The following is a 115,343-nucleotide window of genomic DNA, read 5'->3' as shown; positions in this document are numbered from 1 at the left end:
GCTGGATGCTGGTTCGCTCGTCGGGATCGGAAGACATCACCCCAGCCAGAGCCGCGTAGGGCACATTGTTCATGGTGTAGACCGACATCAATATCAGGTAGGCGATGATTGCGTAAGCTGTGAGGCCGACTGGACCTAGATCTGGCTTTGTGAAGGTCAGCCAAAATACGCCCGCAAACGGGATGGCGGACCAAAGTATCCACGGTCTGAATTGACCCCAGCGGGTTTTGGTTCGGTCGGAAATGATGCCCATGGCTGGATCCGTGATGGCATCGTAGAGACGACCTCCTAACAGGAGCCAAAAAAGGACGGTGGGGCCTAATCCGAAGACTTCGATGAAGTAGGGTTGCTGGTACCAGAGGAGAACTTGAAAGACGAAATTGGCCGATCCGTCGCCGAGGCTGTAGCCGAACTTTTCGGTAAAAGTCAGCTTTTGAGAAGCTTTGTCACTCATGCAGGATGTTGTTGTGGTGGGATTTACGGGTTTGGGGGAGTGTTTTCGAGCTTTGGGCCCGGGCAACTAGAGGGGAGCAAGTTTTGTCCTCGTTATCTAAGTTACGCGCTAGCTTTTGCCGTTACCGGAAGAATTAGCAAAGTCGAAACTGCGTCACGCCCGCCATGGGATCGTTCTAATTATACACCAAATCCCCAAGCCCCATTTATCGGCACTAAAACTGCTGAGTTGCCGGTTTTGTTCGGCGGATGCCGAAAATAAGATTTTGCCTTTATCAAGGACCCGAACTAACTCCTCAAAAACCTTTCCAATCTCGACTACATTCGAACTGAAAATGAGTAACGTTGCTAAAAAGAAACCTGCTGCTAAGAAAGCTGCCAAGAAATCACCTGAAAGCAGTCCTCAAGGGATGAAACAGGCGATTCTAGACCACCTGAAATATACACTTGCTCACAATGCGTCCGGAGCGACGAAGCGTGACTGGTGGATCTGTATCTCTCTCGCTGTTCGCGACCGGATCGTGGACAACATGATCAAGACGCAGCAGACGCATTTCGAAAAGAACGTTCGCCGCTGTTACTATCTCTCAATGGAGTACCTCATGGGTCGCATGTTGGTAAACAACATGTACAGCGCGGGGATTTACGACGAGGCTCGCAAAGCCGCAGAAGAGCTCGGAGTCGATTGGGATGAAATCTGTGAAGAAGAGCTCGACATGGGCTTGGGCAACGGTGGTCTCGGCCGTTTGGCGGCCTGTTTCTTGGATTCACTTGCGACTCTGGATCTACCAGCGGTTGGATACGGCATCTATTACGAATACGGCTTGTTCAAGCAGGCGTTCGAAAATGGTCACCAGATCGAAATGCCTGACTCTTGGAAGATGTTCGGCACTCCATGGGATATCGTCCGTCCGGAATACACCCAGACTTTGAAGCTCTACGGTAACGTGGAGACTCAGTTCGACGAGAAGGGTGACCCTCATCCAGTCTGGGTAAACACTCGCACCATCCAAGGCGTCCCCTACGATATACCAATCGCTGGATACGACACCAAGACAGTTAATTTCCTCCGTCTCTGGTCGTCGCGTTCCTCCGAAGAATTTGACTTGGACGAATTCAACAAGGGTGACTACGTGGAAGCGGTTCGCGAGAAGGCGATCGGTGAAACTATCTCCAAGGTTCTGTATCCAAACGATAAGACAGAAAATGGTAAGGAGCTACGTCTCGTACAGCAGTACTTCTTCGTTTCCTGTTCTTTGCATGATATCGTACGTCGCTACTTCAAGAACAACGAAGGATGGGATGGATTTGCCGATAAAGTTGCGATCCAGCTCAACGATACGCACCCAGCTATCGGTGTTGCGGAATTGATGAGAATCCTCGTCGACGAACAAGGACTCGAGTGGGAAAAGGCGTGGGAGATTAGCACCAAGACTTTTGCCTACACCAACCACACCTTGCTTCCAGAGGCTCTTGAAAAGTGGAGCGTACCTCTCTTCGAGAAGGTGCTGCCACGTCACCTGCAGATCATTTACGAGATCAACCGCCGCTTGATGGAGCAAGTCGAAGCCCGCTGGCCTGGCGACAATTGGATGAAGCGCGATCTTTCCCTAATCGAAGAAGGTCATCCGAAAATGATCCGCATGGCGCACCTTGCGGTTGTGGGAAGCCACACAGTGAACGGGGTGGCGGCCATCCACTCGGAACTGCTGAAGTCTGTTCTATTCCCAAGCTTCAATGCCATGTATCCTGGCAAGTTCACGAACATGACCAATGGTATCACGCCGCGCCGCTGGCTCTTGGCCTGTAATCCGAAGCTCTCGAAGTTCATCGATGCGGCTGGCATCTCCAAGGATTGGCCTAAGAATTTGGACGCGTTGAAGGGCTTGGAAAAATTCGCAGACGACAAGAAGTTCCAAGACTCGTATATGAAAATCAAATACGAGAACAAGGTGGCCCTCGCGGAAACCATCAAGGAGCTTTGTGATGTGGAGGTGGATCCAAACGCGTTGTTCGACGTTCAGATTAAGCGTCTACACGAGTACAAGCGTCAGCATCTCAATCTGCTGCACATCCTGACCCTCTACCGTCGTCTTCTACACAATCCAGATTTGGATATCGCTCCACGCGTATTCATCTTTGGAGCGAAGGCCGCTCCGGGTTATTATTTGGCCAAGACGATCATCAAGGCCATCAATTCGGTCGGGAAGATGATCAACGAAGACGAGCGAATCAAAGGAAAGCTCAAGGTCGTGTTCCTCCCCAACTACCGAGTTTCCTTGGCTGCCAAGATTATCCCAGCTGCGGATTTGTCGGAGCAGATTTCGACTGCGGGCAAGGAAGCATCTGGCACCGGCAACATGAAGTTGGCCCTCAATGGAGCTCTCACGGTAGGCACTCTGGATGGAGCGAACATCGAGATCGGCGAAGAAGTGGGGGACGACAACATCTTCATTTTCGGTATGGAAGTGGAAGATGTGCAGAAGCTAGATGTCGAGGGCTACGATCCAGCCAGCTACTATCATGCTGACGAGGAGCTTAAGGCGGTCGTGGACTGGATCGGTTCCAGTTACTTCACGCCGGATGAGCCAAATGTGCTCGAATCATTGAAGCACAGCCTTCTAGACGGTGGCGATCCCTTCAAGGTTTTGGCGGACTATCGCTCCTACATCGAGTGTCAGGACAAGGTTGGCGAAGCGTTCAAGGACACCTCCCGTTGGGCAAAAATGGCCATCCTCAATACTGCTCGCGTCGGCAAGTTCTCCACGGACCGCACAATCAGCGAATACGCGGACCAAATCTGGAACCTGCCACCTGTACCGGTCAAGTAGGCCCGCGATCCAGGAAAAACTTTGCAAGCCGCCTTCCGTTCGGGAGGCGGCTCTTTTTTTTTATTCAAAATCCTACGTTTGTAGGTTATTCCGGTCTCCGGTCACAGCATGGCCGTTGGGAGTGGTAAAAAGGAGGCTTGGCATGGGGGACGATCTCAGCATGTTTGCCGAGGACAGCGGGTTTTGGCCCGTTGTAGTTTTATCGAATGCCCCTTAGTTAGATCGTATGAATTTTCAAAAACGCCTTATCGCCCTACCGGTTATCCTTACCCTCATGCTCGCAGCGAAGCTAGCTGCCCAAGACCGCCCGGTCATTTCTCAAGAGCTGGAAGGATTCATGACCCCCACTGCGGCGATTTTCAGTCCGGACGGACGGTATCTTTTTGTGATCAACCATGCCCAAGGCGAGGCGGGTACTCTGCGCGGAGAGAGTTTCCTCAGCAAACTCTCTGTTGATCCGCAAGGGCAAGTAAAGGCCACTAATATGCAGTTTGTGAAAAGTTTGACTGCTCCGATCGATCTCGATTTCTCACCGGTCCGCTATGGCAACATTCCGAAGGGGGCTATCTTTTTGGCTTTCGGGACTCCGCTGGTACAGGACGAAGCAGGCCGGGCGATGAGAAACCTTTCCCGAGTCGCGATTGGAATCATGGTCCTTGACCCCAACACGGGTCGTGAGATTGAGCGGATCGATTTGGGACCTAATGGCCGAGTTCGCTTGGAGGATGATCTGTCGCTCCTAGCCCCTTCGAGCATCTGCTTCGATTCCAGCGGAAATCTCTACATCGGTGAATCGGGAGTCGGCGGGCATATGTTCGACCGTAAGCAACTGGGAAGGCCAGGGATTTGGCGACTAGAGGCGGAAGCCGTAGAGGACATTTTAGGAAACCGTTCTCCGCGCAAGGTAGAGCTCATCCGCACGACCAGTCTTCCGACCGACATGACCTTTCGCGAAAAGGAAAACAAACTGTATTTCGTAACTAATCATACGCAGGGACGCCCTAGCGGATCGGTTTTCAGGATCGACGCTGGAAAGTATCAGGGCATCTCCTCGATGCAGACGATTGTGCGCGAGTTGAGCGCCTTGACAGGGATTCAGGTTATGCCAAAGGGGCATGTTCTGCTGGCAGGAAATTCGGGGGAACTTATGTTTCCAAAGGGCAAACGGGATACGCGCCCGATGCGTTTCCGCCCTCGCCACGATTTCTCCTCTCCCGGAAAGATCGCTCTGCAAAGCCTCAAAGATGGTAGTATTCTGATCGCAGTTCCCGAACAGAGCAGTCAGCAAGGCGGAGGCAAGGGACAGCGGGTCAGTATCGTTAAGCTAACCGCGGACGGCTAATGTAGTATCTTTTATGGGGGTGGGGAATCTAATGAGGCTGGCGGCGGTTTGCCTTTTGGTGCTGCTGCCCATCTCCGTTTCGCAAGCGAAACGGGACGCATGGTTGCATGAGGCAAGTTCTCTGGAACCGGACGAGCGTATCGTTTGGGGGGAACTCGAAAACGGCTTCAAGTACGCCTTGATGCCCCACCGAGCCAAACCAGGTCTCGTCAGCATGAGATTGATGGTTGGGGTGGGTTCGCTAGACGAAAAGGATGACGAACGCGGACTTGCTCACTTCGTCGAGCACATGGCCTTCGAAGGAACCCGCAATTTCAAGCCAGGTGAGCTTATCGCGTTTTTCCAGAGGCTCGGAATGAGCTACGGTGTGGATGTCAACGCCTTCACCTATCACGACAAGACCGTTTACAATTTAGAGCTCCCGCAGAACGATGCGGAACTGGTTGAACAAGGCCTTCGGCTGTACCGGGATTATGCGGACGGGATCCTCTTTAAGCCGGAGCGAGTTGAGAACGAAAGGGGCGTGATCCTCCGCGAAAAACAAGCCCGCGATACGCCAAGCTCGAAAATCGCCGAAGCCTCCTTCCGTTTCTCCTTCACGGGGACTAAACTGGCGCAGCGAAATCCGATTGGCTTGGAGTGGGTGGTTAAGGAAACGTCTGTAGAGCAGCTGAAGGCGTTCTACCGGAAATGGTATCGACCTGACCTGATGACGCTTGTGGTGGTCGGTGATTTCGACCGTGACGATTTGGAAGCTCGGATAGCGGATAATTTCTCTAGTCTCGAGGAGTCAGAGGAAAAATCGCCTAAAAGAAAATTCGGGAAGTTGGCCCGCAGCCGACCTTTTCGCTCTGGGCACTATGATGTGGATGGGGTGGAACGCTACACTTTGGAAGTTTCTCGCACCTGGGAAGAACGGGGAAATGTAGATAGCTGGAAACGCCGCGAAACGGATGCTCGCCGCGCCTTGGCGACCTCTTTGTTCAATGAACGATGCCGAATTTTGATCGACGGGATGAGCGAGCGTTTTGCCAATTACAACCGCATCTACGACTTTCCCTATTGTCAGCTAACGATAAGCTCAGGAGGGGAGTTTTGGTGGGATGCATTCGTATGGCTGGACCAGCTACTTCGCCAAGCGCAGACTTACGGGTTTACTCAGGATGAGTTGGATTATGTCAAGAGTACCTGGCTTCAGTCTAGCCGCTCTTCTCTTTCCAGCTATGAATCGGCAGAGCCGCGGATGCTGATTGACGACTTGGTCGACAGTATCGCAACAGGCAGGGTATACGTTTCCTCCCGAGAATCTACGGAGCGCATGAATGCCTACATCGAGTCGCTCAGCCTTGAGGAGGTAAACAAGGAGTTTAATCGGATTTGGAAGTTGAAGCGGCTTTCCTACTTCATGGCGGGGGATCTGAATCGACCGCTCGACGCGGATGTTCTGAAACGGCGCTTCATGGATGACCGGAAATACTCGGTCCTGCCCTATGTTCCGAAACTACCGGAACAACTTGAGTACACGGAGCTAGGCGAGCCCGGCGAAGTCGAGGAGATCCATTCGATCGAAGAGGTCGGAGCTCGGACTTATCGTTTCTCCAACAACGCTCGCCTCACGTTTTTGCATACGAAAAACGAGAAAGACACGGTGCGGGCCCTCGTAAGGATCGGCGGTGGCATGTTGGAGTTTCGGGACTCTAATCCTGGCACCCACGCTTTGGCGATGTCTTCGCTTTTTAGAAGCGGGTTTGGTGGGCAGGATATTGAAGAGGTCTACAAAGAACTGCGAACGAATGTGACCTCCTTTGTATTCGGAGTAGAGGACCACGACGCGTTTACCTATCGCGCGGTTACGCAAGTGGACGGACTGGACGAGGTCTTCAAGGTTGTATCGGAATTCCTGCTCGCTCCGAATATCGATCCAGAAGCGTTTGCCTTGGCTCAATCTAAATTGAAACAAAGCCGAGAGTTAGAACCGGATGGAATGAACGAAGGATATCGTTTCTTGAATAGGCTACTGTATCCAGATGACCCACGTTTTCATTCCCCTTCGATTTCCGAGATTAGCGAGGTTACGGCAGATCGTATCACGGAGTGGGTTGAGAAACCCTTTAAGGAAGGCTACCTCGAAGTTGCAGTGGTGGGGGATGTAAATGAAGCTGCGTTGGTGGACCTTTTCGGAAGAACGCTGGGTGCCTTGCCGCCGCGGCGACTGTTGAAGTCGGAATTCGAAAGTGCCCGCTCGATGCATTTCGAAGCGGCAACGGGTCGGCGCAATATCGAGTATGCAAGCGGGATGGGCGATACAGCCGCCTCCGTGGTCATTTGGACCATACAAGAAGAGCTTACCCTTAAGCAGAGCGCTAGTTTATACATCCTAAGTGCAGTATTGGAATCGCGAATACGAGAGAGGGTTCGGGAAGAGATGGGTGCAAGCTATTCCCCCTCAGTTCGCTATGAGACCTTTCCTGCTTATGAATCACTCCGGCACATCCGAGCTGACGTGGACTGCCAAAAGGCAGATGCGGGAGCTATTTTGGACGTGGTACTTAGTTTGTCGGAAGAGTTGAGCTCCGGCACGATTGCGGACGAGGAGTTGCGGGCCGCAGTTGCGCCGCTCGAAGAGGGGCTGAAGCAAGCGTGGCAGGACAATTCTTACCTTCTCGAGAACGTCCTGTATGCCATGCAAGAGTATCCAGAAATCACGAAAAACGCGGTGAGTTACCGAGATGGTTTGCTTACGACAATCACGGTAGAGGACTTGAAAGAGGCGGCGAGCCGTTTTCTCGTGGTTGAAGACGCCTTGGCCGTCGCGATCGTACCCGCAGACAAAACCGACATCGCCGACGCCCCGGATTGGGATCAGAGTCGCCGGGCTGGCCTAGCCAAGTGAGTGGTTGACTGCTTCAGACCAGCTGGAAATGAGATTCCGCTTCCAGGTTTAGAGCGACTCGAGCGTTGCCCAGATTGACCGCGATTTCCAGAAACCCGCCCGAGCCAAGGTAGGCGACAGGTTTCCCTTTTGGAACGGATGAAAAGGAAGTTCCGAAGGGGATGTGATCTCCACTTTCAAGGACGACTCCTTTGGGCTTGGGGCTTATGCGACTCAGGCGGAGGCTGGTGATCCCGTTGCCGAATTGGTCGAAGTAGAGAACGGCTCCTCCCATGGGGAGCCGCAAAACCTCTGGAAACTCCACGCCTTCGTGGTTGAACTTAGGAAGCCGAGTGCAGAAAGACTCAAGGTTTTGCCCCTTGGCGATCATGGCCGCCGCAGGCGCAAAGACGTCGCGACCATGGAAGGTATTGCTGCCACGAGTCTGCGAGTCGAAACGTAAAGGTTCGATTTCGTAAGTGCGACACATCCCGGGGTTGAGCAGAGATAGTATGCCATTGTCTGGCGCGACAAAGCTATAGTCGCCATCCCAGTGTACGATGGGCTTACGCTCCGTTCCGACTCCTGGGTCGACGACGCACAGGAAGATGGTGCCTTTGGGAAAATCGGTATAGCACTGGGAGAGAACGAAGGCGGCGGATCTGACGTTGCCCGGCTCTATTTGGTGCGTGATATCTATGGTTCGTGCTTGTGGGCATATTCTGGCAATAACCGCCTTCATGGAGGCGACGTACCAATCTTTTTCTCCGAAGTCGGAGAGGATGGCGATGAGCGGCTGTTCGGGTAACATAGTTTGCGTCTGGATACGCAGCTGGATTGTGAATTCGGTTTCGCGCAGAGTTGGCGGGCGAAAGTGTTTATGCTAGCTTGGGCCTTATGAGATTCAACGCCTTTCTTGTAGCCCTCCTGCTTTGCGGTTTCGCCATGCCGCTTTTTTCTCAAGAGCATGATTCCTCGGAGGAACCGCCTTTTCGAGAGCCACTTTATTTTTCTGAAGTCGACAGGGATAACGCGACTCCGCAAGCGGTCAGAGTGGGTGGAGTCATTTTTGTATCCGCGATCTCTGGCGAAGGCTCGAACGTAGAAGAGCAAATTCGTACCATTTACATGCGTTTGCAGTCTATCATGGGCAACTATGGTTTGACCATGGCAGACGTTGCTCAGGAGCGAATCTACCTGAAGTCTGGAGAATCGAGCGAGGCGGTGAAATTTCGTCGCCAACTCATTTATGCGAACGGCATTTCCCCTGCCTGTTCCATTTTGCAGGTTGCTGGGCTTGAATCGCCGGAGGCTTTGGTGGCGGTAGAATTAATTGCGGTGGCTTCCCCGGACGAGGAATAGACCGGACTGAATCCAGTGGCCTTGCATTTTATCCTGCAAGGGCAATTGTGGAACGCCATGAGTTACGAGCCTTCAAAGGAGATTTTGGAAAAGTACGCGGATGTGATGATCAACTTCGCGTTGAACGGGGGAGAAGGTGTTAAGCCGGGCGAAGTCGTGCAACTGCGCGTGTCGGAAGTGGCGAAGCCATTTCTCGTGGCTTTGCGGAGAGCGGTCGTCAAAGCCGGTGCTCATCCTCTCATCTTCTTCACTCCCGATGATATCGAGAGAGAGTTTTTCGAGTTGGCGAACGAAGAGCAGCTGTCCTTTTTCCCCGAAAAATACATGAAAGGCTTGGTTGACCAGATTGATCACACGGTGGCGATCTTGTCCGAGACCAATAAGAAGGAGCTCGAGGGGATCCCTAGCAAGAAGATCATGGCTCGTCAAAAGGCCCTTAAGCCCTACATGGAGTGGCGCCGGGAAAAGGAGTCAGCAGGCGAGTACACCTGGACTTTGGCGATGTGGGGAACGCAGCAAATGGCTGACGAAGTAGGCATGACGCTTGAGGAATACTGGGAGCAGATCATCGAGGCCTGCTATCTGAAAGAGGATAAGCCGGCTGAAAAATGGAAGTCTCTCTACGAAGAACTGTACTCCTACAAAGATAAGCTCGACGCATTGGAAATCGAAAAGGTCCAAGTGGAAGCGGAGGATACCGATCTGTGGGTTCAGCTAGGCGCCAAGCGAAAGTGGTTGGGCGGATCGGGACGAAACATTCCAAGTTTCGAGCTTTTTGTTTCTCCGGACTGGAGAGGCACCGAGGGGCATATCCAATTCACCGAACCTCTCTACCGCTACGGAGCGATCATCGAAGGCGCGTATTTGGAATTCAAGGATGGGGTAGTCGTCAAGGCTACCGCGACCAAGGGAGAGGACCTTCTTAAGGAGATGATTGCGGTAGAGAACGCAGATAAGGTAGGTGAGTTTTCGCTGACTGATCGACGTTTTTCCAAGATCACCAAGTTCATGGGTGAAACGCTCTACGACGAGAACGTTGGTGGCGAATTTGGTAATACGCACATCGCTGTCGGTGCGGCCTACCGTGACTCTTATACAGGGGATCCGTCTTCTGTTTCAGAGGAAGAGTGGGCGGAAATGGGCTACAATAATTCGGTGGTTCACACCGATATCGTAGCGACTTCCAATCGTAAGGTTACCGCTTTTCTCAAGGATGGAAGTAGCCTCGTGATTTACGAGAACGGACAGTTTACGATCTAAGCGTTTCAGGCTAAACCAGCTTTGAATTCATCCCTCACTTGAATTGTCTAAAGCTGGTATAGTCGCAATCACGCTGATCGCTGCGATTGGAGCGGCGATTCACTTCTCATCGACTTCGATTTTTGACGGGTACCCGTCAAGTCTTCCAAAGGCCCGGGAGGAAATTGAAAAATCCTTCCGGAGCGATCTTTTGGAAGCTTGGTATCCGGATACTGTAGACAAGGTTTACGGTGGTTATCTGACAAGCTTTGACGAGAAATGGAATCAGGCCGGAAATCAGGACAAATTCCTAGTAGGGCAAGCTCGCCATATTTGGGTTTTATCCGAACTTGCGGATTTCACAGGTGATCCGGTGTATGCGACCTATGCAGAGCAAGGCGTTACGTTCCTGATCGAATCCATGTGGGATTCGGAATACGGGGGATTTTTCACCTTAGTCGATCGGGAGGGAAGGGTAGTCGTCGATGATTCGAAAAACGCCTATGGTATGGCATTTGCAATTTATGGACTCGCTAGCCGCTATGCACATGCAGGTGATGTTCAGGCTTTGGAATATGCCAAAAAATCATTTTCCTGGCTAGAATCGCACGCATGGGATTCCGAGCACGGCGGGTACATCGACACCATGGATCGGCAAGGGAACTGGACTGCAAAACGTATCGATGCTTTCGATACTGATTTTATCGGGCTCAAGGATTACAACTCTTCCATCCACCTTCTCGAATGCCTGGCCTCGCTCTACCGAGTCTGGCCGGATCCGCGGGTAGAAGAAAGATTACGAGAGGTGCTTAAGCTAGTTCGCGACCGATTCGTGAATAACAAAGGCTTTCTCCACCTTTATTTTGAGCGAGATTGGTCGCCTCTCAGTTTGGGGCAATTACCTCGAGAGCAGATCGTGGCGAATCGTTTTTTTGACCATGTCTCTTGGGGGCACGACGTGGAGACCGCTTTTTTGATGCTGGAAGCAGACCACGTTCTGAACGGATCGTTTAGCGAGGATACCTTAGAGACTGCTCGAAGCTTGGTAGATCACGCTTTGGCGACTGGCTGGGATCAAGAGGAAGGGTCTCTCTTTGAGTCAGGGTACTACTTCCGAAGTGAAGGCCCGTGCGAGATTATAGATACGGACAAAGTCTGGTGGGTAGCCGGTGAGTCGCTGAACGCGACCTTGCTGATGGCCAAGCTTTTTCCGGAGGATGAGAAGTACGAGAAAGCCTTTTTAAAGCAGTGGGGCTACATTCAAAAATACCTGTTAGACAAAGAATATGGAGCTTGGAGAAACTTCGGAGACCGGTATGAGCAAGGTCAGCAAACCTTCAAGGCCCACCGTTGGAAGGCGTCTTACCACGATGCTCGAGCCTATATGAATGTTTTGAAAATGCTAGAGGACGATTTTGAGTTAATACCTTGAGTATTCAAGAAACCCTGACAAAACTTAGGCGTCTTCCAAAGATTGAGCGATGTCTCATCACGCCGGATTGTGGTGATGTTCATTCTCTGAAGAAAACAGGTAAAAACAAAACTCCACGTATATGAGCAAAGATCTATTCACGCTAAGCAGCAACGATCTCGGGGGGAATTTCGCGCCCGAGCAACTAGCAGATATCTTCGGATATTCTGGCAAAAACGTTTCGCCACACCTCGCTTGGACGAATGTTCCTGAGGGAACAAAGAGTTTTGTGGTCACTTGTTTTGACCCAGATGCCCCTACGCAAAGCGGATTTTGGCATTGGGCGGTTTTCGATATTCCCGCTTCGGTGAGTGAACTCCCGACTGGGGCGGGAAATCCAGGAACTGGTCTCTTGCCGGAAAAGGCGTTCATGGCGGAAGTCGATACAGGGATGGCGGCCTATTGCGGACCTTGTCCACCATTGGGAGACTTTACGCATACTTATCTTTTCACCGTTATCGCTCTTGATGTGGAGACGCTGGGGATCAAAGCAAACACTCCGCTCGCGCAAGCCATGTTCATGACGGTTATGCAACACGAGCTCGGAAGAGCTTCAATCGTCTCCTACTACAAGCCCGCAAAAGCGTAGTTTTAACACTCAGACTCAATTTAATTTGTACGTGGCCAATCTGTTGAGAAGCAGGTTGGCCATTTCACTTTGCAGCTTCGTTGGTGGACAAGCTCCTGAATGGGACTTGACATTTCCAGAATCGAAAGACTTTTTCCTCAATCGTGAGCGGTTTTGGCCGTTCCTCGAATTACAATCTCTTAAAGATGACACCATCCGCAAACAAGGCAGCCAAGCTATTCAACCTCGTGCTAGTGAACGTGGTCGTGGTGGTCGTGGTCGGATGGACCGCGTCAGCGAGAGGTTGATACAAGCGAATAGCTAATCGAAACAACCCCGCCGGCGCAATCCGGCGGGGTTGTTCGTTTTTAGGGCGTCTCCGCGGGATCCAGCTGAAATTGAATTTATAAACTGAATCCGAAAATGAACTACACAGGCGCAGAAATATTGATCAAATTGCTCGAGAGACAGGGCATTAAGCAAATCGCAGGCATACCTGGAGGAGCGAATCTCCCCATGTACGATGCCCTTTCCCGCAGCGAATCCATCCGGCACATTCTCGCACGCCACGAGCAGGGAGCTGGTTTTATAGCTCAGGGGCAAGCACGCGTGAGCGGCCAGCCATCGGTCTTCTTTGCAACTTCTGGCCCGGGAGCGACTAATACGATCACAGCCTTGGCCGACGCAAAATTGGATTCGATCCCGGTTATTTGTATCACAGGTCAAGTACCGCTGAGCTTGATCGGCACCGATGCCTTTCAGGAGATAGACACCTATGGTTTGAGTGTTCCTGTTACCAAGCACAGTTACATGGCCCGCTCCGCGGAAGAATTACTGGAGATTATTCCGCAAGCTTTTGAAGTTGCGATCTCTGGTCGGCCTGGGCCAGTTCTCATTGATATCCCCAAAGACGTACAAATGCAGCGGATACAAGTTCCTGAATGGCCGGCTGCCCGATTCCGTTCCGAACTTCCCGCCTACCCAATGGCGAAGATTGAGGAAGCGGCAGCATTGATCGATGCCGCCGAACGGCCCATTATTTATTTGGGTGGAGGAGCTATCCACAGTTCAGCTGAGGAGGAGACTTTGCAGTTTGCGGAGCGTATCCACGCTCCCGTTACTACGACCTTGATGGGATTGGGCGCGTTTCCGGCGAGCCATTCTCAGAGCATTGGCATGCTAGGTATGCATGCCGCTCGATATACGAACATGGCCTTGCAAGAAGCCGATTTGCTTATAGCTCTTGGAGCTAGATTTGACGACCGGGCAACTGGAAAGGTGGCTCAGTTTTGTCCGAATGCGAAGATTGTACATATCGATATCGATAATGCGGAGCTGGACAAGATTAAGACCGCTCACGTTGGAATCCGGGCGGATTTGAAGGCTGCCCTGAGGGATCTTTCCCCCCGTACTCGCGCTCGCCGTAGAGAGAGTTGGATGAGCAGAGTTGCGGAATTGAAAAAGGATTTTCCCATGGAGATGCCTAACCCAGACTCGGCGACCTCTGCTTATGGTATCATTCGTGAAACACAACGTATCTGCCCTGAGGATACAATCGTCACGACGGATGTAGGTCAGCACCAGATGCGAGCTGCGCAGGCCTTTGATTTCGAGAAACCGCGCCGCTGGCTGACTTCCGGTGGGCTTGGCACCATGGGCTTTGGTTTGCCGGCGGCAATCGGCGCGGCTCTAGAGGCTCCGGACCAGAAGGTCGTTTGCTTTTCTGGCGACGGTAGCTTGATGATGAACATCCAGGAGTTGGCGACAGCCGCCGAGGAAGGCTTGGACCTAAAGGTTGTATTGTGTAACAACAATTCACTCGGTTTGGTTCACCAGCAGCAGACACTTTTTTACGGAAAGAACATCTTCGCTTCAAACTTCAGTAGTCATCTCGACTTTTGCATGATCGCACGCGGCTTTGGGATTTCCGCCTACGACCTCGGTTCGGCAGAAAACCCATCGGAAACCTTGGAAGAAGCCCTCAACGCTCCGGGTTGTGTTTTGATAAACGTTCCTCTAGACGTAACTCACAAGGTTTTCCCCATGGTTCCTCCAGGCGGCGCTAACTCCGAAGCTATCATCGAGCAAGCTGAGAAGGAGGTCGCGATCTAGCCCATTGATAGAAATGCAAGACATCACCCCGTTTCAGTTTAATGAGTTCAAGCAGTTCGGCGTCGACTACGGTCTCTCCGCAGAGGCCGAAGTCTACGATGAGAGGCACGGGCAATTTCGGGATGTGGAGAACGAGAATAGGCTTTTGCTTGATCGTCTCGATCTCGATCCGGATTCCGTGTTGATAGACTTCGGGGCTGGAACGGGCCGCTTGGCGGCAGCGGCTGCTAGGGGTTGCCGCATGGTGTACGCCGTAGATGTTTCCGAGGCGATGCTTGCCAAAGCGAAGGCTAGGGCGGAAGCCGAAGGGCTTAGCAACATCGCGTTTTGCCACGCCGGATTTCTGAATTACAGGCACGAAGGGGCAAAGGCGGCGGCGGTGACGGCGAGTTTCTCACTGCACCATTTGCCGGATTTCTGGAAGGGAATCGCACTGGGGCGGATCCATCAAATGCTGGCCGAGGGAGGTACGCTCTTTATTCGCGATATCGTTTTGCAAGACGGAGATCCGCTCGGAGCGATTTCGGATTTTGTCGAAACGCAACGCGGATTGGGTGGTGATCCATTGGCCGAAGACGCTCAGATGCACTTCCGCGAAGAGTTTTCAACCTATGATTGGGTGATGAGAGGCTTGCTGGAGCGCCACGGATTTCGGATTCAAGACGAGCTCTTTTCCGATGGCGTTCTTGCGGAGTACTATTGCGTCAAAGAGCCCCTTTGAATTTCTAAATGAAAAAGGCCTGCCTCGGATATCGAAGCAGGCCCTTTTTTGAAAAAATTGATTGGCTCGGCTAGTCTATCATGACCGTGGCCTTGATGATCTTCTGTTCTTCGAGAGGCTTGTCCATCCCGTCGCGGTCGACTGATTCGATCGCCTGGATCTTTTCGTAACCCTCGACCACTTCGCCGAAGATTGTGTGGCGCATGTTGAGCCAAGGAGTTTTTGCGGTGGTAATGAAGAATTGGCTGCCGTTTGTACCTGGTCCAGCGTTCGCCATGGCTAGGATTCCGGTCTTGTCGAATTTTACTTCAGGCTTGCACTCGTCTTCGAAGTTTTTGCCCCAAATCGATTTGCCGCCACGGCCGGTGCCAGTGGGATCTCCGCATTGCACCATGAAGTCGGGAATCACGCGGTGGAAGATGATTCCGTCGTAGTATCCGTTCTCCACGTGAGTCGCGAAATTTTCGCACGCTTTGGGAGCGATATCGGGAAAGAGTTTTAGAATTACCTCCCCCTGGGTGGTCTTTAGTTTTATCTTGGTCTTGGCCATTACGCTTACGAATTGCGCGCGTCTGCGGATCCGCAAGCAGAAAAGGCTAGATTCCAGATCGACCGTTCAGGCTAAAAAGAATCGGTAATGGCGCTTAGTTTGGCCGACTTCGGGGAATCCCTAGTATAGCGGGTTTTGCTTTAATTGTTCCCGTCTCGGCCAAGGGGCAGGTCCATGGCGAAACCGTGCACGCGAATGACTGCTTTGATCTCAAGTTCCGAAAGGGACTGTAGGTAGGAAAGGGCGGAACCCCTGTTTTTTTTGCCCCAATATTGGGAGCTAATTTGCTGGAATGTACGCGCGGCTCGGAGCGATGTGTCGAAGGGCGCTTTTTTGCCGGGATTTTGTTCTCCGCCGGAGGCTTTTGCTAAGGTACTCATGTTTGTTTGGTGGGTCGTTTTTGCCTATTGCGCGTGATTCAGGACTAGGAGAACAGTGTTAAGCAACGCGTGTGCCAGCAGGGATTTTACGCGGTTTCGCGAGGCCTGATGAATTGATTCGGAGACTCCCGAAACCGTCCTTTTTCCCTCTGGGGAGGGCAGTTAACGAGGTCTCGAGAAAAGCGTGCAATTTATCGGTTGTATTTCCTGTTATCAGTCCTATTCGTTGGCCGCTTATGGGCAAAAACTGGCTAGAAGGAGTTGAGGAGGAGTACGACGTTGTCGTAATCGGCAGTGGTCTTGGTGGGCTAACCAGCGCCAACATTCTTGCGAAATGCGGACACAAAGTGCTGTTGGTCGAGCACCACTATCAGTACGGAGGCCTTGCTACCTGGTTCAAGCGTCCCGGAAAACACATCTTCGACATTTCTCTCCACGGCTTCCCGCACGGCATGGTTAAGTCTTGCCGGAAATATTGGACCAAGGAAATTGCCGACTCGATCGTACAGCTCAAAGACGTCCGCTTCATCAACCCGCAGTTTGATGTCTGGACGACTTTTGACCGCCAGGACTTTACTCGAATCCTGGTTGAGGACTTCAAGTTGGAGCGCGACCAAGTGGAAGGCTTCTACACGCATCTGCGCCAGATGAACTTCTACGACGACGACAAGCGGACCACTCGGGAGCTTTTCGAAGAGTTTTTCCCCGGCCGCAAGGACGTACATCGTCTGTTGTTGGAGCCAATCGCCTACGCAAACGGATCCACGCTCGATGAACCAGCGATCACCTACGGAATCGTTTTCTCGAATTTCATGAGCAAGGGCGTCTACACCTTCCAAGGCGGAACGGATGTCCTCGTAGGAAAGATGGTAGAGGAGTTGGAGCGCAACGGAGCGACGCTTCGAAAAAATGTTTTGGCCCGTCAGATTTTGACCGAAGAGGTCGACGGTAAGCCTCAGGTGACTGGCGTAGTGCTAGAAGGACGGACGCGCGACAGCGAGCCGGACAATCTCAAGACCATCCGCTGCAAGGCAGTGGTCTCTAACGCCAACGTAGTGACCACCGTCAAGAAGATGGTAGGCGAAGAAAAGTTTTCCCAAGCCTACCTCGATGAACTGGACGCGGTTCGCATCAACAGCAGCTCCTGCCAAGTTTACATGGGTATTAAGGAAGGCGAATCGATCCCGAACATCGGTGACCTAGTCTTCACGTCTGACGCTCCAGTATTTAGCAGTGAAGAATTGGTCGACCTCCACACTACCAGCCGAACCTTCTCTGTCTATTACCCAGAGACTCGCCCCGGATCCGACCGTTACACCATTGTTGCATCTTTGAACGCCAAATATGTGGATTGGGGAAGCTTGAGCGACGAGGAGTACGAAACGCACAAGCAACGGCTCATCGAGGAGTCTTTGGTATCGCTTGAGAAGTATATCCCTGGTGTGCGAGATAAGATTGACCACTTGGAGGCGGCGACGCCGAGAACGATCAACCGCTACACACGCCATCCGGAAGGGACTTCCTTCGGAACGAAATTCGAAGGCCTGAAGTGCTCGATGGAATTGCCGGAGCAGATTGGCGGACTGTATCACGCAGGATCCGTGGGAATCATCATGTCAGGCTGGCTTGGATCCATGAACTATGGCGTGATTACCTCCAACAAGGTGGACAAGCAAATCGTAGCAATGAAGGCTGCGGAGAAATCATCTAGCGTATCGAGCTAAATCAGTCTTACTCGACAGCTCCCGAACCACGAACCCTATGGCAACTGAAGAAATCCTAAACGCGATCCCGCATCGTCCTCCTTTCCTCTTCGTCGACGAAGTGGTGGAACACACGGAAAACTCGCTCACTACGCGTCGCTACGTGCCAGAGACGGAAGCGTTTTTTCAGGGCCATTACCCAGGCAATCCGATCATGCCGGGCGTTATCATTTCCGAAGCGGTTTTCCAGACGGGAGCGATTTTTCTCACCCGTCTCTTTGCGGATGATCTGGCTGCAGAACCAGACATGGTGCCGGTTCTGACCAAGATCTCGGATGCTCGCTTCAAAAGCATCGTACGGCCCAAGGACACTCTGCTAATTACGGCCAAGTATAAGGAAAAAATGGGCAGATTCGTTTTTATGGATGGAAGCGTCGCAACGGAGGATGGTCGCCGTGTTATGACCGTTTCGTTTAGCGTAGCTCTAGCCAAGGCTCCCAAAGACTAGTCGAAATGGGTTTCCTCAATTTAGAAGGCAAAAAGTTCCTCGTGATGGGCGTGGCGAATCGGAAGAGCGTCGCCTGGTTCATCGCTAAAACTCTAGAAGAAGAGGGCGCGACCGTTATTTACAGCGTGCGTTCGGAAGCGCGCAAAGAGACCACGGCAAAGTTGCTCAAGGATAAGCCGGTCTATGTTTGCGACGTAGAAAACAAGGAGGAGGTTCTCAAACTCGCAGAGGATGTCGGGTCTGATTTCGGAACCTTGGACGGTCTGGTCCACTCCATCGCATTCGCCAACTACAGCGAGGGCTTCAAACCTTTTCACGAGACCAAGCGGGAAGACTTTTTGCAGGCGACAGCGATCTCAGCGTTCTCGCTGGTTGAGGTTTCCAACGCCTTCAAGCCATACCTCAGTAAAACGGCCTCCGTAGTGGCCATCAGTATTTCATCACTCACCATTACGGCTGAGAATTATGGATACATGTCGCCGGTAAAAGCTGCTCTCGACTCTTCCATTCGTTTCCTCGCCAAGTCCTTCAGCAAGGACACTGCCGTACGCTTCAATACTGTAAACCCCGGAACTTTGAAGACTAGCGCCTCTGCCGGGATCCCCGGTTACTTAGAGAGTTATCTCTTCAGCGAAAAGCTAACCTTCCGTAAGCAAGCTCTGAATACGCAGGAAGTCGCCAACGCCGCCGTCTTTTTACTCAGTGATCGTTCGAGCGGAATGAATGGTACGGGACTGACTCTAGACGCGGGTATGGGAATTAACTATTTCGATGCTGAAGTCGTAAAGTTGGCCATGAGACCGGAAGAGAAGGGCGGAGAGTCCTAATCTCATGAAGTTTCGCTCCGCAGTAATCGATTCGATCGCGTACACCACCCCTCCGGAATCCTGGTCCAGCGAGCTGATCGAGCAAAAGCTTGCTCCGCTCTACCAGAAGCTTCGATTGCCCGAAGGCCGTCTGGAGTTGATGACGGGCATCAAGGAACGCAAGTTTTGGGACCGCGAAGTTCGTCCTTCCGAAATCGCGGCCGAAGCCGGCCGGAAAGCGATAGCCCAATCTGGACTTTCACCGGATCAGATGGAGGTTTGTATCCATTCATCTGTGAGCCGCGACATGCTCGAGCCAGCTACGGCTTCTTTCGCTCATCGCTTAATGGGATTGGGGCCGCAAACGCAGGTTTTCGATGTATCCAATGCGTGCCTCGGTTTTCTCAATTCGATCGCTCTGTTGAGCTCTATGATCGATGCCGGTCAGGTGAAGGCTGGCGTGGTAGTGTCAGGCGAGAATGGCAAACCGCTCTTGGAGCGAACGATCCAGATTTTGCTGGAGCGTGAGTTGACCCGCAAAACGATAAAACCGTTTTTCGCGAATTTGACCATTGGGGCTGGAGCCGTGGCAGCCGTCGTTTGCCACGAATCACTTTCACCTAACGGACACAGGATTTTGGGCGGTAGTGTATTGGCTGATACGTCTGCCAATGACCTTTGCCAAGGAGATTCCAGCTCAGGTGGCGGAGGTCTCGAGATGCAGACTGATTCGGAAGAGATGCTGCAGGCTGGCGTTGCCTTAGCCAAGCGGACCTGGCTCGCGTTTAAGGATGTGCTCGGATGGGGCGAAAATACTGCGGATCGCGTGGTTTGCCATCAGGTTGGAGCGGCCCATCAGCGATTGCTCTTCGATACGCTTGGCTTGGATCATGCGAAGGATTTTTCCAGCTACCAGACTTTCGGCAACACCGGGTCGGCGGCACTACCTATTACTTTGGCCAAAGCCGCGGAAGAGCAAGCGATCAAAGCGGGCGACAAGGTAGCTCTGCTGGGAATTGGAAGTGGTTTAAACTGTTTGATGATGGGGGTGGAGTGGTGAGCTCGAAGGAAGTGCCCGAATTTCTGAAGGAGGAATATCCCTTCAAGCCGAAGCGGCTGAAGTTGAGTTGCGGATACGAGATGAGCTATGTCGATGAAGGTAGCGGATTTCCAGTACTCATGGTGCATGGCAACCCAACTTGGTCGTTCTACTACCGCAATGTGGTCAAAAAGCTAAGCTCCAAGTTCAGATGTATCGCAGTTGACCATATTGGCTGCGGATTGAGCGATCGCCCGGGGTCGGATTATTCGTATCGAGTCGAACAAAGAATCAAGGATTTAGGGGAGTTGATCGACTCGATCGGACTCAAACGATTCGACATCGTGGTACACGATTGGGGAGGCGTTATCGGACTGGGAGCGGCCTTGAGGCGTTTCGAAAAGCTCCGCCGAGTTACCATATTGAATACAGCCGCGTTTGTTGACTCGCGGATCCCTTCACGCATTTCGCTTTGCCGCGCCCCGATTTTCGGAAAGCTGCTCGTGCAGGGCTTGAATGGTTTTGCCGGACCGGCGGCAAGCATGTCGGTCCACAAAAAGCCGCTTTCGAAAGCCGTAAAGCAGGGCATGTTGTTTCCCTACGGAAATTGGAGCGATCGGCGAGCGGTGTACGAATTCGTGAAGGATATTCCCATGCACGTTTCGCATCCGAGTTTCGAAACCTTGGTTTCTGTCGAGAATGATTTGCTGAAGCTGAGGCAGCGCGATGTGACGATACTCTGGGGTGGAAAGGATTTTTGTTTCAACGACCATTTCTATGAGCGTTGGCGGCGGTTTTTGCCGGACGCGACAGCCTTCCATTATCCGCAAGGAGGACACTACATTTTGGAAGACGAAACAGATTCCTGCTGCGAAGCCATTTACCAAATGGCTGACTACGACGAAGATTAAAATCTAGGCGCTTTAGCTAGGTTGCGTAAGTCGTTTTATTGTTTATGGTTGTGAATGTCTGATATGGAGTTGCATACCTACTATTCGAAAACGGGTTTATTGAAAGTTAGCTGGGGAAATCGCATCGATCTAGATTCTGTCCTGCGGCATTTCGAACTCCTTCGAGTGAGCTCCCACTATGACCGAAACCTGAAGGTCATTTCGTCTTCAGAAGTAGAGGAGATCGATATCCCTTTGGTGCGAGACAATTTGATCAAAATCCGGAATTGGCGGTATCGAGCACTGCAAAACTATACTTCTGTCCGCACTGCCTTGTATGGCTTGAGTCCTGTTCCAGCTACATACGTGCATTACTTCAGCGAATTTTTCGACACTGAGAAGTCTTGCATAGAGTTGTTCGAAACCGAGCGACAGGCCTTTGAATGGCTCGGACTCGAGTACAGCAAAGCGTGAATCGTTGACCCTCAAAAAAAGCCTCCGCTCTTTGGCGAAGGCTTTTTCGAAATGGGGAAGTTTAGTCTAGATTTATACGACCGCTGGTGATCCGTCGCGATAGTAGAGATCCGACAATTCTTTGAGGTAGCTCGTGGTGCCGCCTTGCAGTTGGGCAAGTTGACCTGGAGTGTATCTCCAAGACCAATTACCTTGAGCTCGACCGGGGGTGTTGAAGCGTGCTTCAGATCCCAAGCTCATAATGTCCTGCATCGGAATGATGGCTAGTTTCGAAACGGCTTTGTAGGAGGCGCGGATCAAGTCCCAGCCAATCACGTTTCCGTCTACCCCGAGGTAGCGTTGCACGTGAGTCCTCTCCCGGTCGGAAGCGCTTTCGAACCAGCCGAGTGAAGTGTTGTTGTCATGTGTGCCGGGATACAGGACCGAGTCGGCCTGCAGATTGTGTGGGAGATAAAAATTGTCTCCATCGCCGCCGAACGCGAACTGCAGGATAGACATGCCAGGCAGTCCCGAGTCGCGGCGTAAGGCTCGAACATCGTCCGTCAAGTCGCCCAAATCCTCCGCGATCAATTTGCAGTCTTTGATCTTCTTCTTGATGGATTTGAAGAAGTCGAGCCCGGGGCCTTTTTTCCATTCTCCGAATCTGGCGGTTTCGGATCCGTATGGAATACTCCAATACGAATCGAAGCCTCGGAAGTGATCGACCCGCACGACGTCGTAGAGCTGGAAGCAACGCTTCAGTCGCTTGATCCACCAGGAGTTTCCATATTTAGCCAAAGCATCCCAGTCGTAGAGAGGATTTCCCCAAAGTTGGCCATCCTCGGAGAAATAGTCAGGAGGGCAACCCGCCACGGCGGTCGGCAGGTATGTTTCAGGATCTAGTTGGAAGTACTGTGGATTTTGCCAAACATCGGCGCTGTCGAGGGCTACGAAGATCGGAATATCTCCGATGATTTCGACTCCCTTCTTGTTCGAGTAGCTTTTGAGGGCCTGCCATTGGCCTTCGAAAAGGTATTGGAAGAACATTTCCGCATCGATCTTTCGCTCCAGCTCTTTGAGCAGCGGACTGTCTTTGGCCTCTGAGAAAGAGCGGAATTCTTTAGGCCACTGGTACCATGGCTTGCCGTCGAAGTGGGCCTTGAAGGCTTGGAAATAAGCGTACGGCTCGAGCCAGTCCGCGTGTTTCTTTTTGAAGCTAGCGAAGGGGCCGTAGGGGCGGATTTTCTTGTTACCTTGGACAAAGGCTTCGTAGACGGCATCGAGAACCGGCCACTTGGCATTGAAGAGTCCTCCGTAGTCTACGAAGCTGTTGGGCAAGATTTTAAGCTCCTCAAGGATCGCTGAATCGAGGAGATGGAGGCCTTCCAATGCGTTTAGGGAGATGAGGTATGGATTCCCGGCAAAGGATGAAAAGGACTGGTAGGGCGAGTCCCCGAAACCGGTTGGCCCCAGTGGGCATAGCTGCCAATATTTGAACCCACCTGCAGTGAGGAAGTCGATGAATCGGTAAGCATGTTCGTTCAGCGTGCCTATGCCGTATTCGCCTGGAAGCGATGTTGGGTGGAGGAGTACTCCCGCTGCGCGATGGTCGAGCCAGTTAAAGAGTGGGTCTTTCATAAGTTGGTATCAGTTTACGCTATAAGAGGGTGGCTAGATCGAAAAACAAGCCTCCAAGCGGGTTTCGATTAAGAAATTGCAATGCTGTTACTCGCCCTTGCGAGCGGGATTCCCTTTTAGATTTAAATCGAATGAGAATACGTAGGGTAGCTTATACTATGCCTTGAAACTAGCTGGAGGGGGCTTAATTCGGTTAAGTCAGCGGCGAGTTGGACGATACAAAAATTAGATCGAGCTCAAGGAGGTTAACGTCAAAAAGAAACGGAATACCGATAAAACCTATCAGGATCTTCCAAGAGCCATCTACCAGGCCGGGCCCCGAATTCGTCGCCCGGCTTTCGCTTGTTTAGGCGCCGCGATATCCGACGAAAACTTTGCTTCTAAGTGGAAGCTTTATAGTTGCGGGACACAAACATAGGCAGCAGAAAGGGGCCCCGATGGATATGCTTTACTCGCTTTTTCGGGCACTGATTGGAATAGTCGGTCTACTGGCTCTATGTTGGTGGGTAAGCGAGGACCGAAAACGGATAAATTGGCGCTTAATCGGAGCTGGGTTGCTGCTGCAGTTCGTTTTGGCTGTCCTGATTCTTAAGGTATCCGTTTTCCGCAACATTGTCGCTTCGGTGTCCGGTTTTTTCAGCAAGCTGATCGGGTTCAGCGACGACGGAGCGAGCATGGTTTTCGGTTCCATGCCTACTGATATTCCGGTCTTCGGCATCGCATGGACAGTGCTATCGACCATCGTCTTCTTTTCGGCTTTTTCGGCGATCCTATATCATCTACGAATCTTGCAGGTCATGGTCTTCGCCTTCGCTTGGCTGCTGAGCAAGGCCTTGAAACTTTCCGGGGCAGAGTGCTTAGCATCCGCCGCTAATGTCTTCATCGGCCAAACGGAGGCCCCGCTCGTCATCAAGCCCTACCTCAAGAGCATGACGCGTTCGGAAATCAATTCGCTTATGACTGGAGGTATGGCGACGATCGCTGGCGGAGTGCTTGCTCTCTATATGAGCACCTTGGGGGGAGGTGATGAGACCGCTATGATCGCGTTTGGTAAGCACTTGCTTACCGCTTCGATCTTGAGTGCGCCGGCAGCGATGGTTGCGGCTAAGATCATAGCCCCGCAGACCGAGAAAGTGGAAGGCCAGCTCGCTTTCCCAAAAAACACGGAATATGAAAGTGTGCTGGACGCGGCTACTAAAGGTACCTCGGACGGTTTGATGCTGGCTCTCAATGTGGGAGCGATGCTGGTCGCTTTCACGGCTCTGGTGGCGCTTCTCAATTATGTCACGGGCACCTGGATTGGAGAGTGGACGGGCTTGAACGCTTGGGTCGCTTCGATCACAGACGGAAAGTTCAGCAGCTTCGACTTCAGTTTCGTGGTGGGCGTTATCAGCGCCCCCTTCGCTTGGCTTCTAGGGGTGGCGAATAGTGACCTGTTGGTGGTGGGGCAGCTGCTGGGAGAACGTATCGTTTTCAATGAGCTCTATGCCTATTTCCATTTTGCCGAGTTGAAGGATGCAGGAGTCATTACCGATGAAAAATCGATCTTGATCCTAACTTACGCACTCTGCGGTTTTGCTAATATCGCGTCCATCGGGATTCAGGTTGGCGGAATTTCAGCGCTCGAAAAGAGCCAGCGGCCAAATCTGCTCCGCTACGGTTTTAAGGCGTTGATTGGCGGAATGGTTGCCTGTTATTTGACAGCGGTCGTCGCCTCGACGATTCAATCCACAATTCTCTAGAGCCATCGTTCCAAACTATGAGTGCGAAGAAAGTTTATCTAGCGGGATGCTTGTTCGATCTTCGACATCTCGCGGGCAATGCTATGCTAGCGGAAGAGATCAAAAAGTGCTCAAATGGTCGCTACGACGTGTATTTGCCGCAGGACTACGAGCCGGAAAGCTTAGGCGCAAAGGCAATTCGCGACAGTGACTTCGAGGGTCTGCTAAACTGCGAAGCTGCCATTTTTCAATATGACGGGACCGAACTCGATTCGGGCACTGTGGTTGAGTTTATGACTGCCAAGTTTGCGGATCTTCCCAGCGTCCTATTGAGAACGGATTTTCGTAAAGGCGGGGATCGCAATGAGGATCCTTGGAACCTGATGAGCAGCTTTTATCCACGGACGGCGTCTCTCGTGGTGGATGCCATGCACCTTTACGTCGAATGCGAACATGAGCGATTAGGAGGAGTCAAGGCCTCTGAGATGGCGATCCGTAAGCTAGCTGAACTTGCAGTAGCCAGACTCGACGAAGTTTGCGCTCTCCCGCCTGTGCCGGTGGAGGGAGTCGAGCGTCGAGAAGCCCTCGAGCGTTTGCTCGGAATGTAGAGAACATCGGATAGGATTTTGAAACCCCTTGGCCACACTGCGGTCAAAAGGGAGAGTCGTCTCGATTCGGTGCGATTTGAACGCCGTTAACCAATCCAGCTCGCCATGAAGACAATCTCCATATCTCTCGCTCTCGCTTGTATCGCTATTACAGGCTGTTCCGGACCCTCACTCGCAACCCGCATAGATGAAGGGATGGTTGCTTTCGATTCTTGGCCTATTGAGGTTCAGGAAAAAGTGAGGGCCGGTGAAATCGAGGTGGGTTTTGATCGGGAACAAGTTCGTATGGCTTGGGGGGAGCCCGATCTTGTGCAAGAAAATGCCGGAGGGATAGGAGATAGTGAAATATGGCTTTGGGAAAAGAAGACGCCAAGAATCGGAATAGGCATCGGCGTCGGCAGCTACGGCCGTCACAGCGGAGTGAGCGGTAGCGTTGGAACCTCCGTTGGTGGCGATATTCGAGTCAAAAAAGAAGTGGTTTTCAAGGATGGCAAGGTCGACTCCTATTCGAACTGAGAGTATACCCGGCACTCGCTAGGAATTCGTAAACTGCCTACGGGCGAGTTGACTTGTCCGTGCGGTCTCGTTGATTTGGAAGGATGGGCCGTAATTTTATAGAAAAGCGAATCGTTTCAGCAGGGGTTAAACTGTGCGAGCGACGTATTGAAATGAAGGGTACGCCCATTGGGGCAGAGGATCTACGGGACATAGAGGTCAAGACATTCTCTCCTGTTTTGCAGGTTTTCTACATCGTTGTGGGGCTCGCTTTTGCTGTATTCGGAATCTGGGTTCATACCCAAACACGGAGTACCGTACACTCGTTTCTGCCAGTATTGTTCGGAGTAGCTAACTGCGCCTTCGCTTTGCATGGCCGTCCGAGGAAAGTGCGGGACATGGAAGAGGAGTTGGATCTGATGGACCTGACGGCCGAGATTACCCAGAAGTTTGTAGCTCGGATGGATGCGAAACGCGGAAACGCTGCTCCTTAAGTGGTGTTTGCTTTTCAACTGGATCTGTTATTCTCATAAGCCTTCAAACGAACCTATGAAAGTTTTCACAATTGAGATAGCTGCCGCAATTGAGCAGGAACTGACCGGTTTCTTGAAAGATTGGGGAGGTGGCTATCCTATGAAGTTCACTCGGTTCGTAGATTTGGGCGGGGCGCAAACGGATCTTTACGCTTACACTGCTGAGCCAGGGGCTTCGCCTTGGATGATTATAAAAATCAAGTCCGTGATGAAGTCTGATCAAGGCGAGTGCATACAGATATTCGTTTCTGTCGCTGGCAAAGCCAATCAGATGGAAGAAGTGCTTGTATCGCCTGAGGTTTGGAAATTGCCGGCCTTGTCCGACCGCGTTTTGACCTTTGTGAAAAACGATATGCTGGCGAAGGTCGCCGAAGGGGGAGCTAGTTTGGAGTCTGGAGACACAGATTCTCTGCCATCAGGGGGATCTCAGTCAGACGACGAGGATCTAGATTACGACGATCTGGATACCTCTGGTATTCTGGCCGGTGGTGATTCGGGTGGGGGCGACGACGATATCGACCCGAGCGATCTCATCGCTCAGATGAACGCTGAATCAGGAGAAGGCGATGTCGATGACCCAAGCTCTCTGATTCAGAAGATGAACGAAGAGTCTGACGAAGACAAATAGCGGCTAGCCTAGAAGTTAGACACCACTTTCTGAAGCGCCTGCTCTATCTCTTCGGTGCTTTCTTCGAATTCATCGCGAGATAGGCCTGTCTTTGGAAGATAGTCCTCCCAGTTAGCCCAGTACGTCGATTCTCCGTGTAGCCCCTTTCCGATCTTCTCAGCAACTCCGTTTGCCAGATTGAGTAAATGAATAAGTGGGAGCTTTCTTGGGGCTTCCCCTGGCTGATATTGATATTGGATGGTGTAGGATGTCTCCTCGGAGAAGTGCCAAGTCATGAGAATAAACCCGGCTACTGAGGGATTGGTAATTCCAAAATTGTTTTCCTCCCATTCTATGAGTGGCAGCTCATTTTGGCGGGAAAAATTGGGGTACTGCGGCTTTCCCTTAACACAGAAGTCGAGAACCATTTTCCCCATATTGCGGAGCAAGCCAATGGTATAGGCTTCCTGTTCATCGTATCCCGTTCGACGAGCCAATATTTCCATGCCTATCCCGCAGGCCAGCGAATTTTCCCAGAGCTCGGATCCGGTGATGTTGTAGGTCGCGTTTTCTTCGGCGAAGAGTTGTTGGGAAGCTGCAAACCCTACCAATTTGAATAATTCGCGAAATCCGATGCGATTGATCGCTTCATCCAGAGTGTCTACCGCAGTCCCAAGTGAAAACATAGCACTGTTGCTCAAACGCAGCACGCTTGCTGTGAGAGCTGAGTCCGCGTTTACCAGGTCTGTGATGTCGCTCAAATCCGTATCTGTATTACGCAGCAGCGAGCTGAGCTTGCCAAAGATACGAGGGGAAGAGGGCAGCAATTGAGCCGCCTCTTTGAGTTCTGCTGGTGAAATGGTGTTAATCGAGGGCACTGTGGTTTTGGTATCGGTTTTTTCCTAGGAGACTGAAGGATCCCGAGCTGAAGAATTATCTGCTTCAAACCTGAATAAATACCTATCCCTCGTTGTTTCCTCAGCTTACCCGGAGAGCAGGATCCTCTTGTGTTTTTGAAGGACTCTGAGAATCCTTTTTGCGATATGGCTTTTGATTATGTACTGGAGCGCGAACTCGCTTTTTACGAAACGGATATGGCGGGGATCGCCCATTTCTCCAATTTCTTCCGGTGGATGGAAATCACAGAGCACGCCTTCCTCAAGTCGCTCGGATTTGAGCCTGTCGTTCAGGAAGGGGATCAATTTTGGGGATGGCCAAGGGTAAGGGCGAGTTGTGATTACCATGCTCCGGTTCGTTACGGGGATCGCTTTCAGGTCCACCTGTTCGTCAAGGAGATCAAGCAAAAGTCAGTCGTTTACTTCTATCGCTTCAGAAAGGTCGAAGCCGATGGAAGTATGACTCCAATGGCGAGGGCGGAAATGACCTCGGTCTATGCCGGTTTCGACGTTCCTTCCCAGTCTATGATGGCTTTAGACCTTCAGACAGAGCTGCTGGACAAGCTGGAAGTGGCTCCGCCGGATTTAATTAAGGCAGCCCGGACGCATCGGCCCTAAGGAAATGGTTTCTCCCAGCGAAAAAGAGGTATCGCGTCAACTTGTAGTTTTATCGGCTATGAGTGCCTACAGTCTGCTGGTTTTTGGCGCCTTATCCCTCCTCTTTTCTGGTGTCTTAGGTGGTTTGGCGGGTGTTCTTGTGGGGGCGGCTTTGCTTCTCCACGGTGGGGTGGAGCTTTGGAAGCGAAAGGTTTTGATCGCAGAGCGAAAAGTGGCAGCGGCGAAAGCCCTAGCGGTGAATCAATGTCTCCTCGCTGTAACCGTTCTGGTGTATTTGCTTTGGGCGGCTCTGCAGATCGATTCCGCTGAGATCGCCTCCATCTTACAGAGGGAACCAATTAAAACCATCCTACAGGCGGCTCCCAAAGACTCGGTGGAATTGATGGAGCAGCTTCTGCCGACCTTGCTACGTGGATGCTACCTTATCGCTGCTCTGGTGACCCTTTTCAGCTGTCTAGGTATGGCATTTCTCTACCGCCGTTCCTTGAAGCGGTAGGAGGCGGGTCATTGCTAGAATTTTCGCCCTCTTGCTTGGATAATCTTGAGGTGTTGGGCCTGGACCTTGCCTCGCTGGAATTTGTTTTCGGCTAGCTCGCAGATCGTATCCCAATCCTCGTCGTTTGGGGTGAATTCTTCCCATTGCTCGAATCGGCCAGCCTGACGATGGAAGGTCAGCTTATTGCCGAATATGCGGGCTTCTATCTTTAGCTTACCGAGTTCCGGGTCGCGTTTAATCCATCCGATGGGTCTTGGCATTGCGGCATTGAGTGGCAGTCCAAGTCGCTTCTCAACGTCAAAATTCGAGGCACAAAAAAGCGGCTCCCGATTGGGGAGCCGCTGAAATATTCAAGAGTTTTTCCTAGGCCAGAGTCGCCTTTATGCTGTTGGGACCTCAGAGATGGTCTTGAGGACGCGAGAGCAGATCTGGTATGGATCTCCCTGAGAGTTTGGACGACGGTCTTCGAGGTAGCCCTTGTAGGCTTCACCCTTGACGAAGCTGTGTGGTACGCGGATAGAGGCGCCACGGTCAGCAACACCCCAAGAGAACTTGTCGATAGACTGAGTTTCGTGGAGACCGGTGAGGCGGAGGTGATTGTCTGGACCGTAAGCAGCGATGTGCTCGTCCTTGTTCTTTTCGAACGCGTCCATGAGCTTGAGGAAGTAGTCCTTGCCGCCAACTTCACGCATGAACTTGGTGGAGAAATTGCAGTGCATACCAGAACCGTTCCAGTCGCCCTGGAATGGCTTACAGTGGTACTCTACAGAGATTTCGTACTTTTCGCAGAGGCGGTCGAGCAGGTAGCGAGCTACCCAGATGTCGTCGGCACACTTCTTGGATCCCTTGGCGAAAACCTGGAATTCCCACTGGCCCTTGGCAACTTCGCCATTGATACCTTCGTGGTTGATTCCTGCCGCGAGACAGAGGTCGAGGTGCTCTTCTACAATTTCGCGAGCTACGCTGCCAACGTTAGCGTAACCAACGCCGCAGTAGTATTCACCTTGCGGAGATGGGTAGCCGTCGTCTGGCCAACCGAGTGGCTTGCCGTCTTGGAAGAGGAAGTATTCTTGCTCGAGTCCGAACCAAGTGTCCTCGTCGTCCAAAATGGTCGCGCGATGGTTGGTTGGGTGTGGCGTTTCGCCGTCTGGCATCATTACTTCACAGAGAACGATGTAGGAGTCTTCGCCGCGAGCTGCGTCAGGGTAAAATTTTACTGGCTTAAGTACACAGTCAGAGCTGCTGCCTTCGGCCTGCTGGGTGGAGCTACCGTCAAAGCCCCAGAGAGGTAGGTCCTCGATGCTTTTAGGAGCTTCGTTGCCGAGGCGAGTTTTTCCACGAAGATTTGGCACAGGCGAATAGCCGTCTAGCCAGATGTATTCGAATTTGTATTTAGCCATAGATACTTGTTTTAACTATTAGGGTTTGGATCGTTCCGTTGACTAGGAGGCATTTCCAAAGGAGTGTCGCCGCCACTGGAACGGACTCCGAAATCAGCAAAACGCGCGCCTAGTTTCAACTTATTTTACTTTTCTGGTTTAAATAATTGGTTGGATTCACGCTTTTATCTGCAAAGCTCAAAAACGATCATGCAAGAGATCAAAGATACGCAAAGAGCAGAGGTTCGAATCGGCTTCGATGGAAGGGTTCACAAGAAGTACAAAGGACTCCTTTCGAAGGAACGTTTCGAGAACGAGGTCCGGGTTTTGCGATACCTGGAAACGAGAGGCTGCGAGTTCGTCCCTAAGTTGCTGGAAGAGTATCCGGACCGGCTTTACATTGTGACTTCAAACTGTGGAAACATCGTGCAGAAGATTAGCTCGGAAAAAGAGCGTATGCTTTTCGAAGAACTAGAAACTTACGGCGTTCGTCATGGAGATGCCTTCACAAGAAACGTAACTTACAATCCTCATCTTGGACGCTTCTGCCTTATCGATTTCGAGTTTGCTACATTGATCGAGACGGGAGAGGGCTTGACCATTGACGACGCGGAACTTGCTCGGGGAGGAGACTTTGAGCGCAAAGTAGATGAGTGAGTACAACGATAAGACTGGAGTGGAGTGGTCGGGCTTAACCGACCCAGGCCGCTATCGTAAAAATAACGAGGATGCATTCCTTGCCCTAACCTTCAATGCGGAGGGATTGCAGTACCTGGGCAAAACGGGCATGGCCCCGATGGTTAAGGGCGATTTTGTATTCGCTGTTAGTGACGGAATGGGTGGAGCAAATGCGGGCGAATTCGCTAGTCGCATCGCAGTGCAAAAGATCGCCGATCTATTGCCGAAGGCATTCAAGCTATCTGCGATCGGCTTAAAGCGTGGTTCAGCTGAAATATTGACGGAACTATTCGAGCGTATCCATAAAGAGATGACTAGCATGTCGGCCTACTACGAAGAGTGTAGGGGTATGGGCGCTACACTGAGCCTAGGTTGGCTGTCTCCCGGTTGGTTTCATTTCTGCCATATCGGTGATAGCCGAATATATTACCTCCCGGCAAGCGGCGGCTGCCGTCAACTTTCCGAAGACCACACGCACGTGGGGTGGTTGTTGAGAGAGGGCAAAATCAATGAACGGGAAGCGCGTAACCACCCGGAACGCAACGTGTTGCAACAAGTCCTAGGAGGGCGGTGTCGCAAGATCGAGCCCCAAGTTGGTTCGGTTGGAATCGAGCAGGGTGATCGCTTTGTTTTCTGCTCGGATGGAGTAACCGATGGTGTTTGGGACCGTCGGCTTGAGGAGCTTGTGCGGAATCCTCCGCCTCGGTTCGCTCAGATGGAACCAGCCAATCGCCTCGTTAAGGAAGCATTTGAAGAATCGGGTAGGGACAATATAACCGCGGTTGTGATTGAGATTAGTTGAGGCTATGAAAGACGTAGAATTATTTGGCAGCAAACAATGCCCCTATTGCAGAAAAGCAGAGGATATCCTGAAGAAGCACAGGATCCCGTACAAGTGGAAGGAAGTCGCTATTGTTGCAGGCGTGAAACTTCCCACCGGCAACTTCAAGGAGATGGAGCGACGCTCCGGTGGACAGACAACCGTTCCGCAGATTTTTGTGGATACAAAGCACTACGGCGACGAAGATACCTTGATGGCTGACGAGCGTAGTGGAAAGTTGGCTACTGTATTCTCCTAGCCGAGAACTCTGAGCGTTGTTGCAGCAATAAAAAGCCGCCTCTCGAAATCGAGAAGCGGCTTTGAAATTTGAATACGCTCTGGGCGGATTAACGTACGATCATTTGATCGACAGTCTTGCCGGCTGGAATCATTGGCAGCACGTGCTCGTCGTAAGGCGTGATTACGTCCAGGACGAAGGCCTCCTCACTATCGAGCATCTCCTGGATGGCGTCTTCGAGCTCGCTCTTCTTGTGGACGCGGCGACCCGGAAGTCCGAAGCCCTCAGCGATCTTAACGTAGTCCGGGTAGAGTCCGCCTAAGTTTTCGGGAGTGCCGATGTTGGACTCGTCTCCGAGAATCGTGTTTCCGCGAACGCTGTTGTAGAAACGGTCTTCCCACTGCACGACCATACCAAGGTGCTGGTTGTTTAGGATCATGGCCTTGGCGGCGATCTTTTCGATTTTCGCGGTGGCCAATTCCTGCACGTTCATGGCGAAAGAGCCGTCACCATCGATGTCGATGACTTGTCGCTCTGGGCACGCGACTTTGGCTCCGATTGCGGATGGATAGCCATAGCCCATGGATCCCAAGCCAAGGGATGAAATCAAGCTGCGTGGGTAGTTGAAATCGTAGAATTGGGCGGCAAACATTTGGTGCTGTCCCACGCCAGTGGTAATGATGGCGTCACCCTTGGTTAGCTTGCAGAGCGTTTTGACCGCGTGCTGTGGGATGATGTGCTCGCTCTCCTCGTAAGTGAATGGGAAATCTCTCTTCCACTCGGTGCACTGGTTTTGCCACGCTTCGAGATTCGGCTTTTTGAAACCCCGTATCCCCATCAACTCCAGCATGCGTCCAAGGGCGTACTTGATGTCGGAGACGATCGGATGGTGGACGATCTTGTTCTTGTTGTGCTCGGATGGATCAACATCGATGTGCACGATTTCCGCTTGAGGAGCGAACTTGGAGGCGTCACCTGTGATACGGTCGTCGAAACGGGCTCCGAAAGTGAGGAGCAAGTCGCTTTGGTGGACCGCCCAGTTTCCGAAAGCGGATCCGTGCATGCCGAACCACTTGAGGGACAATGGATGCGTTTCAGGGAAGGAGCCGGCCCCCATGAGGGTGGACGCTACTGGAATACCGGTTCTTTCGGCGAATTCCGTAAGTTCCTTGTGGGCTTCCGCGGAAACAACACCGCCACCGAAATAGATGACTGGACGCTTTGCGTCTTCGATCAGGCTCAGAACGTTCTCCAGCTCGCGATCTGAGGCGTTTTCCGGAAGCTTGGACTCGCGGTAAGGGACTTGTTCGTCGGTTGGCCAAACGGGATTAACCGCCGCTTGTTGAACATCCTTGGGAATGTCTACCACGACGGGGCCAGGACGACCGGTTGTGGCGATCTTGAAGGCTTCCTTCATGATGCGAGGCAGGTCGTTCACATCCAACACGAGGTAGCTGTGCTTGACCACGGGAAGCGTCATGCCGAAGAAGTCGGTTTCCTGGAACGCTGCCTTGCCGATGAATTTTGAATAAACCTGTCCGGTGATGCAGACCAGCGGCGTGCTGTCCATGAATGCGTCTGCAATCGCGGTCATCAAGTTGGTTGCTCCCGGTCCGGAGGTCGCCATACAGACGCCGGCCTTGCCGGTTACTCGGGCATATCCTTCCGCGGCGAATGAGCCGCCTTGCTCGTGACGAGGGAGGATCGTCCGGATGTCGTCCTTGCGCTTGGCGAGTGACTGGTGCATCTCGAGCGAAGCTCCGCCTGGGTAGGCGAAGATCACGTCGACACCTTCACGCACGAGGGCTTCGACGACGACGTCGGCACCGTTTTCGATGGTGACGGAGCTGGTCTTGGAGGACGATTTCAGGTCTGAATTTGCGCTCATTTTGTTCGGTTGGAGGCTGCTTGGAATGACGAGTTTAGCCTAGGAGGCTGCTTCTTCGATGGGTACGACTTTTCCGTCGCTGATTTCTTCTTCGAAAACGCCCATGTTGCGGAAGCGCTGGTAGCGTTGTTCGATTCGTTCTTCGCGGGTGAGTTTCTTGAGATCTGCTAGGTGTTTTACGATCTCGCCCTTGAGATTGGCGGCGGCTGCGTCTGGGTCGTTGTGCGCTCCGCCAATTGGTTCGGGGATCACGCCGTCAGCAATGCCCAGCTTGTGAATTTCGGAGGCCCCAAATTTGAGAGCCTCAGCTGCCTGCGGAGCTGCGGCACGGTCCTTCCAGAGGATCGCGGCGCAACCTTCGGGTGAAATCACAGAGTAGTATGCGTTTTCGAGGATTAGGATCTTGTTGGCCACCGCGATACCGAGAGCTCCGCCGGAACCGCCTTCGCCGATAACGGTAGAGATGATGGGAGATCCCATGAGGCTCATTTCACGCAGATTGACCGCGATCGCCTCGGAAACGTGGCGTTCTTCGGACGCGACTCCAGGGTAGGCTCCCTGGGTGTCGACGAAGGTGATGATCGGGAGGTCGAATTTATCGGCGATCTTCATGAGGCGAAGCGCCTTGCGGTATCCTTCCGGATAGGGGCTGCCAAAGTTGTGCTTCAGCTTTTCACGGGTGGTACGGCCTTTGTGCTGGGCGATGACCATGACGGATTCCCCATTAAGGAATGCGGTTCCGCCGATAATCGCGCGGTCGTCGCGGAAGGCGCGGTCGCCGTGGAGCTCCTGGAAGCCGGTGAAAATCCGTTCGATGTAGTCGTAGGCATAGGGACGCTGTGGATGACGGGCCAATTGTACTCGCTGCCAAGGGGTGAGATTGCTGTAGATCGAGCGTTTCGTTTCTTCGATCTTCTTCTCGATTCCCCGTATCTCTTTCGATAGGTCGATGTTGTTCTCAGCTGACAGCTGGTGCAAGTGCTCCATCTGTTCGATGAGTCCGCGTAGCGGCTGTTCGAAATCTAGCGAGTAATTGTTGTCCATAGGCCTGTCCCGTAAAAGGGGGTGGAATTTGGGTGTTATCTCAGGAATGTCGAGGCTTTAAAGCCTTCCTAATCTTTGGCGAAAAGTCGTTGTTTTTGTGGGGATTAGGCCAAATCCGATTGGGATGAGGCGCTGTCTGGGTTTTGCAGCTGATCCTTCCAGCTAGCCATACGGGCTTGGGCCCCGAAGTGCTCGGCTTTTTCCTTCGATCCTTTTTCCAGCCAGATGCGGGACAAACTGGTATTTACGAAGAGATCGTCGGGTTTCAGGGCGTGCGCTTTCTCAGCGGCCTCAAGAGCCTCGTCGTAGCGTTTTTCCGAGTAGAAAATCTCGCACAAGGCATGCCACGCCTCGAAGGCTTCTGGCTGCTCTTGTAGGGCTGCTTGAAGTTTGGCGATACCGATTTCGGCGTCGCCCATCGTAAAGTCGAAAGTTGCGTCTTCGACTATGCTGCTGATGGAAGCTTTCTCAAATTGGCCCATGGGATTGGCTGATTTAATTTATGGATTTGGCGAGATTACAGGATTGGGTCTCGCTTGTCAAAGGATGAGCATGGCGTCGCCGTAGCTAAGAAAGCGGTACTTTCGGTCGATTGCCTCGGCGTAAATTTCCTTTAGCCACTCGATTCCGTCCATTTCGCCAGGAGCAAGAAATGAGGACACCAAGCAGAGCAAAGTAGAGTTCGGCTGGTGAAAATTGGTGATGAGTGCATCCACTCCGGCAAAGGCCCGCGGCGGGTAGATGAAGATGCCCGCCTCGGCTACAAAGTTCCCTGAGACGATTTTGTCGGTTTTGGCAAAATAGTCCTCGATGCTCCGAACGCTGGTGGTGCCTACGCAAACTTTTCGTGAGCCTCCACTTTCCCGCAGGGCTTTTTGAGTGCTCTCCGGGATCTCGTAGATTTCGCGATGGATCTGATGATCCTCGATTCGCTCGGTCTGCAATGGCTTGAAAGTACCCATGCCTACATGCAGGGAAAGGTCGTAGAAGTTTGCTCCCTTGGCTTGCAGCTTACTCACCACTTCGGGAGTGAAGTGCAATCCGGCGGTCGGGGCCGCTGCGGCGACGGAGCGCTCCGCCGATGCGTAAATGGTCTGATACCGTTCCTTGTCCGCCTCGTCCCGCTGATCGGACTTTTCTCGGTCGATATAGGGAGGAAGCGGCATCTTCCCCAAATCCTCGGCTAAGGAGGCCACAGAGTTGTGAGTCTCCAACTCGAAACGAACCCGATATTCGGCCTTTTCGTTTTTTTCCTCCACGAATGCCTGGAAGAGGCCGTCTCTTCCAAAGGTCGATCCCAACGGCAATTTCTTGCCAGGGCGAAGGAGCGTCCACCACTGCAGTCCGTCATCGTTTGCGGGGCGCAAGAGAAGGCATTCAGCGGCGCCTCCAGTGGGTCGCTGTGCGAATAGGCGAGCGGGCAGTACGCGAGCATTGTTGCGGAAAATCGAGTCTCCAGTTCCCAAGTAGTCCGCCAAGTCCGAGAATTGGCGGTGCTCGATCTTACGTTCCTTTCGGTGTACGACTAGGAGGCGGGACGCGTCGCGGACAGGAGCAGGCTCTTGAGCGATGCGTTCCTGCGGCAAGTCGTAATCGAAGAGTGAACTGTCCATTTGTCAGGTGAAGAAAATGCGTCGATTCCGCGATTCGCGTTATCGAATGAGTCAATTGGTTGAAGGCAGGGATGCGGACACAAAAAAACGACCAGCGGCATGGTCGTCATTTTTGATTTTCATCGTGTTTTCCGAAACCGGAAAAATGGTGGTGGGAACAGGATTCGAACCTGTGTAGGGTTTCCCCAGCAGATTTACAGTCTGCCCTCGTTGGCCGCTTGAGTATCCCACCGACCGGTGAAAGGCCGCCTACAGTTCCGGTTTTGAAACAAAGTTCAAGTGTAAATTTAAGAAAAGTTTCACCCCAGTGGGAGGGCCCCTCTTTGAAGCCGTTTTTGAATTCTGGATACCGTGCCGTTGTCGGGTGCCCGAGGGGTACAGGGATGTTCAAAGGAGCCCCGATTCTTGGAAACTGTAGTAGCCCAAGCCTTTGGGATCATGGCGGTTGTTTCCAACGACGACGTGATCGAGAAGGTCGATCCCAATCACTTTGGCGGCCTCGCGCAGCTGGCGGGTGACCTTGATATCCGCGGCGCTTGGAGCGGGATCGCCACTTGGGTGGTTATGGGCGCAGATCACTGCGGATGCTCCATGGCGGATGGCCTCTCGGAAGACCTCGCGAGGGTGCACCAGACTGTTTGAGGCGGTGCCAGAGGTGATTTCGACCTTTTTGATGATACGGTTCTTCCGGTTCAGGCAAAGGGTCCAAAACTTTTCTACCTCGAGCTCTTCGGCTTCGCGTTTCAGGTAGTCCGCTACGAGGTCTGGGCTATCGAGCACCGGCTCGGAGACCGGGGAGCGATCTCGGATGCGTCGGCAAATCTCGATTATGGTAACAAGTTGGAGGGCCTTCACTTTGCCGACCCCCTTTATCTTTTTGAATTCCGCGTCGCTCCACTTCAGGAGCCCGTTGAGGGAGGACGCTTGTTGGAGAATCTCCGAGGCGACGCTCAGCACATTGCGGCCCTTGCTGCCGCTTCGCAGAATCATGGCCATAAGCTCAGTGTCGCTGAGGCTTTGGGGACCGTGGGCTTCGAGTCGCTCCTGAGGACGTTCGTTTACGCTGATATCGCGGAGCTTGGGAGTGCGATAAGTTTCTTGAGGCATGGATTTCGGGGTGGGGTAACAGGCTCCGAAGAGCGAATCCATGGCATACGTATTTCTCCGGATAAGCAACAGCGGAATCCGGCTGTGAGCGGACACAAAAAAGCACGGACCGAAAACAGTCCGCGCGGGTAAAACCGTGATTAGTTGAAGCGGCGAACGTAGCCGTCGCGGCGTAGACGCTCTAGGAACTTCTCTTCCGCTTCGCGAGCCATGCTGGAAATCAGGATTTCCTCGATATTGTCGCGAACCTCGGGAAGCGGCATGTAGCCCTCCGGACGGTGCTCCTCGCAGTAAAGGATGAAGAGGTTGCTCTTGATTTGGATCGGGTCGCTGAAGTCGCCTTCCTTCAGGGCGAAGGCTGGCTCTGCGAGTTGTTCGATGAGCGAACCGCGCGTTACCCAGCCCCAGTCTCCGCCTTTTTTGGCCTTCGGGTCGTTGCTGTATTTCGCTGCCAGTTCGTCGAAGGCGAAGCCCATTTCGAGCTTCTCGTAAATTTCGTCCGCGGTCTGCTTGAGTACTTCTTCGCTCTCATCTGCCAATTTGGTGAGGCGGATCAAACGCAAGTGGATGGCTTCTTCCTCGAAGAACTCCTGCTTGTACTGTTCGTAAAATTCCTCGATGCGAACCGGGCTGACGATGGAGGCGGATTTGCGCATCTTGCTGCGCATGTAGTTCACGATGATCTCTTCCTTGATCATGGTGCGGTGCTCTTCTGGTGTCTTGCCGATCGACTTCAGGTAGTCGAGGTAGAGGGAGCGCTTGCCTTCGAATTTGGTGATGATGGTCTCCTCGATCTCATTGTCCACGAAGCTAGCGGGGATTTGGCCCTTATCGTCGTAGAACTGTTTTACGATCAGGACGTTGTCGGTTAGATTCTGGATAATATCAGACTCCATCTCCTCGATGAGCTGACGGAATTTAACCGGATCGCCTTGTGAATCTGCCTGGATTTGAGGCAGGAACGGCTGAAGTTCGCGTCGTACTTCTTCTACGGTGATAATCTTGTCCTCTGCGATCGCCGCGATGCTGTTCGCCAAGCGTGCGCCTTTCGGAGTTGTCGTTTGGGCAAAACCAATGGCGAGGGGAAAGATCAGAGAGAGGAGAATGGTCGCTTTTTTAATCATATAAGGTGTGCTCGGCATCAGGGCTAAGAGCGGTGACTAGGCAAATTATTGAGGAAGACAAGGATTTCGTTTAGCCGTTTCAAGGCATTATTGGCATTGAGGCGGGGGAACCGGCTTCCGAGTTTGATGTAATCCGACTCTCGGCCTTTGTAAATCCGGCATTTCAATCGATTGCCTTGGGACTCGACCGAATGGATGTTCCTTTGTTCCGCAAGACAACGTATCTCTGTTAATCTTAACAGGGCTTCCACCTCGGTCGGAAACTTGCCGAAGCGGTCAATAATGGTTTCCCGTAGCTCGCGTACCGCCGATGGACTGCCCGCAAGCGCAAGCTTACGGTAGAGGTCGATGCGAAGGCGCGTTTCGCTGATGAAACTGGCTGGGATGCGGGCCTGAATCGGCTCGCACATGCCTTCTTTCAAATCCAAGCGTTTCAGCACTGTAAACCCGTCCTCGTGACGGTTGGCGGCCTGCATTTCCCCTTCGCCCTGGTAGACGAAGTCGAGCTTCACGCTTGCCCGAATCTGGGTAGCGGCGGCGTCTCCCTTGAGACGGGCGACGCTTTGCTTCAACAGTTGGCAATAAAGCTCAAACCCGACGCCTACGATGTGTCCGGATTGCTCGCTGCCTAGCAGGTTGCCCGCTCCACGCAGTTCGAGATCCCGCATGGCGAGTCGGAAGCCGGCTCCGAGCTGATTGTGTTGGCGTATGGCTGCCAGTCTCTTGCGAGCCACGTCCATGAGTCGCTTGTGCTTGTGCAGAAGCAGGTAGGCGTAGGCCTGCCGTTTGAAGCGGCCCACGCGTCCTCGTAGCTGGTAAAGCTGCGAAAGGCCGAAACGATCCGCTCCCTCGATTATGATGGTATTGCAGTTGGGAATATCCAATCCCGACTCGATGATCGTGGTGCAAACCAAGACCTGGTATTTCTGGTTAACGAAATCGAGCATCACTTGCTCAAGCCGCTTCTCGTCCATTTGTCCGTGCCCGACGCCAATGGTGACCTCCGGTACTAGAGTTCGCAACTTGGCCGCCACCGTATCGATGGTTTGGACACGATTGTGCAAGTAGAAAACCTGTCCGCCGCGGGCTATCTCACGCCGTACCACCTCTGCCACCAGAGCGTCGTCGTAGCTTTTGACAATGGTTTGGATGGGCTTTCTTTCGACGGGCGCCGTTTCGATGACGCTCAGTTCGCGAGCCCCCGTAAGCGCCATGTAGAGCGTGCGGGGAATGGGCGTAGCGGACATGGTCATGATGTCCACCGTCGATCGCCATTCCTTGAAGATCTCCTTGTGCTTCAATCCAAAGCGTTGCTCTTCGTCGATGATCGCTAGTCCGAGATCCTTGAAGGAAACGTCCTTTTGCAGGACTCGATGTGTGCCGACGAGGATGTCTACTCTGCCTTGAGCAGTGGATTGTAGGATCTTTTTGATTTCAGCTGGCTTGCGGAAACGGCTGACGGTTTCCACCACGATCGGGTAGCCGGCCATGCGATCGCGAAAATTGAGGAAATGCTGTTGGGCAAGCACGGTGGTCGGTACCAGGATAACGACTTGTTTGCCGTCCATCACAGCTTTGAAAGCAGCCCGGATAGCGACTTCCGTTTTGCCAAATCCCACGTCGCCACAGATAAGCCGATCCATGGGGATGGGCTTTTCCATGTCCGCTTTGGATTCCTTAATAGCTTTGAGCTGGTCGGGTGTTTCCTTGAAGGGGAAGGAGCTTTCGAACTCCGTTTGCCACTCCGTATCGGAGGCGAAAGCGTGCCCGCCTCCGCTGTCACGTTTGGCCTGTAACTCGAGCAGTTTGGCAGCGAGGTCTAGCGTAGCTCGCTCTGCAGCTTCTCGGGTCTTGCCCCAGCGGTTGGAGCCGATCTTGCCGAGCTTGGGTCGCGTTTTGGAAATCCCGACGTAACGGCTGATCAAATGTGCCTCCTGCAAGGGGATGTGAAGTGCCACGCCTTCGTCGAATTCCAGGGAGAGAACCTCTCGCATCTGGCCTTGCATATCCACTTTCGTGATACCGCGGTAGAGAGCGATTCCGTGCTGCAGGTGTACGACGAATTCTCCGTCAACCAGCTCTGCGAAATCGAGCAGCTGATCCACCTGGGATTGGCTGACTAATGCTTTTTGGCGAGTAGGCGGCTTGCGTCCGCGACGTCGCCCGAATAGTTCCGTTTCGGTGATGAGTACGCAGCCCTTGGTTCCTTTCAGAGAGGGCCAGGAGAGTTTTCCCAGCTTTGGCCTGAAGTGGATGCGGAAGCCTTGATTTAAATCGCCTTCCCAGAAGGTAAAGTCGATTTTTGAGAGCTGATCAGACTCGGCTATCAGTTCTTCGATCCGCTTTTTGTCGCTTTCGTTGGGGAGGACCACGAAGACCTTTTCACCCTTTTTGCTCCAGCGTGAAACTTGGTCCAGAAACTGGATACGAGCGGATTGTTCATCCGCGAGCCGTTCGTCGGCGAATTTGGCGCTATCGGGTATGGGACGATAAAAGCTGAGCGATTCCGCTTCGTAAGTAGTCGAGCGTGCAGTCGGGTCTTCCTCGCTGTCGAGATCGAGGTCGGAAAAGGTGGCCCAATCATCCGAGTGGCCAGCGCGAGCGTCGCGGAGCTGGGTCCAGGCTTTGCCGATGCTGTGGCCGCTGGCTTGTTCCAGAGCGGTATCGAAGCTTTCCAGAATCTGGTCTGGTTCGACGATGGCCCAGGAAACCAACGAAGGAAGATGATCTGAGATCCCGTTCTCGGCGGCCTGCATTTCCAGCGTGGGAGATGCGTCGATGACGAGGCTGTCGACCGCCTTGCCTGAACGCTGGCTTACGGGGTCGAGCTCTTTGATGGCGTCGATATCATCACCGAAAAAGTCGATTCGGTAAGGCTTGTCGGATGAGATGGGGTAGATGTCTATCAAGCCGCCGCGGCGAGCGAATTGCCCCGGCGCTTCGCAGAGCCCTTCGCTATCATAGTCCAGCTGCTCGATCTGGGCGATGAGCTCTTCGAAAACGTGTTCCTCTCCGGGCTTGAGCGTGATCTGCGTGGATTCCAGTGCTTTGGCGGAAGGAACCTTTTGAGCCAAGGCTTTGGCAGTGGTCACGAGGGTGATCCGCTTCTCGGGAGATCGGATTTTCGAGAGGATCGCGATCCTTTCGCTGCCGGTTTCAAATTGGTCAGCCGAGGCATCTTCGTCGTTTCCGCGATCGGACGATTCCGGAAAGTAGAGGAAGTCGGGATTTGCCTCAGATTGGCGAGATAACCGATGAAAGTACGCGAGGTCGGCCGCCAATTGTTCCGCTATGCTGGAGTTGCGGACGACGACGATTTGCAGCTTGCTTTTCCGCCCTTGGATCCAGTCTTCGACGATAGGAGCTACGGCTTCTTCACTCACGCCGATAGCCTGATCCCATTGGCTCAGGTCGGGAGGGAGAAGAATGCTTCGGTTGCTGCGAGAAAGGTCGGACACGGGGCTAGTTGACGAAGGAGAAGGATGGCGGATTGCAATGCTCCCTCTGACAGCTAGGCCGGCTTTTCGGACTCTAGTTTCGAGATCGCGATGCGAGCCGCTTTTTCCGCGGCTTCCTTTTTGGTTCTGCCGATTCCGCTGCCCAGTTTTTCGTCGTTACAGAAAACCGCGATTTCGAACTCGCGCTCGTGGGCTTCACCCTTTTGGCCAACAGTTTCGTAACGCAATGCGTTGTTTCCGTGGACGGGCTGGATCAGCTCCTGCAACTTCCCTTTCGGATTGGATATTCCGCCTTTCGCTTTGGGTGCCGTATCCAGATTATTGTAGAGATCCAGAATGATCTTGCGGCTGGTCTCAAATCCAGAGTCAAGATAGACTGCTCCGATGAGGGCCTCGAATGCGTCGCCCAATGCCGAATCCCCATCCGCAACTCCTGCTAGGCGGTCCTTCTGCTTCAGTATCAGATAGGTGCCCAATTCCAATTCACGGGCAATTCCAGCCATGAAATCGCCGCGGGCGTAGCCGGAACGGATCGCGGTCAGCTTGCCTTCGCGATATTTTGGAAACTTAGCGAAGAGCTTTTCGGTGAGGACCAGTTGGATGACGGAGTCGCCTAGGAATTCGAGCCTTTGGTTATTCTTGAGCTGGTCCTTGGTGTTGAGAAGAAAGGAGGGGTGAGTCAGGGACTGGTGCAGCAGGCCCTTGTTTTTGAAGGAATAGCCCAGCTTCTTCTCAAGTTTCTTTACCTTGTCGGCTGGAAGTTCTGCGGCGTTGACGCTCTCGTCCGCGGCTTTTTTGCCGGATTCTTTGGATACGGATTTGATCAAGCGTTTAATTTTAGAAGCAACCATGCCGGGCGGGGACTATTTCTTGCGCAAGGAGAAGCGTTTGATGATCTCCTTGGCTAAGTTGCGGTAAGCTGTCGCACCGGGGTTCATCTTGTCGTATTCGAAAATCGATTGACCGAAGGAAGGCGCTTCGCTGAGGCGGATCGTACGGGGAATCACGGTGTCAAAAATCTTCTCAGGAAGGTTGGTTCGAACTTCCTCGACCACCTCACGCGAAAGATTGGTGCGGATATCGAACATGGTCATGATGATGCCACCCACTTCCAGGTTCTCGTTTACTCCCGCTTCATGGAGGCGATCTACCACGGAAAGAATTTGGCCGAGGCCTTCGAGAGCGAGGTACTCGCACTGCAAGGCGACGAGTAGATAGTCCGCCGCGGCGAGGCTGTTCATCGACAACATGCCAAGGGCAGGGGGACAATCGATGACCACTGCTCGGTATTCGCCCGATTCGAAAAGCGGAGTCAGGGCTTGCTTGAGCTGCAAGAGGTAGTCTTCACGCTGGGCGAGCTCGATTTCCGCTGCGGCCAAGTCCATCTCCGAAGTCAGCAAGGACAGGTTTTTGCGCCCTGTATCTACCACCATATCTTCGATGGCTCCTTCGCCTAGAAGGACAGGATAGACGCTGCGTCCTTCTTGTTTTTCGATTCCGAGCCCGCTGGTGGCATTGGCCTGCGGGTCGAGGTCGATGAGCAGAGTAGGGATCTTCTGATCCGCGAGAGCGGCAGCTAGATTGACAGCGGTCGTTGTTTTGCCGACGCCGCCTTTTTGATTGGCAATGGTAAATACGGTAGTGGAGGCCATAGGATTTGTTGCCTGTGTATGAGGCAAAAATTAGGGATGGCAATGGTTTTGGAGCGGAAGAGAAGATATCCTGCCGCGAGTCGACCAAGCAAAAAAATCCGGCTTCGGGCAGGCTAAATCCGTTTCGGGGTGGTTCGTGTTAAGCCACTCTTATAGCATAAGCGGACGACTGCGTTTATCGGAGATCGGGCCCAATTCCACACCTTGAAGGTAGTCGGATCGGTCCCGATGTCTGGATATTCCTGTGGTCGTGCGAGAAGGACAGGATGAAATTCAGACTACTTATAACATTAACAGCTACTAGTTTTAGTTGCGGCTTTATGTGGGGTGACCAGCTCGCTGACGCCCGAAACCTCGTCGAGCGATGGGTCCAAATAGAGGAAGCCATTTCCCAAGAGAAAGTCGCCTGGCTCGAAAAGGAAGCTGCGCTGCAGGATCTGATAAAGCTGGCGGAACTCGAAATGCAAACGCTCGAGGAAGAGCAAAGCCGACTCGCTGCCGAATCGAACAAGTCCAATGAAACTCGCTTGGCCCTGCGGGAGGATGAAATGGCGGCCAAGGAGCGTTTGACTCGCGTTCGCGAGTTCCTTGCGACCATGGAAGCTCGAATTAAGCCGCTCGAAAAGTCCTTGCCCGCTCCGTTGCAAGAATCATTGCAACCCTTGTTTCTAAGAATTCCGGAGTCTCCCTCGGAAACTCGCATGGGCGCTGCGGAACGTATGCAAACTGTGGTGACGATCTTGAGCCGTATGTTTGAGTTCGACGATAGGGTCGTGGTGGATAGTGAAATTCGAGAGGTAGCCAACGGCGGCAAAAATGAGCTTACGACCCTTTGGGTCGGGCTTGGAGCAGCTTACTACATTGACGAGGCGAGTGGTGACGCGGGTTACGGCGTCGTCTCCCGCGAAGGTTGGAACTGGGTTTCCGAGCCGGAGCTCCGTCAGGAAATTATGCAAGCGATCGAATTGGCAACCGGTAGGGACCAAGACGCTCGCTTCATCGCCTTACCATTTGAGCTGGGGCAGCTCTAGGAGGGAAACGAAATGATGAAATCGCTAGTTAACGGCATTGGCCGTTTGAGTGTATTCACGATAAGTTGCGCAGTCGTTAGCCTTGTAAGCGGCCAGACGATTGATGACTTGGCGGCAAGGCAGCAGGAAAAACTGGAGTCTGCGATTGCCCGACTAGAGGCACAAAGAGAGGAGATTTTCCAAAAACAGATTCCCCTGGCCAAGACCTACAATGATCTGGAGAGACAAGTCGCCGAATCGCGCAAAGCAGTAGCCTCGGCTCGATCTCTGCGAGACAATAATAGTCTAAGTCTGGATGAGTTGAGAACAGCCGTACGGGAGACCAACAAGCAATACGACTATATCGACCGGGTGTTATTCGGCGAGTTCGCCGCCAATTTCGAAAGCGCGCTTTCAGTGGGCGAAATCGCCTCCGACCAGAATGCCCCACGAACTCGCAGCCTTGCCTTGGAAGCGGATGATGGCGATCGGCTCGCGGAACTAGAGGCAAATCTCTCGATGATTGAAGCCGGTCTCGAGCGGGTTGAGAGAATCTTCGGAGGGTATCGTTATTCGGGTGAAGCTTTGAGCTCTGACGGTCGTCTGTTGGAAGGCGTATTCACGCAAGTAGGACCGATGCTTTTCTTTTCAGACGATGCTGGAAGCGAAGCGGGTTGGGTCGAAGAGGGCGAAGGCCTCAGAGCGAGGATTGCCGAAACCCATTCAAACGTGGCGGAAATGGTCGCCGAAACGAGCCGCGCGGGGAAGGGGATGCTTCCTTTAGATGTCACCCTTGGGAACGCTTTAGCTTTGGAAGGCGTTGAGGACAGCATCTGGGAACATCTCAAGAAGGGGGGCGTTTGGGTCGTGCCGATTGTCGGGTTTGCGATCGTGTCACTCCTCGTTGCACTAGCGAAGTGTATCCAGATTTATAAGATTAAGGCAACCGCTCCAGTGGTCGCTCATGAAATTGCGAGAGCCCTTCGTTTGGGTGACAAGGACAAGGCAATCGAGATCGCGAGTCGGCAATCGAGCCCGTCCTGCGAGATGTTGTTGGAGGCAGTGGAGAATGCAGACGAATCGATCGAGTTGGTCGAAGAGGTCATGTACGAGGCGATGCTGAATACCCAACCGCGATTGGAGTCTTTCCTAAATGTCATCGCAGTGACTGCTGCCATTGCCCCCTTGCTTGGACTGCTTGGGACCGTGACGGGTATCATCAAAACGTTTAAGCTTATGAATGTATTCGGAGCGGGCGACCCCAAGCCGCTTATCTCCGGTATCTCCGAAGCCCTCATAACGACGGAGCTAGGTCTCGTTTTAGCCATTCCTGCTCTTATCATCCACGCTTTGCTTTCTCGCAAAGTGGCAGGGGTACTCTCCTCCATGGAGAAGCTTTCGGTTGCCTTCGTTAACAGCCTTTCTCGGAAGGTCGATCGGCGAGGTGGACCCTCGGTTGGAAACTAGGTTGCATGGGGTTTGACTTACAAAGCTTTTGGTCGGAATCGATTCGTATCTGGACCAGTGGAGGGTGGCTGATGGCACCGCTTCTGGCCCTTACGATCTACATCTATTACACCGGAATAGAACTCCTGCTTCGCTTGAATACACATCTGCTTTTTCGCAAAAGAGCGAATCGGATGAGTGATGCGGAAATAGACCGAGCGTTTCGAGATGTACGTACCTCCGTCGGGTCGCTGCTCATAAAAGACGCAGAAACTCCGGAAATGGTGAGGCGACATTTCGTGGAAGTTCGTCACGAGTATCTGCCCGTCGTGGACCGGCGGATACGGTTTCTTGCGATCATTTCGTCCACTGGACCTCTCATTGGCCTTCTCGGAACTGTCACCGGGATGCTTTCCACTTTTGGAGGGATGGTAGAAGAGGGGGCTAGCAAGTTTGACAATATGATCAAAGGGATTTCCGAAGCGCTCATAACGACGCAATCCGGACTGATTATCTCGATTCCCTGTTTTGTGCTCTTGGCAATTATATTCCAAAGGCGGCAATGTCTGGAGAGGAGCTTGTCCTCGCTGGAGCGCTACAACACCAGACTCGCATTGCGACAAAAGCAATGTCCGGTGCGGCGGGTGCTGCCGTTTACTTCAACCTTTTCCAAGAGGGAGAATCTCGCAGGATGAAAAATCGAAAAATGCTCTTCACTGGCGAGCAGAAGAACAACGAGATCAATATTTCGCCTCTCATCGATATTGTATTCATTCTTTTGATATTCTTTATCGTTACAACTGTCTTCGTGGAAGAGACCGGAGTCGAAGTGCAGCGGCCGCGGGCATCCTCTTCTGTTGATCTGGAAAAGAACTCCATTTTGATCGCGATAACAGACGACGGCCGAATCGTCTACGGCGGCGAGGAGATCGGCGTAAATGGTGTGCGAGGCATGGTTAGGCGTTTGATCAAACGCGAGCAGATGCCTGTGATTATCCAGTCGGATAAGAGAGCTCCAGTAGAGCTTTATGCCCGCGTTCACGATGAAGCCTCTTTGGCGGGCGCAAAAAATATTAACCTAGCAACCAGCCAGAATTGAAGGGATGGATAACGTAGCTCACTGGAAACATGGATCCTGGATCGCCCTTATTAGCGCGGTGGTCTTGGCGTTTGGGCTATTTCTGTTGATCCCGCTAACTCAATTGCTGGAAGACGAAGAACCGATTCCGATGACGGTCAGGCAAGTGCTGACTCTTAACCCGCCGACCCGTGAGGCGCCGCCTCCTCCTGAAGATGCTCAGCCTGAGGAAGAGGTTCCCCCTCCAAAGTTCGAACAAGTCGTTCAGGACATTCCACTTATGGAATTGGATTTGGAACTGGATCCAGGAGCAAGCGACGCCATTGCCATGGCTACCCCGCTGCAGGACTTTGCTGACGAAACGGAAGTGATGGAAAGCATCGAACAGATTTTCAGTTTCGACGACATGGCCGAGTCGCCCCGTCTTGTATCTGTTCCGCGAGTACGCTTCCCACGTACTTTATCAGCCCGTGGTGTGCTCGAAGGACGGGTAGTTCTTTTGGTTGTGATCGACGAGGAAGGTCTCGTGTCGGTCGAGCGTGTGGTATCGTCCACTCATGAAGAGTTGGTGGAGGAGGCGTTGAGAGTGGCTAAAAAGGCACGCTTCTCGATTCCAGTCGTGGATGGGAAAAAAGTGAAGGTACGCGGCGAATGGCCCCTGCTCATGCAGGCTCTGGAAAAGTAATTTGGAATGTATCGATATGTTGGATAAGGCTTTTAGAAATCTTGGTGGCCACGTGGCACAAAGAGCATTTTGCGTCCTATCAATAGTGGCGACTCATTGGGTGCAGGCCGCTGTGCCGGACTTGTCCTCCATCGGGGCGCCACGCGGTGGAGGCGATTTTTTCTCTCTCTACTCCGCGAATACTGAGATAGAGCCGGATTTGAGTGCCGAGGATCTAGAATTCTATCAAGAGATCGCTCCTCTTCTCAATACGGATACCGCAGCGGCAATAGAGCTTCTCAAGCCTCAGCTCAGCGAGGAGAGCTCCGCTGGTTTTGATTTTATCCTGGGAAGCCTACTTTATGTGCAGGGGGATATGGGCGAATCGATCGTCTGGCTAGAACGAGCGGTAGAGAAAATGCCCAATTTCCGGCGAGCCCATCGAATGCTGGGATTGTGCCGGACACAACTTGGAGAGGAGGCCTCTTCGATCGAAGACTGGAAGAATGTTATTACACTTGGAGGGGGAGATGCCCAAAGCTACGGGCTATTGGGCTATGCGTATTTGTCTCAAGAAAACTACTACTCAGCTCTTAAAGCCTATGAAATGGCACGTTTGTTTGATGCGGATAGTCGGGATTTCAAACAAGGACTCGCCCAGTGTCTTCTCATGACTGGCCAGCGGGAACAGGCCATTTCTCTCTATGATGAATTGTTGAAGCAAGACCCGAAGAACGCTGAATTCTGGTTACTGCAGGCGAATGCCTATGTGGCTTTGGATCGGCGACAAGAAGCGATCGCCAATATCGAATTCCTCCGCGAAATGGAAAAGGTCGATTGGGCGAGCCTCGTATTATTGGGTGATCTTTATCTAGCCCGTGGAGCTTACGAACTAGCGGTCGACCGTTATTTAGAATCTGTCGAAAACGCAGATAGTTTGGATAAAGAAAAAGTCCTTTTGCCTCTCGAGCGTCTGTTGGCTTATCGCTTATTCGAGGAGGCAAACTCCTTTATCGCCGCATTGGACGCAAGCGCCGGAATCGAAGGTGAGTGGAGCAAAGGCGAAGAGTACCAGCTATGTCGCGCTCAGGTGGCTATGGAGATGGGGGATTTTTCCGAGTCGGAGTCCGTATTGAAAAGTATCGTACAGGCTAATCCAGTATCTGGGCAGGCTCTTTTGCTCCTGGGAGATCTCTGCAAAAGGACCGAACGTAGCGAGGAGGCGGTCTTCTTTCTGGAACGAGCAGCGGCAATTGATGCAGTGGAAGCGGATGCCTTGCTCGCTCTTGGAAGATTGGAAGTCGAGCGGGGAAGGTTATCCGAAGGTATAAAGTTCCTCAAGGAATCTCAGAAACTACGCCCAAGGGAAAATGTGGCTGCCTATCTCGCCCGCGTGAAGGAAGTTCTTTCTTTGCGCAAGGGCCGTAAATCATAGTCGAACCTGATTCGGCTTTTTGCGAAACCCTTTAAATCCTTTTTGGGGTCGATCTTTTCCCTCATGGAGCGGCGTTCGTTCGAAAATGTTGTTAGTTTGGCGTCCTAACTTCCCAACACTATGAAAACGGATACAAACGAACTGCCTCCTTTTGGCCCTACCAAATTCCTGGCTCTCTCCGCTCTTGCGGGATTTGCCTCTTTGAGCGTGGCTCAAGAAGCTCCAGTCGACACTGTTCTCGAAGAGACCACTCTCACGACAGCCGAGCTGCCGACGAGTCTCGGCGATGTCACGACAGACGCTGAAATAGATAGCGCTTCGCTCGAACAGTGGTCGACTGAGGATTTGGAAGGTCTTTTCAAGACAACACTCTCCGCCAAGGCGGGTGGCGGCCGGACTCAGACCCAGGACATCTACATCCAAGGGCTCCAGTCAAGCATGACCAACGTCACGATCGACGGGGCTCAACAGGTCGGACTGATATTTTACCATGCGGGTTCTGGAGGCAGTATCGAAACGGACCTTCTCAAGTCGATTTCGATCAGTGCGGGTACCTCCAATGCTCTGAGTGGACCGGGAGCCCTCGGCGGTTCTCTCGCATATGAGACTAAGGATGGATTCGACCTTCTTGAGAGTGGCCAATCCGTTGGTGGATCAGTGAAAGCCACTTACTACGCGGATCGTGAAGACGGGTATAAACTGAACGCTATGGGTTACGGCCTCCTTAGCGATGACTGGAGCTATCTTGTATCAACTGGATATTCCGACATCGGAAACTATACGGATGGCGCTGGCCAAGAAGTGATCCAGACTCACTATCGCCGCAAAAGCGCTTTGGCCAAGGTCTCTGGAAATATTGATGAATCTCAGAGTTTGTCAGTGAGCTACGAATACATCAAGGACCAGGGTGCAGGTTCTTTGCGAGCTAATGTCTATCCTGGAGAAGAGGATTCGGTTCCAAATATCAATGAACGCGAAACGCTCACCTTCAATTACGGTTTTAATCCTCTCGGCAATGACGCAGTGGATACGACTTTCAAGTTCTACACCACTGAACGAAGTCTAATTGGCGATACCAATAATGCCATGATCAAGTCCGTCGGCTTGGATCTGCGTAATACTAGCCTATTGCTAGACAATGGAATGACCTTCACTTACGGCACTGATTTCCGGGAAGACACCTACGGAAGCAACAGAGTCGAAGGGGATGAAGTCGGATCGGTTCTCGGTTTCTACGGTCAGGCAGATTGGGAGCTATCCGAGGCATTTCTCCTCTCTGCAGGAGCTCGCTATGATAGCTACGACCTAGAGTCGCGGGATGGCACGACCTTTGATCAATCAGGTTTCAGCCCTAATGCCACCTTGCTCTACAACGCCACACAGGATCTGACTTTCCACGCCACCTATGCAGAGGCATTCCGAGGCGTTTATCCGGTGCAAAGCTACCTCACTAACTCTGAAACCGATCCGGACATTAAGCCTGAAGAGTCGACCAATTTAGAATTCGGTTTGGAGTATACCTTCGGTGACTACTTTGTCAGCGGCAAGTTGTTTGAAACTACCATCGACAATGTCATTAACCCTCGTCCTCGCGGCACGCCTCGTACGAATCTGGGAGACTACTATGCGGATGGATACGAGCTCATGGTGGGTGCGAACATCGACAAGTTCCGTGCGAGCGCGGGGGTTATCCTATCCACTCCAGAAGTGACGAATGTAGACGGAACGGTAACCGACGAGACGCTCAGTGTTAATATGAAGACCGGCCGTACCTGGCTCGGAAACTTCGAGTACCGACTCGCTGAGATGGGCATAACGACCGGCTGGACTGTGGAGTACGTTCAAGCGGTTAGTACCACGGGAGCGAGAGGAACGACGAAGAAGTCTTCCACCATCGTGCACGACGCTTTCCTTCGCTGGGAACCCGTCGCTGACTCGTTGGATGGCGTTTCCATCAATCTCGCAGCGAGCAATATCTTCGACAACGATTATTACGAGCAGACCACTTTCGCTTACATGAATGGCTATGCCGCTCCGGGACGGGATGTGACATTGACTTTCGGATACAAGTTCTAGTCGAAGCTACATCTTAAATGTAAGGCTCCGATAGGTAGCCTATGATGTTTGCGTTCTTTGGAATCACAAGCCCCCTCGGCCACGGCGAGGGGGCTTCTTTGCGACTCGAATGCTAGACTGTCGACCGGTTCAAATTTAGGCTTGCTCGGAAAGTCTCCAATTTCGTTCTGATTCAGAATGGTCGAAGTTGGTCCTCTTCGCTTTTTGTTCGAGCGATTTTCAAGTCGCCCGTGTGTTTAGTCGATTTTCTTTCGAAGAGTAAAACAGAACACTCTTCTTCGGCGATTGGATTATGCATCTCCCCTCGAGGGACAACGTACATTTCTCCCTCCTTCAACTCAACTGCTCCATCCTCGAGTTCGATTTTGAGAGAACCTGAAATGACCAAGAATAGCTCATCCTCTTCGTCATGCTTATGCCAGGCAAAGTTTCCCCTCAGTTTCGCTACCTTGGCGTAAAAGTCGTTCACTTCTCCAATGACGCGTGGCGACCAAGTTTCCTCTAATTTCGAAGCCTTATCCTTGAGGCTAACAACCCTATTATCCATGGAGCTGACGTTTGTTTGATTCGACTGCGTTTGCAATGTTACAAGGCCTTAGAGCTGGATCCGTGCTGATTCGAAGATAAGAACTGCAAGCGTCGGGGCCTATTTAAGTCTACCGCGTTTGCTTTCTTGTTCGTTTCTAGCCTTGGATAGGTATGGTCATAAAAACGCTATTGGGGTCCGGCTTGTAGTCGGAAAATGGATCGCAGACTATGAAGCCAACGCTCGCATATAAAGTGCGTGCCGGCAAAAAGAAGGGCATCCTACCCGTCTCCAAACTCAATCGCACGTACTTTCTAAGACGTGCCTCCAATATAATGTGCTGGAGTAAGGTGCGTCCGACTCCACGACCACGGACGGAGTCCTTGGTCCTCATGGATTTAATCTCGCCATGTGTCGGGTCGAGTTCCTTCAAGGCGATGCATCCTACCAGTTCTCTCGCTGAGAGAGCCACCCAAAAGGTGACTTTCTCCGACCGTAAGCCGTCTAGATCCAAGGCGTGCTTACTCTCAGGAGGAGAGACTGATCTCATGTCCTCGAGGTGCTCCTCTAGAAAATTGGCTATTTCGGGACCGCTGAGATCATCGGTCCGTATTTGAATTTCCATTTCCTCTAGACTAGCTCAAGCTCAGGCAGATACCGTGACTGTGGCCCCCGGGTGTAGCAGCGTTCTTGTTGATTTAAGCATTTCGCGGACCAGATCACTCGGGGCATTTTTGTCAGTCCCCCGTTTTACGAGCCTCAGTGGCGACGCAAACCTAGAAAAGCTTCGCTCTGTCCAGTGAGAATCGCCTGTAAATCTAAAATGTTCAGCTTGACTTGGATCAATTAGAATAACCTGAAATCTTGGATTATCTTATATTATATTTAGCTTTTAGATCCTGTTCGGTCTTTGCAGCATCGTTCACTAAATCTGAAGGAGGCCCTTCGTAGTTAGAAAACTTAACTACGAGCACTATGTGTGGTATATCGACCTCAGTCGGTTGGCCCAATTCCATTTCCCTAATACTCTTCGGACTTTCAACTATACCTGGAAACCGAGAGCGGTTTAGATCCACATCAGAAAATGGATATTCATATAGCCTCAATTCTTTCGTGTTGATGTTTTCTACTGCTTTCAACTCGAAATGGGTATATCCGATTTCTTGCGCTAATTCGGATGCTCGCAATGCTGCGAGATCAAAGACTTTTCCTCGAGAGGATTTGGGCTTGCCCAAATATCCGACGGCATAGAGGTCCGGTTCTATCCTGATATGGCTATAACCTACCTGTTGGCCTGAAGAATACGATGTATAGTTTATGTTGGTGCAAGAACAGAGAAAGAGGGAGAAAATTAATAGAGAGAGGGTGGGTGATTTCATTGTTTTCTGACTTCAAAAGACTCTTGGAATCGAAATTGATAAGCGGTTAACACGCCGCAACCGCCAGAATTACGAGGGTCCCTTTAAGCCAGACGGACTCGGCGTCTGACTAATACCACTCCGAGCAGGGACAGAGAGAGGAGTGCGATCGTGCTGCCTGAGTCGGGGACGCTTACTGCTGCTCCAGCCCATCCTTGAGCTCCTTCGTCGAGGTAGCGACCACCGAAGATTTTCGTAGTCAAGACGCCGCCACCACCAAGGAGGTAAGAATCTAGCTGTGGAATCATAGCTGAGCCAATTCCTGTGAGTTCGATGAGGTCTAGTTCGAAATTGAAATCGTACATATACGGACCAGAAAGGGTATCAAACTTGAGCAGAGACTCATCGACGTAGCTTGAAGTATATACCGAGCCATCGGACCCTAACTCGTTTCCTGCGGCGTCATAAAAAGTAGCATTTTTTAAGATCCCTGTGTCTTGTACAACAAACGGACTGTACACATCTTTTCGATCGGCTCCCGAGCCCACCTGCAAGAGCTGGTCTTTCGAGGGGTAAAAGTCCAATACGATTCGTACAAAATCGCCGACTTCCATGTCCGCCATTTTGCCGTAGTAAAATAATTCAAGGAAATAGAATTCTCTGTAAGACTCTCCTTCACCGGTGAAAATGGGTGCTCCATTCAAGTATTTTTCCGGAATCACCATAGTGTTATCTTGAACCGCTCCATAGAGCTCCAACGTCAGCGCTTCCGCTCGATTGCTGAAAGAAGCTGAAATGGCCAGGCCAAAGAGGAATAGAGCGAGCAGGGGGCGCGTGCCTTTAGTGCTGATGCACGAAGGGGAGGATACTTGTGGGTGTGGATTCATACCGCCAACAACAGTGGCTTCGACTACGATTGCAATACCGGTGCTGGAACTTAAGGTTTAGCCCGATCCCTTTGACGTCGGATACACTAGAACTACCGAAGTAATTGTATTTGCTTTAAGGGGACGGTGGGAAATCGAGCCAGGGCTTATTCAGTCGACGACCGTTTCTCAACTTCCACCTCTACCGGTGCGACGCGTATCGACTCGATAATCACATCTTCGAGTGGTTTATCGTTCGGGTCCGTTTCGACCTTCGAAATCGCTTCCGCTACCTCCATTCCGGATATCACTTTACCGAATACGGTATGCTTTCCGTCGAGCCAAGGCGTTCCTTCTTTGTTCGTTACGATAAAGAACTGGGATCCGTTGGTATTGGGACCAGAATTGGCCATGCAGAGAGTTCCGTAGTCGACGTGGTTGAGAAGCTCGCCCTTATCAAGCAAAGGTTCTTGGTATTCCAAGGCGTCGAGAACTTCCTGTACTTGGATTTCGAACATTGGTTCGTAGCCTCTGGCTTCCTCCATTTTGGAGTACAGATCTGCTATGAATTCGATGGGGCTCTCGCCGCGATATTCACGTAGGTGAGGAGCGACTACGTTCTGGAAGACGTATTTTGCCCTTTCTTCGGTTTCGATCACTCCGTTCATGGGCAGTCCGGGCGTGTACGTTTCGTCTTCGAATGTATAGCCAGGTCCACCCATTCCTGTGCCCAGCGGATCGCCTCCTTGAATCATAAAATCAGGTATGACCCGGTGAAAAATCAAGCCGTCGTAGAAAGGCTTTGCTTGTGCGACGCTCTCGCCATCTTTCAGAAATCGGGTCCCGTCCGCGAGATCCATGAAGTTTTTCACCGTTTTGGGAGCATCAGTCTCGAATAGCCGAACCACGATCTCGCCCATGTTAGTGCGGATGGTGGCGTGGTATTGGGTCTCCTTTTTTGCACAGCCACTGAGAGCAGCAAGGAGGAGTCCGGCTGAGATGATGAGATAGAGATTTGATGTACGTATTGAGCACATGGTGAGAGGAGATTTCCTGGCAGGATTGGGGAGTGATTGAAGTGAGGCCTGTAATTATTCCTACAAAAATCGTGATTTCCCATGAAAATGTTGCGAAGGGGGGGCTTTGAACCAGATTGACCTAGGTCGGGCTGAAGATCCCGGCTCCCCCTTTTTTTAGTATGAAAGCCCTTATTATTGGAAGCGCTCGATTTATGGCCCCCAACCTCATGGCAGAGTTGGTGCAGCATGAGGTCGAGGTAGCTCTAGCCGACTCCAACCCACCTCCCGAGGATATGCAGGAACTCGTGACCCATATCCCTGTAGACAAAGCTTCGCTCGGCTTTTATCGGGAGGAATGCCTCGAGTTCAAACCGGACGTGGCCATTCATTTATCGGCCAATTCTGGCGATGAGGTCTCGTCTTTTCTGGACGTGTTTCAAGGTCAAGTCTCGCACACCGTAGTAACGAGCAATACCAATGTCTACCTGGCTCACGGACGCTTGCGTGAAACCGAACCAGGCTCCTCGATTTCCGTTCCGATCGATGAGAACTCGCCACTACGCACGAGAGCTTTGAATGGAGAGGGAGCGGACAAGCTGGTAGTCGAGAAGATCATGCGAAATGCCAAGGACCCCAGTACGGTCCTCCGTTTGCCCCCGATTTATGGTCCTGAGGATTACCATCGACGCTTTTACCCTATGATCGTTCGGATGCTCGACGAGCGTCCTTTTGTATTGCTCGGGCACGATCAGGCTGCCTGGCGGTGGACTCACTCCTATGTAGGCGACGTAGCTCACGCCCTGTTTTTGGCGGCAACAAAGCCAGGGGAAGGGCACCGCGTCTACAATGTTGGCGAGCTTAAAACGCCTACTATGAAGGAACGCCTCGAGCATCTCGGCCTCGTTTTGGGCTGGGAAGGGCGAATCAAAGTGATTTCCGCCAACGAATTGCCTCCGTATCTGCAGACTCCCGGCGATTTCAATCAAGACTTGCTGATCGATACCTCCGCGATCCGAAAGGATCTCGGGTACAAGGAACCAAACGATTATTACGATGGCCTAGCGGATTCTGCTGAGTGGTATCGCGAAAACCCACCGGCCCAAATGGCGGGCAAATCATTCGACTATTCGGCCGAAGATTCCGTGAACGCCATGGAGATTCGCGATTAGCGAACGATCTATTCTTCGATGACCTGCATTGAGGTTCGGGTCGTTTTGTTGATGAAGATCCAACCGTCTTCTATCGCCACATCGACATCGATCAGGCTCGTGTAGTGTCGGGTGTTACCAAACTGCACCACCTTTTCTTCCTCTTGGATCTTGACCAAAGCCTCTTGGCCGGTGGCCGAATATTCGATGTCCATAACCATGGACTGAACCATCATCTCTTTGGCCGTATCGAAGATGTCTTTCACCATTCCCAGATAATCTTGGCGGTAGATCCGAGTCCGGTTGGAGTCGTAAGCGTCCACAGCGACATAGTTAGGAGCGAAAAAGCTCTCGTAGGTGCTGAAATCAAGATTGGTGGCGGCTTCGTCGCTTAGGGCAAACAACTGCAAAATCGTTTGGTCGTTCAGCTCTCCAACATAGTAGCCGTAGTCTAAGGTGGACTCGCAGGAGGTCGAAAACAGACTCACAAACAGTAGGGCGAATAGGGCGACGAGAGGAGACTTCTTCACGCCGGGCATTCCACAGACCGCTCGCTGAAGGTTCAAACGTTTTTGTGGTTGGGGCTTAAATCGCTTAACGACCGCTGGCCAAGTCGGGAGCTTTGCTAGATCGGTTTTTTCTAATTGCTGCAGAGAGCCTACCAGCTCTTTTTAGGCCGCAAACATTTGATGAAACCGCTTCCGCTTAGCTTTTATTTACAGGTCGTCCTATGTGCCGCACTTTGGGGCAGCGCCTTTCCTGTGATCAAGCTGAGCTACGAGGCCTTAGCCGTCGAAGGGTTTGGCGAGCGAATGGTATTTGCCGGTATCCGATTTATGATTGCGGGCCTGATTATCGTCCCGTTTTGCCGTAGTTCCGTTTTAGGCACACTGAAACGAGCTCCCAAGGGCAATCTGCTTTGGATCATCTTGGGACAGACTTTTTTCCAGTATGTATTTTTCTACTACGCATTGAGCGTATCCAGTGGAACACTTGGCGCTTTGCTCGGAGGTGCCGGCAGCTTTTGGTGGATGTTTTTGGCTCCGATTTTCCAAAAAACAGCCATGCCCAGCAAAAAGCATTGGGCGATATTGCTGGTGTGCGCCTGCGGTATCTCGATCGCTGTTTACGCTCCGGGTGCTGGCAGCGGGAACGTGATGCTCGGATCTACCGCTTTTTTGCTGGCGTCATTATCCGGAGCGATGGGAGCGATCGGACTAAAGCGGATTTCCATAAATCACGGCAGCAGGGCGATTACTTCAATTTCTCTGTTTGTTGGCGGCCTGATGCTTTTGCTGGTGGGAGCTCCCAGTGGTTGGACTGGCTTTTGGGCTGATCTTAAACCAAGCGCATTTGGATCTTTGGCGTATTTGAGCTTTTTGTCCGCTACGGCATTCACGGTCTGGAATCGTCTGATCGAACAATATAGCGTCAACGTCTTGTCGGCTTACCGATTTTTGATCCCGCTGTTTGGAGTCGTCGAATCGGCTTTGCTTGTACCAACAGAATCGATCGGTCCGGGCATCGTATTTGGAGGCCTCATGATCGTGACGTCGCTCTTCGTGTCAGGACGTATCAAGGACAACTGAACACTTCGGTTCAGTAAAAGTCCGCATCCTTATCAGAACTGTATTCTCCGAATGAAATACGGACATGCTCGTTGTTTCATTGTTTTTCATCGAAAGTCAGCGATTTCTTCGGAAGTCTAAAACGACGCACAATAGATATTATGTCTAATTAAGGAATTAGTCCCTAATCGAGGTTCTCCAACAATTCTGTAGCCTATGACCTATCGGTCTTCTTATCTTCTTTTTGCGTCAGAGCTACTGGATCAGCGTCCCATCCATCCGCCGTCTACAAGCATAGTCGAACCGTGCATGTAGGCCGCTCCTTCTGAACAAAGGAAAACCGTGGGGCCGACAAAATCTTCTGGCTGGCCCCAGCGACCCGCTGGGATGCGGCTCAAGATGCTTTTGCTCCGTTCTGGATCGTTTCGTAAGGCTTCCGTATTGTCCGTGTCGATGTAGCCTGGAGCGATGGCATTTACGTTGACGCCCTTGCCGGCCCATTCGTTTGCAAAAGCCATCGTCAATTGACCAACGCCGCCCTTGCTAGCCGCGTATCCTGGCACGTTGACGCCGCCTTGGTATTTAAGCAGCGAAACGACGAATACGATCTTGCCGGAGCCGCGTTCGACCATGAGCTTTCCAAGATCACGGGTCAGGACGAATTGGGCGTTGAGGTTGATCTCGATGACTTTGTCCCAGTATTCGTCGGAATGTTCGGCCGCGGGTGCCCGCAAAATAGTTCCCGCATTGTTGATCAGAATATCGATCACGGGATGGTCGCTGGTGACTTGTTTGATGAAAGCCCGCAATGAGTCGCGATCCGAAAAATCGCAGGAGTATGCTGAGAATTTTTTCCCAAGGGCCGTAATCTCGTCTCCAACTTCGCTCCCTGCCGCTTTCAGGCTGGAACTGACGCCGATGATGTCTGCTCCTGCCTTCGCGAGCCCGATAGCCATCGCTTTTCCGATGCCGCGTTTGCAGCCTGTGACCAAGGCGACTTTTCCTGTTAGATCAATTTGATACATTCTGACTGGCTATGAGTTTTGGTGGATGAGGCGTTGCGCAATTCGGTTTTGTTAAGGCGTACCAGCGTCGACGAGGACAATGTGGCTGCACTTGCCGAACCGGTTACGAGTAAACTCCACAGCAGACCCTGTTCCAAGCTTTAATAAGAGTTGACTGTCGGATCTCCTCAGGCGCTGTCGAATTCCAGTGTATCCAAAAAACAAAAAATCCCGAAGCCGGCCCCTATTGATTTGGACTGGTCTTCGGGATGAGATTTACCATCAACCGCCGATTCAGGCAGCTCTCGCTTCCTAGTGTAGGAAGCTTCGGATTCCAGTGGCGGTCAGGGTCATTCCGTATTCGTTCACGGCATCGATTATCAAATCGCTGCGGAGCGAGCCGCCGGTTTCCACTACGTGCTGGACGTTTGACCTGCTCGCTCGGTCGATATTGTCGCGGAATGGAATAAAGGCGTCGGAGCCGAGGCAGATGTCCTTGTATTGGCTAATCCACTCGGAGCGCTCTTCCTTGCTAATGGGTTCAGGGCGGGTGTTGAAATTCTCCAACATGTTCGCCTCTTCATGGCCGCTCAAACTGTCCCAAAGCAAGTACTGGTCGATCAGGTTGGTTTTTTCGACCTTCTTGAGGCCTTCCTTGAAGTCTAGTCCGCGAACCTTGGGGTGACGCTGCAGGAACCACTTGTCTGCTTTGTCACATGCGAGTCTGGTGCAGTGGATACGGCTTTGTTGGCCGGCTCCCATGCCCACGATTTGACCGTCATAGGCAATGCTGATCGAGTTGGATTGCGTGTACTTCAGCGAGATCGCCGCCACGAGCAAGGTGTCGAGAGCTCCCTCGGAGATGTCCTTGTTTTTGGATACGACGTTCTTGAAGTCTTCCTTGGTGAAGAGCCGGCTATTGCGCTCCTGTGCGACGGTTACCCCGAAGATTTCACGCTTCTCGATTCCGGTCGGCATGAAATCGTAGTCGACTTCCAGCATGCAGAAACCGCCCTTTTTCTTGCTCTTGAGAATCTCCAAGGCCTCTGGCTCGTAGCCCGGGGCAATGATCAAGTCGCTCACTTCAGTCTTCAGAAATTGAGCGAGGCTCACGTCGACCACATCACTGACAGCGAGTACATCGCCGAAGGAGCAGAGGCGGTCCCCTCCTCTAGCCCGCACGTAGGCGGAGGCGACAGGGGAGAAATCGGTCGTCTTCAGAAACTGGGATTCCTTGAAGGCGTCGTCGATCGGCTTGGCGATAGCTGCGCCGGCCGGGCTGACGTGCTTGTAGGAGGCGGCGGATGCTTTGCCGGTCGCTTCCTTTAGTTCGCGAACGAGCTGCCAGGAGGTCAGGGCGTCCAGCATATTGATATAGCCAGGCGCTCCGTTTACGATCTTGATCGGTGATGGCTCTGGAAACTCGAGGAAAGCTTCTTTTTGGTGAGGGTTTGTGCCGTAGCGGAGTGAGATCATCATCCTCTCTATGCGAGTGGTTTGAGCAAATGCAACATTCAGGTAGCCTCTGCTTCAAATATCCCTAACAAGTAAGAGCGTCTTCGAGTTTGCCAGTGAAGCGTTCCACCGATCTAGATTGCGAAACTCAATTCAACCCCCGTCTGACCATGAAAACGATCCCTCTAAAACTTCTCGCCGCATCCTTGTCTTTCGCCTTCGGAACTCACGTTTTTTCCGATGAACTGCCTCCGCTAGATTGGGAAGAGCTTGGCGAGACGAGCCCTTGGCAGTACACGGAGCTCCACCGAGACGTAACTGTCGTAACCCCCGGCCAGAATGGCAGCGCCCCTTCGGACGCAGTGGTCCTTTTTGACGGAAGCGACCTATCGCAGTGGGAGAAAACGCCCTTCGGCGAAGGCGTTCGCATGGATCGCACAGAGCACTTCCTCAAGCGTTACGACTCGGCGGAAAAGCTGGGACCGGCGGCTTGGAAAGTGGAAGATGGGGAAATCATTGCCGGACAAAAGCAGGGAGCGATCGCCAGCAAACAGGCATTTGGCGACATGCAGTTGCACATCGAGTGGTACGTGCCTGTCCTAGAAGGTAAAGAGGGTCAGGAGTACGGAAACAGTGGGATCTTTCTGATGGGGCTATATGAGCTTCAAGTCCTAAACTCCTATCAGAACGAGACTTACTCAAATGGGCAAGCAGGCGCTTTCTATAAGCAAAGCGAACCGCTCGTGAATGCATCTCGGGCCCCCGGCCAATGGCAGAGCTACGACATCATTTTCACCGCTCCTCGCTTCAACGAGAAAGGCACGCTCTCAACGCCAGCCAAGGCGACTGTGTTGCACAACGGCGTGCTGATTCAGTGGGATACTGAATTGCAGGGGCCAACCTCTTTCATCGGCGAACCCTACTATGTGCCGCACCCAGAAAAATTGCCGATCGTTCTACAGGACCACGACAACCCAGTTCGCTACCGGAATATTTGGGTGCGGGAGCTGTAAGGTATTACCAGCATTAGCTGAAAAATTTGCCCTCTGGTTAGGCGGCTTTAAAGAGATTATCCGTTGCCAAGGCCAAGCTTCTTGGCTTCACATGGGAAGCTTAGATGCCGGATCCCCAACTCACGCTTCACACCTCCAATCGGGTTGAAAACCTAGCCAAGCGCTTGGTTGAAGTGTCGCGTCGAGAACCACTCTCGCGGTTGCTTTCCCAAGAGACGGTGATGACTCTCAATCCGGGAATCGCTCGCTGGCTGCAGTTCCAAATCGCCCAGCAGGCGGGAGTTTCCTTTGGCTGGGATTTTCCGCTGCCAGGGAAACTTTTCTCCCGAGTCCTAAGCGGATTTGAGCCATATTTCGACAGTAGCGGTGCCTTTCCCGAAGACCTTGCCCGCTGGCATCTGCTGGAGATTTTGCAACAGCTCGAGGATCAACCGCGATTTCGGGATATCTTGAGGTATTGCTCCGCCGATCAAGGGGCTCGCCGCTACTCGTTTGCCAACCAAATGGTTCGCATGTACGACGAGTATCTTGTTTACCGCCCGGAAGAAATAATCTCTTGGGAAGACAAGCCGGATGAGTCTAGATTCGACTGGCAAGCGGAGCTCTGGCGCAGACTGATTCGACGTTTGTATCCCAAGACGGCTCAGCCACGCCACATCGCTCGGCTTTGGTCGGATTTGCGGCATGGACGTATTTTGGAGCTGGCCTGCGAGCCGGCTCGTTGGCCCGAGCGTCTGATGGTGTTTGGGGTGTCGTCGCTAGCCCCACTTTATCTGGATCTACTGCATCAGCTTTCCCAATACCGGCCGGTCCATATCTTTCTGCTGCAACCTTCCGACTTGTATTGGGCGGATCTCAAAACCCGCAAACAAATGGGCAAGATCGCCCGTCAAGCGGCTCGTAAAAGTGGCAGGAAGCTGACCAACGATCCGGAGGATTGGCTCTACGAAACAGGAAATCCTTTGCTTCCCGGCTTCGGCAAGCAGGGTCAAATGTTCTTGGATCAGCTGATCGACAAAAATCCCTTGCAGGATGATTCAGGATTTGTTCCTCCAGCCGAAATCCAAAGCCAACTCGCGTGCCTGCAGACTGATCTGTTCGCTATCCAAGATCGCGACGTCGAGAAAGGTTCGGCACCCTTCCCTTCTTATGATGGGACGATTCAGTTGCATTCCTGCTCCAGTCGTCGCCGCGAGATCGAGACAATCTGGGATTTGATAGTCAAACGCTTGGACGATGATGCGCAGCTCAAAACGAGTGATATCCTTGTCATGGCTCCAGACATACAAGTTTATCGCTCGCATATCGAAGCAGTATTTAAATCGAAACGAGGAACGGATCTAGAGATTCCGTATTCCATCGCGGACAATATTGCTGGGCGTCGGCCGGGCGTGATGAGCGGTCTCCTTGCCATACTCCAATCCGTCTCTTCTCGAGCTAGTTCCGCAGACGTCATGTCCCTTGTCGAATCACCGCTCTTGCGTGAGGTTTTTCAGTTCAGCGATCGGGATTTGGAAAGCATCGAGTTCTGGATACGCGAATTGGGCATCACGTGGGGCTGGGATAGCCAGCATCGCTCACAACACGATGGTTTTGCAACCGATCGCAACACGTGGAAGGAAATGCGTTCTCGCCTCATCGCGGGAGCTTTCTTTGCCGACGATACGAAATCGCCTAGCGGGTTTCTTGCCTTTTCCGAGATCGAGAGTGGCTTGGCGGATACGGCGGGACGTTTTGTAGAATGCCTAGAACTACTGAAGGATCTTCGGCGAAATTACAGCCAAACTCAGTCAATCCGTAGCTGGCAAGACCTGTTCGCAGGTTTGATCGATAGATTACAGTGCGATCGTGAAGAATGGCAGCGAGACTACCAAAAAGCGAAGGAACTGGTGGTAGAGACACTGCCAGACCTAGATAACGCTTTCGCCACAGGAGCGGAAGCCTGTCGTGCCCTAGCGGACAAGTTTGATTCCAGCGTTTCTTCCGGTGGTTACTTAAATGGAGGAGTGACGTTTTGCTCGCTAAAGCCAATGCGAGCGATTCCAGCAGACACCGTTTGCCTTGTTGGAATGAACCGACTCGATTTTCCACGAGCTAATCGGCGTCCCCATTTCGACCTGCTCGCGAAAGAGGCCCGTATCGGTGATCGTAATACGAGAGACGAGGATCGTCAGTTTTTTCTCGAAACGATCCTTTCCGTACGAAGCCATCTGTTCCTTACCTATCAGGGGATTGCATCGAATAGCGACAGCGAGAAGGCACCGTCTACTGTGGTGGAAGAACTGATGGCCTATCTGGAAAAAGGGATGGATCCTGCGGATTACCAAAAGATCACCTCGATACAAAGACGTCAGTCTTTCGATGCCTCCTATTTTGAAGCGGATGAGACGCAAACCTACGACCCGGACCGAGCTGCCCTACGGAATCGGTTTGCCTCTCTTTTAAACAAAGCTGCTCCCCTCAAAAGTGATCCTGAACGGGAGGAGTCTCCTGTTGATGAGGTTCTGGAGGTATCCACGCTGGCCCAATTTTTCGCAGACCCGCTCAAAGCGTTTGCCTCGACGGTAGCCCAATTGAAATTCATCACGAGTTCCGACGCCTTATCGGAAGCGGACGAGCTATTGCCGGACGGTTTGGATCGCTACAAGTTGCGCACCTTGTTGGCAGAGAGGTTAAAATTAGGGGAATCGATTTCGGAGATTGATTTCGAAGCGCTCGCCCAAAGCAAAACACTGCCTGTGGGCTACCTCGCCCAGCCCACCTTCGCCGCGGAGATCGAGAACGCGAGCGAGGTCGCTGAAATTGCAGGTACGAGCGAAATGGAAACTCGTTTCATCGAGTCGAGAATTGGCGATATAGCCGTTGCTGGTGAATCCACGGTAAGGCTTATGGATGGCAACGCCTTGCAGATCTCAGTTGGAGAGTTGAAAGCAAAACGTGTCATTTATGCCTGGATACAGCATCTTTTCACCTCCGCCTTTGACACTCGTTTTTCCGGAGAAACCTATTTGTTGACCCTGCACGATAAACAAAAGCATCTCCGCTTCAAGAAAGTTGAAAACGCTCGCGAGCTTTTGGCCGAGCTCGTCGATCTTTACCGGCAAGGGATGCAAGGACCTTTGCCGTTTATTCCCGAGATCTCGGAAGCTGCGGCCAAGGAATGGAACAAGTCTTCGAACTCCGAAAGCGAGGAAGCATTCGCGGAGGCTCTTGATAAAGCAAATACGTTAATCCAAGATGCTGTCACGCCGAGCGAATTTTCCAAACGCTACACCTGGAGCCCCTACGATCGGGCTTGTCTAGGGGATGACTATCTCCCGGATGAGCGTTTCGTGGACCACGCGGTTTCCATCTGGTCAAAGGTCCATGCTGCTGTTGGAAGCCTTGATATCAACGAGCTGAAAGGAGCTGCCGAGTGATAGAGCTCCATAAAGGGACGACTCTCATCGAGGCCAGTGCGGGCACGGGAAAGACCTACACGCTTTGCCGAATTGCACTACGCCTGACGCTCCATCATCAGATCACGCTAGACCGCATCTTGGCGGTGACGTTCACAGAAGCGGCTACGGAAGAACTGGCGACGCGTATCCAAGATCTCTATCAGTCTGCCCTACGCGAGTTGGAGTTGGGTGAGTTGAAGGAAGAGGTATTGATAGAGGCATCCTGCCAAGATGACTTTGATGTGGATGAAGCGAAACGTGCCTTGCGATACAGCCTAGAGGTGTTTGACGAGGCTCCCATTTCCACAATCCATAGCTTTTGCAAACGCTCCTTGGATTTGGTCGCCCTCGAAACGCAAACGCCTTTTGATGCTGAGTTGAGTCAAGTGGAAAACTTGCTGATCGATCAGCTCCAATCCGAATACATACGCCAAGAGGTTCTAGAGAAATCCAAGGCTCTCAGCTTGGTATACTCGGGAGGACGCAAAGCGAGTTTCGAAACAAGCTTGAAGGAGATCGGCAAAGAAAGCTCTGCCCACCCTTACGCTACGCTGCGTCCTACTCCGGCTACAGCTGATATTTCGCAGTTGGATTCGCTTTTTGAAGAACTGCCGCCGCAGATCGGTGATTTACTAAGCCGAGCAAAAGAGATTACTCCCACTCTACGAGCGAACTCCCGTGTTTGTAAGCTGCTTAACGGGCAACTCCCCGGCTTGGTAAACGCAAATAGACGGGGCTTTTTGTTGCCGAGCGATCTCGCGATACTCGCTGATTTCGAAACTGAAAAATGGCAGAAGGCACTGAAAAAGAAGTATGAAGACTCAGCGATACCACCTTTCGTTACGTGTGCGGGGGACTTTCTTCTCAAAGCCGAGTCTGCCTTTCTGTCACTGTCTTACAACTACAAGGGCTGGCTCTCTGATAAACTCGCTCGTGCCAAGCAGCAGGCGAATGTCATCAGCTACAATGATCTCCTTCACTACCTGAACCGCGCCCTGAAATCGGAACAAGGAGACAGCTTACGAATCGCCTTGGCCAGTCGTTACGACGCCGCTTTGATCGACGAGTTCCAAGACACGGATCAAGTGCAGCTTGATATAGCAACCTCTCTCTTCTCGGGAGGAGACCACTATCTTTTCTACATCGGCGACCCCAAACAGGCCATTTACCGCTTCCGGGGGGCAGATATTCATGCCTATTTTCAGGCGACTCGGGTCGAGTGCTTGAGGAGGGAGCACTTGGCAAAAAATTACCGCTCCAGCCCCCGCTTGGTTCATGCCGTGAACCAACTGTTCGAGCAATCGCCCATCCAGTTTGTCGACAAGGAGATTGAGTTTAAAGCCGTTGAACCAGGCCTTACAAATGATGACGATTCAGAAGATCCAGTTTTTAAATTCGAGCAGTTTGTCTTAGCAGAACACGAACAAGCGAAAGGTTCCGGCAACTATCGGAGCTTTCTCGCCGCAAAAGCCGCAAACGATTTTGCCGTTCGTCTCAACGAGGATCCTGATTTCGATCCAGCGAGCGCTACTTTTTTGGTCAACACGCTTAAGGAAGCGGAATCTCTCGGGGCCGAACTTTTGAAACGCGGAATCTCTTTTGCGTTGAGAGCAGATCGAAGCGTATTCAAAACGCAGGAGGCTGACGATTTGAGGCAAGTCCTCTCTGCCTTAATATCCCCTGCCCGTTCGAGTTTAAAGCGTGGCGTGATCGCCTCTCTCGACCGTCGCCTTCGCGCGACAGATTTGGTGAGTGATCGTATTAGCGATCGGTACGATTCAGTTTCTGAATACATTGGCCAATGGTCAAAAGATTGGTTCGGGGTGAATTTTGACTTTGGCTTGCAGCAGCTCTTTCGAATCATTGAGCCCGATTCCGCAAACCTGTTGGATTCCGAAAGGCGTTTCGCCAACTTTCAACAGCTCGGCGAGCTCCTGTCGGAGGTTCGTGATGAGGAAGATTTAAGCCCGCGTGGTTTATTGAATTGGCTAGATCGTCAGAGCCAGGACAAGTTGAATGAAAAGGACGAATGGCAGACGCGAATCAGCAGTGACGAAGGGAAGCCGCAAATTCTAACCGTTCATAAAAGCAAAGGTCTCCAGTTCCCTGTCGTGATTTTGCCTTTTCTCGGGCTACGCCGTTTCAAAGAGGATATAAAGTCGATTAGCTATCACGATCCGGATGGTAGAATGGTAATAGATTACGCCCCAGAGGAAGATTCCTCAGGCGTAGCAGCCAATAGAAAAGAATCCCTCGCTGAGGATATTCGTCTGCTCTATGTCGCCTTAACCCGTGCCGAAAAAGAGAATCACGTCTACCTTTGTCCGGAAGAGTTATCGGCGCGGAGCAAGATGAAAGCTTCCAGCTTTGCGAAGTTCATGCTCGGAGAGGATATTGATCCTGATTCAAATATGTTGGGCGAGGCTCTCGAAAAGTTAGCCAAAACCTCGGACGGAAAAATATCCTATCAAAAGTCACCTCTCGAGCGGGACCAATTTGTCGCATTAGAGAGAAAGCTAAAATCAGAAAAACCTGAACCTGTATCCGCCTTAAGCCTACGTAATCGCAAGCGTATGCCATTCCCTGATCGAGTTTTGAGCTTCTCTTCCCTCAACAAAAGTCTTCATCGCCAAGAGGAGCAGATCGATGTCTCTGAATTGGAAAGCGATTCCCATGTCGATGATGAGACGGTACTTTTGCCCGATGAGCCAGAGGAGGAAACGAGCCAGGAACTGAGCATTTTCACGCTGCCCAAAGGCACCCATGCCGGAGATTTACTGCACCTTATTTTGGAGCGCTATGACTTTTCGCGGCCCGACACACTCGCTTCTACCACCGAGGCGGCCTTTGATTTTCTTCGATTCGAGCCTCGGGAGTACATCCCGATTGTCGCGGCTCAGATAAAGGCGATAACGGAACAACCGTTGAAGACGGAGTTTGGCCAATTCACGTTGGCCGAGACTGGCTCCGATTGCCGTATTCCTGAATTAGAATTTTCGTATCCAGTATCCGGGGATGTGAAAACAAAGATTATCGAGACGCTTTCGAAAAACGATCTGGGACGAATTCCGAAAAGCTGGCAGACCTCATTGGCTGAAGATGGAGAGACGGGCTTTCCCGCTTCGATGTTGCGTGGTTTTATCGACCTCACGCTTGAGTCTGATGGGCGGCTGTACCTGTTTGACTGGAAGAGCAATTATATCGGACCAAGTCCAGCGGATTACAGCAATAAGGCCATTCTAGAGTCGATGTCGGAGCACAACTATTTTCTTCAGTATCTCCTCTACTGTGTGGCGCTGAAACGCTACGTGGAGTGGCGTTTCCCGAATCAGCCATTTGAGTCCTTGTTTGGTGGAGTTTTCTATATTTATGCTCGCGGAGTAAGTCCCGGCAAAGAGACCGGTGTCTACTACGACCTGCCTTCTACAAAATTGCTTTCCGAACTCGATGAGGCGCTTGGGCAAGGAGGCGTTTCGACATGAAAAAGCTAGGTGAAGAATTGGCTCTTTTGAGCGAACCCCCGTTTGTGTCAATTGACAGGATGCTCGTAAAATATCTCGAGGATGAGTGGGGCGAGCGTAACAGGTGGGTTCTTATAGCAGCAGCCCTCTGCAACCTAGCGGTTCGTGAAGGGCATACGTTTTTAGATTTAGGCCAAGTTCCCCACCTAGGCTCAACAACGATTCGGTCCTGGCCCGCGATCGACGAATGGAAGCATATGCTAGGAGGCTGTACTGCGGTGAGAGAGGAAGGAACTGAAAACTGCACTCCTCTCGTATTGGTTAATAAAACAAAGTTGTATTTGGATAAGTATTACCAGTACGAAAGCCGTTTGGCCGATCGCATTAAATCGCTTTGCTCTGAACCAGACTTGACAGAGGGCGATGTGGTAGAGAGAGCGGTGGCCAATCGTTTTTTCGTCATCACCGGAGGCCCGGGAACAGGCAAGACAACGATCGCTTTGCGCTATTTGGATCGTTTGCTCGATCGTTGGACTGAAAAACGTCCACCCCGCTTCGCTGCAGTGGCTCCGACTGGTAAGGCGGCTGCTCGCTTGGCAGAATCGATGTCAAGCGGGGTTCGCAGACTGTCGTTTGATTCGGAAAGGGAGAAAGCTCTGCTCTCTATTCCGAACTTAACCATTCATCGACTCCTGGGGGCCTTACCGAATCGGTCAACATTTAGGCATCACAAGGGAGGCCCAATTCGCTACGACGCACTCGTGGTCGACGAGAGCTCCATGATCGATTTGCCGCTCATGTCCAAGCTCCTCGACGCTTTACCGACGAGTTGCCGCCTACTCTTTCTCGGCGACAAGGACCAGCTTACAAGCGTGGATGTAGGTTCCGTTCTAGGAGATATTCTGGCAGCCTCGCTTCAGCCCGATTCACCGCTATCGCCTTTAGTGGAACGCTTACAGAAGACGTATCGATTTTCCGAAGACAGTGGAATCTATGCCGCTTGCCAAGCTGCCCGAGTCGGCGATGTAGGTACGTTTCAGAATATTCTCGAGAAAGGATTGGATGATTTCAGCTTCATCGAAACTCCAATCGAAAGTTCTAAGATCCCCACCGAAGCCTTGCGGCTTGGCTATGGGCAATGGGAATCACTTTACCAATGTTCCACCGTGGATGACGCTCTGGCGAAGTTAAATCGCTTTGTTACTCTTATAGCGACCCGCAAGGGCCCAGAAGGATCGGAAGCCTTCAACCGAAAGTTGGCTTCGCATATCCGAGAGAGACTCAAGATGGACCCTATGGGGACGGATCCAGTTTCCGCCAGCCCGATAATTGTATTGGAAAACGACTACGAGTTAGAACTGTACAACGGAGACCTTGGTTTGGTGTGGCAAGCCGATGACGGTTCCTTGGCGGCTTACTTCGTTGCAGCGAACGGAGCAACAAGGCGATTTAGGCTAAGCGAGATGCCAAGCTTCGAGCCAGCTCACGCTCTTACTATCCACAAGAGTCAGGGCTCTGAGTTCGACGAGATTAGTTGCATATTCCCAGGCAAGTCCAATCGCCAGATAACCCGAGAACTCGTCTACACCGCATTTAGCCGAGCGAAAAAGCGGGTCACCGTTTTCAGTTCGACAAAGACTTTGACCGATGCGGTCGCCAATCAAGCGGCACGAGCAACTCGGCTGGCCGTACTGCTCGCGTGATCACCCTGACCTTAGCCGTTAAATGCTTCAGAAGCGGTCCTTATTTGTTGGTTTTGCTCAACAGGAAGACTGATACAGAACGCCTCCAAGCTTGCTTGGATAATGGGCTCTGTTATTGGTCAAAGTCCCCCAAACAGAATTGACACCCCCTGTAAATCCCTATGTCGAAACGATTGTCCCGTCGCGCCTTTTTGAGAAAAGGCACCGTTGCAGCTGCCTCCAGCCTCGCCTTCCCGATGGTGTTAAAAGCCGCAACCTTAGCCCGCGGGCAACCGGGACCAAACAGCCGGATCAATATCGGATTGATAGGAAATGGTCTCATCATGGGAGGCCACCGGGCCTATTATCGCGGGCGAGAGCACACCGTCGTCGCTGCGGTTTGTGACGTATATCAAAACCGGATGGAATCTGCTCTACAGGAGTGCCGCCAAGAAAACAGTGCTTGCGACGGATACTTAGACTACGAGGAAGTTTTGGAGCGTAGCGATATCGATGCCGTGGTAATTGCGACGCCTGACCACTGGCACGCTGCCCTTGCCATTGCCGCCATGAAGGCGGGTAAGGACGTTTACGTGGAGAAGCCGATGACTTTAACCATCGAAGAAGGCAAGGCAGTTGTGGAAGCTCAGAAACGCTACGGTCGCATTCTGCAAGTCGGCTCGCAGCAGCGTTCAGAATCAGCATTCCGAAAGGCCGCCGAGATCGTGAGGAACGGTTGGATCGGGCAAGTGCGGGAGGTCTACTGTGGCCTTGGTGAATTCCCAGCCGCCTCAGTCTACCCGGAGCAGCCGATACCGGAGGGCTTCAACTACGACAAATGGCTGGGGCCAACTCCGTGGGAACCCTACAACGAAAATCGCGTAGCCAGCGATTACGGAGGTGGTTGGAGGAATTTCTGGGAGTACGGATCGCGTAAAAACGGAGATTGGGGCGCTCACCACTACGATATTACCCAATGGGCATTGGATCGCGACGATAGCGGGCCTGTATTTTTCGCACCCAAGAACTACGACCAAGAGTACCAATATTACGAATACGATGATGGAATCCGGGTTATAAGAGACTGGGGAGATCGGAAGGGACATATGATCCGATTTGTAGGAGACGAGGGTGAAGTTTTGGTCAGTCGCCAAAATCGACTCGACACGACTCCGGTATCCCTAGCGGGCAAACCGCTATCGCCAGATTCAATCCGCCTATATAAGAGCACTGACCACCGTGCGAACTGGATCGAGAGCATATACACGCGGAAAGATCCGATCTGTCCCGCATCAGTTGGTCACCGCTCAGCGACCATATGTCAGCTGGCTGGAATATCTGAGCGCATAAATCGTCCCATCAAATGGGATCCGATTGCTCAGCAAATTGTGGACGATCCCAAGGCAGCCTTGTGGCAAGATCGTCCTCGTAGAGATGGCTACCAGCTCCCTGTTTAAGGGGAACAAACTTACTCAAGTCTTTCGATCGAAAACCACGCATCGTATGTTATCCCAGTTTTCAAAACCCTTTATTCTCGCCGTCCTTTTATCAACTTCCGCCCTCGGATATTCCCGGATTTCCGACGAAGTGCTATCCTCGATATTTCACCGCTTAAACGGAGAGGATTTCGACGCTCGTTATGAGGCCCGCATGGATTTGCAAGATCTCGTATCGCAGGCGACTGCTCCGGGTAACGAAGAGCAGCAGCCTGTAATCGAAAATCAATTACTGGAAAAGCTTCCTGCAGAGCCGCTTCTCCAGACCAAACTTTGGATTATCCGACAGCTAGAAACGATCGGTTCGGAACAATCACTTCCGGCTCTAGAGAGGCTGCTAAAATCGGAGTCGGTTGAATTGGCTTACGCGGCTCAAATGGCGATTGACCGCATCAAGCCTACCCCCGCTAAGAAGAGGAAGTCCCCTCCTCGATCAGCACTCGTGAAAAGTGTGACGCAATCGGATAACAGGTCCACCAAGACAGAGGCCTTTCGAATGCTTGCCGAACAGAGCCCGCGAAAAGCAGCAAAACTGATGGTTCGACAACCTGAGATCGATTTTCTTCCCATAGCTTTGAAGTCCGGAAACAAGGTGCTTATAAGACCTGCTATCGAATTGTTGGATACTGGCTCGGTAGAGCAGCAAATCGTTATCCTGGGAGCTTTACCAAACGACTTAGGGGCAGACTCGGAAGGAATTATTCTCGAGCTCTTGAAATCCGAAAACGAAACCCTAGCCGCTCAAGCTGCCGAAACTCTGGGCCGGGTAGGCAGTTCGGCTTCGCTGGAGCGACTAGCTCAATTAGTCGCTGGAAAATCCAGAGCCTTGCGTGACGCGGCGAGCGAGGCTGTGGCTCAAATCGAGGATTCGAAAATTGACGAGATTCTATTCGATCGACTCCAATCCGGCACGATTGAAGAGAAAGAAACTGCTCTGTCCCTGCTCGCTCTGCGAGCCTCCGATGGGGTCAGCGAGGTCGTCAACAAATTGGCCGCTTCCGAAGAGGAACCGTCGAAGTTACGCGAAGCAGCCATTGAAAGTCTCGAGATGGTTGGAAATGTGGAGAGCCTCTCGATTCTCGTAGATATCGTGGTCGACGGGAACGACAAGGGATTGCGACGCGACGCTCAGAAGAACCTCAAGCGCCTGACCCTACTGCTCAGCGATCACGAGGCTGCCTGGAGAGCGTTCGAGAGTGGCTTTGAAAAAGCTGAAGGTAAAGATGAGTTACTTGCTTTGCTGATCGTGAGTGACTCGGCTCCCACGCCTCAGATGATCGAATACCTCGAATTGGTTTGGAATGAACGCGATGCCGATCTTCGAAAAATGGTGATGCGAGTTCTTCCAGGGTGGCGGAATTGGGATGCTGGATACGCGTTGCTAAAAATCGCCGAAGCGGAAGAAGCCTACAGAGGCGAGTGTTTTGCCGGCATTGGGAAACTGATTCTTGGAAGCGACGCTAATTTCTCGATGCAAGGAAAGTTCGAGCTTAGCCAAGCAGCCTTGAAGCTGGCTCAATCACCTGAAGAAAAAGAGGCAGTACTCACCGGGTTTCGTTATGCGACATGGCGAGAAGCGAACTACGTTTTCTCGAACGAGGTGCTGCCTGAACTTCGCGAAGCTGTATTGAAATATCGGAACAACTGAAGCGGCTCTTCGCAGCGTTGTACTAGCTCAGTCTCCAGTCAACGAGCTCGAGTTGGAGCGCCTTCTTGTTACCGAAGGTGTTCCAAACAAGTCGAAACGCGATATCGACCGGTGTCGTTGCAGGGGGAATACGGTCAGCCATCTTCCAAGCCACGCCCGATATGACTTGGTTCTGTCTCGTTGGCAAAGTGAAGCGGAAGTGGATGTCCTTGAATACAGTGACCTTCGATCCGAAACGTATTTTCTTTGCTCCGAAAATGGGTTCAGGATTGGCCTGCCCAAATGGCTCCAGCAAGGAGAGGTCCTGCATGAGCTTTGTAGAAATATCTTCAAGACGGAGCCAAGATGAAATGTTCAATGTCCTTTCGACGGAATGGGTAGCGAAGTATTCGGTAAGGGCTTGGTCGAAGAATTTCGTGAAGTCCTCGACCTGTTCGATCTTCATTGAGATCCCGATCGCCATAGGGTGCCCTCCCCAGCTTTCCAGCTTGTCGGAGTAAGGTGTCAAGACCTCGACAAGGTTGACTCCATCCACACTACGCCCTGAACCCTTGGCCAAGTCCCCTTCTCTCCCCAGCACAATGGCGGGACGATTAAATGCCTTGGATACGCGACTTGCTACGATTCCGACGACACCAGGGTGCCAGTCGTTACCATAAACGACAAAACCTCCGCTATCGGTGCCTCCTTTACGGATCTGCTCCATAGCGCCCTCGGTCATTGCCCTCTCTATGTCTTGTCGCTCTCGATTAAATGAGTCGAGCTGTAGAGAAGTTTCCATGGCAAAGCCCGGGTCATCGCTGAGCATGAGCTCGACTGCGACGGATGCATCGGCCAAGCGTCCACTGGCATTAATCCTTGGCCCGAGGCGAAAAGATACGTCGATCGGGTTTACGCCGTGCTTTGATGCGACCCCCGAAACCTTCATCAGGTTCTGCAGGCCAATGCGTTTGGTGCGGCTTAGAACCTGTAATCCGATGCGGGCGAAAATTCGATTTTCTCGATTAAGCGGTACCATGTCGGCGACCGTCCCCATGGAAACCAAATCGAGATAGTCGCGAAGTTTGATATCGAATGCCCTTGGGTCCTCTTTTTCGCGGCGGATTTTCAGAAGACCGTGAGCTAGCTTAAAAACGAGCCCAACCGTGCAGAGTTGACAATGGTTGGAGCTCTCTTGGTCGTTGACGTGCGGATTGACCAGGATGACCTCATCTGCCTGCTCCTCTTTGGCCTGATGATGGTCGATTATAATAACCTCGCAACCTTGATCGAGAATGTAGCGAACCTCCTCTGTAGAGTTGGTACCGCAATCGAGGGCGATGAAAAGATCAGGTTGGTTGGCCTTGCCGAGAGCCCGTTCTACAGCCTTTTGCGAGAGGCCGTAGCCTTCTTCCAGACGCAGCGGGACAATGTAGGCAGGATAGTTATCGAACTGCTGCAATATGGCCACGAGCAGCGCGGTGCTAGTAACGCCATCTACATCATAGTCTCCACAGATCGCGATAGTCTGGCAGTTGTCGATAGCCTGAGATATGCGACGGGCGGCCCGTTCGAGATTTGGTATGTCGAACGGGCAATCAATCGAACCTAGACGAGGCTCGAGGAATTTCGAGGCCTCTTTCGTATCCGAGAAATCGAGACGGGCGAGGAGCTCCGCAACGGTTGAACCGACTTTTAGTTCCCTAGAGTACTTTTTGGATAAACCGGTCGGTGGAGGACTGTATTCCCAATGGGCCAAGGCTCCGTGGCTAGTCGGTGTTTGACGAACCTGTTGAAGAGGCCTTGGTGCTGACCTGCCAGTCGTATTCCGGAACGATATCGTGACTCGACTCTACGCTGCGGCGATCTCCCTTGTGGTAGAAGTAGAAGATCGGGCTCGCGATAAAGATCGAGGAAAAAGTACCGGTGATGATACCGATCGTGAAGGTGAAGGCGATATCGTTGATTACGCCCTGTCCGAACACCATCAGCGAAACCGAGGCCAGCAAGGTCGTGATACTGGTGAGCAAGGAACGGGTGAATACCGCGTTCATGGCGATGTTGATAATCTCGCGTAGTTTCGAGGTTGGTCGCAACGTAAGCTCTTCACGGATACGGTCAAAGACGACGATGGTATCGTTCAATGAGTAACCTACGATCAGCAAGATGGCTGCAACCATCGGAGCGGTAAACTGATGTCCCGGAACGAGCACAAACACGCCAAGCGTCAGCAAGATATCGTGGATCGTTGCTACGATTGCTCCGATACCGTAACCGATTTCGAAACGAAATGCGATGTACAGGAGGATCAAGCCCAGCGAAAGGCCGATCGCAAGGAAGGCGTTCTTTTGGATTTCAGCACCGACGGATGGTCCTATCTCGTTTTTGCCTAGCATGTTGTATCCAGCTTCTGGAAACGCCTGTTGTAAGACAGCCACCGCTTCTTCACCTTTCGCGAAACCAGTCTGAACGCGGAGTAATTCGTCGTCCGTTCCCAGCTGAGATTGGTAGAGCGGGTTAACTTCGCCTAGATCAGCTGCGGTCAAGGCATCGCGGATTTCTCCTTCGTCGATTCGTTGCGAGAACTCTAGAATGGCTTCGTCACCACCCGTGAAGTCGATGCCATAGATCGAGTCGCCTTTAACAGCCAAAACGACAACGCCTACAATTACCAAGGTCCAGGACGCGATGAAGGCCGGCTTGCGAAACTTCATGAAGTCGATGTTGGTTCCCGAGAGGACCGATAGCGTCTTGAAGGATTTAAGCGCGCCCGTGGTGAAGAGCATTTCGAGCATGACGCGTGTGACGATCAATGCGCAGAACATGGTGGTCACTACACCAATAGCCAAGGTGAGTCCGAAGCCCTTTACTGGGCCCGTTCCGAGGCTCAGCATAACGAAGGAAACCAAGAGCGTAGTGACGTTGGCGTCGAAGATGGTGGAGAAAACCTTGTCGAAACCACCCTCTACTGCGGACTTGATGTTCTTGCCATTGCGAAGCTCTTCCCGAATACGCTCGAAGATCAGGATGTTGGCATCCACCGCCATGCCGACCGTGAGTACGATACCGGCGATACCCGGAAGGGTCAGAGTAGCGTTGAAGCTCGCGAGTACGCCGAGAACGATCACCACATTAAGTAGCACCGAGATAAGGGCTACGAACCCTCCGATGAAAAAGTAGGCGATCATGAAGGCGGAAACCGCTGTGATGCCGATGACGGAGGCTTTGACGCCAGACTCGATGGAGTCCTTAGCCATCGAAGGACCAACTTCGTACATCTCGACGACTTCCAATGGCAGCTCGAGCGGGTTGTTCAGAGTGTTTGCCAAGTCAATCGCCTCACGTTGGGTGTAGCGACCGGTAATTTGAGCGGTGCCACCTGCGATTCGCTCGCGTACTGTCGGTGCGGATTGTAGTTGCTTATCCAAGACAATCGCCAAGCGCCCAAGCTGCCCGGTGGTTTGGCCTTGCTGAGCAAGTCGTTCGGTCACGTCTGCGAAGAGATCCGCTCCTTCGCTGGTAAGCTTGAGGATAACTTCGATGCCGCCCACTTCGTTGGTTCGAGGAAAGGCGTCCGCAACGTATTTTCCGGTCAGGGCTGGAATGCGCTTCACGTAGAGACGCACTTCGTTTTCCACCCCGTTGTACTCCTGGATCATGGTCATCTCCTCGTAGCCGGTCGGGCGTGAAGAGGTCATCGGATTTGCGGTGGGGTGGACTTCGCGAAATTCGAGGCGAGCTGGAGCCTTGATGGTGTTGATGAGCTCCGGATTATCCTTGGTGTTTACGCCCGCGAGCTGCAGCTCGATGCGGTTTTCACCAATTGGACGAACGATAGGCTCGCTCACTCCGTAGGTGTTGACGCGTCGCTCGATGATATTGATCGCGTCGGAGAGCTTTTCGTTTCGCTCCGCGGCTGGGACCTCGGCGAGGGCGACTGGATCGACCTCGAAAGTGACGGAGATGCCACCTTGGATATCGAGGCCCTTCTTCAAGTTCGCCTTGGAGTCTTCCAACAAGGTCGGGAGTAGAATGTTGTTTCGCTTTTCAACGTTGGTCAGGCTGGCCTCTAGCTGTAGGTCCGAGAAGTATTGGCTAACGTCGATACGCTCCTCATTGGCGATAGACTTAAGGGCCATGTACACACTCAAAGGCCTATCGGTGTTGACGCTTTCTTCCGAGAGCGCCTCAGCTCTGTCGACCAATGCCGCAAATGCGGGATCGCCGGAGCGAGCTTTCACGTGCTCGGCGAAGTCCTGGTCGGACATGGGGATGAGATAAGAGAGGCAGAACGCGACGATCACGCCGGTGAGTGCCAGTTTCCAAATATACTTTCCGGACATCGGGATACTTTAGATGATTGGAGCTTACTTTAATAATAGAGATGCCACGCCGGATAGGCGTGGCTCTCGCTGGAAATTGATTGAGAAGCGGCCGGCCTTATTCAGCTGCAGGAGTTACAACAGTGGTCACGGAGGCCTTGGCGATTTCGATTTTTGTGCCCTCGGCGATCTTCAGGACGAAGCGGTCTTCCTTGACGTTGGTGATGGTGCCGTAGATGCCGCCGCTGGTCATCACTTCAGAGCCTGATTTGAGCTCGGAGATGAGCTTCTGGTGTTGCTTTTGCTTCTTGCGCTGGGGGGCGATAATCAGGAAATACATCGCTGCGAAGATGATGATGAAAGGCAAAAACTGTTGCCATCCGCCTTGTCCTGCGGGCGCGGCTTGCTGAGCGATTACGAATGTGGAAATATCCATTACAGATTTAAGTTATTAGCTCTAAAGGGTTCTTGAAATTGAAAGTCGCGTACTCAAGCTAGCGGCCTTTCAAAAAGCAAGCCATAACCAAGATAGCCAAGGAAGCATAGAGCATGAGCCCGAAATCGCGTTGGACGACCTCCGAAGCCGAGCGTCTCTACGGTTTTAACCGTTGGGGTTCCCCTTATTTTTCGGTCGACAAGGAGGGCTACGTCTGTGCCCACCCCGCTGCGGACGACATTTCCGTCAGAATTGACGACGTCATCAAGGAAGCAGCGACCAAGGGAATCAAGGCTCCAATGGTTATACGCTTCCAGGACCTGCTCCGTCACCGAGTCGAGCGTCTCAACAAAGCTTTTGCCGATTCGATTCGCGACGAGGATTATCCGGGGCACTATCGAGGCGTCTTCCCCATCAAGGTTAACCAGCTGCGCGAAGTCGTAGAGGAGATCCAAGATGCGGGAGAGAACCATTGCTACGGGCTTGAAGCTGGCAGCAAGCCAGAGCTGATGATCGCTATGGCGATGCACCAACACTCCGAGTCCCTGCTGATCTGCAATGGCTACAAGGACGAGGACTATATCCGCCTAGCTCTCAACTACCGCAAAATAGGCAAGGACATCATCATCGTGGCGGAGCAGTTGAGCGAATTGGAGATGATTATCTCCATGTCAAAGGAACTCGATGTAGAGCCGCTCATCGGATTACGCTCGAAGCTTGGAACCCGCGGTGAGGGCAAATGGGCGATGTCTACCGGGGACAATGCCAAATTCGGGCTCACCTCGATGGAAATCCTCGAGGCGGCGCGAATGCTCGAAAAGGCAAATTTGACCGAGAGTCTCTGCCTGCTGCATTTCCACATTGGATCGCAGGTTCCGAATATCATTACCTTGAAGAACGCCGTGGTGGAAGCGACTCGCTACTATTGCCAACTCCAAAAAATGGGCTTCCCCATGGGCTTTTTGGACGTAGGTGGCGGCTTGGGTATCGACTACGACGGTTCCCGTTCCAACTACGAGAGCTCTACCAACTATACTTTGGAAGAGTACGCCCGCGACGTCGTTTACAACGTCAAACAGATCTGCGGACTGATGGACGTACCCTGCCCCAATCTAGTGACCGAAAGCGGTCGAGCCATCGTAGCCCCGCACAGTATTCTCATTACAGAAGTCACAGGGCGCATATCGAAACGCGATTCATTGCTCACGGTTCGCAAAGACGAGATCAAGCACCAAGTGGTTGCTGATTTGCACGAAATCCTCAACGGACGGAATCGCTACGGAAACCTGGAGATCTACCACGATGCCCAGCAGAAAAAGGAGGAAGCGGACTCCCTATTCTCCCATGGCTATCTAGACCTTCTCGGTCGTGCCCAGGCCGAGTCCCTCTTCTGGCAGATTTGCAACCGTTTGGAGAAAAACATCAGCAAGACCAAGGGCTACCAGCCGGAAGAATTGATTGGGCTCTCAGAGCTTTTGTCCGACCAATACGTCTGCAATTTCTCCGTTTTCCAATCCTTGCTGGATCACTGGGCGCTGGACCAACTCTTCCCCATCACTCCCATTACTCGCCTGAATGAACGTCCTACTGTGAATGCGATTCTGGTAGACATCACTTGCGATAGCGATGGCAAGGTTTCCAAGTTCATCGACTTGGAGGACGAGAAGCAGTATCTCCCGCTCCATCCATTGAAAAAGGGCGATTCCTATTTTTTGGGTATCTTCCTCGTCGGAGCGTATCAGGACATCATGGGGGACAACCATAATCTCTTTGGGCGCGTGAATGAAGTGCACGTCTTCCTCGACGAGGATGAGGACGATGGCTTCTACATCGAAGACACCATCCAGGGGTTCCGCATGAAGGACGTTTTGGAAGGAGTTCAGTATTCGGCGGGAGGCCTTTGCCAAAACCTCAAAAAACAGATCGACAAGGCAACGAAGGCAGATCTCGTGAAGCCACGCGACGGCGTACGCTTCATGGAGCTATACGAGGAGCAACTGCAGAAAAAGACTTACCTCGATATCGAGCAGAAGAAAAAGCGCCGGGCCGCTCCACGTAAGGCAAAAGCGAAGCCGCAGTAAGTCTTGTGCAGGCTTACTGCTCGTCCTGTTTTGCGAGGAAGTCCTTCAGGGCTCGGATGGCTTCTTCCAGCTCGGTTTTAAGCCCTTCTACCAAAATGGAAACATCCTTCATGGACGGTTCGATAATGGCATCCTCTATCGTTTTGCAGACCCGCTTAAGCCGACGGCAGCGCAGGTTCGCCGCAGTACCTTTCAGAGAGTGAATCTGGTAGCGGGCGTCGCGTTCGTCCCCCGATTCGAAGGCGGTTTGGAATTTGGGTAAACGCGTCTGCAAGTCCGGCATGGAAGCGTTAATCACCTCCACCGCGAGGGAGACATCGTCCATCATGGCATGCACGAGTTCCTCGGATTCGAAAATATCCTGGTTTGATGGTGGAACGTTTGAATCGTCAAAGTTCTCCTCATCGGATCGGTATCCCGGAAGCAGTCTATCCAAGGTTGAAAAGAGTGGAGAAACCTCAACCGGTTTGAGCAGGTAGGCGTCCATCCGAACATCCGCGCAGTCTTGCCTGTCTACATCGCGTGCGTTCGCCGTTATCGCCACGATCACCACGGATTTCGCCCGCTCACCCGCTGCCCCGCCTCGAATTTGCCGAGACGCCTCCAAGCCATCTATTTCTGGCATTTGGATGTCCATGAAGATCAGGTCATAGGGAGTTTTTTTCACCGCTTCTATGGCTTCAGCTCCGTTGCTGACGCAGTCTGCTTCAATACCCATCTTCAGGAGCATTCCCTTAATAACCATCTGGTTAACAAAGTTGTCTTCCGCGATGAGAACCCGGGTGGATCGGCCTTCGAATCGAGAAGTATCCACATCCTCGAAGCTTATATCCGTGTAGTTCGAGGCGTCCTCGCCAGAAACGAGCAAATCGTAAACGTCCGATTGCTTGAGCGGTAGAGCGAGGGTCTCGATGAGGCTTTCGCCGCGCGGGTCTACCTTATGATTACCGATCAAGATCAATTTCGTTTTCAGGCTGGCACTGCTCTCCTCCATACATTTTCGAAAGTTTTCCAGATCGAATGTTAGGTCTCTACCATCAACGAAAATGTAATGAAGCGGAGCGTTCACGGCAGCCCTATTTTGCACAAGCTCTGCCGCTTGCTCCACAGTCGAGCAAGAGCCTGTGTAGATGCTCCAAAGGTTTAGCACCTCTTCGAGCTCTTCCCTGAACTCGGGGTCTTTCGAAATGAGCAAGGCAGATCGGTCCCTGAGGAAAAGAGGTTTCGAATAGTTCCCTTTCCCCTGCGCTCGCTTGAACTGAAAGCTCACAGTAAATACCGAACCTGTCCCCAAGGTGCTTACGAAATCTATCTTACCTCCTATAAGCTGGACGAGGCGTTTCGTGATGGCTAGACCAAGGCCTGTGCCCCCGTGCTCTCTTGTCGAACTGTTGTCGGCTTGGGTGAACTCCTCGAAGAGCTTGTCCTTCAGCTCCTCATCGATGCCAACTCCTGTATCCGATATTTTGAATACGAGCTCGACTCCCTCTTCGCTCTCCCCCTTGAGTGCGACCGATAAACGAATATTTCCCTTATCGGTAAATTTGACGGCATTGCTCGTCAAATTGATCAAGATTTGTCTCAAGCGGACTGGATCGCCCCGCAACTCCAGCGGTAGCTTTGGATCGATTTGCTGAAAGTATTCGAGATCCTTTAGTTTCGCGCGTTGGCTGATCACGGAGGAGATTTCAGCGACCAGATTTCCGAGGTTGAAATCGTATTCCTCGATTTGCAGCTTCCCGCTATCGATTTTCGAGAAATCCAAGATGTCGTTGATGACAGACAATAGGGACTCCCCGCTATCACGAATAACTTCTACGAATTGGCGTTGCTCATCGAGTAAGCCATCGGATCCAAGCAGCAGCGTTGTCATGCCCATGACTCCGTTAAGTGGAGTTCGCAACTCGTGGCTCATATTAGCCAAGAAGCGACTTTTCGCTTCGCTGGCCTGCTTGGCTTCCTCGACTGCTTTCGCCAAATCCTCACGTTGCCGTACGGTTTTTGTGACGTCCCAACTGGAACCCACTGCTCGGATGGCCTTCCCGTTCTCGTCCCGCTCTATGAGGGCGAGAGTGCGGATATTTCGAACGGACTTGGTAGGGGTGACGATACGGTACTCAGAATCAAATTCCTTGATGTCCAAGATTGCGTTTTCCATTTCCTCTCGCACTCGCCGCCCATCATCCGGATGCAGTATTTGGTTCCAGGTTTCCAAACTTGCGACCGTTGTTTCCGGCGAGAGCCCATGCAAGCGGTAGAGCTGTTCATCCCAAACCAATTTATTCTCGACCAAATCCCAGTCCCAAATGCCGATACCACCCGCTTTGGCTGCAAGTGACAAGCGGTTGGTCGTCTTCTTCAAATCCGCCTCTAGCCTAACACTGCGGGTCACATTCTCTAGCTGGCAGAGAAAATAGGCAGGCTTGTTGTCGGCCCTTTTAACCAGCGAGACGGTTAAGGCGACCCAAATGGTCTCTCCATTTGGTCGCAGGAAACGACGACGCACCTTGTGCATCTTTCGTTGCCCTTCAATCATCTCGATTCGGAAATCGCGGTCCTCGACGAGGTCCTCCGGATCGTAGTGGCTCTCCAATGTCCTGCTTTTCAGCGTTTCAAGATCGACTGCCAAAATTTCGACCATGGCGGAGTTCGCGCTAATCCATCCTCCGTCCAAGGCAACCAATCCCATGCCTACGGCCGATGCATCAAAGGCTCCTCTAAACTTTCGTTCACTTTCTTCGGCCGCTCTTCTTGCTTCGTTTATCTCGGTAACATCCTGACCAATACAGAGATAGCCACCGACCTCGCCCGATACGGAATGGATCGGCGTAATGACCGCAGCAAATTCAAAACTGGAACCATCCTGCCGGCTACCTTGCCATGTTCTGGAATCGAACCCCTTTTTGGCGGCTATTTCGGCGAATACCTGGAAGCCACCAACATGAATGTCGAATTTCTCGGCTAATTCTTCTGACCTGTTTTGTATCGCTTTGGCAGTAAACAGTTCTGCCAGCGAAAGCTGGCCACTCGATTCACGCGCGGAATAACCGAAAGTCCGTTCCGCTCCCGTATTGAAGACTGAAATCTGTCCGTTGTCGTCGGTCGCGATGATCGCGAATTCGGTGGATGCGTCCAATATGGAGCGAACCATCGCCGCATCTCTTTCCGCAGCCCTCCTGCGAGCAATCTCCTCGTCGATGTCCTGGTAGACTCCGGCCAAACTGACGCATTGCCCATTCACTATTTTGGGCTCGCCGATCGATCGAACCCATTTTCGAACGCCATTACCTGTGACGATCACGAGTTCCTCATTCCAAGCGCTTCCCTTTTCAATCGCGTTTTTGAAGGCAATTTCGAGTCGCTGCCTGTGTTCTTCTCCATCGCAAAAAGCGATCGCTTCGTCGAAGTTCGGCTCGTAGTTTTCTTCGACCTCATGGATGATTTTTGTCATCCACGACCAGTTTAGGAGATCTGTCTGCAAGTCGTATTCCCAGCTGCCGAGTTTGGCGGACTTCGCGGCCCAACGAAGTCGTTCGCGAGATAACTGCAGGCCACGTTCAGTCTCCTTTTGCTTGGTGATATCGGTTCGAATGGATACGTAGGCTTCGATATTTCCATCTTTCCCCACAAGCGGCCTTACTGTGGTCTGGAGCCAGTAGAAACTCCCATCTTTCGCCCTGTTGCACACTTGGGCGTGCCAAGTTTCGCCAGACGATACAGTGGCCCACATACGCTCCCAGAACTCTTTGGAATGGTAGCCCGAATTGATGATTCGGTGAGTTTTACCGTATAGCTCTGCTGTGGTGTATTTGCTCAATTCGCAGAATCGACGGTTTGCGTACACGATAACACCATTCTCGTCGGTGATCGCCACGATGGCATGCATGTCGAGTGTCGAAATGAGACCATTTAGCACGCTGCTCCCGAGTGTTTCGGACAGTTTTGCGATTCCGTCTGTATCGGATGGAGTACGATTTGTGGGCATAGCAGGCGTTGGACGCTGGCGGAAAATACGAACAATGATTCGCCTAAACGTTTATTCCTCTTTGCTCTAAGGTCAAATCCTCCAGTCGATACTTAGGGAAATGACGGTCAATTTACAAAAGACAGGCGTGTATCACCTTTATTTCCATTAATAGAAGCTAAGTCCCAACGCTCTCGTTGCTTCTCAGCGGGTGGCTGATAGAGCTAGAACCGGCATTTTACGTATTGAATTACTGGCTACGGAAGTCGTACGTTTAAAAGAAATGTTAGCTTACCCCCAAACGAGGGATACGGATCGGCTTGCCCTCTAAACCGTTCGGTGAGTGACTCGATGCGACAGGCCCCTTTCTGCAGTTGGCTTGCGTTTATACCAGCCCCCCCGACCTAATGAAAAAGCACTCTCTGATCGTAACGTTCGTTCTCAGTCTATTCCTGACAGCGACACCTCTACTGCGTGCCGAAAAACCGGCTGGCTATCTCTTCGCCACCTTCAAGGGCGAGCAAACGCCCATGACCGAGCAAATCTACTTTTCCGTTAGCCTTGATGGACAAAGCTGGAAGGCATTAAATGGAGGGGAACCGGTCTTGGTCAGCGAGTTGGGGGAAAAGGGAGTTCGCGACCCGTACCTCCTGCGAGCTCATGACAACAGCAAATTTTTCCTTATCGCCACAGACCTATCGATTAATTTAACCCCGGACTGGGGACGAGCCGTAACGGCCGGAAGTCGCAATATCGTGGTCTGGGAATCGGAGGATTTGGTAAATTGGTCTGAACCCCGCTTGATCGAAGTGGCACCTAAGGATGCGGGATGCACATGGGCTCCGGAGGCTATCTACGATGACGTCAATGAGGAGTACATCGTTTTCTGGGCATCCACTACTGGACGTGACGATTTTGCCAAACACCGCATTTGGGCGACACGTACCAAGGATTTTCGCAGCTTTGGAGAGCCATTCATTTTTATCGAAAAACCAACTACGGTAATTGATACAACCATCATAAGAGACGACGAGCGTTACTATCGTTTCACCAAAGACGAGCTCTATAAGAGCATCAGTATGGAAACCGCTCCCCATCTCGCCGGACCATGGGAAACTGTATCTGATTTTTCTTTGTCCAAGCTTCAAGGATACGAGGGCCCCGAGTGCTATCAGATCGATCCGGAATCCGATCGTTGGTGTCTCATCTTGGACCAGTACTCGAAGGGGACTGGGTACCAACCGTTTGTCACGTCGGATCTGAGCTCCGGACAATTCGAACCAGCTGAAGGATTCGATTTCCCATTCCACTTTCGACATGGTTCAGTGATTCCTCTCAGCCAAGAAGAGCTGACTGCCCTGCAGGATAAATGGGGTGACGCGACTTCCCATTCTGCTCCCGCAGCGGCGAGGCATAATCCATGGGCCGATCTAAAGTCCCCGCTTCACTTGGATAAAATGCCCTTGCACGATCCGTTTATCGTGCCTGACGCCGAAACGGAAACCTACTACCTTTTCACCTCAAACATTCCCTCGCTGAGCGGAACAGTTGGTCGCGGAACCATGGCCTATAAGTCGAAAGACTTGAAAAATTGGGATATGCCAAAAGCGGTTTTTGTTGTTCCGGAAAATGAATACGGCGAGGAAGGCGCCTGGGCTCCGGAAGTTCACGAATACAAGGGGAAGTACTATCTCTTCACCACAGTACACAACAGTTCCCAGAGTTTCAAAGAGGCGCCTGATGTGCCCTACTCGACCTACCCGCGTGGTACCATCGTAGCGGTTTCTGAATCCCTCGACGGACCATTCGAAATGAGGGATAAGACGGGACCTTTACCGCCTAAGGAGTTCATGACGCTCGATGGTACCTTGTTTATCGACGAAAAAGAGGAGCCGTGGCTTGTGTACGCTCATGAATGGATACAGCGCATAGACGGCACCATGGAGGCGATCAAGCTCTCTGAAGACTTGTCGCAAACAATCGGCGACCCCATTCATCTGTTCAAAGCCTCGGACGCTCCCTGGCTAAATGGATCACTCACTCCTAGCACGGATCCTCTGCGCTACGTGACCGATGGGCCACAGCTCTTTCGCACTAAGAAGGGGCGTTTGCTAATGCTCTGGTCGAGCTATGAAAACGATGTTTACGTCCAGACCTTAGCCCGTTCCAAGAGTGGAAACCTGCAGGGACCGTGGGAGCAATTGGATCCATTGGTGAAGCATGACTCTGGTCACGGCATGCTGTTTGAAACCTTTGAAGGCGAGCTCATGATGGTGCTGCATAGACCTTTCAAAAACGCCAAAGGAAAACTGTATTCAATGCGTGATACAGGGGACCGTGTTAAGATTGTTCGAGAGCGAACAGACTTGGATTTCGAATCAAATCCTACCCACTAACACCAAGTAGTGATCGACTTATCGGCTTCTTTGATTTCTCGCAGCTCAGTCGAGCCCTAGCTTCTTGTTAACGATCGTGATGCGTTCCTCTAAGGTTCCGCAGACCGGGACGTAGGAAATGTCGTACCGATTTAGAATGGCAATGAATCTTTCCTGCAGTAGGGCCCGCTCCTCCGGACTCACTCTTTGTCCGGGATCTGCCACCCAGGGAATATCCGACTGGCAAAGAAAATAGCTGTCGTAGCAGCGTTCTTCGAAAAGCGAATCGACCCAATCCAAATGGGTGTCGAAATAATGCTCCGCGTAGAGAATCGAGGAGAGGATATTGGTATCGTGCACTACAAACTCACTCGCCATGGTCGCCGCTTGATCTTCGAGTCGGAGCTGACCGTGAGCGATCGGCTCTAGGTCTGTAGCGTCCAGAGGCCGTTCTAATTGTTCGGCATGTATCCTGACGTATTCCTCTGAACAAGGAGCTCCCAAGCGAGCCGCTACCGCCTGTGCCAAAGTACTTTTCCCAGTACATTCTGCACCAATAAAAACGATTCTGCGAAGTTTTGATTGGCTACTCATTTTTCGATTTCCGAGATCTCTTTTCTCCAGCTCAGATAGCCGGTGGTGGCCATAAAAGTGAATACAAGGAACATCAACAGAGCGACCCAGTAACCTTGCCAGCCCCACAGGATGATGAAACAGCTATCGGCCACTATCCAAGCCAGCCAATTCTCCAACAGCTTACGCCCGAGCATCCATTGGGCAATTAGGGAAACAACCGTGGCGAAGGCGTCGAGAAAGGGCAAAGCACCCTCTGTAAAATTCTGCAGGAACAAGCCGAGACCAGCTGTGCCCAAAATAGCGATACATCCGAGCCATAGGCATTGAGTCGGGTTCGTCTTGGAAATCCTGACCTCCGGCTTATCCGAATTTTTGGAACTACGCCCCCATTGCAACCAGCCCCAAGCTGAGATTGGAATAAAGATCGCGTTCAAAACCATGGCAGCAAACAGAGACGCTGTGAAGCTGAGGTATACGTAAAGAACGTAACAGAGAATGAAGAAAAGCCATGCGAGGGCTTTCTCTTTAATACTCAAATACACCCCGATCAAGCCTGTTGCCGTTCCCAGCCACTCGACTGCTGAGGTGTTTTGTATTTGTGTTAGAATAGTATCCATCTCGTTTTTCCCAAGGAGTTTGCGTTTGGCGATTAACGTGGCTCCCGATTGCGAACAGCCGCAAGGTCTGGCGGTTCCGGAGGTCGAGGGCAAGAACGCAATCAAATCCTGCCAAGCTTTAAATTATCATTCGAAGACGCGCTTTCTGTGAATCAAGGGGTTGACAAGCGAGCGTCGTCTTGTCACCTCTGCCCACATCCTTAGGGGCGACCGTGCAATCGGTCTGAGATGCCTGCTAAGTGTTTCGTTAACGCGAAACGCGCTGCAGCGGTCCCTTAGAACCTGATCCGGTTGATACCGGCGTAGGAAAAGGAATGGTACCGAAATAGGCATGTGCCCGGGACCACTTTTCTTCGCTCTTAGCCGGGTCTCATAAACTACAAATTGAGATCCTAAATGAAGAAAACCAATAACACGCAAACGCCGCTGGCCATCGCCCTGCTCTCCGTTTCGCTCACCGCTTCGGTGAACTCCGACGAGTTCGTTAACGACTCGGACGACGTATTCGAATTGCCCGCAGCAGTGGTGACAGGCGACCTTTGGCAGTCAGATCTGCTGGAGACTTCGGCTAGCGTTACCTTGCTCGACAGCGATTCTCTCCAGACGCCTGGTTTCGAGCATTTCGACGACCTTACTGCTTACCTGCCAAACCTTACTACAACGGGTGGCACGTCGCGTTCACGCTATTTCCAACTCCGAGGAATCGGCGAAAATTCCCAGTTTGAAGGAGAGACGCCGGACTCGGCCGTAGTCTACTTGATGGACGATTTCGACCTGACCGGCGTTGGCACCGTGGGAAGCCTTTTCGATGTTCAACAAGTCGAAGTGCTTCGCGGACCACAGGCGGGAGCTTTCGGAGCAAACGCGGCAGGCGGCTTGATTCGCATCGTCAGCGCCGACCCAACGCCTTACTGGACTGGCTATGCCCAGACCACTGTGGGCGAGGATTCGCTGTTCGGTGGTGAGTTCGCCGTTGGCGGGCCGCTTTCAGAGGCAAATCCCGAAAAGCTGACCATGCGTTTCTCTATGATGACGCAAGGGAGCGACGGGTTCTACGAAAACCGCACGCTCGATCGTCCAACCAATGAGCGTGAAGAGTCGGCTGCTCGCCTGAAACTGCGCTGGAAAGAGGATGCCTTCCAATGGGACGCATCCCTGCTCTATGCGAATTCGGATAACGGATACGACCAGTTCGCCATGACAAACGAGGAGTATGTGACCTACTCGGACGAGCCAGGTCGCGATGAACAAGAAAGCTTGGGCCTAAGCCTGAAAGGACTCTACGAACTGCAGGATGGCCAGCAGTTCACATCCAAGACATCCTTTGTTCAGACTGATTCACTTTACAGCTACGATGCGGATTGGACAGATGCCTCCTACGCCGGTTACTTAGAGACAAATCGCGACCGCGAAGTAGTTAGCCAGGAACTACGCTTCGACAGCAGTATGGATAATGCAAACCGTTGGACCGTAGGATTGTATTACCAACAGTTGGAAGAAGATTCCGACGTTCTCTATCGCGATGGAGATCCTTCAGGCGGTGAATGGTATTTTGGTCAGGTCGACGTGTATTCTGTTTTCAAGACAGAAACCCTAGCCGTTTTTGGCCAAATGGATTTTCAGCTTGCGGAAAGGACTCGGCTTGTGGCGGGACTTCGCTTCGAAGATTACGATGTCAGCTTCGACTCGCAATCCGATGAGATGGGGTATTACCAAGGCTATCTCTACGATGGAAATCGGGACAACGACGACTCTTTGTTTGGCGGCAAGCTCAGCCTCGAACAGGATCTGAGCGACAGTTTGATGGGATTTGCCAGCCTTGTTAAAGGTTACAAGGCGGGGGGCGCTAACAGCGGAACCTTCACGACGCCAGACATGCCAGCTCTCTATGATACCGAAACCCTTTGGAACTTCGAAGCAGGCTTGCGTGGACGTTGGCTGGACAATCGTCTCACGGGTCAAGTGACAGCGTTCTACCTCGAACGTGAAGATACCCAACTCCGCGACTCGGTCGGTGCAGGCGGATTTTTCCGTTATCTGACCGTGAATGGTGATGGAGCGACTCACTCGGGGGTGGAAGCTGAAATCAAGTGGTGGATCAATGACGAATGGACCCTCGATGCCGGTATCGGTTTCTTGGATGCGGAAAGGGATTCCTACACCGATCCCAGCGGACTAGTGCCAGCTCGCGAATTGGCCAACGCTCCGAGCTACACTTACAACCTGCGCCTAAGCTACAATTCTCCGGAAGGCTTGTTTGGATCTTTCTCAATCGCTGGCCGAGATTCCTACTTTGAATCGAACAGCCATACTCAAGAGCGTGATGCCATGACTGTGGCAAACGCCTCCATTGGCTACCGCCTCGAAGATTGGACTTTTGCGCTCTGGGCCAAGAACCTGAGCGATGAACGCTATGCCAGCCGCGTCTTCTACTTCGACAACGGAGAGGGAGATATGCGTTACGAGGCGATGGCAGCTCCGCGTCAAATCGGCGCAACAGTGCGCTACGATTTCTAAGCAATTTCATTCATAAATGCTAAATGACAAAGGCGCCGGATATCCGGCGCCTTTTTTTTGAATCGTTCAAAGCGTAATCAAACGCTATTTGTGGAAGGCCTCTTTGCTAGTCTTCCTCGGAAAACTGGGAGAGATACGTTTTCCATTCTTCAAAACTTGTGATCTCGCCTGCTCGCTCCCAGCCGTAGCCCGCATAGTAGCTAATCATACCATCCTCATCGGTTGAGGTCACAAAAAACGCGAGATCGTCATCGACCCCCTCACCGTCGGTTTCGTGAATGGTTGCAGAGAACTCACGTGGTAGAATGACTCCGGTGCCCAAACCACTTTCGTGAATTGTTTCCCAAGCGGCGATCACTCCGTCCTCAGCATCCGAATACACGTCTGCCTTGCCTTCATGCGTTGTCAGGCCGACAGCAAGTTCGACCTCGACGGCTTCGCCATCCTTTGTGAAGTGACTTACAGCGTGGAATAGTCGGTTTCCTTTGTCCAAGGTGATTCGTTTGACCTCTTCGATCCCTTCGCTCTCGTACAAGTAGCTCAGCTCAAATTTCACCTGCTCAGGACCGTCGGAGATCACCTTATAGCTTCGGTAAACATTGGATTTAATAAGCTCCCCATCTTTCCAAATCGCTAACCCTCCACAGCCGAATGACGATCCCACATGATAAGGATCGTAGCCTTCGCCATGGTCCTCGTGATAGCTTTGCACGCCTTCCGCTTCGAGTCGGTACCACCTGTCGATGATCGGATAGTCGACTCTTTTCAGCCAGCAATCGATGCCGCTATTTTCTCCGCCTTCTGCTAAAGCAGGCCCATACATGCGAAAGGCGACCTTGTCGTTTTCGAAGGCAAAGTCGTCTTTGCGCTCTGGCACGAAGCGGCAATGGGCCACCTTTTCCTGAGCTTGGAGCGATAAAGCTCCCATGGTGAAGGCTGCGTTTAAAGCAAACAGGGTTGGTAATTTAAAGAATTGGAGATGCATAGCTTACTGAAGTTTTAACTAAATTAGGCCTCTTTCAGAGGGATGCTTTATTCGAGGGCTTGGTACACCAGAGCTCTCAATTTTGCATGATCATCGAGACCGTCTGCAGGGATGACTTGGGTAAAATAAACGACTACCAGTTCCTCCGTAGGATCGATCCAGTAAGTCGAGTGATAGGCTCCGCCCCAGCCGTATTCGCCGACTGATGACAACTCTCCCTTTTGCCCCATGTCTAGAACAACGCGGAAACCGAGCCCGAATCCAGTCCCGCTCTCCCAGGGAAACGCAGCGACCTTTGGCAGATGATTCACCGACATGAGCTCCATCGATTTACGGGAAAGGATCTGCTTGCCCTCAAATTCGCCCTCGTTCAGCAGCATCTGCAAAAAGCGGCTGTAGTCATGAGCGGTCGAGAGCAGTCCTGCTCCGCCTGAAAAGCTCATGCGTGGACCTTCGACGTAACCTCCCTGTCCTTCCATAGCGCTCTCGTCGGGAGATCGCTTCAGCTCGCCGTCTTCACGCATGGCGTAGACGGTGGCGAGTCGGTCGGCTTTGTCCGTGGGAAGATAGAAATGGGTGTCTACCATGGCGAGGGGATCGAAGAGTCGATCCTTTAGAAATTCATCCAAGCTCTGGCCCGACGCGACCTCGATCAAGGCTCCGAGGATATCGGTATTGTATCCATAAACGAACTTCTCTCCTGGCTGGGACTCGAAAGGCAATTCCGCCATACGTCTTACCGTTTCGCGGATGGGTTCGTCTCGATCAGCAAAGTACCAACCGTGGATACCGGCTGCTTTCCATTCGTCTTCAACAATACCCCAGCCGTATCCCACTCCTGAGGTATGGGTCAGCAAGTCGCGGATCGTGATCTGGCGTTTGGCTGGAACCACGATGTATCCGAGATCTGGGTGCGGCACTGCAACCGTGGTTTTCTCATATTCGGGAAGGTATTTGGAGACAGGATCAGAAATTAGCAATTTGCCCTCTTCTTGCAGAATCATAATTCCGACGCTGGTAAGAGCCTTTGTTTGGGATGCGATCCGGAATATGGTATCCTCCTCCATGGGCATTTTCCCCTCCACGTCGCGGTATCCGTAAACACCGAGTTGGGCAACCTCGCCTTTTCTAATAACAAGAGAGACTGCTCCGGGGAGCTTGCCTGACTCCACGTATTCTTCGAACACGGAATCGATTCGTGAAATTCGCTCCGAGCTTATGCCGACCGATTCGGGTTCGACCGGGACCAATGGCTTGGCGAGGCCGCTTGAGGAGAGTCCAAGCAGCGCGATGAGAGAGACGACGAGAGTTAACCTGCGTGTGGGGAGGGTCATGGACCGAAGTTAATTATCCGCCCGCCACGGACAATCTATTTTTCCGTGAAAATTGCTAGCCCGCGGGAGCTTGTATTCGCAAGAGCTAGCCTACTCGTTTGGCTTGCCTGCCGATTCGGACTTTTCTGTAGCCAGCTTTTTGTTACGCTCGTCCCAACGAGCTCGGGCCAGCTCCCGCATGTCTACCTCGGGATCTGATTCGTCCACAATCTCTAGCCCTAGAAGGGTTTCGATCAAGTCCTCCATGGTGACAAGGCCACTGGTTCCACCGAACTCGTCCACCACGATTGCGATCTGCTCACGGTAGGTCAGCAGCTCGTCGAAAAGGCGAGACAAGGTATCCATTTCCGAAACGATGCGCACGGGCCGGCTCAATTTCTCGAGCGGCGTATCGGGTTCCCCTTGAGCGAGCCGCTGCAAGGCGTCGCTGTTTACGAAATAGCCGGTAATATTGTCTTTATTATCCGAATACACTGGGATTCGTGAAAAGCGCATAATGTCGGCAGCTGTAACCGCTTCCGCGCAGCTCAGCGTTTCGTCCAGTGCAGCTATTACCGTTCGCGGGGTCATAATATGCTGAACCCGCAAGTCCCGAAAGCGCATCAGGCTGTGAATCATGCGGGATTCGTTTTCGTCCAGCACGCCTTCGCTTCCACCTATTTGGGCCAAAGCGACGAGTTCGTCGCGGCTGACGCTATGCTCTCCGTGCGAGCCGGATTGGAAAAGCTTCGTTATCTGTTTGGACATCGCCACCAGCGGGTAAGTCCCGATCACGATGATTCGGCAAGACCGAGCGGTAAACGGAGCAAGTTGCCGCCAGAACTGGGCTCCCAAGGTCTTGGGGATGATCTCTGATATGACGAGGATCAGAAGGGTCAGAATAGCGGATATGACTCCGAAATACGCCTCGCCAAATACCCGTACCGCCTGTGAGCCCACACCGGCGGCTCCGATCGTATGGGCCACCGTATTCAAGGTCAGGATCGCGGCCAGAGATTGATCAATCTCCTTTTTTACCTTGGCCAGAAGTTTACCTGTTTTTGTCCCGCTCCGCTCCTGTTGGCTCACGAAGGAAGGCGACATGGATAGCAGGGCCGCCTCCAGAATGGAGCACAAAAACGACACCCCGAGGGCGAGCAACAAGTAGATGATTAGAGCGAACACTTCGCAGCATGGGAGCGATTTGCTGGCTCCAATGCAATGAAGAACGAAAGAGAGATTTTGCCCTCTTCTCCGATTATGGTTAGTTCCTGATCGGCCTAGTGACTGAGCAACTCGGTGAACATTGCCTCCATGCGAGCTTGATCCACCGAGTAGATTACTTCCACCGGTCGCTCGCCTATTCCAGGAGCGCTCTCCTCTGGCCAGGTCAGAATCGCTCCGTAGTTGGGCCCTTCGTTGGTGTCCACCCCGATCCAGAGCGTATTGCTCTCCGTAACAATATCCGGCTCCAGCCAAGCTCCTGCTTGCACCTCGTCCCAAAGGGGAAAACCTACTTTGGCGATTTCGGTCACATAGGCGGCGACCTTCGAATCGCTGGATGCGATCTTGTCTAACAATTCCTTGGTCCCGAAGATATCCACGGAGGCATCGCTAGTGACGAGCGATATTTTAGGAAACGGGCTAGTGTGCACGATGTGGGCGGCCTCGGGGTCCCATTGATAGTTGAAGCTCATACGAGGAGAATACGCTCTCTGCAGAGCGAAAGGACCGTGGTTATAGAAGAGAGGCTGGTTAAAAGTCCCTCCCATCAGGCAAAGCTGTTTGACTCGGCTGGCGAATTTATAATCCAAGCGCTGGGCCAAGGCGAGATTCGTCATCGGCCCCATGGCGATAATGGTTACCTCGCCTGGATATTTCTTAGTCTGCTCGATCATGAATTCCGCCGCCGTTCCCTCAGCGGCTTCGATACTGGGGTGTCCTTCGGCGAAAGGCGGGATCACATCCGGCCCATGGTAGTCCGCCCGGGACATCTCATCAGTCGATGGCCAGGTCTCCGTCCAAGCCCCTTTGTATCCAAGCTTTCCGTAGCGCTTTTCACGCAGCTCGGTCAGCTCCTTGCTGTTAACCAAAGGGTAAGTCGCCCCTCCATAGACGGGGATATCCGTGCGGTCGATCATCTCCAGCATCCTCAGGGTGCGTGCCGTTTCCTCGGGCTGCCAGCCGTCCCCGCTGACGGTCGTTATGCCAAGCACTTCCACATCTGGTGACTGTAGCAACATCAGGATAGGCTGCATACCAGGTCCCTCGAAGGCGTCTTGGTCGATGATGACTTTGCGTTTAGCGGCCGAAGCTTGGTTGGCAATTGCTAGGACTAGGGCGAGAAAAGAGAGGTATCTCATGTGGAGCCGCACCAGCACTTCCGGCGCCACTAGAGCACTCTTACATGCCGGCTTTTACGCTTAGGTGTCCGAGGCCCAGACCCATGAGGCAGAGCGGAGTCATGATCCATGCTGCCACTGACAATTGCTGGGGGGCGAAGATCCCGATCAAGGTTACCATTGCGATGCTGATGCCGCTGATGATGGCTACGATTCCCACACAAGCGTTTTGGCTGTTCTTTTTGTCTGTCATTTTTCGTTTTGGATAAAGGTTCGCAAGTTGACTGGCTTGGAGCTCGAGTACCGCATCGGGCGAATAAACGGCTCCTTGCCTATCAAGTGCCCCACCTCTGCAAAAAGGTGACAGAGTTTTTTCCTCTTTTCTGAAAAATAATTTAGGCGAGTGCTTCGATCAGCCGCTCGATGTCGTCCATGTCGTTGAAAAACGACGGCGAGATCCGAACGTGGTGCGTGTGCATACTGACCTTCACGCCCATGGCCTCCAGCTTCGCTCCGTTCGTCTCCGCCAAGTCTTTGCGGGCGAAAGATAGGATCGAGGATTTCGAATCTTCCGGCGTCATCGCGAGATAACCTTGGCTGGGCAAAGCTTCATGCAAACGACGCAGAAGGGGTTGACGCCATTTTTCAATCTCCGCTACCCCGACACGATCCAGCAATTCCAGGGAGTAACTCAGGGCCGCCACGCCAGCGCTGGCAATGGTCCCTACTCCCATCAGCCCGCTCAAGCCGGGACGGAAGGGCGAATCTGGAACGATGTTGTTCGGCTCGTCGAAGGGTGAATAGTTGGTTTCCCATTTCGCCCGCTGCCAGTAACCGAAGCGGGTGCGGGTCAACAGCTCTTGCGATTCACGCTTCGCGTACATGAGCCCGATTCCGAAGTCGCCCATTAGCCACTTGTAGGTCGAACAAGCGGCGAAATCCACTCCGCTCTCCTTCAAATCGATGGGTGTCACGCCGGCGGCCTGGATCAAGTCCGCATAGACTGGCACGCCTCGAGAATGAGCGATTTCGCAAACCGCCTTCAGATCGTGCTGAAAGCCGGCCACGTTGGAAACCAAGGTGATGGCTACCAGATCGGTTTCCGGCGTAATGGCCTTATCCAAATCTTCGATACGGATACGATTGTCCTTCGCTTTGACGACTTCCAAATCCAAGCCCCGCTTCTCCAGCTCCATGTAGCGATACATTCCGCCCATGAAATGATATTCATCGGTCACCACACGCGAGCCGGCTCCCGTGATCCCCAGCCCGTCGCAAACCGTATTCTCGCCCACCAAGGTGCTGGGAACGAAGGACAACTCCTCCGGCTCCGCGTTCACCATTTTGCCAAACAGGGAAAAAACCTTTTGCCGATCCGCCCGCGTGCTGGACTTACTGGCCCCCTCGTTCATCAGGCGTCCGTCCTGATAGGTTGCGATCGCTTGGGCTGCCTTTGTGGTGATCGGGTGAATGGAAGCGGAGTTCAGGTAGGTCGAAGCCACTTCAAACTCCGACGCCAGTCCGGCCAACCCGCCGCTCGGTTTCGATCCTGTTCCCTTAACTTCGCTTGCCCCACGGGCGCCGAATTTAAATGTCCCCGCCGCGAGCGATAGAAGCCCCGCTTTGGCGAGCCATTCGCGTCGAGCCAGAGGAGCTCCAAGCTCTGAGTTTACTCGGTTTTCTTTTTGTGAATCCATTTTGCAAATACGTTAATTGCTTCTTGGTCTCGATGGTCCCACTTTACTTTAGCTCCAGTTCCGCCTCGATCTCGACTGGGATGCCAAAGGGCAAAGCCGCCATACCCACTGCGCTTCGGCTATGAGCGCCTCGCTCCGGCCCATAAAGCTCTAGAATCAAATCGGAAAACCCGTTGATCACGGCTGGCTGCTTCGCGAAATCTGGCGTACAAGCGACCATGCCAAAAACCCGGCTCCAATTCGCCACTCGGTCCAGATTTCCAATTTCCCGCTTCAAGCTGCCAAGGATCGAAAGGGCCGTGAGCTTAGCGGTGTGGTAACCGTCTTCGATGCTCACCTCCGCTCCGAGCTTGCCCTTGATCGGGCTAAGGCTGCCGTCTTCCACTTGCGGACCATGACCGGAAATCGTGGCTCGCTTGCCATTGACGCGAACCATCACAAAGGGGAATTCCACGCCCGGCGGCGTTTTGATCGGCGGAGGCAAACTCAGCCTCATCGCCTTGATCTTCGCTTCGATCGGGTCCTCGTCGCTCGAGCTTGACTCCGTTTCGCCCAATGCTCGACGCGTGAACCCCGCCAACAACGGCAAGCCCGCCAATTGCAGGAGGAACTTCCGTCTCCTTGTTCCAAATACGCCCGCCGCTTCGGTATCCTGGGCTGATTCCGCTTTTTCGATTCTCTTTTCCATATCGCGATCCCGCATGTTTCAGCCCGAAAAGCTCTCTTTTGAACTTCCTAGGCCAAATCGGATGGGGCTCCCCAACGACCACATAACGCGCCATCCGCGTTAAGTAATCGATACAGCCAAGTCGCTGGAAAATACGAACCGAGCGATGCCGTTATTCGGCAGGGCTCAATCGCTTTCGGTGATGCGCCAGAATCCGGAAGTTCCTTCTGGCTTCAACTCGAGCTCGCGTACCAGTCCATCACCGGGGATGACTGAAATCTCATCCGTCCAATGCTGCAAGTCTTGGCTGGTCTGCAGGCTGCGGATAGCTCCTACGCTAGGACGATAACGGGCTCGCAAAGTTCCGTCGGCCTCGCTGCCGAGGATTTCCAGCAAGTCTTCTGTTTGTTCAGGACTGTGAAATACGAAATGCATCGCGGAACGGGCCGGCAAGTCGAGAGACACGCTGCCTTCGAATCGTCCTTCCTGTGAGCCTTGAGCTACGAGTTCGGGTCCGCTTGCTTCGCTAAAGCCATAGGTATCCATTTTGTCGAACACTAGGCCTGTCTGCGAAAGGTCCAGCGTCGTCGACTGGGCGGCATCGGTTTTGTTGATAGCCACCACGTGAAAAGTTTGGTCAGTCACGTCAACCGAGGCATAGCAGGAGAAGTTGGCCGCATCGGGATTTTCGACCGGAACGCTTAGCTCGCCGAAGGAACTCCCCTGCCCGTCGTAGTTGCGATAAAGCTGGAAGGCGGGAATCACATAGCCCTCGATTTCGCCCCAGTAACACGCGGCATAGACGCCATCGCGTCCGTAGATTCCCAATACGTCTGCTTGGGCCAGTCCGCCGCTATAGTTTTGATGGCCGCCATAGTCGTACTCGGAGATGGATAGCTCCGTATCCGGATAATGGGTCTCGATCGATTCGAATACGCGAGGCAAGAGCTGTACAGCCTCGCCTCCGGTACTCCAAGTGGTGATCCAGCTCTCTTCCACGTAGTTGGAATCCCAGAGCGAACGCGGGGCCTGCAGACGGGCCTGCGTCAAGGCTTCGTCGTCGCTGGTGCTGTCGGTGATGCGGGTGTAGACGTCGGCTCCTTCTTCGTCGGTACCGGTCACCACGGAGACTTCCGGGTAAAAGTGGATATCCAGTACATCGAGCAGGCGACGCTCCGCCGCGTCGGACTGCTTTTTCATTTCCCCAAGGTAGGCGCTGACGAACCAATCGTATTCACCGCTGTAGGACGACCAATCAGGAGCGGAAAAGTCGACAAACGATCCCCAGCCAAAAAGTGCCGGACCGAAGATCAAGGCCTCCGCGTCGAGGTCCTTTACCATGGCCGCGCAATCCGCTCCCACCCGCACGATCTCTGCCACGGTGGGAGCATCTGGGTGGATCCGGGAGTGCGTATGGGCCCAAAGGGCGGGCTCGTTGTCCAAACTGTAGGCGAAGACGCCGCCCTCCGAGGACAGACCGTAGGTCTGGATCAGAAAGTTCACCTGCTCGTCCATGTAGACCACCCCGTCCGTCGTATCGGGGGTCAGCGTATACTCGCCCTCCTTGCGGAGTCGCACCTCAGCCCAACGATCGCTGGGAGCCGTATCGGCCTCGCTGACCGTGCCATTCCCGTCAGCAGCCACGTATCCGGCCAATTGCAGGGTCACGAGACTCGGCCGTCCGGCGTCTTGGGCGTGGTCGACACTCATGCTGACCGCCCAGCCGGGTTTGGATTTGTTCTCCTCGCTCTCGGAATTCACCAGATGCCAATCGCTGTGGTGAAAATAATCACTGCCCGCGTTGGAGTAGTTATTCTCCCAATTGTATCCGGTCATGCGATTCCCGCCCAGACGCTCCAGCGTGTAGTTGAGCGACTCCCCCGCTTCCCCGCGATTCCAGTCGTTCACCCCGTAGACCAAGGGGCTGATCTCCTGCGGCACCTCCGTGAGCTGCAGGCGAAAGGTGACTTCGCCCTGGGTTGAGGCTACCAAGAAAACGGCCGCCGCGAGGGCTGCCCAAGCGGAACCAACGTTCGACACGCGAGAGGGGGTTGTTGCATGCATAGGTGACACTCTAAACCGCGGGACCGCCCTCTACTTCGAGAGAATTAGAGGCGTTCAATGAAAGCGGACCAAGAAGGCCTCAGCGGGCGATGAACCGTGACTCAAGTTGCAGTTAACAACCGCTTCCTGACCCCGCTTTGCATCCTCTGCAAAAGCAACCATTGACCCCTCCGCCCTTTCTCCGGATGATCTGCTGCTGATGCCAGTCGCCAACCTTGTCCTGATCTGCCTTTCCGTATTCGCCTTGCTCTGCGCCACTATCCCCTATCTGCGAGCCGAAGGCTGGTGGGTGCGGGGCTTCGACTTTCCCCGCCTGCAGTTCGCCGTTTTTTCGGCCGCCATGCTTGTAGTCGATTTATGGCTACTGGACTTTTCAAGCAATTGGGCTTGGTCCGCCATCGCCGCCAGTCTGCTCGCCTTAGGCATCGAGCTCTGGTGGATCCTTCCCTTTACTAGACTGGCCCGCAAGGAAGTGGTCGACCACCGGCCGGGCTCCGAGGGCGAAAGCCTCTCCGTCATGACTGCCAATGTCCTGCAGACCAACCAAAACCGGGACGACTTCCTCAAGATCGTGTTCGATACCCAGCCGGACATTTTGGTGGCGCTCGAGACCGACGGAAAATGGCAAGCCACCCTCGACATACTCGAGCAGGAACACGGTTATCATCACACCGCCAAATGTCCGCTCGACAACCTCTACGGCCTGCTCGTCTACTCGCGACTCTCTTTCGAAAATACAAGGATCCAGTATCTCGTGGAAGACGGAGTCCCCTCCGCCCATACCCTCGCTCGCCTGCCTTCCGGACAAGCGGTTCGCATGCACTTCATCCACCCCGCTCCACCAAGCCCTTCCGAAAATACAGAAAGTTCCGAGCGAGACGCCGAGCTGACCATGGTGGGTAAAAGCGTGTCCCACTCCACAGTGCCAGCCATCGTGACCGGAGACCTCAACGATGTCGCCTGGTCCACTACCACCCGCCTTTTCCGCCGAGCCAGCGGGATGCGCGACGTGCGAATCGGCCGAGGCATGTTCAATACCTTCCACGCCAACTACTGGTTTCTCCGCTGGCCGCTCGACCACCTCTTTTGCAGCAAACACTTCGAGCTCGCCGAAATGCGACGCCTGCCCAAGTACGGATCCGACCATTTCTCCATGTTCGTGAAACTTGTCCTCACGCAGCGCGACTCCAACAAAGAGGAGCCCCTAAAAGCCGACGAAGACGACCGTCAACTGATGCAAGAAAAGCTCGAAGACGAAAACGTCTCCCCCAACGACGTCCACCAACCGGACCGCTGAGGGTCGGAGGACGGGTGATCGAGGCCCGCTCCTCGAGAGCTTTCGAATCCGGTTCACTGATTATTCTCCGATCGGCATCGCGGGACCCAAACACTAAGCGCCAGTTATATGGGTGGCCTGTGGATTCTACTTATTAGATCTTGAGTCAGGGCAGCCAGCGATTATGACCTGCTCCCCATAAACAGAGCCATTTAGATTGAGAGTCTTCCGATAGCAAATATGAAAGGAAGACGATATGAGCCGAGGAAAAGGCAAACGCTACAAGGAGGAGATAATCCGCATACTCAAGGAGGCCGAGAGCGGCCTTCCAGTCACGGAACTGCTTCGCAAACACAATATAGCGGCAGGCACGTACTACCGCTGGAAAAGCCAGTACTCCGGCATGGAGGTCTCGCAGTTGAGGGAGCTCAAGGAGCTGCAGGCCGAGAACGCTCGGCTAAAGCGTATCGTAGCCGAGCAGATGCTCAGCATCGATGCCCTCAAGGACGTGAACTCAAAAAACTGGTCAAGCCCGTAGAGAGGCGTCGAGCGATCGACTATCTTCGCGATAGCCGAGGCATGAGCATACGGCTATCCTGCGGGCTGATCGGCATGTCCAGAAGCAGCTACTGCTACCAGTCCAGCCGGGACGATTCCGAGCTGCTGGAGCTGATCAAGGAGAAGGCTCTCGAACGAAAGAGATGGGGCTACCGTCGCCTGCACGTCCTGGTTCGCCGCGAAGGCCATGAGGTCAACTTGAAGCGCACGTATCGGATCTATCGAGACGCCGGGCTGCAAGTGCGTAGACGCAAACGCAAGCGCCATCGCCTCGAACGCGTCCACGAGATCTTCGAGTCGGCGGAACCGAACCAAAGATGGAGCATGGACTTCGTCCATGACGCCACCTGGACGGGTCGCAGGATGAGGATGCTTACGGTTGTGGACGACCACACCAAGCGTTGCCTGTGGATCGAGGTGGATAGCTCGATATCCGGCTGCCGCGTATCCAGGATCTTGGACAACCTGATCGATCTGTACGGAAAGCCGGAGAGGATCCACTCCGACAACGGGCCCGAGTTCGCCGGAATGGCCTTGGACCAATGGAGCTACCGCAACGGCGTCGAGCATACCTTCATCCAGCCTGGCAAGCCGCAGCAGAACTGCTACGTGGAGAGCTTCAACGGCAAGCTACGCGACGAATGCCTTAACGAGCAGTGGTTCGACAGCGTCGCCCAAGCCCGAGAGATCGTGGAGAACTGGCGGGTGGACTACAACGAGGTCCGGCCGCACTACAGCCTCAACCAGAAGACTCCCGAAGAGTACGCCGCCGAGCTGGCGGCGAGCCCCCTAGGGGGCTTGAGGGGGAAAGAAACCTTTGACCAATCACCCAATAAACAGGACAACCTGAACCAAGGAGACTCTCACTTCTGATGGCACTAAAATGGGGAGCAGGTCAATTGAGCAAGGGCGGTTTGGCTGGTTTGTCGACCCGGAAGGCAACAAGATCGAGGTATGGACCCCAGCCAACGCAAGCGAATGATGGAATGCCTAGTGATGGGTTTACATGAATCTTGTGTCGCTCTCGCTGACCATCGTGTTAAAAAATCGTGCCCAGAAATCTGATACCTCTCATGGCTTCCGCCTTGGCACTACCCTTCTTACCAGCCTGTACAACGACTGAGCACGGACAACTGGAGACGAGTGCCCGGGAGCAGGTGTTTACCGACTATTTTTTGGCGCTAAGAAATGCTATCGAGACCGAGTTTGTGCAGGAGGATCGCCGCAATTCGATATACGAGGGTATCAATATCGAATATCGGGACATGTATCTGGACCTCTACATTGACGGTAAAGGCCTCCTCTATCTCCGTGAGGACGCGGTAAATAAAGCCATCAAAGACAAACCAAACCTAATGCGCATTTTGGTGCAGGCACTAGCCCACTACAACGAGTCACCCCTCTTGCCACCTACCGGTTACTTGAAAGAAAACGACCTCATCGAACACCGCCTAGACATTAGCTTTCTCCGGTTTTGAAGCCGCCCGTTTTGCGCGCTATCTGAAAGCAGGCTGGCACGCAGACAATAACCCGACTTCTGCATACCCTCTATCCCCTAACCCCTAATTGAAAATGGAAGAAGAAAGAGAACTCAAATGCCCCCTCTGCCAGCACAACGAATTCGATAAGGACAAGGTCGTCCTCGCCAAATACGGTCTGTTTCGGGTGACCGATTACAAAGCGAATATGCTGACCTGCAAACGCTGTAAGCACATCATGCTTTTCGAAGACGGGAATACCTTCTTCCTCGGCGTAAACTAAGAAACCTGCCGCTTCCCCGACCCCAAACTATCAACCAAATCCACATGATGAATCTGGGAGCATTTTCCGTCAGTCTCGCCGTTAAGGACATTCACGCCTCTAAAGCCTTTTATGGCAAATTGGGCTTTGAAGAGTTCGCAGGCGATATCACGCAAAATTGGCTGATCCTAAAAAACGGAGAGCACCTCATCGGACTTTTCCAGGGCATGTTCGAAGGCAATATCCTCACCTTCAATCCGGGATGGGATCAGAGTGCTTCCGAACTAGATTCCTTCACCGATGTGCGGAAGATCTACACCGACTTGAAGTCCATGGGGATCAACTTCGTCTCCGAGCCGGATCTAGAGTCGGAGGGCCCCACCTCCTTCACCCTGCTCGACCCCGACGGAAATGCCATCCTCGTGGACCAACATCGTTAGTCTAGCCATTGCGTTTCGAGAAGGTCTACCGATGAAAACCACTTTCGCTCTGCTTGCCCTTTCCTTAACTGCAGTGGCCGATGCTTCTGACTGGCAAATCGGCTGCGAAACCAGCTTTGCCAGGATCTCCGGCACCCCAATCTATGACGATCGGGCCGATTATACCCGCGAGCTTTCTAGAGACTTTCTAGTGCCCTCCCTTATCCTAAGCAAAGATATGGGAGAGAATGGCACCTTGGCGCTGCGTTTCACGTACTACGACGAGATTCTATCAGAGGCCATCGATCTGGCTACGGACCCAGATAGCGGATCGGAGATCATACTTCCTGCCTTTTCCAAGACCATCGCTAAAGACGAGATGAAGGAGTTTAGTCTAGGCTATCTCTTCACACTCATCTCCACGGATCGAGCGACTTTTCGCTTAGGACCCGAACTCTCCTATTTTCATACTCGCACCCTTTTCATCGACCCGAATGGGGAGGATCTACTTTTTACCAATGAGGATTTAAGGCTGGGAGCGGAAGCCAAAGTGTCTTTCAACCTGACAAAGAAATTGGAGGCGTCAGTATCTTATCGATACACCAATCCACCCGACCGCGAGATTCATATGATAACCCTCGGCCTTGGAATAACGTTATGAAGGATTCAGCAGAAAACGAAGAGACTCCAGAAAGTGGCGACACAGAAATTGAGGCAACGAAAAGCCAGGCTATTGCAAAACCCCAGACATCCGAACCCATAAAGGATAAGTACCTGCTGCTACTTGATACGGCTGCCAACACTTACGAGAATATCAAATTTGCGGATACGAAAGCGACCGTACTGCTGGCCATCTACAGTGCCTTCCTTGGCTTCGCAGGTAAGAAGTTGGCCGAAGATGGGCTTAATCATTTCAGTCAGATGGACGTGCCTGAGATATTGTTGGTAATATCTTTACTCATTTTGGCAGCGGGGATCATCTGCCTAATCTTCACGATTTGGCCGAGAGCAAAAGTCCACATGGATAATCATAAAGGATTTCTACATGCGGATCGAATTTCAGAATTCGATGACGTCCGTGAGTTCAGTAACTATATCGATGGAGATACTCTCACAGAGAAAGAGATCAAAAAGCAGATTGTCGACTTGGCTTGGGGCAGAGCCAATAGTAACAGGAAGAAATATGATTTTTTGAAAATTGCCATGGTACTAGGTATTAGTGGCCTTGTTTCTGGATCTGCCTCTATCGCCGTTGAGGTATTACAGAAGGTAGAACTACCAAGCGAAGAATCGATGCAGGAAACGATTGAGAGTCCAAGATCACAAGCACCAGATAGTTTACCAAAAGCGTGAAAGTCATTATCGGAGCGGGCGAGCAAAGGTGGGGTGGTTGGATTCCTACTCAAGGGGAGGAGCTTAACCTCTTGGATGAAAATACGTGGGAGGCATTTTTCGGGGAGCAACAAGCCGAAGCCTTTCTTTGCGAGCATGTATTCGAGCACATTACGGTAGAGGAAGCCCGCCATGCGGCTGGTTTGATTAAACGCTACTTAAAGACGGGCGGATTCATTCGCCTAGCGGTTCCGGATAAGCACTTCCCCAACGAGGAGTATCAGAGGACCGTACAAGTAGGTGGACCCGGGCCGCTTGATCACCCGGCTGCCGACCACAAGGTAGTTTATGGATACAAAGAGTTCAGTGAGGTCTTCGAGCAAGCAGGATTTGCGGTATCGCTTCTCGAGTACCACGACGAACATGGTGTCTTTCACACAACGGATTGGGATGTCGACGTGGCCCCGATATTTAGGTCTTCGAAACTCGATCCTAGAAATCAGGGCGGTGTAATTGGCTTTGCGTCTATCATCATCGATGCGAGGAAAACCGGCTGAGCTTAAAATAACCCTAGCCCTGTACTGAGAATATGGATTCGAAGCCAATCACGAACCAGAAGGTCGCAACCTTCTTCGACGCCCTGCCCTCCGACATCCGAACGCGGCTTGAGGAAATTTGGGAGTTGATCCTAGCCGTCGGAAGCCGAATCGATCCGATCTTGAAAGTCGAAGAAACGCTCAAATGGGGAGAGCCTAGCTACGCGACAATCGCAGGCAGTCCGGTTCGTCTGGGCTGGAAGACGAAAGACGCGGAGCTCTTTGCGGTCCTATTCCATTGCCAAAGCAAGCTGGTTAGCACCTTCAGGACACTGTATCCAAATACCTTTCGTTTCGAGGGGAACCGGGCCATTGTTTTTCACAAAGACGATCCACTGCCCACTGCGGAGCTTGAGAAGTGCCTCGAACTGGCCCTGAGCTACCATAAAGTTAAAAACATGCCGCTGCTCGGTTGTGACCAAGCTTAATCCACTCACCTAAGGCCTATGACCACGCCTGATCCCGCTAAGCTGACTCGCATCGGATTGATGCTCCCAAATGCGAATAACTGAGCTTAGAACGTTACTTGCAGGTTGACCTCTCTTTGGCGGGCTAGTGTGTTTCTAGGCCATTTATGCGTCTTATCCACTGGCTCTATGTAACTGCTCTCTTCGTCCCAGCCATCGCTCGGCTCGCGCAAAAGGTTTCCACCGACACCGGAGGCTTCACTAGTCGATTCGGCCCACTCCTCGCGGTGTTACTTTTGGCGGCAGGATTTATTGGATACAGGCAAAAGAAGGCCATCCTGATCAGCTCCTTCTGGCGTTGGATCGTTGGGCTGCTAGGCTTCGGCTTCGTGGGTCTCTTCTCCTTTGGAATCTACTTGTTCATTTTTGTGGGGAAACCCGTGCTGGCAGAAGCGGCTGTGATCACAATCACATCCCTAGCCGCTATCCCCGCACTGATCTCCCTTTTCAAGTATTCAAAACCGAATAACGATATCTGGAAGTCAGGCGAATTGCCCAAAGAAGAGCCTAACTCAAATACGTAACTTCGTACCGATCTGCCCGGCTAGTTCCGCTACCTTTCTTTCTCCAAGCGATTGGCGAGAACCGCTCTAACTTCTGCCCGCCAACTAGAGCTCAAACGCAACCGTAACCGGATAATGGTCCGATCGCTCCCATTCGACTTCCTGGATTCGAACCGATCCGGCTTTCTCAATTCCGCGATACAGTATGTGGTCGAATGTAGTGGCGGGATACCTACCACTCGCGGGAATCGTGATTCGCTTTTCCAAGGGCAGATCGCCGTAGGCGTTTTCAAAACCATAAAGAGCCAGCTGTTGCATCGTTTTCTCCGCAGCTCGGACCTCTACATCTCCGGGAACTTCTGTATTAAAATCCCCCCCGATAATCAACGCATCTGGCACTCTCCAATTATCTTCACTTCCGATGGCGACTCCCTCCGCATGGCCAACGATGGCTCTGGCTGAACTTTCGCGTTTGCGGAAATTGACCGCCGCTTCACCGCGGTTGCTTTTGAGGTGAACCGAATAAACGCCTAGCAATTCACCTTCTGTTTCGAAGGCGGCAAAAACGAAGCCTCTCGGAGCGTCGACTAAGCCGTCGCGTTCGAACTCACGCGTCGCGGTGGCCACGGCAGGCATTTTGGCGAGGATGCCGACCTGCTGGTCATCAATCCCGTCGGGATCCTCGGAATAGGAAGCCGGGAATCGGCTCACAGCGATCACCTTCAGTCCTGTGCCCATTTCTTCCGCCAGCATATCGAGACTTTCTTGGCTTTTCACTTCCTGCACGAGCAGGATGTCGGGGTCCAGGTCACGCAGCGTATCCGCCACCAAACCGATGTGCTCCTGCATGGCGGATTTATCGGTCTGGTTCATTCCGCCGGGAAACCACTTCAGGTTCCAAGTCGTCACCTTCAGGGAGGAAAATCCCGAAGGCAGAAAGGTTAGGCTGCAAAAAAATAGTGAGAGGACAAAATACAAGCGACGCATAATGACTTGCTTGCATCAGCTTCGATGCCAAAAAGCGAGCCCGGACGAAGCTCAGGCTTCGTTAACCGCTCGATTTTACGCGAATGGAGCAGAACCCTGCTCGCGTAATCAAAACGCCATTACTTCTCTGACGATTTGCGATAGGCCAAGGGCGTAACGCCTAAAACGGAGCGGAAGCAGCGGCTGAAGCTATCGATGGAGTTGAAATTACACTCGTCCGCGATTTCTGCCACAGACTTCTTGGTTACGCGTAAAAGACGACAAGCTTCTTCCACGCGAAGCCGCCTCAGATGCCGACCCAAACTAATCCCACAAGAAGCCCGAAACGAGGCTCTCAGGTGGCTTACGCTAATGCCGAGCGAGGCCGCGATCTCCTCCACCGTGGGCTGATCTTTCGAGTTCAAAGCCGCCAAGTTAACGCTGGGCACGATACCCTCTACCGTCGATTCGGGCAGCTTGGAAAGCGAACGCCCACTCAAGCGGCGAATGACCCCCAGCATGAGCCCAAGACGCATCACGAGCAGGTCGTTGTTGTCCTTTCCCAGATAAGTTTCGACGAGGTCCTCGCCTAGCGTCAGCAGGGACTCGTCGAGCTTGAAGGATCGGTAGCGCAGGTGTTCGAGTTCCGTTGCGTCTTTGGCTTCGAAGGTCACGAAAAGCCATTTCAAGTCCTCGCCCTGCGGATCGGTATAGTGGTGGAACTGGAAAGGGAATACCAGCATGCCACGTCCTTCCTTCAGCCGAACGGCCTTGTCTTCTACGCAGACGGTAGCTCCACCAGAAAGCGCGAGGATGAGCACGAAACGGTGGTGCAATGCCCGGCCGTCGGCAGGCTGGTTCAACTTGGCCGCCGAATCGTGTTGGAAACAAATGATATTTTCCGGAAGTATCAGCTCTCCCTTGCGATCGCTTAGCAAAGGGTCGCTTGGTATGCCTAGTCGGGAGATAAGTTTTTCGAGTTTTTCGGAAGCGTCGTCTGCCATTTACAGCATCCTAGATGGCGACTGGGCTCGGGTTTGGCAATGCCTTGCTTAAGCGAGATCACAGCTTTGTCTACTTCACGTCAGAGCTTTCAGGAATCGCCACACGAGCGGGCTGCTCGACCTGCTCCACGGGGATGCTGAATTTCCCAGCAATCAGGCCGTTTGAGTAGGCGGTCACCGTAATCGCTCCGGAACTACTGGGGTCTGTTTGCACGATCACTTGGGCAAGCCCGTTGTAGAGGCTGCGACGGCGGCCCTTTTCGGGTTCGTGGGAATTGATGTCGCCATTTCCAAGACCGATGATCTTGCCCGGACCTTCGATGCTGAACTCAACTCGCTGGTTAGCAGTTGGCACGAAGAGTCCAGTATCGTCCAGAGCGGCCACAGTGATGGGAAGCGTATCCACACCATCACCACTTAGCGACGCACGATCGGAGCTCAATTCAATCTGGCTGGCAGGACCGGTGGTTTTCACCGTTTTCCGAGCAACCTCGCGACCTTGGCAGTAAGCGATTGCCAGTAACTCACCGGGTTCGTAGGCCACCGACCAGCTTACCAACTCATAAGGATCGACTGTTTTGCGGCCCAGCGATTTCCCGTTTAAGATGAGTTCCAGTTCCTCGGCATTGCTGATTCCCAATACCTCGATCGCCTCGCCTTCTCGCCCTTGCCAATTCCAGTGTGGGGCAATTTCCAATACGTGCTCACCTTCGAGCCATTGGGATTGGCGGATATAGAAACCGGTTTTCGGAAATCCACACATGTCCAAGCATCCGAATACGGAGCCGATGGATGGCCACACATGAGGCTGCGGTTCACCGTGATAATCAAAGCCAGTCCAGACGAAACCTCCGGCGATAAAGGGACGCTCGTTGATCATCTTCCAGGATTCGCGATGGGTGTTTCCCCAATACGCCGCTTGTGTGTCGTAAGATGAAATTAAATTCCGCTCCGTGTCCGTCTCGTATTCGCCACGCATTTCAAAGGCGGACGTATCCTCCGAAGAGATGAGCGGTAGCTCTGGGTGCAAGGCGTGAAATTTGTCGTACTTGTCCTGGCTGTAGTTGAATCCCATGACGTCTACAGCGGCCGAGACATTGATCTCGCTAAAGAAACCGTCGCTCATGGCGGCCGTAACGGGACGGGTACTGTCAAGCGACTTCACTTCTGCTGCCATGCGTCGCACCATTTCGTAGCCGGTGCGTTCGGCTTGCATCGGCTCTTCGTTAAAGACTGACCAGAGAATCACGCTGGGGTGGTTCCTATCGCGGCGAACGAGTCCACGGAGCTGGCGAATGTACTCCGGCGTGGAATTGAAATGCCGGTTTTCATCCATCACCAACATTCCGATGCGGTCGCATTCTTCCAAAAACTCCTTGGTCGGAGCGGCATGGGTACAGCGGTAGGCATTGGCTCCCATCTCCTTGAGCTTACCCAAACGAAACGCCCACATGGCGTCAGGAATGGCCACACCCAAGCCCGCGTGATCCTGATGGTTGCAGATCCCTTTGATCTTTACGGGCTCGTCATTCAGGAAAAAGCCTTCCTTCGCATCGAAGCGAATGGTCCGGAATCCGCACTGGGTTTCGACTTGGTCAACGACCTCGCCGCTTCGTATCAACTGAGTCCTGACAGTGTAGAGATTCGGCTCCTCTACCGACCATAGTTTAGGCTTGGAAACAGGGATTTCGTATTTGCCCGTAATTTGTTCGAGGGCTTTCGGGGCAGCTTTGGTTTTGCCGCTCGCTACGCTCCGGCCAGTCACGTCGAAAACGGTGGTGGCAATTTCGATCTCCGCATCGAGCTCGCCGCTATTGAATACCTCTACTTCTACCGGGATGGTCCACTTTCCGTTTTCCTTACGGATAGGATTAGCGTAAACGCCATCGGTTTCGATATGCACAGGGTCACGCTTTACCAGCCAAGTGTGCCGGTAGATCCCTGCGCCTTCGTACCACCAGCCCTCCATCACGGAAGCGTCTACTCGAATCGAAACGGTATTCAGTTCTTCACCATACAGGGCGAAAGGCGTCATATCGATCTGGAAGGACGAATAGCCGCTGAAATTACGATGCGCCAAAGTCCCATTAATCCAGACAGTGCAATGCGAGGCGATTCCATCGAACTGGAGTTCGATATTTTTGCCAATATCCTCTTCCGACAATTGGAAGGAGCGTCGATACCAAGCGATGCCCCGTGGACGATAGCCTTGTGACACATTGGCTTGAGGATCGAAGGGCCCTTCGACTGCCCAATCGTGCGGCACGGATAAAACCCGCCAGTCCGAATCGTCCCAATCCGGAGAAGCGGGGCCGAGGGCATTTCCTGCCTTGGTGCTCAAATAGGTCTCGTGATGAGACTGCGGAACCGGCATTTCAATATCGCCCAGATGGAACCGCCAACCGAAATCCATGGACAAGGTTTCGCGCTCCGCTAGAGCGGTACTAGCGAGCAAAAGAAAGCCGACAAATACCTGTAGCAAATTCCGCATACGCAAGTTTCTAGTCGACGATGAAGGTTTCCTCGAGTTGGAGGTCGTCTGAGGCGGAACCGACCGCGATTTTCCATTCACCGGTCATTTTCCTCATTTCTCCATAGCTGTCATTCCAACGGAGGAACTGCTTGTCCTTAATATTCAATGACACTGATTTACTTTCACCCTTAGCCAGGGAAACGCGATCGAAGGCCGCCAATGTCAAAAGTTCCCGTTTCCCATCGTAGTCCGGAGAGATGAGGTACGCCTGCACAACTTCATCACCGGACAACTTGCCGATATTGCGAAGCTTAACCGAGACATCGAAGCCGCCCTTCTCTGCTTCCTTGACCGAAAGCTTCTGGTACTTGAACTGGGTGTAGCTCAAGCCATGTCCAAACGCATAGGGAACTTCGCCCTCGAAATAACGGTAGGTCCTACCGTCCATTTTGTAGTCCTTAAAATCCGGTAGATCGTTTGTGGAGCCGTAGAAAGTTACCGGCAGGCGACCGGCTGGATTGACCTTGCCAAAGAGGATATTCGCCAAGGCTTCACCACCGCGTTGCCCTGGATACCAGGCCTGCAGCAGAGCGTTCGCAGAATCGTTAACAGACTCGAAGGCCATGGCGCTACCGGACAGGTTTACGAAGACGAGCGGCGTACCAGTACCGGCCAGTTCCTTCGCTAGCTCCTGCTGAATGGTGGGAAGTTCGATACGGCTGCGATCCCCTCCGCCAAAACCTTCATAGTCGACTCTCATATCTTCACCTTCCAGCTGGGCACTTATGCCTCCGACGAAGATAACGGCATCCGCCTTCTCCGCTAGAGCCAACGCGTTCTCGAACGCAGCGTCCGCGGGCGGGATTCTCCACTTGAAATAGATATGCGCATCGTCTTCACCTGCCGAGTCATCGTGGAAATACTGTATCCGTATAGTACTGACTTCATTGTCCGCAAAGTTCTTCACTACGGAAAGAGACTTCTCGCCACTGGTCCAGTCGGCAAGAATCTCTTCTTCGCCGAGAAAAACGCGAACCCCTCCGTTCGCTTCGACAATGAACTCGTATTCACCGCCGATTCCGGTAGTCAAAAGGCCGGTCCATTCTGCTGAAAATTCATCCGCAGAAACGTTCGCTGCTGGAGAACCCTCTCCCCAGTTGAATTCGATCTGATGGCTACGGTTACTGGATACGGGTTCTCCGGAGATGTCTTTGTTATCGTAGTAGGAAGCGATTAACCCGGATACATCGCCATCGGTAGCGGTCGAGAAATCGCCAGAAGCGAGGACGATGCGCGGAACGATAGAAACTGCGGAACTGCTTGCGACATAGTCGGTGCCCTGCATGAAATCGATCTGCATCGAATCCGGCAAAATCTCGCGGAAGGATTCAACAATCGTCTTAGGATCGGATGGAGTCCCGTTGTAGTTGCCAAGTAATGCGGGGATGGAATTTGCGTTTGGCCCCACCACCAATATCCGCTTCGTCTTCTTTGCATCCAGTGGGAGGATACCATCATTCTTCAGCAACACGATGGACTTCTCCGCCGCTTCGAGAGCGACTTGAGAGTTCTCCGCTGTATCGTTCGCTGAGAGTGGAATCTGGGCGTAGGAAACGCGCTCAGCCGGATCGAACATCCCGAGACGGAACCAAGTCCGGAGTAGCTTGAAAAGCTGTTCGTCTAAAATCTCGTTCGAGATGAGTCCCCTGCGCACCGCGTCGGCTAGGGTCGCGTCACCGTCTCCACATCTCAAGCACAAGCCAGCCTGCAAGGCCAAGGCCTCCGCCTCCGCGAAATCGCGAGCCATGCCAAATTTTTCGAAGATGCAGTAAACCGCTCCGCAGTCGGAAACGACATGCCCATCAAACTCCCATGCATCGAGGATGTCGTAGAGTACCGGACTCATGGTGGTCGGTACATTGAAGATGGCATTGTAGGCGGACATCACTGCTTCGACTTTGCCTTCCTTCACCAAAACCTCGAATGCAGGAAGGTAGGTCTCATAAAAGTCCGCCGCCGTTGGATCCGCGTTGAAGGAGTAACGATCCGTTTCAGGGCCGCTGTGGACCGCGAAGTGTTTGGCAGTGGCAGCGGTCTTCAAGTAATCCGGATCATCGCCTTGCATGCCGGTTACGAAGGCCAAACCGGTTTGACCGGTAAGGTAGGGATCTTCGCCGTAGGTCTCTTGGCCTCTCCCCCACCGTGGGTCGCGAAATATATTGATATTTGGCGACCAAAACGTGAGACCAGTATAGCGATCGTGGATACCATTACGGATGAACTCATGATGCTTAGCTCGGGCTTCCGTGCTGATCACGTCGGCAACTTCGTACATTTGCTCCACGTCCCACATCGCAGCTAGGCCGATGGCCTGAGGGAAGACTGTTGCCTCGCCCGCTCTAGCCACGCCATGGAGAGCTTCATTCCACCAATCGTAAGCCGGAATGTCGAGACGAGGCACGCCGATGGACTCGTTCTTCATCAGCTCCGCCTTTTCATCCAAGGTGAGTCTGGAAATAAGGTCGTGGATACGCTCATCCATGGGAGCATCTGCATCCAAATAGGCGGGCTCCTCTCCCCAGCATGTCAGGACAAAGACTCCTGCCATACCGATAGCTTTTAATCCGGAAAGAAACGATTTTGAAAAGGGTACTGTATTCATATACTGGTGTAAAAAGGATTAAGCGCGGGTTCTAATTTTTTCAACGGCGTCAAGTTTCTGCAGAGCGAAGGAATACGCCCCTATAGCGATAGCTCGACTTGTCTCAAGTCGCGACAAACCCACTCCGGTGAAGCGACGTTCTCCATAGGGAACAGTACGGTTACTGCGGGGCACTTTGATTTGTTTTATGTCGTCGCCAATAAATTGACCGATTCCCTCTTCGCTTTCGAGATTGAAAGCAAGCTGGGTAAGCCGGCGTTGAGCTTCGCCGCTCGAGGTCTGATAGGCAGAATTCAGTTCATCCACCAAAGTCGGAAGAAAATATTTACCGGCTCCGGAAAGCCCGCCGCCAACAACGACTAGAGCATCGAACACAGTGATCGCGTTTGCGATGGCATCTCCCACCACTTCTCCCATGGCTCGGAAGGCTTCGATCGCGGCTCCGCGGTTTCCAGCGACTAGCCCTTCGGCGATATCGGCGATCACCTTGGGCTCCGGAGCCTCATCTTCGGGGATTCCTACTTCGGCCGCGTACACACGACGAATGGCCCGAATACTGGCCCCTTCTTCCGCGAATGTATTTGGATTCCGCTTATTACGCATTAGCCAAATTTCGCCTGCCATGGAATTGTCGCCTATTAGCAATCGCCCTTCGCTTACCAAACCGGATCCAAATCCGGTCCCCAAGGTTACGCCAAGGAGATTTTTAAAGCGTTTCTCAACACCAGCGTGCGCTAGCTGGTCGTTAACCCAGGGTAGCAAACCCGCGATGGACTCGCCATAGGCGAACATATCCCCATCGTTGTGGATATAGACTGGGATTCTGAAATGATCTTCCAACATCGGCCCAAGTGCCACTCCCCCGCGAAAGGCCGGCATGTTGGCCAGGTCTCCGATTATGCCGTTTGCGTAAGGCGCCGGTCCGGGGAACGCAAAGCTGATGGCGGAAGGCTCCTCTGGGCAAAGGGCTTTAACTTGCTCGAACCCTTCGATCACATTTGCCAAACAACGATCTAGATCATCGCCGAAGCTTGGCGTCCTGACCGTATCCACGATTTGGGTATAGTTCTGCATCGCGGAGAACCGGAAACTGGTTCCTCCACCGTCCAAAGTTAGAACCACACGCTCGTCGCGCAGTCCATTGCTTAAAAAGACATTCTTCATGATTCCATGTCAGCGCGGCCGATGCGATAGCCACGCCAGCCGTAAAAGGCCACATACGCATAGGCGCACAAAGGCACGATAAAGGACCATTGCAAAGTGATGGCGTCAGCTAGCCAGCCTTGCAGCGGTGGTAAAAGAGCTCCTCCCACGATTGCCATTACGAGGAGCGAGGAGGCTTGGCTTTTGAGATGTCCGACTCCCTGAATCGCAAGGGAAAAGGTGTTAGACCAACCGATAGAGGAAAAGAGGCCGACTCCAATCACCGACCAAAGGGCGAGCTTGCCCGATGTTACGATAGAAATGGCTAGTAGAGCAGCGGCAGTCCCGGCAAACAAGAGCAAGGTACGACTTGTCTTGCCGGAACCAATCGTGAACAAAGCCCATGCGAGAATGAAAAAGGGCGTGAAACGCAACGCATAATCGATACCGACAAAAACAGCGAGAGCGATGATTCCGATTGCAGGCAAAGCTATAAGCATAGTCGACTTTTTCTGGCTCGAAAGATCGCTCAATTGCGCCGCTCCCATGAAACGGCCGATCAACATTCCTCCCCAAAAAAGGGATACGTATTGACTGGCTTCCACCTCGCTCAACCCAGCGATACTATCCAGCCCCAGAAAACTAATGATAGAGCTCCCCACGGAAACTTCCGCCCCCACGTACATGAAGATTCCGACGATTCCCAGTACTACGTGAGGGTAGCGTAAGGCTCCGGCTCCCCGCTCGATTTTCCCCTCCCCGATTTGCGGAAGCTTCACGAAAAAGAACAGGACTGCCAACAAGGCGAACACGCAGCAAAAACCGAGATAAGGCATCTTCACGGAATCGGCTCCGTGCGCCCCGGTTTGCTGAAAATATTGGAAAATCAGAAAGCCTCCGACAAGTGGGCCCAAAGTGGTGCCTATCGAGTTGAATCCTTGGGCTAGGTTCAAGCGGCTGGAA

At 52.6% G+C, this 115,343-nt stretch carries 97 protein-coding genes, 1 tRNA gene, 1 pseudogene and 1 riboswitch (2 of these 100 cut by a window edge); of the genes and pseudogenes, 53 read left to right on the top strand and 46 right to left on the bottom strand.

Annotation, left to right across the window (positions count from 1 at the left end; translation table 11 throughout):
- On the bottom strand, nt 1-454 hold the 5' portion of the coding sequence (locus tag H5P27_RS16285) for an MFS transporter (protein WP_185661487.1). 1,028 nt of this gene lie to the left of the window's left edge; the window shows 454 of its 1,482 coding nt (coding positions 1-454); its start codon is at nt 452-454; its stop codon lies off the left edge, out of view.
- Nucleotides 455-788: 334 nt separating this feature from the next.
- Between H5P27_RS16285 and H5P27_RS16280 the strand changes: the two genes are divergently transcribed.
- The 3 genes from H5P27_RS16280 to H5P27_RS16270 all read left to right on the top strand — a co-directional run bounded on the left by H5P27_RS16280 (nt 789) and on the right by H5P27_RS16270 (nt 7,519).
- The gene (locus H5P27_RS16280) at nt 789-3,284 is read left to right on the top strand and encodes a glycogen/starch/alpha-glucan phosphorylase (protein ID WP_185661486.1); all 2,496 of its coding nucleotides are present in this window, start codon (nt 789-791) and stop codon (nt 3,282-3,284) included.
- A 226-nt stretch (nt 3,285-3,510) separates the two neighbouring features.
- On the top strand, nt 3,511-4,626 hold the full coding sequence (locus H5P27_RS16275; RefSeq protein ID WP_185661485.1) for an SMP-30/gluconolactonase/LRE family protein: 1,116 nt from the start codon (nt 3,511-3,513) through the stop codon (nt 4,624-4,626).
- A 58-nt stretch (nt 4,627-4,684) separates the two neighbouring features.
- A complete protein-coding gene (locus tag H5P27_RS16270) occupies nt 4,685-7,519 on the top strand; it encodes an insulinase family protein (protein WP_185661484.1) in 2,835 nt (944 codons plus the stop codon).
- Between the two features lie 13 nt (nt 7,520-7,532).
- Here the strand turns inward: H5P27_RS16270 and H5P27_RS16265 are convergent, their stop codons facing one another.
- A complete protein-coding gene (locus tag H5P27_RS16265) occupies nt 7,533-8,309 on the bottom strand; it encodes an SAM hydrolase/SAM-dependent halogenase family protein (protein WP_185661483.1) in 777 nt (258 codons plus the stop codon).
- Nucleotides 8,310-8,395: 86 nt separating this feature from the next.
- On the opposite strand from H5P27_RS16265, the gene H5P27_RS16260 reads away from it, so the two are divergent.
- The 6 genes from H5P27_RS16260 to H5P27_RS16235 all read left to right on the top strand — a co-directional run bounded on the left by H5P27_RS16260 (nt 8,396) and on the right by H5P27_RS16235 (nt 14,971).
- Nucleotides 8,396-8,860 carry a RidA family protein gene (locus H5P27_RS16260; protein WP_185661482.1) on the top strand — a complete coding sequence of 155 codons (465 nt, stop codon included), beginning with the start codon at nt 8,396-8,398 and terminating at the stop codon, nt 8,858-8,860.
- Nucleotides 8,861-8,917: 57 nt separating this feature from the next.
- Nucleotides 8,918-10,120, top strand: coding sequence for an aminopeptidase (locus H5P27_RS16255; protein ID WP_185661481.1), 1,203 nt, complete (start codon nt 8,918-8,920; stop codon nt 10,118-10,120).
- 43 nt (nt 10,121-10,163) lie between these two features.
- A complete protein-coding gene (locus H5P27_RS16250; RefSeq protein ID WP_221774760.1) occupies nt 10,164-11,531 on the top strand; it encodes an AGE family epimerase/isomerase in 1,368 nt (455 codons plus the stop codon).
- A 121-nt stretch (nt 11,532-11,652) separates the two neighbouring features.
- Nucleotides 11,653-12,159 (top strand): YbhB/YbcL family Raf kinase inhibitor-like protein, encoded by a 507-nt coding sequence (locus H5P27_RS16245; protein ID WP_185661480.1) that lies wholly within the window; start codon nt 11,653-11,655, stop codon nt 12,157-12,159.
- A 402-nt stretch (nt 12,160-12,561) separates the two neighbouring features.
- Nucleotides 12,562-14,250 carry an acetolactate synthase large subunit gene (gene ilvB / locus H5P27_RS16240; protein WP_185661479.1) on the top strand — a complete coding sequence of 563 codons (1,689 nt, stop codon included), beginning with the start codon at nt 12,562-12,564 and terminating at the stop codon, nt 14,248-14,250.
- 13 nt (nt 14,251-14,263) lie between these two features.
- Entirely contained in the window at nt 14,264-14,971 is a 708-nt protein-coding gene (locus H5P27_RS16235) for a class I SAM-dependent methyltransferase (protein WP_185661478.1), read from the top strand.
- 70 nt (nt 14,972-15,041) lie between these two features.
- Here H5P27_RS16235 and H5P27_RS16230 read toward each other — a convergent pair whose 3' ends face one another.
- Both H5P27_RS16230 and H5P27_RS16225 read right to left on the bottom strand, forming a co-directional pair.
- Nucleotides 15,042-15,521, bottom strand: coding sequence for a peptidylprolyl isomerase (locus tag H5P27_RS16230; protein WP_185661477.1), 480 nt, complete (start codon nt 15,519-15,521; stop codon nt 15,042-15,044).
- A 140-nt stretch (nt 15,522-15,661) separates the two neighbouring features.
- Nucleotides 15,662-15,901 (bottom strand): hypothetical protein, encoded by a 240-nt coding sequence (locus H5P27_RS16225; protein ID WP_185661476.1) that lies wholly within the window; start codon nt 15,899-15,901, stop codon nt 15,662-15,664.
- A 236-nt stretch (nt 15,902-16,137) separates the two neighbouring features.
- Here H5P27_RS16225 and H5P27_RS16220 point away from each other — a divergent pair, with 236 nt between their 5' ends.
- The 6 genes from H5P27_RS16220 to H5P27_RS16195 are packed head-to-tail and all read left to right on the top strand — an operon-like array spanning nt 16,138 to nt 21,321.
- On the top strand, nt 16,138-17,625 hold the full coding sequence (locus H5P27_RS16220; protein WP_185661475.1) for a phytoene desaturase family protein: 1,488 nt from the start codon (nt 16,138-16,140) through the stop codon (nt 17,623-17,625).
- A 37-nt stretch (nt 17,626-17,662) separates the two neighbouring features.
- Nucleotides 17,663-18,112 (top strand): 3-hydroxyacyl-ACP dehydratase FabZ family protein, encoded by a 450-nt coding sequence (locus H5P27_RS16215; protein ID WP_185661474.1) that lies wholly within the window; start codon nt 17,663-17,665, stop codon nt 18,110-18,112.
- Nucleotides 18,113-18,117: 5 nt separating this feature from the next.
- Nucleotides 18,118-18,939 carry an enoyl-ACP reductase FabI gene (locus tag H5P27_RS16210; RefSeq protein ID WP_185661473.1) on the top strand — a complete coding sequence of 274 codons (822 nt, stop codon included), beginning with the start codon at nt 18,118-18,120 and terminating at the stop codon, nt 18,937-18,939.
- Nucleotides 18,940-18,943: 4 nt separating this feature from the next.
- Nucleotides 18,944-19,978 (top strand): 3-oxoacyl-ACP synthase III, encoded by a 1,035-nt coding sequence (locus H5P27_RS16205; protein ID WP_185661472.1) that lies wholly within the window; start codon nt 18,944-18,946, stop codon nt 19,976-19,978.
- The gene (locus H5P27_RS16200) at nt 19,975-20,868 is read left to right on the top strand and encodes an alpha/beta fold hydrolase (protein ID WP_185661471.1); all 894 of its coding nucleotides are present in this window, start codon (nt 19,975-19,977) and stop codon (nt 20,866-20,868) included. The genes H5P27_RS16205 and H5P27_RS16200 overlap by 4 nt, the downstream gene beginning before the upstream one ends.
- 54 nt (nt 20,869-20,922) lie before the next feature.
- Nucleotides 20,923-21,321, top strand: a complete 399-nt coding sequence (locus tag H5P27_RS16195; RefSeq protein ID WP_185661470.1) for a hypothetical protein — start codon at nt 20,923-20,925, stop codon at nt 21,319-21,321.
- 72 nt (nt 21,322-21,393) lie between these two features.
- Here H5P27_RS16195 and malQ read toward each other — a convergent pair whose 3' ends face one another.
- Nucleotides 21,394-22,938, bottom strand: coding sequence for a 4-alpha-glucanotransferase (gene malQ / locus H5P27_RS16190; protein WP_185661469.1), 1,545 nt, complete (start codon nt 22,936-22,938; stop codon nt 21,394-21,396).
- A gap of 437 nt (nt 22,939-23,375) precedes the next feature.
- On the opposite strand from malQ, the gene H5P27_RS16185 reads away from it, so the two are divergent.
- The 5 genes from H5P27_RS16185 (at nt 23,376) to H5P27_RS16165 (ending at nt 26,923) form a co-directional block, all read left to right on the top strand.
- Nucleotides 23,376-24,680 (top strand): NupC/NupG family nucleoside CNT transporter, encoded by a 1,305-nt coding sequence (locus H5P27_RS16185; protein ID WP_185661468.1) that lies wholly within the window; start codon nt 23,376-23,378, stop codon nt 24,678-24,680.
- Nucleotides 24,681-24,697: 17 nt separating this feature from the next.
- The gene (locus H5P27_RS16180) at nt 24,698-25,267 is read left to right on the top strand and encodes a nucleoside 2-deoxyribosyltransferase (protein WP_185661467.1); all 570 of its coding nucleotides are present in this window, start codon (nt 24,698-24,700) and stop codon (nt 25,265-25,267) included.
- 105 nt (nt 25,268-25,372) lie between these two features.
- Nucleotides 25,373-25,783 (top strand): hypothetical protein, encoded by a 411-nt coding sequence (locus H5P27_RS16175; protein WP_185661466.1) that lies wholly within the window; start codon nt 25,373-25,375, stop codon nt 25,781-25,783.
- 83 nt (nt 25,784-25,866) lie between these two features.
- Entirely contained in the window at nt 25,867-26,256 is a 390-nt protein-coding gene (locus H5P27_RS16170) for a hypothetical protein (RefSeq protein ID WP_185661465.1), read from the top strand.
- A 55-nt stretch (nt 26,257-26,311) separates the two neighbouring features.
- On the top strand, nt 26,312-26,923 hold the full coding sequence (locus H5P27_RS16165; RefSeq protein ID WP_185661464.1) for a hypothetical protein: 612 nt from the start codon (nt 26,312-26,314) through the stop codon (nt 26,921-26,923).
- A gap of 8 nt (nt 26,924-26,931) precedes the next feature.
- On the opposite strand, the gene H5P27_RS16160 is transcribed toward H5P27_RS16165, so the two are convergent.
- Nucleotides 26,932-27,780 (bottom strand): HDOD domain-containing protein, encoded by an 849-nt coding sequence (locus H5P27_RS16160; RefSeq protein WP_185661463.1) that lies wholly within the window; start codon nt 27,778-27,780, stop codon nt 26,932-26,934.
- A 165-nt stretch (nt 27,781-27,945) separates the two neighbouring features.
- On the opposite strand from H5P27_RS16160, the gene H5P27_RS16155 reads away from it, so the two are divergent.
- Both H5P27_RS16155 and H5P27_RS16150 read left to right on the top strand, forming a co-directional pair.
- The gene (locus tag H5P27_RS16155) at nt 27,946-28,416 is read left to right on the top strand and encodes an acyl-CoA thioesterase (RefSeq protein WP_185661462.1); all 471 of its coding nucleotides are present in this window, start codon (nt 27,946-27,948) and stop codon (nt 28,414-28,416) included.
- Nucleotides 28,417-28,474: 58 nt separating this feature from the next.
- Nucleotides 28,475-28,912: a hypothetical protein gene (locus tag H5P27_RS16150; protein ID WP_185661461.1), complete on the top strand. Its 438-nt coding sequence runs from the start codon at nt 28,475-28,477 to the stop codon at nt 28,910-28,912.
- Nucleotides 28,913-28,926: 14 nt separating this feature from the next.
- On the opposite strand, the gene H5P27_RS16145 is transcribed toward H5P27_RS16150, so the two are convergent.
- Nucleotides 28,927-29,172, bottom strand: a complete 246-nt coding sequence (locus H5P27_RS16145; RefSeq protein ID WP_185661460.1) for a hypothetical protein — start codon at nt 29,170-29,172, stop codon at nt 28,927-28,929.
- A gap of 120 nt (nt 29,173-29,292) precedes the next feature.
- Complete coding sequence (locus tag H5P27_RS16140) at nt 29,293-30,312, bottom strand: glutamine synthetase beta-grasp domain-containing protein (protein ID WP_185661459.1); 1,020 nt, start codon at nt 30,310-30,312, stop codon at nt 29,293-29,295.
- A 189-nt stretch (nt 30,313-30,501) separates the two neighbouring features.
- Here H5P27_RS16140 and H5P27_RS16135 point away from each other — a divergent pair, with 189 nt between their 5' ends.
- Genes H5P27_RS16135 through H5P27_RS16125 form a run of 3 tightly spaced genes read left to right on the top strand, consistent with a single transcriptional unit; the run spans nt 30,502 to nt 32,048 of the window.
- The gene (locus H5P27_RS16135) at nt 30,502-30,948 is read left to right on the top strand and encodes a BUD32 family EKC/KEOPS complex subunit (protein ID WP_185661458.1); all 447 of its coding nucleotides are present in this window, start codon (nt 30,502-30,504) and stop codon (nt 30,946-30,948) included.
- Entirely contained in the window at nt 30,941-31,771 is an 831-nt protein-coding gene (locus tag H5P27_RS16130) for a PP2C family protein-serine/threonine phosphatase (protein ID WP_185661457.1), read from the top strand. The genes H5P27_RS16135 and H5P27_RS16130 overlap by 8 nt, the downstream gene beginning before the upstream one ends.
- A 4-nt stretch (nt 31,772-31,775) precedes the next feature.
- Complete coding sequence (locus H5P27_RS16125; protein WP_185661456.1) at nt 31,776-32,048, top strand: glutaredoxin domain-containing protein; 273 nt, start codon at nt 31,776-31,778, stop codon at nt 32,046-32,048.
- A gap of 88 nt (nt 32,049-32,136) precedes the next feature.
- Here H5P27_RS16125 and ilvB (H5P27_RS16120) read toward each other — a convergent pair whose 3' ends face one another.
- The 10 genes from ilvB (H5P27_RS16120) to H5P27_RS16075 form a co-directional block, all read right to left on the bottom strand.
- Nucleotides 32,137-33,915 carry a biosynthetic-type acetolactate synthase large subunit gene (ilvB, locus tag H5P27_RS16120; RefSeq protein ID WP_185661455.1) on the bottom strand — a complete coding sequence of 593 codons (1,779 nt, stop codon included), beginning with the start codon at nt 33,913-33,915 and terminating at the stop codon, nt 32,137-32,139.
- Nucleotides 33,916-33,954: 39 nt separating this feature from the next.
- Nucleotides 33,955-34,959 carry an acetyl-CoA carboxylase carboxyltransferase subunit alpha gene (locus H5P27_RS16115; protein WP_185661454.1) on the bottom strand — a complete coding sequence of 335 codons (1,005 nt, stop codon included), beginning with the start codon at nt 34,957-34,959 and terminating at the stop codon, nt 33,955-33,957.
- Nucleotides 34,960-35,063: 104 nt separating this feature from the next.
- On the bottom strand, nt 35,064-35,441 hold the full coding sequence (locus H5P27_RS16110; protein WP_185661453.1) for a tetratricopeptide repeat protein: 378 nt from the start codon (nt 35,439-35,441) through the stop codon (nt 35,064-35,066).
- 57 nt (nt 35,442-35,498) lie between these two features.
- Nucleotides 35,499-36,572, bottom strand: a complete 1,074-nt coding sequence (gene queA, locus H5P27_RS16105) for a tRNA preQ1(34) S-adenosylmethionine ribosyltransferase-isomerase QueA (protein WP_185661452.1) — start codon at nt 36,570-36,572, stop codon at nt 35,499-35,501.
- 146 nt (nt 36,573-36,718) lie between these two features.
- Nucleotides 36,719-36,804: transfer RNA gene (locus tag H5P27_RS16100), tRNA-Tyr, on the bottom strand.
- A gap of 155 nt (nt 36,805-36,959) precedes the next feature.
- On the bottom strand, nt 36,960-37,679 hold the full coding sequence (gene radC / locus H5P27_RS16095; RefSeq protein WP_185661451.1) for a RadC family protein: 720 nt from the start codon (nt 37,677-37,679) through the stop codon (nt 36,960-36,962).
- Between the two features lie 140 nt (nt 37,680-37,819).
- Nucleotides 37,820-38,803, bottom strand: coding sequence for a peptidylprolyl isomerase (locus H5P27_RS16090; protein ID WP_185661450.1), 984 nt, complete (start codon nt 38,801-38,803; stop codon nt 37,820-37,822).
- A gap of 23 nt (nt 38,804-38,826) precedes the next feature.
- A complete protein-coding gene (gene mfd / locus H5P27_RS16085) occupies nt 38,827-42,261 on the bottom strand; it encodes a transcription-repair coupling factor (protein WP_185661449.1) in 3,435 nt (1,144 codons plus the stop codon).
- Nucleotides 42,262-42,314: 53 nt separating this feature from the next.
- Nucleotides 42,315-43,112, bottom strand: coding sequence for a ribonuclease III (rnc, locus tag H5P27_RS16080; RefSeq protein ID WP_185661448.1), 798 nt, complete (start codon nt 43,110-43,112; stop codon nt 42,315-42,317).
- Between the two features lie 12 nt (nt 43,113-43,124).
- On the bottom strand, nt 43,125-43,913 hold the full coding sequence (locus tag H5P27_RS16075; RefSeq protein ID WP_185661447.1) for a ParA family protein: 789 nt from the start codon (nt 43,911-43,913) through the stop codon (nt 43,125-43,127).
- Nucleotides 43,914-44,179: 266 nt separating this feature from the next.
- On the opposite strand from H5P27_RS16075, the gene H5P27_RS16070 reads away from it, so the two are divergent.
- The 7 genes from H5P27_RS16070 (at nt 44,180) to H5P27_RS16040 (ending at nt 51,622) form a co-directional block, all read left to right on the top strand.
- Nucleotides 44,180-44,944: a DUF3450 family protein gene (locus tag H5P27_RS16070; RefSeq protein ID WP_185661446.1), complete on the top strand. Its 765-nt coding sequence runs from the start codon at nt 44,180-44,182 to the stop codon at nt 44,942-44,944.
- 12 nt (nt 44,945-44,956) lie between these two features.
- A complete protein-coding gene (locus H5P27_RS16065; protein ID WP_185661445.1) occupies nt 44,957-46,390 on the top strand; it encodes a MotA/TolQ/ExbB proton channel family protein in 1,434 nt (477 codons plus the stop codon).
- A 5-nt stretch (nt 46,391-46,395) separates the two neighbouring features.
- The gene (locus tag H5P27_RS16060; RefSeq protein ID WP_185661444.1) at nt 46,396-47,064 is read left to right on the top strand and encodes a MotA/TolQ/ExbB proton channel family protein; all 669 of its coding nucleotides are present in this window, start codon (nt 46,396-46,398) and stop codon (nt 47,062-47,064) included.
- Nucleotides 47,061-47,468: an ExbD/TolR family protein gene (locus H5P27_RS16055; protein ID WP_185661443.1), complete on the top strand. Its 408-nt coding sequence runs from the start codon at nt 47,061-47,063 to the stop codon at nt 47,466-47,468. The genes H5P27_RS16060 and H5P27_RS16055 overlap by 4 nt, the downstream gene beginning before the upstream one ends.
- Before the next feature lie 4 nt (nt 47,469-47,472).
- Entirely contained in the window at nt 47,473-48,132 is a 660-nt protein-coding gene (locus H5P27_RS16050) for an energy transducer TonB (protein ID WP_185661442.1), read from the top strand.
- 52 nt (nt 48,133-48,184) lie between these two features.
- The gene (locus H5P27_RS19830; protein WP_185661441.1) at nt 48,185-49,546 is read left to right on the top strand and encodes a tetratricopeptide repeat protein; all 1,362 of its coding nucleotides are present in this window, start codon (nt 48,185-48,187) and stop codon (nt 49,544-49,546) included.
- Nucleotides 49,547-49,666: 120 nt separating this feature from the next.
- Nucleotides 49,667-51,622, top strand: coding sequence for a TonB-dependent receptor domain-containing protein (locus H5P27_RS16040; RefSeq protein ID WP_185661440.1), 1,956 nt, complete (start codon nt 49,667-49,669; stop codon nt 51,620-51,622).
- Nucleotides 51,623-51,794: 172 nt separating this feature from the next.
- Here H5P27_RS16040 and H5P27_RS16035 read toward each other — a convergent pair whose 3' ends face one another.
- The 5 genes from H5P27_RS16035 to H5P27_RS16015 all read right to left on the bottom strand — a co-directional run bounded on the left by H5P27_RS16035 (nt 51,795) and on the right by H5P27_RS16015 (nt 55,409).
- Entirely contained in the window at nt 51,795-52,169 is a 375-nt protein-coding gene (locus H5P27_RS16035; protein WP_185661439.1) for a cupin domain-containing protein, read from the bottom strand.
- Between the two features lie 136 nt (nt 52,170-52,305).
- Nucleotides 52,306-52,767 carry a GNAT family N-acetyltransferase gene (locus tag H5P27_RS16030; RefSeq protein WP_185662130.1) on the bottom strand — a complete coding sequence of 154 codons (462 nt, stop codon included), beginning with the start codon at nt 52,765-52,767 and terminating at the stop codon, nt 52,306-52,308.
- Between the two features lie 250 nt (nt 52,768-53,017).
- The gene (locus H5P27_RS16025) at nt 53,018-53,527 is read right to left on the bottom strand and encodes a CC0125/CC1285 family lipoprotein (protein WP_185661438.1); all 510 of its coding nucleotides are present in this window, start codon (nt 53,525-53,527) and stop codon (nt 53,018-53,020) included.
- Nucleotides 53,528-53,610: 83 nt separating this feature from the next.
- Nucleotides 53,611-54,393, bottom strand: a complete 783-nt coding sequence (locus tag H5P27_RS16020; protein WP_185661437.1) for a VPDSG-CTERM sorting domain-containing protein — start codon at nt 54,391-54,393, stop codon at nt 53,611-53,613.
- A 146-nt stretch (nt 54,394-54,539) separates the two neighbouring features.
- On the bottom strand, nt 54,540-55,409 hold the full coding sequence (locus H5P27_RS16015; RefSeq protein WP_185661436.1) for a peptidylprolyl isomerase: 870 nt from the start codon (nt 55,407-55,409) through the stop codon (nt 54,540-54,542).
- 161 nt (nt 55,410-55,570) lie between these two features.
- Between H5P27_RS16015 and H5P27_RS16010 the strand changes: the two genes are divergently transcribed.
- Nucleotides 55,571-56,560, top strand: coding sequence for an NAD-dependent epimerase/dehydratase family protein (locus H5P27_RS16010; RefSeq protein WP_185661435.1), 990 nt, complete (start codon nt 55,571-55,573; stop codon nt 56,558-56,560).
- Between the two features lie 8 nt (nt 56,561-56,568).
- On the opposite strand, the gene H5P27_RS16005 is transcribed toward H5P27_RS16010, so the two are convergent.
- Complete coding sequence (locus H5P27_RS16005; RefSeq protein ID WP_185661434.1) at nt 56,569-57,105, bottom strand: hypothetical protein; 537 nt, start codon at nt 57,103-57,105, stop codon at nt 56,569-56,571.
- Between the two features lie 123 nt (nt 57,106-57,228).
- Between H5P27_RS16005 and H5P27_RS16000 the strand changes: the two genes are divergently transcribed.
- Nucleotides 57,229-58,128 (top strand): DMT family transporter, encoded by a 900-nt coding sequence (locus H5P27_RS16000; protein WP_185661433.1) that lies wholly within the window; start codon nt 57,229-57,231, stop codon nt 58,126-58,128.
- 242 nt (nt 58,129-58,370) lie between these two features.
- On the opposite strand, the gene H5P27_RS15995 is transcribed toward H5P27_RS16000, so the two are convergent.
- Nucleotides 58,371-59,132 carry an SDR family NAD(P)-dependent oxidoreductase gene (locus H5P27_RS15995; protein WP_185661432.1) on the bottom strand — a complete coding sequence of 254 codons (762 nt, stop codon included), beginning with the start codon at nt 59,130-59,132 and terminating at the stop codon, nt 58,371-58,373.
- 291 nt (nt 59,133-59,423) lie between these two features.
- Nucleotides 59,424-60,587, bottom strand: a complete 1,164-nt coding sequence (locus tag H5P27_RS15990; protein ID WP_185662129.1) for a phosphoribosylaminoimidazolecarboxamide formyltransferase — start codon at nt 60,585-60,587, stop codon at nt 59,424-59,426.
- Between the two features lie 149 nt (nt 60,588-60,736).
- On the opposite strand from H5P27_RS15990, the gene H5P27_RS15985 reads away from it, so the two are divergent.
- The 6 genes from H5P27_RS15985 to H5P27_RS15960 all read left to right on the top strand — a co-directional run bounded on the left by H5P27_RS15985 (nt 60,737) and on the right by H5P27_RS15960 (nt 73,306).
- Nucleotides 60,737-61,579, top strand: a complete 843-nt coding sequence (locus H5P27_RS15985; RefSeq protein ID WP_185661431.1) for a 3-keto-disaccharide hydrolase — start codon at nt 60,737-60,739, stop codon at nt 61,577-61,579.
- A gap of 104 nt (nt 61,580-61,683) precedes the next feature.
- Nucleotides 61,684-64,998, top strand: a complete 3,315-nt coding sequence (gene recC, locus H5P27_RS15980; RefSeq protein ID WP_185661430.1) for an exodeoxyribonuclease V subunit gamma — start codon at nt 61,684-61,686, stop codon at nt 64,996-64,998.
- Entirely contained in the window at nt 64,995-68,501 is a 3,507-nt protein-coding gene (locus tag H5P27_RS20130) for a UvrD-helicase domain-containing protein (RefSeq protein WP_185661429.1), read from the top strand. The genes recC and H5P27_RS20130 overlap by 4 nt, the downstream gene beginning before the upstream one ends.
- The gene (recD, locus tag H5P27_RS15970; protein WP_185661428.1) at nt 68,498-70,183 is read left to right on the top strand and encodes an exodeoxyribonuclease V subunit alpha; all 1,686 of its coding nucleotides are present in this window, start codon (nt 68,498-68,500) and stop codon (nt 70,181-70,183) included. The genes H5P27_RS20130 and recD overlap by 4 nt, the downstream gene beginning before the upstream one ends.
- Nucleotides 70,184-70,344: 161 nt before the next feature.
- Nucleotides 70,345-71,619 carry a Gfo/Idh/MocA family protein gene (locus tag H5P27_RS15965; RefSeq protein ID WP_185661427.1) on the top strand — a complete coding sequence of 425 codons (1,275 nt, stop codon included), beginning with the start codon at nt 70,345-70,347 and terminating at the stop codon, nt 71,617-71,619.
- A 130-nt stretch (nt 71,620-71,749) separates the two neighbouring features.
- The gene (locus tag H5P27_RS15960; protein ID WP_185661426.1) at nt 71,750-73,306 is read left to right on the top strand and encodes a HEAT repeat domain-containing protein; all 1,557 of its coding nucleotides are present in this window, start codon (nt 71,750-71,752) and stop codon (nt 73,304-73,306) included.
- Nucleotides 73,307-73,328: 22 nt separating this feature from the next.
- Here H5P27_RS15960 and recJ read toward each other — a convergent pair whose 3' ends face one another.
- The 3 genes from recJ to yajC form a co-directional block, all read right to left on the bottom strand.
- The gene (gene recJ / locus H5P27_RS15955) at nt 73,329-75,044 is read right to left on the bottom strand and encodes a single-stranded-DNA-specific exonuclease RecJ (RefSeq protein WP_185661425.1); all 1,716 of its coding nucleotides are present in this window, start codon (nt 75,042-75,044) and stop codon (nt 73,329-73,331) included.
- A gap of 10 nt (nt 75,045-75,054) precedes the next feature.
- Nucleotides 75,055-77,628: a protein translocase subunit SecD gene (gene secD / locus H5P27_RS15950; RefSeq protein ID WP_185661424.1), complete on the bottom strand. Its 2,574-nt coding sequence runs from the start codon at nt 77,626-77,628 to the stop codon at nt 75,055-75,057.
- Between the two features lie 97 nt (nt 77,629-77,725).
- The gene (yajC, locus tag H5P27_RS15945; RefSeq protein WP_185661423.1) at nt 77,726-78,043 is read right to left on the bottom strand and encodes a preprotein translocase subunit YajC; all 318 of its coding nucleotides are present in this window, start codon (nt 78,041-78,043) and stop codon (nt 77,726-77,728) included.
- Nucleotides 78,044-78,156: 113 nt separating this feature from the next.
- On the opposite strand from yajC, the gene speA reads away from it, so the two are divergent.
- On the top strand, nt 78,157-80,124 hold the full coding sequence (speA, locus tag H5P27_RS15940; RefSeq protein ID WP_185661422.1) for a biosynthetic arginine decarboxylase: 1,968 nt from the start codon (nt 78,157-78,159) through the stop codon (nt 80,122-80,124).
- A 13-nt stretch (nt 80,125-80,137) separates the two neighbouring features.
- Here the strand turns inward: speA and H5P27_RS15935 are convergent, their stop codons facing one another.
- Nucleotides 80,138-84,109 (bottom strand): PAS domain S-box protein, encoded by a 3,972-nt coding sequence (locus tag H5P27_RS15935; protein WP_185661421.1) that lies wholly within the window; start codon nt 84,107-84,109, stop codon nt 80,138-80,140.
- A gap of 386 nt (nt 84,110-84,495) precedes the next feature.
- Here H5P27_RS15935 and H5P27_RS19655 point away from each other — a divergent pair, with 386 nt between their 5' ends.
- A complete protein-coding gene (locus tag H5P27_RS19655) occupies nt 84,496-86,484 on the top strand; it encodes a family 43 glycosylhydrolase (RefSeq protein WP_221774757.1) in 1,989 nt (662 codons plus the stop codon).
- 45 nt (nt 86,485-86,529) lie between these two features.
- Here the strand turns inward: H5P27_RS19655 and H5P27_RS15925 are convergent, their stop codons facing one another.
- Nucleotides 86,530-87,057 carry an AAA family ATPase gene (locus H5P27_RS15925; RefSeq protein ID WP_185661420.1) on the bottom strand — a complete coding sequence of 176 codons (528 nt, stop codon included), beginning with the start codon at nt 87,055-87,057 and terminating at the stop codon, nt 86,530-86,532.
- Nucleotides 87,054-87,656, bottom strand: a complete 603-nt coding sequence (gene pnuC, locus H5P27_RS15920; protein ID WP_185661419.1) for a nicotinamide riboside transporter PnuC — start codon at nt 87,654-87,656, stop codon at nt 87,054-87,056. Before pnuC ends, H5P27_RS15925 begins: the two co-directional genes overlap by 4 nt.
- Nucleotides 87,657-87,848: 192 nt before the next feature.
- A riboswitch (TPP riboswitch) is annotated at nt 87,849-87,982 on the top strand.
- Between the two features lie 70 nt (nt 87,983-88,052).
- On the opposite strand from pnuC, the gene H5P27_RS15915 reads away from it, so the two are divergent.
- Entirely contained in the window at nt 88,053-90,173 is a 2,121-nt protein-coding gene (locus H5P27_RS15915) for a TonB-dependent receptor (RefSeq protein WP_185661418.1), read from the top strand.
- Between the two features lie 106 nt (nt 90,174-90,279).
- On the opposite strand, the gene H5P27_RS15910 is transcribed toward H5P27_RS15915, so the two are convergent.
- The 8 genes from H5P27_RS15910 to H5P27_RS15875 form a co-directional block, all read right to left on the bottom strand.
- Nucleotides 90,280-91,158, bottom strand: a complete 879-nt coding sequence (locus tag H5P27_RS15910) for a DUF4861 family protein (protein WP_185661417.1) — start codon at nt 91,156-91,158, stop codon at nt 90,280-90,282.
- A 47-nt stretch (nt 91,159-91,205) separates the two neighbouring features.
- Entirely contained in the window at nt 91,206-92,492 is a 1,287-nt protein-coding gene (locus H5P27_RS15905) for a serine hydrolase domain-containing protein (protein WP_185661416.1), read from the bottom strand.
- A 90-nt stretch (nt 92,493-92,582) separates the two neighbouring features.
- A complete protein-coding gene (locus H5P27_RS15900) occupies nt 92,583-93,656 on the bottom strand; it encodes a CNNM domain-containing protein (protein WP_185661415.1) in 1,074 nt (357 codons plus the stop codon).
- Between the two features lie 95 nt (nt 93,657-93,751).
- Entirely contained in the window at nt 93,752-94,834 is a 1,083-nt protein-coding gene (locus H5P27_RS15895) for a nucleoside hydrolase (protein WP_185661414.1), read from the bottom strand.
- Between the two features lie 40 nt (nt 94,835-94,874).
- Entirely contained in the window at nt 94,875-95,066 is a 192-nt protein-coding gene (locus H5P27_RS15890; RefSeq protein ID WP_185661413.1) for a hypothetical protein, read from the bottom strand.
- Between the two features lie 142 nt (nt 95,067-95,208).
- Nucleotides 95,209-96,510, bottom strand: a complete 1,302-nt coding sequence (locus H5P27_RS15885) for an aminotransferase class V-fold PLP-dependent enzyme (protein ID WP_185661412.1) — start codon at nt 96,508-96,510, stop codon at nt 95,209-95,211.
- A gap of 43 nt (nt 96,511-96,553) precedes the next feature.
- Entirely contained in the window at nt 96,554-97,213 is a 660-nt protein-coding gene (locus tag H5P27_RS15880; protein WP_221774756.1) for a RidA family protein, read from the bottom strand.
- A gap of 150 nt (nt 97,214-97,363) precedes the next feature.
- The gene (locus H5P27_RS15875) at nt 97,364-99,217 is read right to left on the bottom strand and encodes a glycoside hydrolase family 44 protein (protein ID WP_185661411.1); all 1,854 of its coding nucleotides are present in this window, start codon (nt 99,215-99,217) and stop codon (nt 97,364-97,366) included.
- Between the two features lie 223 nt (nt 99,218-99,440).
- Here H5P27_RS15875 and H5P27_RS15870 point away from each other — a divergent pair, with 223 nt between their 5' ends.
- From H5P27_RS15870 to H5P27_RS15825, 10 genes and pseudogenes are all read left to right on the top strand, one after another.
- Nucleotides 99,441-100,538: an endonuclease/exonuclease/phosphatase family protein gene (locus H5P27_RS15870; protein WP_185661410.1), complete on the top strand. Its 1,098-nt coding sequence runs from the start codon at nt 99,441-99,443 to the stop codon at nt 100,536-100,538.
- A 235-nt stretch (nt 100,539-100,773) separates the two neighbouring features.
- Nucleotides 100,774-101,843, top strand: a pseudogene (locus H5P27_RS15865) (IS3 family transposase); the annotation flags it as partial.
- A 281-nt stretch (nt 101,844-102,124) separates the two neighbouring features.
- On the top strand, nt 102,125-102,553 hold the full coding sequence (locus H5P27_RS15860) for a hypothetical protein (protein WP_185661409.1): 429 nt from the start codon (nt 102,125-102,127) through the stop codon (nt 102,551-102,553).
- Nucleotides 102,554-102,647: 94 nt separating this feature from the next.
- Nucleotides 102,648-102,836, top strand: a complete 189-nt coding sequence (locus H5P27_RS15855; protein WP_185661408.1) for a hypothetical protein — start codon at nt 102,648-102,650, stop codon at nt 102,834-102,836.
- A 47-nt stretch (nt 102,837-102,883) separates the two neighbouring features.
- Nucleotides 102,884-103,255, top strand: a complete 372-nt coding sequence (locus H5P27_RS15850; protein ID WP_185662126.1) for a VOC family protein — start codon at nt 102,884-102,886, stop codon at nt 103,253-103,255.
- Between the two features lie 31 nt (nt 103,256-103,286).
- The gene (locus H5P27_RS15845) at nt 103,287-103,895 is read left to right on the top strand and encodes a porin family protein (RefSeq protein ID WP_185661407.1); all 609 of its coding nucleotides are present in this window, start codon (nt 103,287-103,289) and stop codon (nt 103,893-103,895) included.
- Nucleotides 103,892-104,587 (top strand): Pycsar system effector family protein, encoded by a 696-nt coding sequence (locus tag H5P27_RS15840; RefSeq protein ID WP_185661406.1) that lies wholly within the window; start codon nt 103,892-103,894, stop codon nt 104,585-104,587. The genes H5P27_RS15845 and H5P27_RS15840 overlap by 4 nt, the downstream gene beginning before the upstream one ends.
- Nucleotides 104,584-105,123: a class I SAM-dependent methyltransferase gene (locus H5P27_RS15835; protein ID WP_185661405.1), complete on the top strand. Its 540-nt coding sequence runs from the start codon at nt 104,584-104,586 to the stop codon at nt 105,121-105,123. The genes H5P27_RS15840 and H5P27_RS15835 overlap by 4 nt, the downstream gene beginning before the upstream one ends.
- 32 nt (nt 105,124-105,155) lie before the next feature.
- A complete protein-coding gene (locus H5P27_RS15830; protein ID WP_185661404.1) occupies nt 105,156-105,590 on the top strand; it encodes a DUF1801 domain-containing protein in 435 nt (144 codons plus the stop codon).
- Nucleotides 105,591-105,736: 146 nt separating this feature from the next.
- The gene (locus H5P27_RS15825) at nt 105,737-106,153 is read left to right on the top strand and encodes a hypothetical protein (RefSeq protein WP_185661403.1); all 417 of its coding nucleotides are present in this window, start codon (nt 105,737-105,739) and stop codon (nt 106,151-106,153) included.
- 84 nt (nt 106,154-106,237) lie between these two features.
- On the opposite strand, the gene H5P27_RS15820 is transcribed toward H5P27_RS15825, so the two are convergent.
- The 6 genes from H5P27_RS15820 to H5P27_RS15795 form a co-directional block, all read right to left on the bottom strand.
- A complete protein-coding gene (locus tag H5P27_RS15820) occupies nt 106,238-107,041 on the bottom strand; it encodes an endonuclease/exonuclease/phosphatase family protein (RefSeq protein WP_185661402.1) in 804 nt (267 codons plus the stop codon).
- Between the two features lie 197 nt (nt 107,042-107,238).
- Nucleotides 107,239-108,102 (bottom strand): helix-turn-helix transcriptional regulator, encoded by an 864-nt coding sequence (locus tag H5P27_RS15815; RefSeq protein WP_185661401.1) that lies wholly within the window; start codon nt 108,100-108,102, stop codon nt 107,239-107,241.
- A 70-nt stretch (nt 108,103-108,172) separates the two neighbouring features.
- On the bottom strand, nt 108,173-110,593 hold the full coding sequence (gene galA, locus H5P27_RS15810) for a beta-galactosidase GalA (protein WP_185661400.1): 2,421 nt from the start codon (nt 110,591-110,593) through the stop codon (nt 108,173-108,175).
- A 10-nt stretch (nt 110,594-110,603) separates the two neighbouring features.
- A complete protein-coding gene (locus H5P27_RS15805; RefSeq protein WP_185661399.1) occupies nt 110,604-113,237 on the bottom strand; it encodes a glycoside hydrolase family 3 C-terminal domain-containing protein in 2,634 nt (877 codons plus the stop codon).
- Nucleotides 113,238-113,255: 18 nt separating this feature from the next.
- Nucleotides 113,256-114,401: an ROK family protein gene (locus H5P27_RS15800; RefSeq protein WP_185661398.1), complete on the bottom strand. Its 1,146-nt coding sequence runs from the start codon at nt 114,399-114,401 to the stop codon at nt 113,256-113,258.
- Nucleotides 114,398-115,343, bottom strand: partial view of a sugar MFS transporter gene (locus tag H5P27_RS15795; protein ID WP_185661397.1) — the 3' portion only. The gene runs 464 nt beyond the window's last position; only the last 946 of its 1,410 coding nucleotides appear in the window; its start codon lies off the right edge, out of view — the gene reads right to left on this strand; its stop codon occupies nt 114,398-114,400. The genes H5P27_RS15800 and H5P27_RS15795 overlap by 4 nt, the downstream gene beginning before the upstream one ends.

Source organism: Pelagicoccus albus, from assembly GCF_014230145.1.
Taxonomy (GTDB): domain Bacteria; phylum Verrucomicrobiota; class Verrucomicrobiia; order Opitutales; family Opitutaceae; genus Pelagicoccus; species Pelagicoccus albus.
This window is presented reverse-complemented; position numbering and strand designations above follow the sequence as displayed.

What these genes read in the sequence shown, in the direction of transcription:
- queA (WP_185661452.1), bottom strand. Translation starts at nt 36,572, where the DNA reads ATGGACAGTTCACTCTTCGATTACGACTTGCCGCAGGAACGCATCGCT.
- H5P27_RS16090 (WP_185661450.1), bottom strand. Translation starts at nt 38,803, where the DNA reads ATGATTAAAAAAGCGACCATTCTCCTCTCTCTGATCTTTCCCCTCGCC.
- H5P27_RS16070 (WP_185661446.1), top strand. Translation starts at nt 44,180, where the DNA reads ATGAAATTCAGACTACTTATAACATTAACAGCTACTAGTTTTAGTTGC.
- H5P27_RS16165 (WP_185661464.1), top strand. Translation starts at nt 26,312, where the DNA reads ATGAAAGTTTTCACAATTGAGATAGCTGCCGCAATTGAGCAGGAACTG.
- H5P27_RS19655 (WP_221774757.1), top strand. Translation starts at nt 84,496, where the DNA reads ATGAAAAAGCACTCTCTGATCGTAACGTTCGTTCTCAGTCTATTCCTG.
- H5P27_RS16075 (WP_185661447.1), bottom strand. Translation starts at nt 43,913, where the DNA reads ATGGCCTCCACTACCGTATTTACCATTGCCAATCAAAAAGGCGGCGTC.
- H5P27_RS16035 (WP_185661439.1), bottom strand. Translation starts at nt 52,169, where the DNA reads ATGGATAATAGGGTTGTTAGCCTCAAGGATAAGGCTTCGAAATTAGAG.
- H5P27_RS16065 (WP_185661445.1), top strand. Translation starts at nt 44,957, where the DNA reads ATGATGAAATCGCTAGTTAACGGCATTGGCCGTTTGAGTGTATTCACG.
- H5P27_RS16025 (WP_185661438.1), bottom strand. Translation starts at nt 53,527, where the DNA reads ATGAAATCACCCACCCTCTCTCTATTAATTTTCTCCCTCTTTCTCTGT.
- H5P27_RS15850 (WP_185662126.1), top strand. Translation starts at nt 102,884, where the DNA reads ATGAATCTGGGAGCATTTTCCGTCAGTCTCGCCGTTAAGGACATTCAC.
- H5P27_RS15830 (WP_185661404.1), top strand. Translation starts at nt 105,156, where the DNA reads ATGGATTCGAAGCCAATCACGAACCAGAAGGTCGCAACCTTCTTCGAC.
- H5P27_RS15895 (WP_185661414.1), bottom strand. Translation starts at nt 94,834, where the DNA reads ATGAGATACCTCTCTTTTCTCGCCCTAGTCCTAGCAATTGCCAACCAA.
- recC (WP_185661430.1), top strand. Translation starts at nt 61,684, where the DNA reads ATGCCGGATCCCCAACTCACGCTTCACACCTCCAATCGGGTTGAAAAC.
- H5P27_RS16140 (WP_185661459.1), bottom strand. Translation starts at nt 30,312, where the DNA reads ATGGCTAAATACAAATTCGAATACATCTGGCTAGACGGCTATTCGCCT.
- H5P27_RS16020 (WP_185661437.1), bottom strand. Translation starts at nt 54,393, where the DNA reads ATGAATCCACACCCACAAGTATCCTCCCCTTCGTGCATCAGCACTAAA.
- radC (WP_185661451.1), bottom strand. Translation starts at nt 37,679, where the DNA reads ATGCCTCAAGAAACTTATCGCACTCCCAAGCTCCGCGATATCAGCGTA.
- H5P27_RS16215 (WP_185661474.1), top strand. Translation starts at nt 17,663, where the DNA reads ATGGCAACTGAAGAAATCCTAAACGCGATCCCGCATCGTCCTCCTTTC.
- H5P27_RS16230 (WP_185661477.1), bottom strand. Translation starts at nt 15,521, where the DNA reads ATGGCCAAGACCAAGATAAAACTAAAGACCACCCAGGGGGAGGTAATT.
- H5P27_RS15870 (WP_185661410.1), top strand. Translation starts at nt 99,441, where the DNA reads ATGCCAGTCGCCAACCTTGTCCTGATCTGCCTTTCCGTATTCGCCTTG.
- H5P27_RS15845 (WP_185661407.1), top strand. Translation starts at nt 103,287, where the DNA reads ATGAAAACCACTTTCGCTCTGCTTGCCCTTTCCTTAACTGCAGTGGCC.
- H5P27_RS16280 (WP_185661486.1), top strand. Translation starts at nt 789, where the DNA reads ATGAGTAACGTTGCTAAAAAGAAACCTGCTGCTAAGAAAGCTGCCAAG.
- H5P27_RS16195 (WP_185661470.1), top strand. Translation starts at nt 20,923, where the DNA reads ATGTCTGATATGGAGTTGCATACCTACTATTCGAAAACGGGTTTATTG.
- H5P27_RS16150 (WP_185661461.1), top strand. Translation starts at nt 28,475, where the DNA reads ATGAGTGCCTACAGTCTGCTGGTTTTTGGCGCCTTATCCCTCCTCTTT.
- H5P27_RS16050 (WP_185661442.1), top strand. Translation starts at nt 47,473, where the DNA reads ATGGATAACGTAGCTCACTGGAAACATGGATCCTGGATCGCCCTTATT.
- H5P27_RS15840 (WP_185661406.1), top strand. Translation starts at nt 103,892, where the DNA reads ATGAAGGATTCAGCAGAAAACGAAGAGACTCCAGAAAGTGGCGACACA.
- H5P27_RS15825 (WP_185661403.1), top strand. Translation starts at nt 105,737, where the DNA reads ATGCGTCTTATCCACTGGCTCTATGTAACTGCTCTCTTCGTCCCAGCC.
- recD (WP_185661428.1), top strand. Translation starts at nt 68,498, where the DNA reads ATGAAAAAGCTAGGTGAAGAATTGGCTCTTTTGAGCGAACCCCCGTTT.
- H5P27_RS15890 (WP_185661413.1), bottom strand. Translation starts at nt 95,066, where the DNA reads ATGACAGACAAAAAGAACAGCCAAAACGCTTGTGTGGGAATCGTAGCC.
- H5P27_RS16055 (WP_185661443.1), top strand. Translation starts at nt 47,061, where the DNA reads ATGAAAAATCGAAAAATGCTCTTCACTGGCGAGCAGAAGAACAACGAG.
- H5P27_RS16130 (WP_185661457.1), top strand. Translation starts at nt 30,941, where the DNA reads ATGAGTGAGTACAACGATAAGACTGGAGTGGAGTGGTCGGGCTTAACC.
- H5P27_RS15935 (WP_185661421.1), bottom strand. Translation starts at nt 84,109, where the DNA reads ATGCCCACAAATCGTACTCCATCCGATACAGACGGAATCGCAAAACTG.
- H5P27_RS16260 (WP_185661482.1), top strand. Translation starts at nt 8,396, where the DNA reads ATGAGATTCAACGCCTTTCTTGTAGCCCTCCTGCTTTGCGGTTTCGCC.
- H5P27_RS15915 (WP_185661418.1), top strand. Translation starts at nt 88,053, where the DNA reads ATGAAGAAAACCAATAACACGCAAACGCCGCTGGCCATCGCCCTGCTC.
- H5P27_RS16125 (WP_185661456.1), top strand. Translation starts at nt 31,776, where the DNA reads ATGAAAGACGTAGAATTATTTGGCAGCAAACAATGCCCCTATTGCAGA.
- ilvB (WP_185661455.1), bottom strand. Translation starts at nt 33,915, where the DNA reads ATGAGCGCAAATTCAGACCTGAAATCGTCCTCCAAGACCAGCTCCGTC.
- H5P27_RS16185 (WP_185661468.1), top strand. Translation starts at nt 23,376, where the DNA reads ATGGATATGCTTTACTCGCTTTTTCGGGCACTGATTGGAATAGTCGGT.
- H5P27_RS16245 (WP_185661480.1), top strand. Translation starts at nt 11,653, where the DNA reads ATGAGCAAAGATCTATTCACGCTAAGCAGCAACGATCTCGGGGGGAAT.
- H5P27_RS16255 (WP_185661481.1), top strand. Translation starts at nt 8,918, where the DNA reads ATGAGTTACGAGCCTTCAAAGGAGATTTTGGAAAAGTACGCGGATGTG.
- H5P27_RS15885 (WP_185661412.1), bottom strand. Translation starts at nt 96,510, where the DNA reads ATGGATTCACAAAAAGAAAACCGAGTAAACTCAGAGCTTGGAGCTCCT.
- H5P27_RS16110 (WP_185661453.1), bottom strand. Translation starts at nt 35,441, where the DNA reads ATGGGCCAATTTGAGAAAGCTTCCATCAGCAGCATAGTCGAAGACGCA.
- rnc (WP_185661448.1), bottom strand. Translation starts at nt 43,112, where the DNA reads ATGGTTGCTTCTAAAATTAAACGCTTGATCAAATCCGTATCCAAAGAA.
- malQ (WP_185661469.1), bottom strand. Translation starts at nt 22,938, where the DNA reads ATGAAAGACCCACTCTTTAACTGGCTCGACCATCGCGCAGCGGGAGTA.
- H5P27_RS16275 (WP_185661485.1), top strand. Translation starts at nt 3,511, where the DNA reads ATGAATTTTCAAAAACGCCTTATCGCCCTACCGGTTATCCTTACCCTC.
- H5P27_RS16205 (WP_185661472.1), top strand. Translation starts at nt 18,944, where the DNA reads ATGAAGTTTCGCTCCGCAGTAATCGATTCGATCGCGTACACCACCCCT.
- H5P27_RS15925 (WP_185661420.1), bottom strand. Translation starts at nt 87,057, where the DNA reads ATGAGTAGCCAATCAAAACTTCGCAGAATCGTTTTTATTGGTGCAGAA.
- H5P27_RS16135 (WP_185661458.1), top strand. Translation starts at nt 30,502, where the DNA reads ATGCAAGAGATCAAAGATACGCAAAGAGCAGAGGTTCGAATCGGCTTC.
- H5P27_RS15815 (WP_185661401.1), bottom strand. Translation starts at nt 108,102, where the DNA reads ATGGCAGACGACGCTTCCGAAAAACTCGAAAAACTTATCTCCCGACTA.
- H5P27_RS16000 (WP_185661433.1), top strand. Translation starts at nt 57,229, where the DNA reads ATGAAACCGCTTCCGCTTAGCTTTTATTTACAGGTCGTCCTATGTGCC.
- pnuC (WP_185661419.1), bottom strand. Translation starts at nt 87,656, where the DNA reads ATGGATACTATTCTAACACAAATACAAAACACCTCAGCAGTCGAGTGG.
- H5P27_RS16010 (WP_185661435.1), top strand. Translation starts at nt 55,571, where the DNA reads ATGAAAGCCCTTATTATTGGAAGCGCTCGATTTATGGCCCCCAACCTC.
- H5P27_RS16225 (WP_185661476.1), bottom strand. Translation starts at nt 15,901, where the DNA reads ATGAGTACCTTAGCAAAAGCCTCCGGCGGAGAACAAAATCCCGGCAAA.
- H5P27_RS15905 (WP_185661416.1), bottom strand. Translation starts at nt 92,492, where the DNA reads ATGACCCTCCCCACACGCAGGTTAACTCTCGTCGTCTCTCTCATCGCG.
- H5P27_RS15965 (WP_185661427.1), top strand. Translation starts at nt 70,345, where the DNA reads ATGTCGAAACGATTGTCCCGTCGCGCCTTTTTGAGAAAAGGCACCGTT.
- H5P27_RS16170 (WP_185661465.1), top strand. Translation starts at nt 25,867, where the DNA reads ATGGGCCGTAATTTTATAGAAAAGCGAATCGTTTCAGCAGGGGTTAAA.
- H5P27_RS16115 (WP_185661454.1), bottom strand. Translation starts at nt 34,959, where the DNA reads ATGGACAACAATTACTCGCTAGATTTCGAACAGCCGCTACGCGGACTC.
- H5P27_RS15985 (WP_185661431.1), top strand. Translation starts at nt 60,737, where the DNA reads ATGAAAACGATCCCTCTAAAACTTCTCGCCGCATCCTTGTCTTTCGCC.
- H5P27_RS16210 (WP_185661473.1), top strand. Translation starts at nt 18,118, where the DNA reads ATGGGTTTCCTCAATTTAGAAGGCAAAAAGTTCCTCGTGATGGGCGTG.
- H5P27_RS16265 (WP_185661483.1), bottom strand. Translation starts at nt 8,309, where the DNA reads ATGTTACCCGAACAGCCGCTCATCGCCATCCTCTCCGACTTCGGAGAA.
- H5P27_RS16180 (WP_185661467.1), top strand. Translation starts at nt 24,698, where the DNA reads ATGAGTGCGAAGAAAGTTTATCTAGCGGGATGCTTGTTCGATCTTCGA.
- H5P27_RS15800 (WP_185661398.1), bottom strand. Translation starts at nt 114,401, where the DNA reads ATGAAGAATGTCTTTTTAAGCAATGGACTGCGCGACGAGCGTGTGGTT.
- H5P27_RS15855 (WP_185661408.1), top strand. Translation starts at nt 102,648, where the DNA reads ATGGAAGAAGAAAGAGAACTCAAATGCCCCCTCTGCCAGCACAACGAA.
- H5P27_RS15990 (WP_185662129.1), bottom strand. Translation starts at nt 60,587, where the DNA reads ATGATCTCACTCCGCTACGGCACAAACCCTCACCAAAAAGAAGCTTTC.
- galA (WP_185661400.1), bottom strand. Translation starts at nt 110,593, where the DNA reads ATGCGGAATTTGCTACAGGTATTTGTCGGCTTTCTTTTGCTCGCTAGT.
- H5P27_RS16175 (WP_185661466.1), top strand. Translation starts at nt 25,373, where the DNA reads ATGAAGACAATCTCCATATCTCTCGCTCTCGCTTGTATCGCTATTACA.
- secD (WP_185661424.1), bottom strand. Translation starts at nt 77,628, where the DNA reads ATGTCCGGAAAGTATATTTGGAAACTGGCACTCACCGGCGTGATCGTC.
- H5P27_RS16040 (WP_185661440.1), top strand. Translation starts at nt 49,667, where the DNA reads ATGAAAACGGATACAAACGAACTGCCTCCTTTTGGCCCTACCAAATTC.
- H5P27_RS15995 (WP_185661432.1), bottom strand. Translation starts at nt 59,132, where the DNA reads ATGTATCAAATTGATCTAACAGGAAAAGTCGCCTTGGTCACAGGCTGC.
- H5P27_RS16145 (WP_185661460.1), bottom strand. Translation starts at nt 29,172, where the DNA reads ATGCCAAGACCCATCGGATGGATTAAACGCGACCCGGAACTCGGTAAG.
- H5P27_RS15910 (WP_185661417.1), bottom strand. Translation starts at nt 91,158, where the DNA reads ATGCATCTCCAATTCTTTAAATTACCAACCCTGTTTGCTTTAAACGCA.
- H5P27_RS16060 (WP_185661444.1), top strand. Translation starts at nt 46,396, where the DNA reads ATGGGGTTTGACTTACAAAGCTTTTGGTCGGAATCGATTCGTATCTGG.
- ilvB (WP_185661479.1), top strand. Translation starts at nt 12,562, where the DNA reads ATGAACTACACAGGCGCAGAAATATTGATCAAATTGCTCGAGAGACAG.
- H5P27_RS16155 (WP_185661462.1), top strand. Translation starts at nt 27,946, where the DNA reads ATGGCTTTTGATTATGTACTGGAGCGCGAACTCGCTTTTTACGAAACG.
- H5P27_RS15805 (WP_185661399.1), bottom strand. Translation starts at nt 113,237, where the DNA reads ATGAATACAGTACCCTTTTCAAAATCGTTTCTTTCCGGATTAAAAGCT.
- H5P27_RS16015 (WP_185661436.1), bottom strand. Translation starts at nt 55,409, where the DNA reads ATGTGCTCAATACGTACATCAAATCTCTATCTCATCATCTCAGCCGGA.
- H5P27_RS16220 (WP_185661475.1), top strand. Translation starts at nt 16,138, where the DNA reads ATGGGCAAAAACTGGCTAGAAGGAGTTGAGGAGGAGTACGACGTTGTC.
- H5P27_RS15880 (WP_221774756.1), bottom strand. Translation starts at nt 97,213, where the DNA reads ATGCGGGATCGCGATATGGAAAAGAGAATCGAAAAAGCGGAATCAGCC.
- yajC (WP_185661423.1), bottom strand. Translation starts at nt 78,043, where the DNA reads ATGGATATTTCCACATTCGTAATCGCTCAGCAAGCCGCGCCCGCAGGA.
- H5P27_RS16235 (WP_185661478.1), top strand. Translation starts at nt 14,264, where the DNA reads ATGCAAGACATCACCCCGTTTCAGTTTAATGAGTTCAAGCAGTTCGGC.
- speA (WP_185661422.1), top strand. Translation starts at nt 78,157, where the DNA reads ATGAGCCCGAAATCGCGTTGGACGACCTCCGAAGCCGAGCGTCTCTAC.